Raw genomic sequence first — 87,595 nt, 5'->3', positions numbered from 1 at the left:
TTTGTAAAGCTGGCTGAACTTGATGTACAATCTGCAGTTCCTGCAGTTACTGTATAAGCTGTTCCTGCTGTTGCTCCAGTTACTTCGCCACTTGCATTTACACTTGGTCCAGCCGGACTAAATGTATATGTTAAGCTTGCACTATAATTTGTGATCGTTGTCAACTCTGCGGCTGAACAACTTGCAGCTGTACTGCTTAATGTTGGTATTGCTGGAGTAATCAACATTGCATCATTCGTAAAGCTGGCTGAACTTGATGTACAATCTGTAGTTCCTGCAGTTACTGTATAAGCTGTTCCTGCTGTTGCTCCAGTTACTTCGCCACTTGCATTTACACTTGGTCCAGCCGGACTAAATGTATATGTTAAGCTTGCACTATAATTTGTGATCGTTGTCAACTCTGCGGCTGAACAACTTGCAGCCGTACTGCTTAATGTTGGTACCGCTGGGGTAATTAACATTGCATCATTTGTAAAGCTGGCTGAACTTGATGTACAATCTGCAGTTCCTGCAGTTACCGTATAGGCTGTTCCTGCTGTTGCTCCAGTTACTTCGCCACTTGCATTTACACTTGGCCCTGCTGGAGCAAATGTATATGTTAAGCTTGCACTATAATTTGTGATCGTTGTCAACTCTACTGCTGAACAACTTGCAGCTGTACTGCTTAATGTTGGTACCGCTGGGGTAATTAACATTGCATCATTCGTAAAGCTGGCTGAACTTGATGTACAATCTGCAGTTCCTGCAGTTACCGTATAAGCTGTTCCTGCTGTTGCTCCAGTTACTTCGCCACTTGCATTTACACTTGGCCCTGCTGGAGCAAATGTATATGTTAAGCTTGCACTATAATTTGTGATCGTTGTCAACTCTACTGCTGAACAACTTGCAGCTGTACTGCTTAATGTTGGTACCGCTGGGGTAATTAACATTGCATCATTCGTAAAGCTGGCTGAACTTGATGTACAATCTGCAGTTCCTGCAGTTACCGTATAGGCTGTTCCTGCTGTTGCTCCAGTTACTTCGCCACTTGCATTTACACTTGGTCCAGCCGGACTAAATGTATATGTTAAGCTTGCACTATAATTTGTGATTGTTGTCAACTCTGCGGCTGAACAACTTGCAGCTGTACTACTTAATGTTGGTACCGCTGGGGTAATTAACATTGCATCATTCGTAAAGCTGGCTGAACTTGATGTACAATCTGCAGTTCCTGCAGTTACCGTATAGGCTGTTCCTGCTGTTGCTCCAATTACTTCGCCACTTGCATTTACACTTGGTCCAGCCGGACTAAATGTATATGTTAAGCTTGCACTATAATTTGTGATTGTTGTCAACTCTGCGGCTGAACAACTTGCAGCTGTACTACTTAATGTTGGTACCGCTGGGGTAATTAACATTGCATCATTTGTAAAGCTGGCTGAACTTGATGTACAATCTGCAGTTCCTGCAGTTACCGTATAGGCTGTTCCTGCTGTTGCTCCAGTTACTTCGCCACTTGCATTTACACTTGGCCCAGCCGGACTAAATGTATATGTTAAGCTTGCACTATAATTTGTGATTGTTGTCAACTCTGCGGCTGAACAACTTGCAGCTGTACTACTTAATGTTGGTACCGCTGGCAAAGCATTTACCGTAACTTCAAAAGGCGAAGAAAGAGCATTACAAGTACCATCATTTACCGCATATCTGATAAAAGTTGTACCCCCAGCAACAGCTGTTAAAACACCTGTAGTTGGATTAATTGTTGCTACTGACGTATTGGAAGAAGTCCAAGTTACAGTACCTGTTGCCGTAGTTGCTAAATCATTAATTGTACCACCAACACAAATTTCGTCTGTTCCTGTAATTACAGGTGTTGCAGGCAATGGATTGACCGTTACTGTTTCACTATCTGATATAGCGGTATCACATGAACCATCATTTACACTATTCAACACTAAAGTAACATCTGAAGTTACACTAGTAATAGTTACATCAACTGTACCTCCTGCTCCTATTATTGCGGTACCAGTAGCATCTCCACTATAGGCAACTTCATGTCCCGCAGTTCCGCTAATCGTAAAGACAGCATTTTCTCCTGAACAAATAGGACTGTTAGAAGCAAGCGAAGCTGTGGCCGTACTTTTTACAGTAATTGTTACTTCATCATAATCATCTTCTGAAATATTAGCTGTTCTAATAGCTAAAAAAGTTGTAGTTCCTGTTTCTGAATATTGAATACGGAATTGGTTTTGAAAAAGTGCTGGTGGACTAGAGATATCGCCAGCCGTAACTGTATAACTAGATGTAAAAGTCCATGTTTCTCCTACTTCAAGTATACCATTTGTTACTCCACTTTCCGTTGGACCAGTCAAAGGCAAGGCTCCTGTATGGAACATAACACTAGTATAGGATGTCGGATTTAAATCTGTGTCTCCATTATTAAAAACCTCTGCACGGAAATTTAAAACCGTACCTGCTTCAGAAACATTAGTGTTTCCTGAAGTTTCCACAAGATTAATTACAGAAGAATACGTTTGAGCATTAACACTAAACGCAAAAAGCCCCATTATAAATAATAAGGACATAGATTTTTTAAATCTACTCATTTTGGTTGTGATTTTTTGATTAAAATTTTTCATGGTCATTTCTTTAATTACCATTGTTTGGGGTTGAATCGGGGTCATTTAACGAACTATTTGTTATTTCTGCTTGATTAATAAACTCACCGCAATTATCTACAGTAACAGTATAAGTCAAGCTTATGGAATCTCCTACAGGCAATGTAAATCCACCTAAATCCCATACCAACTCACGCATAGCATTAAAAGTAGCTGTACCTTGAGTTGTTATAAAATCGGGGTGGTTATATGTAAAATCTGTTGGTATAATATCTTTAACCACAATATTTGTTGGTACTGAAGTACCATTGTTTGTAACGGTTAAGGTAAATGTAATATTGTCTCCTTGATCTGGCGTAGCATTATTTGTGACTTTTGTCAAATTTAAATCTGAATTACAACCTGTAGGTGTTTCAGCTATATCACAAATACAATTATTATTAGATGTATTAACTACCAGCAATACATTACAACCTCGTGCAAGGGCCACTGAAAAATCAATAGTATCATCAATTGTATTACCAGCTGCAATAGCCGAAGCTACTGTTTTAGATCCTAATAGCACATCAGAAGCATCATATGAGCCATTGTTATTTACATCATTATATGCAGAAACAACAGTACCTGAAGCTAAATCAATCAATGAAGTGTTCTCTAAACTAAAACCTGCTGTAATATCTAAATTACCACCATTTACCGCAGAATTAACTGTTGTAGACGTAATTGATAATGTACTTTTTTCAACTGTAAGTGGCTCATCTTCTTGAGAAGTTATACTGTTTATAGCCGGACAAGTTGCACCACCCGTAGCAGAACAATCAATTGACTGTTCAACTCTTGTTGAAACATTCAAATCATAATCAGTACACGAAACATCTCCAGGGCTTACTACTTCAACTTCGAAAGAAAAAGAAATTGACGCACCTGATGGAATGTTATTTGGCATTGTCCAAGTTAAAACTCGTTCTCCTGTAACCCCATTTACGGTTACTGCTGGTGCACCTGCTGGACTATTAGTACCCGCTGTAAATGAACCGGAAACAAAATTAAAAGCATCATCAATAGTAGCCACAATGGTTTCAATACTACCATCTGTTGTAACACCTTGATTGCTTATATTTACATTAATTAATTCTGTTTGACTACAAGCTTGTAACGTATTATCATCGGAAGTTACTGTCATTGCGTACTGAATGTTTGTAGGTACTTGTGTTACGTTAACTGGATTTGTTTTTATTTCGCTTTGTCCTTGTGATGGATCGATAGGGTCTCCACATGAAGACTCTCCGTTTATTTGAGTTCCAATTTTACTACCTGAAACATAATCACAATCAAAACTGGTATCAAAAGTCAACTCAAACTCATTAGATGCTATTGCGGATACTCCTGGTAATCCATTTGTTCCGCTGATTGGTGATGTAATTCCAGAAATATCAACCGTATAGGTATTTGTTGCAACATTATGACTTACTTGTGCAGGGTCTACGGTATATGCCGTTCCATTATAATTTAATATACCTGTGGTATTGTCTAAAGTCATACCAAGTGGGAATCTAATATCAGCTGACAATGCATAAGCATAACCATTAGCCGCATTATTTACTGCCACTTCGTAAGGTACAATACTACAAAAATCATAAGTAGCTGGTGGAATACCCAATGTTGTACTTACATTTATTGAAGGTTCTTGTGTACTTAAGGTTAATGGAATTGTTTTAACATTACAAATGTAATTACCTGACCCACCACTAACCGGATATCCTGTATCAGGATCTGTAGGGTAACTCGCACAATTTTGACCAACGGTAACATTAAAAGTATCGGTACCACAAACACTAAAATTATCAGATCTTATTTCTAAATTGAGACCTACAGCCGAAACAAAACCTATTTGAGCCCAATACTTTCCAGTACCATAACCTGTCAAAGGAATTTGTGTTGCACCAATCCACAGTGTAGGTACTATATTATTATTTGGCACATCTATGGCTAACCAAGTATTATTTAAAATACCTCCACCTGAACTTGTGTTGTTTATATGAACATCCCAAATTGCAGCATTTGTTTCTGTAGAAACTGTAGGAGATGCTGAACTAACTGTATATGATAATGGTATGTATTGTGTAGGTCTTGGAATGTCATTTCGAGCAGGGTTTACAATTCTACCTGGACTGGTAACATTTCTAAAATACTCCATTTCAGAAGTTGGTAAAATTGAAATACCAAATCTTTCATTAGAATAAGACCAATCACTTACATTACAATTAGGTACCACTTGAAATTTAACTTCTTTTATACCCCAACTAACAGTAGCTTTTCCTAGAGTCCAATTTCCTGGATTTACCCATGAATATTTATTAAAACCAGGTTCAAAATTATAGGTGATAGTAGGATCAGCAATAGGTTGATTTGTTTGATTTGGATAGGTATTTTGAAGAGAACTACCAGGAACATAATCTACACCAACAGGCACCAAAATATCTACCTGTTTTAAATGAGCAATATTTCTAAACTCATTTGGGAATAGATCGCCAATTTTCGAAAATCGTGCAACAGAAAAACGTGCTCCTGTATCAATAACATCACAACCGTCAAAAGTAGTACTCTGTTGTCTTAAATCTGTTCTTAAAGTATCATAGTATTCTAACATTCCTAATTCTTCCGTCAAAAAATTACAGGTATGGGTTGTTGGATTCAATGCAGAAGTGGCTGGTGAAGATGCTAAAATACCAGTTAATGATTCAAATGATGTATCCGTAAATGACGCATCTTCAGAAACTTTTAAATCTACATCAATAATATATCTAGCTCCAATACTTGGAATTGTTAAACTAAAGTCACCTCCACGTAAGTCTATCTCGTGATTGGTTTTACCTCCGTTATTTTCTGTATAACTGTACTGATTCAAATTGGTTGAAACGGTAGACGCACCACCGCCCGCTGGCTGATATTCTACTCTTAAAGTTTTAATACCTCCATCACCTTGGGTCCCAAACCAATCATTAGTATCATATTCTAATAATGCTTTTAAAGAAGTTAAGTTATTTTCACTTACATCTACTTCTAAATGCCAACGTACCATATCTCCTTCTACAACATGATCTGTTCTAACACCCACAGTAGCTGCAGTAACTGATGTTGTCTCTGTATTATCTGTAAAACCAAAAGTAGTTCTATCTAAAGAAAAATTAGATACACAAACTGAAGGTCCGGGTGACCCACAACTTACTGTAAAAGTTGGTCCGGTACCACATAAATCAATTGGTTCATACGTAGCATCACCTTTTAAATGATACTCATAATCAATACTCCCCACATAACTACTCGAACAAGCTGCGTCAACTTGCAAAGGTATAATAGGATCATGGGCAAGATTCGTCTTATGACTTGCTGGAGCTGAATTGGAAGTATAAATTGCCAAACCTGTACCAGCATTGAAACTTACCAAATTGAAAGGTTGGCCTCCCCAAGTTCCGTTACCATTTGGAATAATTCCAGCTGGTAAGGTATAATGCACTTCATAATGTAATCCGGCAATATTTAAAGTAGAAATACTTGCATTACTCCGTTGCTCTATTTGAAAATCAAAAGTACTCCCTGCCACTAAATTAGAACTTCCCGTTGAAGAGTTCTCAATTAGCGATGAGTGCTGCATATTATAAAAACTCCAGGGCCTCCAACTTTCTGAGTTACTCATAGGAACATCTAATTGAGTTGTTTCACCACACTGATCTTGATATTCATGAGCCCATCTTACAATAGCATATCCTCTATACATATCATTACAAGCCGTGTCATTACCCGTATCAATTAAGTAATTATACGTAAGCTCATTGGTTAAAGTGAATGAATTACCAACAGGTAAATCATCGAAGAAACCATCTCCATCCAAATCTTCTAGTCCTACTCCAGCTCCATCTGGATCTGTTGCAAACTGAAAACTAGTTTCACTTCCTTCTGCACCACTATTTGCTACAGCATTGCCATTTACACTAAAATTAGACCAAGTATACCTATTGATGTCTGTAGGTGTATAAACTGCTCCTCCATTAGAAAAACCTAAGTCTAAAGATAAATTATAAATATCTCCAGCTCCAGTACCATCATTTCTCAATAAAAATTCAGCAGTATCTGAACTACTAGGATTTGGCCATGCTCTTTTGACTACTTCAGTATGCAACTCTGGGGCTCCAGAAGCTAAAGCAATACCAGAGGTAGAAACATTCCCTGTTAAACAAGGGCTGCTTGCGGTTACACAAGCACCATAACCAGCTCTATATGAGATTGACTCTCCACCACCTGAAGGACAACCTAATAATTTTGCGGTTACAGTTATATCTATACTTTCGTTTTTTTCAAATTTATTATCGTTATCTCCTACCGTGGCTATATCTGAAGCACCAAGAACAATTATATTGGTTACCATTCCCCCAGAAGGACTACCTGCAATAAAAGTACCCGAACCTGAATACGTAATATCAACATTAGTACTATGTGTTATATATGCATATATATTGCTACTATAGGCATTTGGACTCACCGGATCATTACCGATGGTAAATGTAAAATTTTGAGTATCATTCACACTAAGAGACGCCGAAGAAGGAACTATATTAGAGTTAACTTCGAGCACAGAATATTGGACTGTTGGATAATCTACAGTTTTATTGATAGCGGTATTATTAACAAATGTATGACTCAACTCAGGGTCTATGACAATTGTACAACCTGTTAAAACATTATATTCTATATCAATAAAATCTGATGGTCCAGCTAGAGCACTAACAATATTAAAAATTGGTTTTTTAAAGTCAGAATCATCAACAGTAACACCTGAAGCAGGGGCTACCAAACTCATATATTCTGATTCCGTTGGCAATTGAACCTCAACTTTTTCATTGGCCACTGTGGGTCCATAAACCCTAAACTTAAAGGTGGATTGATCTCCACAAGCTATTACTTCCGCGGGTAAATCCGTTCCTGGTGTTACATTAATACTTTGTGCAAAACTTTTGCCAAATGCTAACAATAACATTGTCATTAATATTATTCTAAATTTTTTCATTTTGAATATACTTTCGGTTTGGGGTACTGTAGTAACACCCATTAACGCATAGTTTTGGCTATAAGTATGAAACAACTGAATTTTATTTATTCCTATTTTTCTCAATATTAATTTTTTATTTACCATTACCCGGTGTTGAATCGGGGTCTAAAACAGAACTATTAATTATTTCTGCCTGATTCTTAAACTCTCCACAAACATCAACCGTTAGCGTATAAGTTAACGTTATTGAACTGCCTGGATTTAACACATAAGCTCCTACATTCCAATTCATAGCCCTAGTACCTGAATTATATGTTACCGTTCCTTGAGTTACTGTATAATTAGCAGGAATATGAGTGTAATTAAAGTCTGAAGGAATAATATCTTCTACCTCTATATTAGTTGTAGACGATGGTCCGCCATTTGTAATTACAATAGTAAAAGTGATATCATTTCCTACATCTGGTGTACTATTATTAACTGTTTTTACTAAAGATAAATCTGCAGCACTACAGTTTTGTGCATTACTTAAATTATCATAATCCAAGGTCCCGTTTAAAACATTAGTCAAAAAATATTGATTTTCTGCTGAATTTATTGCTCCTGGTGTTCTTCCTGTCTTTCCTGACCTTATAAAGTTAGAAGCATCTTCCCAATCTCCGCATTGAAAGGCAAAAGTACTGCCAGCTCCACCATTTCCTAAATTAAAAGATTGTCCTCCGCAAGGGAAATAGGGAAACGGAGCAACAACATTTCCAAATGAATAACCATGATAAAAAGTTCCATCTGGTCTTCTGGTTTGAACGGCATCTCCGGTATTTCTAAATGCGACTCTTGACCATGAAGCTGTTGTGCTAGTACAAGGTAAATAGTCTGTATTGGTTGATGATGGTAAATTACTGCAACCATTAAGTGATGCATGATTACCTGGCAATATATAAACACCATCTCCATTACTATCTGCTGGATCGTCAGCAGGAATAGCTGCATCTCTATCTGATTGATTATATATAACTATAAGCGAGCCTGGTGATACTGCATTAAAGTTGGAACCTAATACAATAGAACCTGGAGCAACCCCTGTTGAAGAAGAACCTTGGAACTCACCATTATTATCATCTATAAACCAACCCGTTAAATCTACTGGTGCGGTTGGATTGGCTGAATCGCCAACAACTAACAGCTCTACCCAATCTTGAGACCCACCATCGCCATTTGACATTTCATTCACAATAATACCTGCACTTTCTGAACAGATGGTATCATCATCTCTAAAATCAACATCTCCTCCAGAATTAGCATCACCATCAACATCAGACAATATTAACGAACCAGACAAAGGATTGTCAATAGTCCCTCCAGGATCACTATATCCTGATGTATCGGCATCAGTTGCATCATCTAATCCATCATTATCAATATCATTTCCACTTAGGTTAATTCTTGCTTCTGTAGTATCATTTGCACCTTCATTATCAGAATCTAAATCTAAATAATCTGGAGTATCTATTCCATCGGTATTAACAGGTGTCAATCCCGATGTATAATTTGTGAATACACCATTCACATCTACAGTGCCACTTGGAATTACATAACCTATGGTAGTTTGAGCCTCTACATTGTCTGGTATACCATCTCCATCCGAATCTAAATCTAAAAAGTTTGGTATTGTATCGGTATCGTTAGCACTTTCAGCTATCGTATAATTGATATGCTCATTGTCTGGATGATCTTGTACTGAATCTGGTAAGCCATCAGCACCCACGGCTCCATTTACTTCTCCATCAGAGTGTGGTTGATTATGACCCGCTTCTACAGCATCAAAAATTCCATCATTATCACTATCGAGATCAAAGGCATCTATTACTCCATCGCCATCTGTATCTTGACATGCTCCATCTTTTCTCAACTGAACATTATCTAACGCAGCCCCTGCACTCGTATTTCCGGAAGATGGAGTGGCCTGAAATGCAATTGAAGTTGTGGTAGTGGCAGCGACGAATGACACCTGATAATAAAACCAGTTTTTTGGACCAATAACACCATTGACCGGACCTTGTGCCAAAGTAGTTAATGTCTGACTTGCCAAACTATTAGCTCCCGAATCAGTAACGTCTACATCTATGGTTACAACACTCCCTGCTGAGTGACCAACATCTTCGCCCCAATAAAAGGATAGGGTATACGACTCGCCAATTTCAGTGGCTACGGTTTGTGAAATAATATTATTTACACCTCCGGAATGGGTATTGTTTCCTAACACATCAATATATTGATCTCCATCATACGATGCAGCAAAATCATCTGGAGTCCATGAAAAACTTCCACTTGTAACCCAGCCATCCAAATTGTGGGTTTGATTCCATCCATATAAACTATATGAATTAATAGTTTGACCGATAAATGTTCCTCCAGATTCTGTATTTGGACCAGGAAATTCTGTTGTGCTTGAAAAGTCTTGCGAATCAAAACTTCCGTTAATTAATAAATTTCCACAGCCTTCGTCCGTATCTAAAATACCATCATTGTCATCATCTACATCATATTCATCTACCAATCCATCTCCATCATTATCTGGTCTATTATCGGTTGCATCTCTAAAATCAACATCGCCTCCACTATTAGCATCGCTATCGGAATCTGTCAAGAGTACTGAACCTGATAATGGATTGTCTATTGTTCCTCCTGGATCTGAATAATCTGATGTCGCATCTGTACCATCATCTAAACCATCCCCATCTGAATCAACCCCCGACAACGTAATACCTGATTCTGTAGTATCACTTCCCCCTTCATTATCTGAATCTAAATCCAAATAATCTGGATTGTCTGTACCGTCTGTGTTGGTTGGAGTAATACCTTCTCCAGAACCCGGAGTTGTTTCATAAGCATCATCTAATCCATTACCGTCACTATCGGTACCACTTGGTGCCGTATATCCTAAAGTGGTTTGGGCTTCTACATTATCGGGAATACCGTCGTTGTCTGAATCTAAATCTACATGATCCAAAATACCATCACCATCAGTATCCACAGAACATTCCTGAACCAAACTAGATATATTTCCTTGCATATAAGTAGGTCCTGTCACAACTTGATCTACAATAAAATTGTTAGTAACCGCATTCCATGAAACTGGATTCAATGTTAACCCATTTGTAAAAATCATCGGTTCCAAAGGCCCATTTAATGTTTTTGATCCAAACACTTCAAGTGCTCCATTCTCATCAATTATGAATCTAATAAATGGAGTTTCATCATTGGCTGCTACGGGTGAAGTAATAGACCAGACTTCACTCATTGAACCAGCTCCATAATACGTTCCATCTGCAAATTCAACATTTCGTTCAGCAGAGTAAAAATTTATCTCCGCTGATGTCAACTGACTGCCATTGATACTCAAATTAAAACTATTGTCAATCCTTGTAATGTCAAAAACAGAACCATTTGAACCGTTATTCAAGGAAAGTGCTACATTATTTCCATCAGAGATATTATAACTAACAGACTCCGTCGAGCATCCTTCGTTGGTATCTAAAATTCCATCGTTATCATCGTCTATATCACAAACATCATTAATACCGTCACCATCTGTGTCGAGACCGGTAGGGTCTGCACAAGGTTCATACACCGTAACTGTAGCTGTATCACTTTTACCAGAACCTGGACAAACCGTAACCGTTGCATCTGAAATGGTATATGTAAACGTTGTACCCGGAAACGCTGTTGCAGCACTATAAGTATAGGTAACTAATCCAGCGGCAGCGTTATCTATTACAACAGATCCTATCGTAGGTTGGGTTATACTTTCAATTGCAAAACTATCCCCATCGGGTTCAGAATCGTTATCAAACAAACTTATTTGAACAGAAACGGTGTTTCCATACGCTACAGCTTCAACATCATCGTTTGCTATTGGAGCATTTGGATTTTGTAAAGTTTCTGCATCAGTGGTGGTTATTGAGTAATGATTTGTACCTACAATTGTACTCGGTTGTGCTACTGCCGTGGCTATCAATCTTGTTATTGCACCTGCGGCATTATTGTAAAGATTTGGATAATGTACTTCAATTAAATAGGGTTGACCCTCTCCAAGTGGTAACCCAAAATGAACTAATGGAGATTGTTGGGTTCCATGTCCAAAAACACCATTAACTTGGCGTAATCCACTAATAATATTTCCATCACAATCCTTAATTAAAACATTTGTACCGATAGCTGTTCTTCCAGAAAACCCACCCGTTGTACCATCAGGATTTCTATCTTCAGTGACATCAACAATAAGATGATTATTTCTATTTGTTGCAGCAAGGTTATTTATGTATAATTGATTGGCACCACCATTGATATTTATATAAATATCTAAATCTCCATCATCATCAACATCAACCATTGTAGTACCCTCGCCATCGGCACTGGAATTAAAAGTTGCAGCATCGAGATTAAAGTTCATGGCACTACCACTACCAATTGTTCCGGGTGCAGGGGTAGGACTATTTAATTGATTGATATATAAATAACTTCTAGAATTACCAACCAATATGATATCAATATCTCCATCATTGTCAATATCTCCACCTGCTAAGGCATCTATACGAGCAGATGAAGATGATGCATTGGTATTAGCAGGTTGCGGTAATCCTGGAAAAACTGCTGCACCTAAAGGTATAAAGACACCACCATCATTTCTAAAAATTTGAGTTGTACCATTTTCTGTCCAAACCGCATCTAAATCACCATCGTTATCTAAATCCCATAAGCCATTTCCTCCTTTATTTGCATTTTCAGCTTGAGCTAAATCAGCACCATTATTAAAAGTTCCACCTTGATTTAAAAAGAAGTCATTTTCACCCCGCTTACGCATAAAAATATCTACCCAACCGTCATCATTCACATCCGCAGCCGTTCCATAATCACCGTCTGTTGCAAATTGATTAAGTCCGAATTCAGTTACACCAGCTCCATTACCTGTTGTAATATGAGTAAACAAGGATGCCGGAGCAGGATTTACTGTAGTATGCGTAGTATGATTGATATAATTATTTCTAAGCAATTCAATTCCAAAACTATGATTATCAAAAAAGATATCTAAGTCACCATCGCCTTCAAAATCGAAAACACCAACACCTTCTGAATTTATAGGATCAATTTGTATTGTATTGTCTGCAGTTCTGCCTACAGTAATAGGGGCTGGTCCTCCAATACCATCTCCAAAGGTTCCGGATGGGTTTTGAATAAATATTTGTAAGGCTTTTCCAGTTCCTGTACTAGCATCTGTATTCATTATAAAATCTGGCCGTCCATCATTGTTTAAATCTCCCCACAAAGCTTGTCTTTCTGATTTTTGATTTAACATACCAGTAACTAATGTAGGCTGTACATTAGTAAATGTATTATCGCCATTATTACGCATTAAATAATTACGTTGGGTCGTACTATTTACCAAAACAAGTACATCAAGATCTCCATCATTGTCATAATCTGCCCACGCATGGCCACCATCTTTAGCCCCTCCTATATTTAAATTGTAGCTCACAGCACTTTCCGAAAAAGTAGTTTGAGCTACCAACGGGCATGATAATAATAACACAAGGGCTATTACATGTGCATTTAATTCTTTTCTTAGCTTAGTCAAAACTGATTTTTTAATTATAAACGTAATTTTATTTACATAAACAATGAGCCTTAAATAATTAAAACAATACTTATAGAAAAACCCTACTGTGCTAAATCGCATTAGTAAGGTCACAAGTTATTTTAACATTTAATGTATTGCTACTTTATTAAATAAAACTGCTAAAAAAAAGATTACTCCAATAAACCCTTTCAATTCTCCACTTATTACTAAAGCAAATATATATAGCTAAAATTAAATTGTTAATAAAATGTTAATAACCTTAATTAATTGTTAATAACTTCGTTCTTGATTGTTAATAACACAAACGTAAAATTCTGATTATTATTGTATTAAGACGATTTTTAAAAAACACACTTTATCAACAAAAAACTTATTTTAAACTAAATATGAACTTCTTTAACTATTGAATTGAAAACTACCGCATTAAACGAATCCATTTTATAATCAAAGAAATAGTTAACCTCCGTTACTAGGTGTAGAATCAGGATCTGATTGAGAGCTACTTACCACTTCCACTTTATTAACAAACTCGCCACATACATTAACAGTGACTGTGTAAGCTAATGTCAAACTACTTCCACTTGCTAATACATAAGACCCTAAATCCCAAGTTAAAGCACCTGTACCCGAATTGAAACTTACCGCACCTTCACTGGTTACAAAATTAGGATGTGCATAATTAAAGTCACTTGGTATTATATCTCTAATGGTAACTGCAGTTGCATCAGCTGGACCATCGTTTCTAAGAATAATTGTAAAGGTTATATCATCACCTACTCCCGGAGTTGAATTGTTAACTGTCTTTTTTAAACTTAAGTCAGCATTACAACCCTCAATAGTTAAAGAAACGGCTGTTCTTAAAATACTCTCACAACCAGTGGTTCTGTCTAAACTGGCCGCATAATAAGTAACTGTTCCAACCACATCAAGTGTAGCACTTGTAATAACAGTACCGCCAGTTACTGCATCGTACCAAATAAGATCTGAACCAGAAGGTGCTACTGCTGTTGCTGTTAATGTTTGCACAGGCATGAGAGCACATTCCGTTTTATCACCTCCACTTATGGGGGCGGGTGGAGGCATTGGGTCATTTAAAGTAACTGAGCCAGATGTACTTGTGCACCCTAATAAAGTAACTACAATATTTGTGTAACTTCCACTTTCTAACCCTGTAATTGCAAATTGGCCACTAGAATTAGTAGTAAAAGTTGCTGGACTCACATTTGTTCCGTCATCCGTATAACTGACACTATAAACCGTACTTGGCGTTAAATCATATATAATTATTAGACCATTAGATCCAGAGCAGGTTGAAGGATCTAAACTTGATATTGAATAATTAACATCGGTTTCACTTACCACGACCACACTTGTATCACTCTCACTAGAACAAGTTCCACTTCCATTTACGGTATATGTATAAGTACCCGCTCCAGCCAAGGCAGGAGTCCAAACCCCTCCGGCATCAGGAGCTCCTCCTAATTCTGCAAACAATAACGCCGTTGTTAAGTGCTCATTTGAACATAAGACTAAGGCACCATCGGTTGCTGCATTTGGTTTTGCCGTATAATTAACTGTTACAGTAGCTATATCTTCGGTTGTACATGGTGAGGTTGCCGCTACTGTATAGGTATAAGTAGTTACATTAGGAGCTAAAGTGGGACTCCATGTTCCACCTGCATCCTCGCCTATAATTGCAGTTTGTAATTGTGATAAGGTTACCGTTTCATCTTCACATAAGGTTAAGTCTCCGTTATTTCCTGCATTGGGTTGAGCTTGATATGTTACGGTCACTATTGACATATCATCTGTTGCACATGGAGAGGTTGCTGCTACCGTATAGGTATAAGTAGTTACATTGGGTGCCAAAGCCGGACTCCAGGTTCCACCTGCATCTTCGCCGGTAATCGCTGTTTGTAATTGTAATAAAGTTGCAATATCATCTTCACACAAATTTAAAGTTCCATTATTCCCTGCATCGGGTTGTGCTTGTAAAGTCAACACTGCGACATCTGAGGTTGCAAAACCACAACTAAATGCACTATCAGTAATAATTACTTGGTATTGATAATTATGAAAAGTTTGTGCTGGGGTAATAACATTCAGCGTTGCCGTGGTAGCACCATTATATAGTGAACTATTACTAATATCACCAAACGTAGTCCCTCCATCAGTGCTCACTTGCCATTGATATGTTAGGTTTGCACCTGAAGCCGTTACTTCAAATATAGCATTCTCACCAAAACAAACAGAATCATCATCAGGCTGGTCAGAAATAACTGGGACTGCACCAAATTCTTGAAAATCATAAGTACTATTTGTGTTTAAATCATCTGGAGTAGTATACCCGTCTGAACCACTAGTTACAACTCCATCCGAATTTACTGTTAAACCAGACCCTAAAGTCCCTGAACCTAATAGCCCATCGGCATCACCATCTGTAAATCCAGCCTCATTAACATCATAACAATTGTCATTATCAGCATCTAATTCATAGGCATCATATACAGAGTCACTATCAGAGTCACTAATGGAATAATTTATTGTAGCTCCTGAAGTATCATTATTTTCAATTGCCGTAAACAATCCATTATCTCCAAAAGAAGATGCTGGTCCATCAATAACACCATCGTTATTACTATCATGTACTCCTGAAACATTTAAAGCACCACTTTCTTGTAAGTCATAAATACCATCATTATCAGAATCTAAATCTAACGAATCTGGAATACCATCTAAATCCGTATCAACATCAACACAATTAGATAAAAAACTAGCATCATTTACAGCAAAAAATGCAGGATCAGCATCTGAAGATATTTCTAATCGCAAAGCAACAGCATTTGTTACTTCTGCAGGTGTTAAATTAAACTCAGAAAGTTCAATAGCTGCAAAACGTATGCCTTTTGGTTGATTGGTACCACTTACCGAGTCATTCGTATTATATTGATCAACTATATGATTACCCATAGAACTCACTGTATTCCAATTTACCGAAACTCCATTACCTATAAAATGACCCGAATTATCAATAAGGTGTAATACATTGAAAGTTGAGCTTCCAGGCTGTGCAACTTGAGTTATTAAAATATCATGCACTCCATCGCCATAAGCACTCATCTGTATTCCTTGAATATTAAAATACCAAACATCTCCAATATTCGCTATTGAATATGCTAAATTTAAACCTCTAACTCCTTGGTTCAAATAAGGATTAAAAGGGGCTCCTCCAGATGTTAAAAGCGGGCCAACGGCAGCCGTGGCATTTCCATCTAGAGCAGATCCTTCTAAACGTATACCCGTATGTATATCTCTAACTGGCGTAAGTGCCGTCCAAGATGTTTCTACTAAAGCCAAATCTCCTGTCCCATTACCATCAGTATCCAAAGCATCAAACAACCCATCACTATCGCTATCTATTAACCTGCTGCTAACCACACCTGTGGCATATGTTTGACTTCCTACCTCAAAAGCTAATAAGTTCGATGTATTATCAGGTCGTACCGAATTAATAGCACCAACTGCCGAAGTCCAATACCCGTTAAAATCGGTGTACAGACCTGATCCTAAACTCATTGCCGAATTAGCACTTGGCGGAACACCTGGAGATATACTTACTTCACATTGACTTTCTTCTAAATCAGGTATCCCATCATTATCATCATCTAAATCAATTCTATTTAAAATGCCATCGCCATCAGTGTCTATATCTACCAAAACAGCTATTGTAGCGGCCGAAGATATAATCTCATTACATATTAACGTTAAATTGGTGACTACAACCCTATATTGATTATCGTCTATAGAAGTTGGGACACCTGTAATTACTAAGTTAGCGGTATTTGTTCCTGAATAAATTCCAGTATCAGTTAAATCATTAAAAGTTACCCCGCTATCTGTACTTTCTTGCCATTGATATGCAAGATTTCCACCAGAAGTTACCACACTAAAGCTACCTGCCTCAGTTTCGTAAATATTTATATCGAAAGGTTGATTGGTTATCGAAAAGTTGGACCCAGCTTCTGTAAAATCAAAAACTGTATTAGTATTTGCATCGGCAGGAATTGTATATCCGTCTGAGCCGCTTATTACCACTCCATTTGTATCTACCAACAAACCTGAACCATAAGTCCCTGAACCTAGTAAACCATTAGCATCTCCATCTGTAAACCCAGCTTCATTAACATCATTACAACCGTCATTATCAGCATCTAATTCTTGGGCGTCAATTATAGCATCCCCATCAGAATCAGCCACTGTATAATTTATAGTTTCTCTATCTGGATCATCTTGAACCGCATTTGGAACACCATCTATACCAACAGCTCCATTTACCTCTCCATTAGTATGGGATTGATTATGACCTGCTTCAACAGCATCGTAAATTCCGTCATTATCACTATCTAAATCAAAAGCATCTATAACACCATCGTTATCGGTATCTTGACAACCTCCTGTATTTACTACACTCACATAATCTATATCAGCCCCTGCAGATGAAGAACCGGCAGGAGGTATCGCTTGGAATTGTATTGTAGTTTGAGTTGTAGTTGCTATGAATGTCTGACTGTAATAATACCAATTTCTAGGCCCAATAATTCCGCCAATTGGACCTTGAGCACTTGCTGTAATAGTCTCATCAATGAGAGGATTATTAGTTGCGTCTAACACATCTACTTCTAGGGTAATACTTGATCCATTACCATGCCCTACATCTTCTCCCCAATGAAAAGAAAAAGTATAAGAATTACCAGGTATTGTATTGATAACTTGTGATAAAATACCATTAACACCACCGGTAACATTATTACTACCAACAACGTCTATGTATTGATTACCCTTGTAAGCTGTTGCAAAACTATCTGATGACCAAGTAGGACTTTGACCACCAATCCAACCGTCTAAATTTTGAGTATAATTCCAACCATATAATGTATTTGTATTATAAGTCGCACCGATAAAAGTACCCGAAGCATCGGTATTATTAGGATCTGAATTTGGAAACTCTATTTCACTACTAAAATCCTGAGCTTCAAAACTTCCATTTATAACCAAGTTTCCACAACCTTCATCGGTATCTAAAATACCATCATTATCATCATCAAAATCTTCGTCATCTACAATTCCATCTCCATCATTATCAGGTCTATTATCTATTGTATCTCTAAAATCTACGTCACCACCAGAATTGGCGTCATTATCAGAATCAAGTAATGCTAATGGACCTGTTATTGGATTATCAATGGTTCCACCTGGATCTGCATATCCACTCGTATTTGAATCTGTTCCATCATCCAATCCATCGTTATCAGCATCCACTCCATTTAGTGCAATACCGGCTTCTGCAGTATCATTTAAACTGTCATTATCAGAGTTTGTATCTAAATAATCAGGAGTATCTGTTCCGTCTGTATTTTCTGGTGACAAACCGCCTAAATAGGCAGAATTTACACCTACATTTGTTATATAATCTGAATCAGTATCAGCATTTGGAGCGACATAACCAATTGTTAGTTGAGCTTCAACATTATCCGGAATTCCATCACCATCACTATCAAGATCAAGATGATTTGGAATACCATCATTATCAACATCTAAATTTGTACAAACAGAATATGAATTTAGAGAGCAAAAATCAGCGTCTAAATAATTTGGTATGCCATCTGAATCAGCATCGGCACTTGGATCATTTCCATTAGATTCTACCGTATCTAAAACCCCATCATTGTCATCATCCAAGTCATACGCATCAGCGAAACCATCCTTATCTGTATCTCTTAAGATTGAAAAGGCAACGGATGGAACATCAGTAGTATTATTACTATCCGTTTGGTCTTGACTATTTGTTGCTATATTTGTGCGATCCAAACGCTGTTCGAGACCCGATATTTCATTCGCTACTGCCTCTATAGTTATCGTTTCTATTTGACCACTCGTTAATGTGCCCACAATCCAGTTCGGTGCTGACCATGAGCCAATACTTACATTTACACTTACTACGCTCAATCCAGCAGGAATTACATCCGTAACCGCTAAATTTGTAACAGAATTAACACCTCTACTTTCAACTTCAATCTCAAAAATAATAGTACCACCTTCAATTACTTCGAGCACATCAGCTGTTTTAGTAATTACAATATCAGGGTTACAATAATAAGCAGCTATAGGCTGTGAGTCATAAGTACAACCTCCTTTCGTTACTCTGACGAAATAATCTCCAGAATGCGTTGGGTCATAAGCTGGATTGGTAGCTCCTGGTACCAACACACCATCATCAAACCACTGGTAAGTTTCAAAATCTTTATCAACAACTTCTACCGTTGCTCCTGGTAGACAGCCTCCTCCTACTACTTCTAAGTCAATTACAGGGACCGTATCAAAGCCAGAAAAATAACCTGCAACACCTCTAGCCCCATTAAAACCTAAAAAACCAACCGCAATAGGACCTGTTGACGTTACAGAAACATCACCCGTGAGACCAGCAACATAAAATGTTTTCCAATCTGCTGACCCGGCAACGACTGCTTCTGTTGGCAAAGTAACTACTCCAGTATCATCTGTTACAATAATATCTGAATTGGCAGTTGTGGTAGAAGCAATTATAAACAATCCTCCAGATGCAGTGATTCCTGAAATATCTTCAATATCATGAATATAATCCATGGTATCTGGCATTAAACAATTTACAGGTGCCACAAAATTTAAACTTACCGTGTGTATTCCAGAATCTCCAGAAATTACTTGATAGGCATATACATCTTTAGTAGAAGAAACAAACATATTATCACCTACTGAAGTTCCAGAATAATAACTAGAAGGAATTTCCACATAATCTCCAACTCCTATATTTGCATAGGCTGTAGCACTGCCATTAACATAAATATTAGTATTCGCTTGCGTTCCTATGATAACCACAAACTCGTTTGTTGCACCACCATTACCACGCACAAAAACATATTCTTTTCCTAACTTATCTTCTGGCACTGGCTGATCTGCACCAGCATCCCTACTTCCACTTCCAGAATTAATACCAAAATTTAGCATACCATTACTTATGGCTATATCTTTATCTGAAACTATCGAAGCCCCAATCCAACCATCAATGTTAGCATTAGTAGCATTTTTTGCCGCTTCAAGCACATAAGATTGTCCTCTCTGTAGTGTTATTGTGATAGCATTTGCGGTAATACCATCGACATCTCCTCCCAAACGAAATTCGCAATTAGGATCATATCCACTAATGGTTACTGAAGTGTTATTCTCGGTTGCCATTATTCCTAAAGTGGCACTCATAGAAGCATGATTTGCTTCTATTGGAGCACCTCCCCATTTGAAATTCTGACCTAAAGCTGCCCTTCCTTTAGAAGTGATTGAAGCCGCCTGTGACCCAGACCTACCTCGATAATTTACATAAAACTTTTCTCCTCCAGGAGCTTCAAAACGCAAACCACTATTCGCCAATACAATTCCAGTATTAGCATTAGTAACCAATGTAACATTGTTATCACCATTACCCAATCCGTAAGAAATAGGCGTAGCTTTTGATAATGAAAAGGAAGTAATTGCTACTGGGTTTGTTCCTAGATAAACATTGACTGTGAAAGCAGTAGTTTCAGGAGTTGATAAATAAATTGTTTGCTGTTGAATTGCAACGTTATTACTATCCTGCTTTAATGGAGGTAAATAATGTAATTCACTTAATTGACTATTCCCAATTTGAGTAAAAACTATTATTATAAGGAAAAATAACTTTCTGAATTTCTGATCCACTTTTTTCAAGAATTCTTATTTAAACAGTATTATTAAACTATAACTACCTCAACCTGAAAACTCCCAGTATGATTTATTATTTTTTTTATAAAACTTCATAAGCTTAAGGTTATAGAACGCAACCTGTAAATACCCATACAAATAGGGCACACTGAAAAATGGTAAAGCTACCAACTCAACATCGAAATTAAAGCATACAGAATACCACCGTTGGCATAATCAAACCAAACGTGAGATACATCTTTACAATCAGTAAAATTTACTTTAAAGGAATAACCATTTTAGAAAGAATGTAGTTTCAGCCTCCTAGAATCAGAATAAAAACACTTAAATTTATAGCTAGTGCTTAAATTCTATTTTTTTTGGTTAAAACTGACATATAGACTTCTATCATAAAATCAGCCACAGTAAGGTTACAGGTTAATTAGCAATTCAAATCAATAATTATTTATTAATTTATATTACAAAATTGATTAACATCAGTAACTCCTTTTTATTTTTCCACTTATTACTAGAACGAATATATACACCTTATTTTAAATTGTTAACAATATGTTGATAACCCTGAATAATTGTTAATAACTCTAAAGATCCGAAGCGACAAATAAAGATAAACACCTGTTTTATAGCACTTACATACCCCAAACAAGCTGAACCTAAATCTATTGCAATGAAATAGGGCAAGGCTAGATTAATACTACTTGTAAAAAGACATTATTATCGCCCATTACCTGGCGTCGAATCAGGATCCGAAGCTGTACTATTTGTAATCTCAGCTCGGTTTTTAAATTCTCCACAAACATCAACAGTTACAGTATATGTTAGTGTAATAGAACTACCTGAAGCCAACAGGTAACTACCAACATCCCAATTCATAGTTCGCGTACCTGAATTATAAGTTAATACACCTTGAGATACTGTATAATTGGCCGGAATATGAGTATATGTAAAATCTGCTGGAAGAATATCTTGCACCTCTATACCTGTTGCTGATGATGGACCATCATTTGCAATTTCAATTGTAAATGTAATATTATCTCCTACACTTGGATTGCTATTATCAACCGTTTTTCTTAGACTTAAATCTGCTTCGCCAATTGCATCTCTATAATCAACATCTCCTCCTGTGGTTGCATCACCATTAGAATCTGGTAAAATTACAGGGTTTATTAATGGATTATCAATTGTTCCTCCTGGGTCGGAATAACCTGTTGTTGCATCTGTTGCATCATCTAAACCATCATCATCTGAATCGCTATTCGCTAATGTTATTCCAGCTTCTGTAGTATCATTTGCACCTTCATTATCAGAATCTAAATCTAAATAATCTGGATTGTCAGTACCGTCTGTGTTGGTTGGTGTAAGCCCATTAGGTAGATAAGCAGAATTTATTCCGTTATTTGCAATGTAAGTAGCAGGACTATCAGTATTCGGAGCAATATAGCCAATAGTGGTTTGTGCTTCTACATTATCAGGAATACCATCATTATCACTATCTAAATCTAATGCATCTACAACACCGTCACCATCAGCATCTCTACAAGTACCAACAATATAATTTGAACCAACAACTTCATAGGGTTCAGAACCTTTCCTTATTTCTGCCGTAAAAGTATAAGCACCCCCTTGATCCCAATACAGAAAATCTATTGGATAAAACCCACTTGCCACAATAGTAAAATTACCGTGAGTTCGTGTAGTTGGGCCTTGATTTGCATCATAACTAGCAACAGTACCACCATCAATTCTCACACGATACCCATCATCTGAACGAACTCGCATATTATATGTTCCAGCCTCTAAATAAATGGAACCAGTCATTAATATAACCCCTCGATTGGTATTACCAGGATCATTACTTAAAGAAGCCGCATCACCTGCCAAAAAACTCTGTAGATTGGTACCATTTCCTATCCCTCCATTAAATTGGGGGTAATCAATATTTGATGCAATAAAAGTAGCATCTGGTGCACCTGAAGTGACCGCTAAAGCAGAGGCTATATTATTAACCGTAGCATTTGAGCCATAATACTCTCCATTTAACCCTCCACAACCTTCTACAACATCCAATATACCATCATTATCATCATCTCGATCTTCTTCATCTACAACCCCATCACCATCTGTATCTGGCCTATTATCAACTGCATCTCTAAAATTCACATCGCCACCTGTTAAAACGTCATAATCAACATCTGGCAATACTTTATCACCACTTAAAGGGTCATCAACGATTCCTCCTGGGTCAGAATAACCTGTAGTTGTGTCGTTCGTATTATCCAAACCATCATTATCAGTATCATTACTTGAAAGCGTTAAACCGGCCTCGACAGTATCATTAGCACCTTCATTATCAGAATCTAAATCTAAATAATCTGGATTATCGGTACCATCCGTATTTTCTGGTGTTAATCCGCTTAAATAAGCCGAGTTAACACCATTATTTGTTATATAATCTGATTCTGTATCTGCATTTGGAGCAATATAATTAATTGTCAATTGTGCCTCTACATTATCTGGAATACCATCACCATCACTATCTAAATCTAATCGGTTCGGTAATAAATCGCCATCTGCATCTGTATCGCCCTCTACTGTATCTAAGATTCCATCATTATCATCATCTAAATCTACGGAATCCACAACACCATCTGCATCATGATCCGGATCGTTATTGTTATTTCCGGGACTTGCTATTCTAGTTGAAGCATCACTATCAAATGTTGGTAGATAACCTGAACACCTTCCAGAAGCCTGAGCACTTGTAGTAGGCTCCCAACAATCAGACATATCTCCATCAATTCCGTTTGAACTTAAACTAATTGACTGTCCGTTACCTGCATTATCTAATGTACTTTGGACGCTATCATCCCAAATAACAGATAATGGCGTTTGATTTATACCATTATTTACACCATAAGCTACATAATCAACCAAAGTAGTATTGGTATCATAAAGCCAAATATCATCGCCACTATTATTAAGTTTTGTACTACTACCCAACCATGCTTGAAATGAAGCATTAGGTGCATTTTTAGAAGCATTCTGTTGCCCTATCCAAACTACGGCATAGTCTCCAGGTTGCAAAATTGTGGAACCTAAACATACTTGAGAACCTGTGCAATTAAAAGTAAACGGATTGGCACTATTAGTAATACTTCCACTAAAATCAGTTTCATTATATATTAATAAATTACCATCAATCAACTGCCATCCTGCTAAATCTACTGCTGTTGAGCCCGCATTATAGAGTTCTATAAATTCATCGTTATTGGCAGCCCCACCAGCGGTTTCATCAAACAAAACCTCATTGATTACAATATTACCTTGTTTATTTGCCGTATCGATACACAAAGTAAATGTACCTGCCGAACCAGAATTTGTAACATCGACCGAAATATAATAGGTATCACCAGCAATTAAGCCTGGCACTCTCAATGCTACATCAGCTGTTCCACTTGAATATCTAGTACTACTAACTTCCGTAGTACCATCAGATTCCCAGATAGCAAGTTGCGTATTGCGTTGATTACCTTTGGTCCCTCCTATATCTACCGTTATATTCAGTTGATCATTTGAAGGTGCCGTAAGTTTAAACCATCTATTTTGTTGTGGCCCACTATTATTCCAATGAATTCCTGCATTTTTATCTGGTGTAGCACCGCGAGTATCATAAATAGCATCTGCTGAACAACTATTTATCAGACTAGAAACATCTATTGCTCCTTCATAAAAATCATAGTCAACAGTATCTTGTAAACACAATGTAAAAGTACCATCCGTACTCGTATTATAACTATCTACCGAAATATAATATGTCTCACCTATAGTTAATCCCACATAACCCACATCTATATCATTACCTGTGGCTGATGAAAAATAACGTTCACTAGAAAGCTCCGTAACACCATCATCTTCCCACAGTGCCAATTGCGAATATCGCTGACTACCCTTAACACCGCCTACATCAACTGTAACATCTATCTGGGTTGTGGTAGCTACAAAGCTAAACCAACGGTTAAATTTTGGACCACTATTATTCCAATTACTTCCTGCATTTTTATCTGGTGTAGCACCGCGAGTATCATAAATTGCATCGGCTGAACAACTATTTATCAGACTGGAAACATCTATTGCACCTTCGTAAAAATCATAGTCAACAGTATCTTGCAAACACAATGTGAAAGTTCCATCTGTGTTGGTATTAAAACTATCTACTGAAATATAGTATGTTTCACCTATGGTTAATCCTACATAACCCATATTAATATCATTATCTGAGGCTGTAGAAAAATAACGTTCACTATTAAGTTCTGTAATACCATCATCTTCCCAAAGTGCTAATTGCGAATATCGCTGACTACCTTTTACCCCACCAATATCTACAGTAATATTTATTTGATCTGTAGTAGCTATAAAGCTGAACCAACGGTTAAATTTTGGACCACTATTATCCCAATTACTTCCTGCATTTTTATCTGGTGTAGCACCGCGAGTATCATAAATTGCATCTCCTGAACAACTATTTATCAGACTGGATACATCTTCTGCACCTTCGTAAAAATCATAGTCAACAGCATCTTGTAAACACAAAGTAAAAGTACCATCAGTATTCGTATTATAACTATCTACCGAAATATAATATGTTTCTCCTATGGTTAGCCCCACGTAACCTACATCAATATCATTACCTGAGGCTGTTGAGAAATAACGTTCACTATTAAGTTCTGTAACACCATCATCTTCCCAAAGTGCTAATTGCGAATAACGCTGACTACCTTTTACCCCACCAATATCTACAGTAATATTTATTTGATCTGTAGTAGCTATAAAGCTGAACCAACGGTTAAATTTTGGACCACTATTATCCCAATTACTTCCTGCATTTTTATCTGGTGTAGCACCGCGAGTATCATAAATTGCATCGCCTGAACAACTATTTATCAGACTGGATACATCTTCTGCACCTTCGTAAAAATCATAATTAACAGTATCTTGTAAACACAATGTAAAAGTTCCATCTGTACTGCTATTATAACTATCAACCGAAATATAGTAGGTCTCACCTATCGTTAATCCGACGTAGCCCACATCAATATCATTATCTGAGGCCGTAGAGAAATAGCGTTCACTTTTCAACTCAGTTACGCCGTCATCTTCCCAAAGTGCTAATTGTGAATAACGCTGGCTGCCTTTAACCCCACCAATATCAACGGTAATATTTATCTGATCTGTAGTAGCTATAAAGCTGAACCAACGGTTAAATTTTGGACCACTATTATCCCAATTACTTCCTGCATTTTTATCTGGTGTAGCACCGCGTGTATCATATATAGCATCTGCTGAACAACTGTTTATAAGGGTTGTTACATCTATTGCTCCTTCGTAAAAATCATAGTCAACAGCATCTTGCAAACACAATGTAAAAGTTCCATCTGTACTGCTATTATAACTATCTACTGAAATATAGTATGTCTCACCTATGGTTAGCCCCACGTAACCTACATCGATATCACTATCTGAGGCCGTAGAGAAATACCGTTCACTATTAAGCTCAGTAATGCCGTCATCTTCCCAAAGTGCCAATTGTGAATAACGTTGACTACCTTTTACCCCACCAATATCAACGGTAATATTTATTTGATCTGTAGTAGCTATAAAGCTGAACCAAACATTAAACAATGGCCCCCCATTGTTCCAATTTGAACCAGCATTTCCGTCAGGTGTTGCATTTATTGTTGTATACACTGCATCTGCAGAACAATTATTTATTATTGATGACACATCAATAGCATTGGCATAGTCATCATTTGCCGGCTGAGCATAAGCCATAATTGTCAGCAAAAAAAACAGACTAGTTAAAATAACCTTTTTTATAGCTACTTCAATCTCCAATAACAGATTACACATACGAGTGTTTCCGTTCTGCATTGCATTTTTAAATTCCAAATTGCATTTATTTTAAAACAACATCAAAACAGTACTTGCAAATTTTAGAGATTTACAAAGACAATTACTGATTATCAGTTTGTTAAATTTATGTTAGCAACAGGTATAGGTTGCATATAACATTTTCCACTTTATTACTAGAGTTTTAACGCCATCACCAGTATGTTATTGTGTTTTAATAGTGAAATTTTGATTTTAAAATCACGTTAAATTAAAGAAAGTTTAATCTCTTGATTACCGAATTATATATAGAAAGTTTTTACAAACGCAACGAGGATTTTAACAATATTAGTTACGTTAAAAAATAAAGTTCCTAAAAAATTTAATAAAATGGATTTAATATTGGAAAGGATACTACTACTGATCAATCATTAGCCATCTCTATGGATTTTAGGTAATCATTTGAATCAATTGATTTTTATAGTCACTATTTAAACCAAAAAAAGATCAATTCAAAAAGTAATTAATTGCTTGGATTAATTCTTATTGCCCATTATTAGTTGTAGAATCAAGGTCTATTGCTGAACTATTTGTAATTTCAGCTCTATTTTTAAACTCCCCACATACATCAACAGTAACGGTATAAAACAAAGTCATCGAACTACCTGAACTTAAAACATACCCTCCAGTATCCCAAGTCATTGTTCGACTAACGGTATCAAAAGTAACTGTTCCTTCTGAGGCTGAATAATTAGCAGGAATATGAGTATAAGTAAAGTCAGATGGAAGCACATCTTGCACCTCTATTAATGATGTTGAAGAAGGTCCATTATTGGTAATAATAATTCTAAATGAGATATCATCTCCAACATTTGGCGTACTATTATTCACCGATTTTTTTAAACTTAAATCTGCTCCAGTGCAATTGTTTGTATTATTTAAATTTGAATAATCAAGTGTTCCATTTAAAACTTTAGATATGAAGAATTGATTTTCTAGTGAATTTACTGAGCCTGGCGTTCTCCCCGATTCATCTGACCTAACAAAATTTGTTGCTTCTTCCCAATCTCCACATTGAAATGCAAAAGTACTACCTACACCACCACTTCCTAAATTAAAAGACTGACCACCACATGGAAAATAAGGAAACGGAGCCCCTACATCACCTGTCGAATACCCATGATAGAACGTGCCATCTGGCCGTCTAGTTTGAACTGCGTCACCTGTATTTCTAAACGCAACACGAGACCAAGATGCCGATACAGGCGTACATGGTAAATAGTTAGAATTTGAAGTGGTTGGACTATTACTACAACCACTTAAAGAAGCATGATTACCCGGTAAAATATATACACCATCTCCATTGCTGTCTGTGGGATCATCTACCGGAATGGCTGAATCTCTATCCGATTGATTATATATAACTATTATAGAGCCAGGAGTAACAGCATTAAAAACTGATCCCAATACCAAAGAACCTTGTGCCACACCTGAAGAAACCGAACCCTCAAAATCACCATTATTATCATCAATAAACCATCCTGTTAAATCTACTGGTGCTGTTGGATTTGCAGCATCACCCACAACTAAAAGCTCAACCCAATCTTGAGAACCTCCATCTCCATTTGACTTTTCATTTATAATTATCCCAGCAGTTTCTGTACAAATAGTATTATCATCTCTAAAGTCAACGTCACCACCTGTGTTAGCATCATTATCAGCATCGAATAGAACTACTGAGCCTGACAATGGATTGTCAATGGTACCACCTGGATCAGAATAATCAGTTGTAGCATCTGTAGCATCATCCAATCCGTCATTATCTGTATCATTTCCACTAAGGTTAATTCTCGCCTCTAAGGTATCATTTGCCCCTTCATTATCAGAATCTAAATCTAAATAATCTGGAATTCCATCTGGACTCGGAGCACTAGAATCTGTATCAACTGGTGTTAGACCATTCGTTGGTAAGTAAGCCGAATTTAATCCATCATTTGTTGCATAAGCAGCTGGACTATCTGCATTTGGTGCGATATAGCCTAAAGTAGTTTGAGCTTCCACATTGTCCGGAATTCCGTCGTTATCTGAATCAAGATCTAAATGATCAGGAATGTTATCATTGTCTGAATCACTTTCTTGACAAGCTCTTAGAGAAAAATTAACGTCATCAAATATTGAATAATTTTGAGGGCTATCATCAATTTGACCATATGCATAAAATCTAAATTTATATTCCGTACTTGGTAATAAATTAATAGAAGATGCTGTCAAATGATCAAATTGCTGATAAATACCCCCACTTCCGTTATACGTATGAAAAACATCTTTTGCCAGTGTAGCCCATTCATTAGTAGCTCCTATTGAGACCATTGCGGCAGAATAATAAGAATCTCCTTGGCTTGGCTGATACCAACCTGTTAAAACATTTTGTAAAACTATAGAGTGAGCTTCCGAACTTGTTGTAAATGAAACTTCAACAAAATCTTGATTTGTAAGTGCTTCTTCAAAACTTACCGATGTCATCCCAATAATATGTACATTCGATCCAGATACTGAAAAGATACCTGTATTTAAGACCATATCAGTCGTTGAACTTATGACCCAATCTGTAATTTTTGTGTCATAAACCGCATCCATGGTTAAATTACCTGGTGGAGCATTTAAAGTCCAAGCAAAGGAGTCATTTACTTGATCAGCAGATTCTATACAATCTTCAATACCATCATTATCATCATCTAAATCACATAAATCTCCAACTAAATCTCCATCGGTATCTACAAAATCAGGGTTATTCACATTACATGGACTACACTCATCAGCTTGAATCGTACCATCTTGACTTGTACCATTTCCTTGACCAGACCCCGCTGAGATTGGTATTCCATCTCCATCAATCGCTCCACCTATACTAGTATCCGTATCCAATTCATCGTAGCCTATTTGAGCATTAGTAGCTGTGCCCTCTAAAGCATCAGGACAACCATCGTTATCTGAATCTAAATCTAAATGATTGTAGACACCATCTAAATCGGTATCACATCTTAAGTAAATACCTAATCCTACTGCTTGGTCTCCTGAGAGAGATGATGAAACGCTATATGTAATTTCTGAAGCATTGTTAGAAACAAGAACGCGAGTTCCATTAACACTATTAATAAAATTTACTGTTGCTGTTCCTTCTTCAGTAATATCAGGAGATCCTAGATTCTCTATAGATTCCCAAACTGCTCCATTAGTTGTTGCTGAAAGTGCTTCATCTGTATCGATTGTTGCTTCAGCATCAATACCGATTAAATCTAATGAAACACTATTTCCTAAGGCATCGACAGCTATAGCTGTTAGTTTAAATTCTACTGTATCTGGAAGGTCTATAAAATGCAATGCTTCACTTGAACCTGGTGTATTATATAACTGCTGAAATTGATTACCAGACCAGCTAACATAATCTTTTGGTCTCATTGTGGAAGCAGAAGCTTGATTAACAATGTCTGAAACAGTTACTGTAACAATTAAATTTGAATGTACAGTAAATTGCATCGTATCACCATTATCAAGACCATCACTAAAATCTGAACCTGAAAAATCAAACAGGTAAACCTGATCTTGAAAAGCACCAGAGCCTGATGTAGAATTAGCAACAGTAGGCATATTACACCTTAATTCTTCAGAATCTAAAACACCATCATTATCATCATCTAAATCACAAGTATCTCCAAATGTATCTCCATCACTATCAACAAAAAGTGTGCTTGCATTATTGCAAGGGTCACACTCAACAGCTTGCGTTGTTGCATCTTCCGAACTGCCAACTGTACTTGAACCGGCAACTATTGGCACACCGTAAGTTGAACTAGTATTGTCGGTATCAACAGTGTCTCCCAATGAAGTATCTGTTTCTAAATCTGAATAATTAAAATTAGGGTCACCTTCTAAAGCATCAGGACAACCGTCATTATCCGAATCTAGGTCTAACGAATTTGGAATTCCATCCCCATCTGTATCTGGACAACCAATAACAGGTGTAAACGCAAAACCCTCTCTATTATAAGTTGGACTACCATTAATATTTGAATCTGCATAAAACGAAACTGTAGTTGGAAAAGTTATTACACCAGACATATCTACTTCAACATTCCACTCTGTATCTCTCAAAGAATAAGGAACTCCATTGTTAATTTCAATTATATCACCTGAATTTAAAACATCGCCAGTAACTCGACCTGTAACTTCATCTAAAGGATCATTTAATATAGCTGTACCACCGCCACTCCACGTAAGTGTAATTTCCTTGTATGCGTTCTGAGTCCCTACGGTTACACCTTCTGCTCCATTTCCTAAAATAACAGATTCTAATGTTCCTGATGCTGGTGCGTCTAAAATAAGATCTACTGTTGTAATTGCATCTGTTGTTCCTTGATCCCATCGTATTTGCACACCTGAAGTTGATGAAAGTACGACTGAAGGATACTCCGGATTTATAGTAAAGCCTAATATATTATTACCATTTGCCTCATAAAAACCAGTGATATTGGTTGTATTATTACCTGAATCAACGGAGCCTACAACAGAAGGGCATTCATCTGTATCGAGTATACCATCATTATCATCATCAAGATCGCAACCATCGTTAATACTATCACCATCTGTATCTACCGTTCCACATGGATCTACAACAACGTCATCTCTATAATCTACTTCAGGTGTTGTATTGTCTTGGGTGTTCGGTAAAAGTGATGGGTTGTTGATAGTACCATTCGGGTCAGCATAACCCGTTGAAGTATCAGTTGCATCATCTAAGCCGTCATCATCAGCATCAGCATTAGCCAATGTAATTCCCACCTCTGCCGTATCATTTCCACCTTCATTATCAGAATCTGCATCTAAATAATCTGGATTATCTGTTCCATCTGTGTTTACTGGATCAAAACCAGTTGTATAATTCGTAAAGACACCATTTGCATCTACGGTTCCACTTGGTACTGTATAACCTGACGTTGTTTGAGCTTCTACATTATCCGGTATACCATCTCCATCTGAATCTAAATCTAAATAGTTAGGTATAGTATCAGTATCATCTGTACTTTCTCCAATTGTGTGCGTTAGGCTTGCATCAGAGGTATCATTATCTTCAATACCATCAAAAAGACCATTATCTCCAAAATCAGCAGGAACACCATCAATTCTTCCATCATTATTAGCATCGACAGACCCTGCAGCAACGCCCCCCCCTTCAACAACATCTAAAATACCATCATTATCTGAATCTAAATCTAAACTATTAATAATTCCATCACCGTCAGTATCACAAAGTATATTTATTTCTATATCATCAATTGCCAAATCATTACCTAAACCACCGGCAGCGTTATTAATCATCACCATTCGTATTTGTGAATTTGCCCCTGGATTAAATTTGAATTTATAATTGTGCCATTGTTCATCTTTAGTTACTTGACCTGTACTAAAAGTAAAGAGCGTTGTTGCACCTGCATTATCTTGAATATAAGCTGTAATTATAGGTAAGACCCTATCATTTGCCGTTGATGCTAAATCTAAATTTAAAACCCAAAAACTAAATTCTTGAATTAAATTAGGAGTTACCGTTATATTATTTCGATTATAAAACTCTTCTAAAGCAGAGTTTGTAGAATTAAACAGGGCCATCCTACCATTAGCGTCTCCTGTGTGATCAGATTTATTAACCCAAACCGTAGATGCCCAAGTTGCAGTAACCGAAATATCATTTAAAATTGCATACTCACCATCATTAACACTTCCTGTAGGTTCATCATTAGGTTCGTAAATGTAATTTGTATATGGCGTAGTAGTTCTTGAACCAGTTCCGAAATCTTCAATAAATTCGCTTCCACTGGCTTTACCCCCAAAACAGTTCTCATTCTCCTCTGAATCGGGTATACCATCATTGTCATCATCAACATCAATATCATCTAGAATTCCATCGCCATCTGAATCTAACCGATCATCTCCTGGATCTCTATAATTAACATCTCCACCGCGAGCTGCATCTCCATCACTATCCCACATTAAATATCCGCCTGACATAGGGTTGTCAATAGTCCCTCCTGGATCATCATAACCTATTGTCGCATCCATAGTATCATCTAAGCCATCACCATCACCATCATTATTTGCCAAAACAATACCTGATTCCATAGTATCTGATATGACATCATTGTCAGAATCTAAATCTATATAATCTGGGGTATCTGTAGCGTCCGAATTATAAGGAGCTATTCCTTCTCCTGAACCTGGTATTAACTCATAAATATCATCGAGTCCATTACCGTCTACATCAACTCCACTAGGGGTAAGATACCACCAAGTTGTTTGCCCTTCTATGTTATCTGGTATGCCATCATCATCACTATCAAGATCAACCGAATTTGGCTTACCATCATTATCCGTATCTAATGGTGGTGCGTAACGTATTGGTGAAATTCCTAATTTTTGTGGTCCAGATGGTGTTACATCATCTGAATAAATAATTTCAATTTTATCAACTAAACTAGGAAAATTTATTATTACATTTCCAAAATCATCAGTGCTCGCTACTCCTTCAAATTCGTTTGAACCATTGTATTTGGTAAATGATGAATTTAATGTAAAGTTTGAAGAAGTAAGTGTTATTAGATTACCATTAACATAACCATTAACAATCACCTTATCAATCCATAAACTAACATCAGCATCTACATCAAGTAATGTAAAAGACGCCATCAAAGGAACCGAAAACGAAATAGTAGCCGTCGTATTATCTATTGAAGCATTGTTATTTTGGCTCAAAATCCAGTAATTACTAACTCCAGAAAAAGGACTACTTGACGCTATATTACCATCATTAAGAGCAACTCCAGAAGTTATTACTCTATTAAAATTAAAAATAACACCCTTTTCAGCACTCGTTGTTAGTGTTGGATCTTCTCCATCCGCATAATGTGATGAATAATTAAAAGTCTCAGATAGTGTACCACTATAGCTATTTTCAATTACATCTAAAATACCATCATTATCATCATCTATATCAACTTTTTCAGGAGCTCCATCACCATCTGTATCTATAGATGTTTCAAATTTCACATTATCAATATAGATACGATCAAACAAACCCCAAGCACCACTTCTAGATATAAAACGTATTGCTGATAAGTTGGATATTTGATCTTCATTAAGAATATATGACATTGATCCCACTGCATCGGTATTAATTGTATAAACGACATCCCACGAATTGGTAGTTTTATTCCATAACTCAACATCCATCGTCTCTCCGCCTCTACTCGTAGCATTATAATCTAAGGTTAAAATTGCTGTATTAACACCATTTAAATTTAAATTACGCCTGATATAACTACTGAGCACTACTCCCGTGAAGCGTAATTGATTGGAAGCTATAAGAATATTACCAAGAATTGGACCTAAAACTAAATCACCCGTTTCTACCCATCCCGATGAAAAATTTTGAGTACCGTTATTGTTAGAATATGAAGTGACATTAAAATTGTCTAAATATGTTTCCTGAGCAGAAACAATATACGTAGAACATATTACAAAAAAAGTAATTAGCGACAGACTTACTTTATTAATCAAATTTATTTTATTTAAAATTACATACAGAATACTTGTAAACACATACTTAGATGTTAAACATAGCTTTAACAATAAGACATACTTAAAATATTCAAATGTTCTATAACGCTCCTAACCGTATAGAACTCCCTTATTACCATGAAGGTATTTATTACTCACTGCAACTTAAAAAAATATACCACTTTCTCTATTTTTTTAATTTAGACTCCTACAATTAAAGAAATCAATTGAATTTCAGCTTATTAACAAAGATATGTATTTTCATATCTCATTTACAGCTTTATGTTAACAACTACAAATGAATGTTAATAAGTAAGACTCATGAAAATGAGATTCCGACTGACAAATGACATTTCATTGAAGACCTAATATTCCCTAAATATAATGTAAGCATCTTTTAACTTTATAATTTTCTAATTCTTCCATTTTAGCCTATATTTGCACTTATTTAGAACGAATCTATATTAACTATGATACAGGTATCTGAAATAGCAAAAAATAAAGTTATTGAAATGATGAAAGATGACGGTTTTGATGCCGCTACTGACTTTGTACGTGTTGGCGTTAAAAGCGGTGGTTGCTCTGGACTGTCTTATGAATTAAAATTTGATAAGGAACAACTAGAAAACGATAAAATTTTTGAAGTAAATTCGGTGAAAATAATTGTAGACAAAAAGAGCTTTTTGTACCTTGTAGGTACAACATTAGATTATTCTGGTGGTTTAAATGGTACTGGATTTGTATTTAAAAACCCCAATGCAAACAGAACATGCGGTTGCGGGGAAAGTTTTTCACTATAAAAAACAAGAATGAGTAAATATACAGAAGACGATTTAAAAAAAGAGCTTGAAACCAAAGAGTATGAATATGGTTTTTATACAGATATTCAATCTGATAAATTCCCTATAGGACTAAATGAAGATGTTGTTAGAGCTATTTCTAAAAAGAAAAATGAGCCTTCATGGATGACGGACTGGCGTATTGAAGCTTTTAGAATTTGGGAAGCTATGACAGAACCTGATTGGGCTAACGTCAACTATAAAAAACCAGATTTTCAAGCAATCAGTTATTATTCGGCTCCAAAAGCGGCAGATCCAAACAAAACATTAGATGATGTAGATCCTGATTTGTTAGAAATGTATCGCAAACTTGGTATTTCAGTTGATGAGCAAAAGAAACTACAAAATGTTGCAGTTGATATTGTTGTAGATTCTGTTTCTGTTGCTACTACTTTTAAAAAGACATTGTCAGAGAAAGGCATTATTTTTATGCCAATATCTGAAGCAATTCAAGAGCACCCTGAATTGGTTAAAAAATATTTAGGCTCTGTTGTGCCACAAACTGATAATTTTTATGCTGCATTAAATAGTGCTGTATTTAGTGATGGTTCTTTCTGTTACATTCCGAAAGGAGTAAAATGTCCTATGGAATTATCAACATACTTCAGAATTAACGAAGGAGGAACAGGTCAATTTGAACGTACACTAGTAGTTGCAGACAAAGGTAGTTATGTGAGTTACCTTGAAGGCTGTACTGCCCCGGCAAGAGATGAAAATCAATTACATGCTGCAGTAGTAGAACTCATAGCACTAGATGATGCTGAAATAAAATACTCAACGGTTCAAAACTGGTTTCCTGGTGGTAAAGACGGTAAAGGTGGGGTTTATAACTTTGTGACCAAACGTGGATTGTGTGAAAAAAATGCAAAAATATCATGGACACAGGTAGAAACTGGTTCTGCTATTACTTGGAAATACCCGAGTTGTATTTTAAAAGGAGATAATTCTGTTGGTGAATTTTACTCTATTGCTGTTACTAATAATTATCAGCAAGCAGATACGGGCACAAAAATGATTCATTTAGGTAAAAACACGAAAAGTACTATTATCTCTAAAGGAATTTCTGCAGGTAAATCTCAAAATTCTTATCGTGGTTTAGTTCAAGTAAATTCGAGAGCAGATAATGCTCGTAATTTCTCACAATGTGATTCCTTATTGATGGGAAATGAATGTGGAGCTCATACTTTTCCATATATAGAAGTTAAAAATAAAACGGCTAAAATAGAACATGAGGCAACCACCTCTAAAATTGGTGAAGATCAATTGTTTTATTGTAATCAAAGAGGTATTGGCACAGATAAAGCCATTGCGTTGATTGTAAATGGTTTTAGTAAGGAAGTTTTAAATAAATTACCGATGGAATTTGCTGTTGAAGCTCAAAAATTATTAGAAATAAGCTTAGAAGGAAGTGTAGGTTAACAAGTTATGGTAGAAGCAACAAATTACATCTATCTGGCATTATTAATAGGTCTTCAATATCTTGGCCTTCAGCACGAATCCTATCAAGTATCTATTGATTTTTCGAAAGAGGAAGGCTTTGAGCAAAGAGCACCAGTTGCATTTGACTTTAAAAAGATTGAAGACAAAACAAATCAGTGGATGGTAATTTCACCAGATCAAAACATAAAATTCCACTAACAATTGTTAAAAATAGTGTGACTGATTTTGAAGGTGAAAAAGCTAAAACGACTAACTTTTCTGAGATTAATTTTGACAAATTAGATAAACAGAAAGACACCGTATATAATAAGAAAAAAGTGGCCATTGCCACAATAATAAAAAATAATAAAAGCATCGAATTTAAAATCTTAGACAATAGTTTCTATGAGCAAATTACGATGACAATTACAGAATAAGACAATAAAGAATAGCTACATGTTAGAAATAAAAAATTTACACGCCAACATTGACGACAAGGAAATACTAAAAGGAATTAACTTAAGCGTTAAGGCTGGTGAAGTTCATGCCATTATGGGCCCAAATGGTTCAGGTAAAAGTACGTTATCAAGTGTAATTGCTGGTAAAGAAGATTATGAAGTAACTGAAGGTCAGGTTATTTTAAACGGTGAAGATTTAGACGATATGGCTCCAGAAGATAGAGCACATAAAGGTATCTTTTTATCTTTTCAATACCCAATTGAAATTCCGGGAGTATCAGTTACCAACTTTATTAAAACTGCCATTAATGAAACTCGTAAGGCTAATGGTCTTAATGAACTTCCTGCAAAGGATATGCTTCAAAAAATTAAGAAAACTGCAGAATTACTTGAAATTGATAGGAAATTTTTATCTCGTTCATTAAATGAAGGTTTTTCTGGTGGAGAAAAAAAGAGAAATGAAATCTTTCAAATGGCCATGTTAGAACCAAAATTAGCCATTTTAGATGAAACTGATTCTGGTTTAGATATTGACGCTCTTAAGGTTGTTGCCAACGGAGTTAATAAATTAAAAAGTAAAGACAATGCCGTTATTTTAATTACGCATTACCAACGTTTATTAGAATATATTGTTCCTGATTTTGTACATGTTTTACACGATGGTAAAATCGTAAAATCTGGAGGAAAAGAATTGGCTCTTGAGTTAGAAGAAAAAGGATACGACTGGTTGAAATAAAATGATCTTATGGATTTAAAAGAAAAATTAATTACTTCATTCTTAGTTTATGAAGATAAAATAAGTGCTGATGCGGATGGAAAAGTACAAGATATCCGTTCTGAAGCATTTAACCGTTTTGAAAAGCAAGGATTTCCTACAAAAAAAGATGAGGAATGGAAATACACCTCTTTAAAATCAGTTTTAAAACACGATTATAAGATCTTTCCAAAAATAGAATCTGCCATTGAATTTAAGAATGTAAAGAACTACTTTTTACATGAAATTGATTCTTATAAAATTGTTTTCGTAGACGGTGTTTATAGCTCATTTTTATCAGAGACTACTCATGATGGATTTGATATTTGTTTGCTTTCTGCTGCTCTTTCAAAACCAAAATATAAAATGGTCATTGACCATTATTTTAATACTATTGCAAGAAAAGAAGACAGTATTACTTCTTTAAACACAGCCTTTTCTAAAGAAGGAGCCTATATCAATGTACCTAAGAATACTGTTGTACCAAAACCGGTTCAAATTATTCATTTTTCTACAGGAATCGAAACTGATGTTTTACTACAACCCCGTAATTTAATAGTTGTTGGTGAAAATTCGCATGTGCAAATTGTAGAGCGTCATCAAAGTTTGAATGAGAACGTTGTATTGACCAACTCAGTTACTGAAATATTTGCAGGAAAAAGAGCTATCGTTGATTATTATAAAATTCAAAATGATCGAAAAACAGCATCTTTAATTGACAGTACCTATGTAAAACAATTGCAACAAAGTGTAGCTTCTGTAAATACATTTTCTTTTGGTGGTAGCCTAACTCGTAATAATCTAGAATTTTATCAAGAAGGAGAACATATCACTTCTAACTTGAACGGAATTACGATTATTGAGGACAAACAATTAGTGGACAATCACACGCTTGTAAATCACAAATTTCCAAATTGTGAAAGTCACGAGTTGTATAAAGGTATTTACTTTGATAGCTCTACTGGCGTTTTTAATGGTAAAGTTATCGTTGATAAAGAAGCTCAAAAAACCAATGCATTTCAGCAAAATGATAATATTCTTATTGACGACAAAGCATCAATAAATGCTAAACCGCAGTTAGAAATTTTTGCTGATGATGTAAAATGCTCACATGGATGTACCATCGGACAATTGGATGAAGATTCTTTATTTTACTTACGTTCTCGTGGTATTCCTAAAAAAGAAGCAAATGCTTTATTATTGTATGCTTTCGCGAATGATGCCTTACAAAAAATTAAAATACCCGAATTAAAAACTAGAATTACCAAGATTATAGCTCAAAAACTTGACGTTAGTTTAGGTTTTGATGTTTAAAAAATCGGATTAAAAAACTAAAAAACAGTCAACATTACGTGTTGACTGTTTTTTTATTTAGCCTACTTTTTTTCTACTGAATACTTTTAATAATATCTCTTAAAAAAGCATTAAAATCAACAATATCTTCTCCATTTGTTAATCCCATTCGAACAATTACTAAGTCATTCGAAGGAATTATAAAAACACGTTGTTTTTGAAAACCATTTGCAGAATACAGCTCTTTTGAAACATCAGGATATTTACCTCCAGCATTTAACCAAAAATGACCACCATATTCACCATCTGATCCATTGGTAGGTGTTTTTACATAATCTACCCATGACGGATCAAAAACCTGTTCACCATTCCAATTGCCGTTATGCAAGTAAAGCAGTCCGAATTTAGCCCAATCGCGTGTGTTTGCCCAACCGTAAGAAGAACCGACGTAATTTCCATCCATATCAGCCTCTACAAGCATGGAATGCATCCCTATTTTATCAATTAGGGCAGCATACCAAAAATCTAAATACTCTTGATGTGAATTAAATTGTTTTCTTAAAATTCCAGAAAGTAGATTGGTAGTTCCAGAAGAATAATTCCAAGTTTCATTGGGGGTTCCAATTAACTGTTTATCCTCTTGAATTTTAGGCATATTGTCAGTTAAAAATAGCATTTTTGTAACGTCAGAGATTTCTTTATAATTTTCTTCCCATTCCAATCCACTATTCATGTGCAATAGATCATTGATTGTTATTTCCGCTCTTTCGTCATCTTTCCAACTTTCTACAGGTGCTTTATCAGTAATATTTAGCTTTCCTTGTTTTTGTAAAATACCAAATAAAGTAGCCGTTATACTTTTAGTCATAGACCAACCCGCCAACTTAGAATCTTTATCAAATCCGTCAGCATAGTTTTCTGCAATTATCTGATCTTTATACACTACTAAAACACTCCTCGTTTGTTTTACTTCATTATTGTTAAACATACTATCAACTGCAGTTCGCAACAATTTATAATTAATGTTTTCAAATACTGAATCTTTTTGTTCACCCGCTCCGTACGGAAAAGCCAATCCATTTTTAGCTTGGTTACGCTTGGGCATTAAGTAGGCTTCATTTTCATCTGCTCCTTTTGGAACCAATACAGCTCCTAACCCATTTCTATAAATTGCTTTTCGAGTTAGTAATCCGTAAACGGAAGACGTTGCTGATTTCTCTTTTTCATTAATCTCATCAGCGGCACCATTTATTGGTGTAAAACTATTATCAATACTATCTGTAAATTCAAAACTTCTATCAGCCAAAAACACTGATGACGCCATGTTTTTTGCAGAATACCCAGCTATCATATTTAATCTTGGATAATTTATATACACAAGGTAAACAAGTGCTAAAACAGCTAATAATAAAATGTACTTTATTAATTTCTTCATTAATTGGTTTTTTCAATTGTCTACAAAAATAGAATTTAATTTGTTAGGTAAAAAAAAACATTTACCTTTGTTAACCATTTGGTTAAACCATACAGTTAAACATGAAATTAAAAACAAAAGATAGTAACACGGAAACAGACATTTTAAATGCCGCAGAAGTAATTTTTCAACGCAAAGGTTTGGATGGAGCACGTATGCAAGAAATTGCCGATGAGGCCGGTATTAACAAAGCCTTATTACATTATTATTTTAGAAGTAAACAACTACTGTTTGAAACCGTTTTTCACAAGGCATTTTCATTAATTGCCCCTCAAATTAAGGCTATTTTAGACGACAATTCTTCCATTGACGACAAGATTAAAAATTTTACAAACAATTACATCGCTTTTATTTCTGAGCATCCATATTTACCCAATTTTATTTTTCAAGAACTCAACAGAAATACAGACTTCATTTCAAAGGTTCAGAAAACTATTGGATTTCCGACTATCGATAAGTTTAAGAAACAACTTGAAAGAGAAGTGAAAAAAGGAACTATTATACCCATAAAAGCAGAGCAGTTATTCATCAATATTTTAGCCTTGAACATCTTTCCCTTTTTAGCCAAACCATTAATCAAAAGTATTACAAATACCGACGAAAACACTTTTAATCACTTAATGGAAGAACGTAAAACGGAAGTCTCAAATTTTATTATCAATGCAATAAAACGGAAGTAATGAAAAATAGAACACTCATTTTACTGATACTATTCACTATTCCAATGTTAGCACAGGAAGAAATTTCTCTTGAAAAGTGTTATAACTTGGTGACTACGAATTATCCATTAGCAAAACAACATGAGTTATTGGCCAAACAAAACACTTTAGACATTGAAACCATTAAAACAGAAAAACTCCCATCAATTGATCTTGCCGGACAAGCTACGTATCAGTCAGATGTGATTGAATTCCCATTTTCAATTCCAAACATCACCGTTGAACCCTTAAATAAAGACCAATACAAAGCCACGTTAAACGTAAATCAATTAATTTATGCAGGTGGTCTTGTAAATGCTACTATAGACTTAAAAAAAGCAAATCTTAAAACCCAACAAAAAGAAGTAGCTGTCAGTTTATATTCCTTAAAAAATAAAATAAACCAAGTCTACTTTTCCATAATCCTCTTACAGGAAAAAACAGCCTTACTCACCTCTAAAATAAAACAATTAGAAGCCAAATTAAAAGAAATAAAAGCAGGAATTAAATACGGAATTATATTGCCTGCCTCCGACCAAGTTCTAGAAGCTGAAATTTTAAAAATTGATCAGCAGATCCTTGAAACTGACCTCAACCGGACTTCATTAATTTCTACCTTATCATCATTAATTGGTAAGGAATTGGATAACACCATCAAATTAGAAAAACCATCATATAACTTAGATTTTACTTCAAATATTCAAAGACCAGAGTTAAATCTTTTTGAGCTTAGAAAAGAACAAATCAATAAAACAGAAGCACTAACAAAAAAACAAAAAGCCCCAAAACTTATTGGCTTCGCTCAAGGCGGATATGGAAACCCAGGCTTAAATATGCTTGACAATTCTTTTCAAACGTATTATATCGTTGGTCTAAAACTAAATTGGAATGTATTTGATTGGAATGCCAATAAAAAACAAAGACAATCCTTAAAAATCAATAAAGACATAATTGACACTACTTCCGAAGTTTTTAAACTAAACACCTCTATAGAATTGGAACAACAAAAATCAGAAATTGAAAAAATAACAACTTTTATAGCTACCGATCAAACTATTATTGAATTACGAAAAAAGGTTTTAGCAACAGCAGCGTCTCAATTAAAACATGGCGTAATAACCTCGTCTGCCTATATAACCGAACTGACTAATTTATACGAGGCAGAAAATAACTTAAGCACACACCAAACACAACTGTTAATGTCAAAAGCGAATTATCAGGTTACAAAAGGTTTATAGACAGAACAAACACAAACAACGATAAAATGAAAATCATAAAGAAAATAGCAGCCTTAAGTGTAATTATAGGTTTTTTAATTTCCTGTAATAAAAGTGATAAAGCAGATGGCTACGGAAATTTTGAGGCTACGGAAATAACCATATCAGCCGAAAATAACGGAAAGTTATTACAATTTGACGTTGAAGAAGGAGCTACACTACAAAAAGATCAATTTATAGGTTATGTAGACACCTTAGCTTTGTATTTAAAAAAAGAACAGCTTCGCGTTTCTAAAATGGTAATTGGTTCAAAATCTAAGGGTGTATTGTCTCAAATAAATGTATTAAATGCACAACTAAAAACAGCAACTACCAATAAGAATCGTGTAGAGAATTTAATCAACGAGAATGCCGGAACACAAAAGCAACTGGACGATGTATTGGGTGAAATTGATGTTATTAAAAATAGAATTAGAAGTGTAGAAATCCAAAATGCCCCTGTGGTAAACGAATTAAAAAGCACTGATATTCAAATACAACAAATTCAAGATTTAATTGCCAAAAGCAAAATTATAAATCCCATAAACGGTACGGTTTTAACGAAATACGCAGAACCAAATGAAATTACAACTTTTGGAAAACCACTTTACAAAATAGCAAATTTAAAAACTATGCAATTACGTGTTTATGTAAGTGAAACGCAATTATCAACACTAAAAATAGGTCAAAAAGTAACCGTAAAAATTGACGATGAAGACACTATGAAATCTTATAATGGCGTAATTAGCTGGATTGCCTCTGAAGCCGAATTTACACCAAAAATTATCCAAACTAAAGAAGAACGCGTGGCACTAGTATATGCCGTAAAAGTTGATGTATCCAATGATGGCAGTTTAAAAATTGGTATGCCAGCAGAGATGTGGGTACAATAGCCACTTTACTAACAGATAATATCAAAAATTTAGACAAACATAATAATGAAAAAAGTCGCCGCAATACTCGCTTTATTTATTGGCTTAATGTCCATTTTCGCAGGATCTAAAGTTCTAATAGGTATTGACACCAAACCCTATACTATTCTCATCTGGTTGGTCATTTACAACATAGTATTAGGCGTGATCTCAGTTTTAACTTCCTTATTGATTTGGCGACAAAGGCCATCCGCTAAAACGATGATCATCTATATCTTATTAATACATACGCTAATGCTATTATTTCTCTACTTTATTATTGATACTGTATCATCAGAAAGTATTAAAGCCATGATTTTTAGAGTAAGTGTTTGGACTTTAATTTTTATACTCACCACTTACCCTAGTAATCGTAAAAAGTTGAACGCCAATAAACCTGACCCTAATGAGCATTAACCTTGAACATATCAGTAAAAGTTATGGAAAAGTTGAAGCTGTAAAAAACATCTCTTTTAAAGTGAATCCTGGCGAATTATTTGGGTTAATTGGACCCGACGGTGCTGGCAAAACAACCTTATTTAGAATTCTTACTACGCTTTTAATTGCGGATGAAGGCAAAGCGAACGTCACGGGTTTTGATGTTGTAAAAGATTATAAAAATATTAGAAAAAGCGTGGGTTATATGCCTGGAAAATTTTCTTTATACCAAGATTTAACTGTGGAAGAAAACCTTACGTTTTTTGCAACTATTTTTGGTACAACCATTGAAGAGAACTATGAATTAATCAAAGAAATTTACGTTCAAATTGAACCCTTTAAAAAACGTAGGGCTGGTAAACTTTCTGGAGGTATGAAGCAAAAATTAGCATTATGCTGTGCTCTAATTCACAAACCGAAAGTATTGTTTTTAGATGAGCCTACCACTGGTGTTGACCCCGTTTCTCGCAAAGAGTTTTGGGAAATGCTGAAACGATTACAACAAAAAGGGATTACCATTTTGGTTTCTACACCTTATATGGATGAAGCGGCACTGTGCGATAGAATTGCATTGATTCAAGATGGTGAAATTTTAGAAATTGACACACCCGCTAATATTGTCAAACATTTTCCTAAAACAATCTATAACATAGGATCAAAAGACATGTATGAATTGCTTCAAAAATTAAAAGAATTTGAACACACATATAGCATGTACCCTTTTGGAGAATTTGTTCATTATACAGATAAAAGAGATAATTTTAATCCAACTGAACTTCGGCAATACCTAGAAAAAAACGGATTACAAAATATAACCATAGAAAAAACAAAAGCAACCATAGAAGATACTTTTATGGAGCTAGCAAAATGATGCAAAATAACAACGTCATACACGTAAAAGAATTGACAAAAAAATTTGGAGATTTCACCGCCGTTGATGCGATCACATTTGACGTAAAAAAAGGTGAAATATTTGGATTTCTAGGAGCGAATGGTGCGGGTAAAACCACCGCGATAAAAATGTTAATTGGCATTTCAAACCCAACTTCTGGAGAAGCAGATGTTGCAGGTTTCAACGTTTTTACCAATACCGAAGATGTTAAAAAAAACATTGGTTATATGAGTCAAAAATTTGCATTGTACGACGATTTATCCGTTAAAGAAAATATCACTTTTTTTGGAGGTATTTATGGTTTATCTAGAAAAAGGATCAAAGAAAAATCAAACGCTTTAATCGAAGAATTAGGTTTAGAAAAAATTGCGAATCACTTAGTAGGTTCCTTACCCTTAGGCTGGAAACAAAAAATAGCTTTTTCAGTCGCCTTATTACACGACCCTAAAATTGTGTTTTTAGACGAACCAACAGGCGGTGTAGACCCTATTACCAGAAGGCAATTTTGGGAAATGATTTATAAAGCATCCCATGAAGGCACCACTATTTTTGTGACTACACATTATATGGATGAGGCCGAATATTGCGATAGAGTATCCATTATGGTTAATGGTAAAATAGAAGCGTTAGACACTCCAAAAAGACTAAAAGAACAATTTAATGCAAAAAGCATGAATGATGTGTTTTTAAAATTAGCTAGAGGATGAAAAGATTTATAGGCTTTATAAAAAAAGAATTCTACCATATCTTTAGAGATAAGCGTTCGTTATTTATCCTTTTCGGGATGCCTATTGCTCAAATATTACTATTTGGGTTTGCTATTACAAACGAAATTAACAATGTTGACATCGCTATTTTAGACCACTCGAAAGATGTAACTACAAAGGAAATAATCCATAAAATATCGGCTTCCAACTATTTCAGTATCCATCAATTTTTAGAAAAAGAATCAGACATTGAATCGGTTTTTAAAAAAGGTAAGGTTAAAGCAGTATTAAATTTTGAAAAAGATTTTAGTAAAAATCTAATCAAAGAAAACCATTCAACTATACAGGTAATTACTGATGCCACAGACCCAAACACCGCTAATACAATTAGCAATTATGTAAATGCCATTCTTCAAAGTTATCTAAAAGAACAGAACAAAAATAGTACAATGGCTTATCAAATTAGACCTCAAACACGCATGGTTTATAATCCAGAATTAAAAAGTGTATACATGTTTGTACCGGGTGTAATGACTATTATTTTGATGTTAGTTTCGGCCATGATGACTTCCATCTCTATAACACGCGAAAAAGAATTAGGAACTATGGAAATTCTATTGGTTTCTCCATTAAAACCTTTTCAAGTAATTATTGGTAAGGTGTTCCCCTATATTTTTCTTTCCATAATTAATGCAATTGTAATTATTGTTTTAAGCATTTTCATCTTTAAAATGCCCGTTCAAGGAAGTTTATTTTTATTAGGAATAGAAAGTGTTATTTTTATTATAACATCACTCGCCTTAGGTATTTTAATTTCAACCATTTCCGCAACACAACAAACCGCAATGATGATCTCTTTAATGGGATTGATGCTACCCGTTATTTTATTATCTGGTTTTATTTTTCCGGTTTCAAGTATGCCGGTACCGTTACAGGTTATCAGTAATGTTATTCCTGCAAAATGGTTTATTATTATCGTTAAAGGAATTATGCTAAAAGGCGTCGGCTTGCAATTTCTTTGGAAAGAAACCTTGATTTTGTTAGGAATGACAGTGTTTTTTATTGGCTTGAGTATCAAAAAATATAAAATCAGACTGGAATAATGAAGCGATTAGGATATATCATACAAAAAGAATTTAAACAGATTTTTAGAAACAAATCTATGTTGCCTATTATTTTTGTTATGCCTTTAATTCAACTGTTAATATTAGCCAACGCTGCAACTTTTGATGTAAAAAACATCAAATTTGGATATATTGATTACGATCACAGCTCAACATCACGAGCCTTAATTGAAAAATTTCATGCTTCTACCTATTTTAATGTGGTTGCCAATTATCCATCACAAAAATTAGCAAATGAGTCCATGCAAAAAGGTAATGTTGATGTGCTATTAGAAATTCCCTCTTATTTTGAACGCGATTTACAAAACGAAAAATTCAATAATTTAGGGGTTACTATAAATGCCATTGATGGTGCGGCCGCTGGTGTAGAAAATGTATATGTAACTCAGATCATTCAAAGTTTCAATAAGAAACTTATGATCGATTTAATGCAAGTATCTGATAAATCTCAAATACAACCCGTTAATATTACAACCATACCTTCTTTTTGGTATAACAAAACTTTAAATTACAAAACCTTTATGGTTCCCGGTATTTTGGTATTGTTGGTTACCATGATTACACTTTTTCTTTCGGGAATGAATATTGTTCGAGAAAAAGAAATTGGAACATTAGAGCAAATTAATGTCACACCCATAAAAAAAAGCCAGTTTATAATTGGTAAACTTTTCCCTTTTTGGATTATTGGTTTGGCTTTGTTAACGGTTGGACTAATTATTTCAAAAATCGTTTTTAATGTTCCTATGGTTGGTAGTTTGGCATTAATGTATTTTTACACTTCCATTTATATTTTAGTTGTTTTAGGGATTGGTTTATTCATTTCAAACTTTACAGATACACAACAACAGGCCATGTTTATTGCATGGTTTTTTATGGTTATTTTTATTTTAATGAGTGGTTTGTTTACACCCATTGAAAGCATGCCAAAATGGGCTCAATACCTTACGGAATTTAACCCTATTAAATACTTTGTAGAAGTAATGCGTATGGTAATGTTAAAAGGTTCTGGTTTTGTAGATATTATTCCACAACTCTCCAAAACACTTCTCTATGCTATTGTTATGAACGGATTGGCCGTATGGAGTTATAAAAAAACCAACTAATTTTTTCTTGAAAATTAATAGACCAAAGCAAATAAAAGCATTTTCTATTTTGTAGTTTTGTATTTAGAATCATTCTAAAAAAGATATATGTTTGATATTCAAAAAATAAGAGCTGATTTTCCGATACTAAAACGAAAAGTTAACGGTTATCCGTTGGTATATTTAGACAATGCCGCTACTTCTCAAACGCCTCAACAAGTAATTGATGCCATTGTAGATTATTACAGTAATTATAATGCTAATATCCACCGAGGCGTACATACATTGAGTCAAGAAGCTACAGATGCATACGAAAAAGCTCGTCAGAAAATTCAGCATCATTTTAATGCCAAACATGCTCATGAAATTATTTTTACTTCGGGTACTACACACGGAATTAATTTGGTTGCAAATGGATTTTCTTCTTTATTAAAAAAAGGAGATGAGATTATTGTTTCGGCATTAGAACATCATTCTAATATTGTGCCTTGGCAAATGCTTTGCGAACGTACCGGAGCTATTTTAAAGGTAATTCCGATGAATACTAATGGTGAATTGATGATGGATGTTTACGAAGATTTGCTTTCTGACAACACCAAATTGGTTTTTGTAAATCATATTTCTAATGCATTGGGAACTATTAACCCAATAAAAAAAATAATTGATTTGGCCCACAACGCGGGTGCCGCAGTTCTCATTGATGGAGCACAAGCAACCCCACATGTAAAAGCCGATTTACAAGCTCTTGATGTTGATTTTTACGTAGCATCGGCTCATAAAATGTGTGGACCAACAGGTGCCGGATTTTTATACGGAAAAGAAGACTGGCTAAATAAATTACCTCCTTACCAAGGTGGTGGCGAAATGATTGCTGAAGTTTCTTTTGAAAAAACTACGTATGCAGGTTTGCCTCATAAATTTGAAGCAGGTACACCTAACATATGTGGTGGTATAGCCTTTGGGGTTGCCATTGATTATATGAACAGGATTGGCTTTGACAATATTGCCAATTATGAAAATGAATTACTTCAGTATGCTACTAAAAAATTATTAGAAATTGACGGTTTAAAAATTTATGGCCCCGATGTTTCAGGAGCTAAAACCTCAGTCATTTCTTTTAATATTGAAGGGCTACACCCTTATGACATTGGCTCCATTGTGGATAAATTGGGTATAGCTGTACGAACTGGACATCACTGTGCACAACCAATTATGGATTTCTTCAAAATTCCAGGAACTGTACGTGCTTCATTTGCTTTTTACAATACCAAAGAGGAAGTTGATAAATTAGTTCAGGCGGTTATTAGAGCTAAAGGGATGTTGAGTTAAAATTAATCCACTAAATATAAGAACACCCGAAGGAAAACTAAATTGGCAAATGATTTCCAATTTGCCAATTTTCTACATTTACAATTCTACTCTACTTACAAAAATCCATACTTTTTACGGTTTAGACCGTAATTATTTGCGGTTTTATTTCAGAAATATTGCGGTTTTTCTCTACATTTTAGAAAAAAAAAAAAATTAACTTGCACATAACTAATCTTCTAACCTAACAAATAAGACTGTGTTTTAAGAAAAATACAGAATCGTAGAAGAATAAAAAAAACCTCCAGTTGAGGTAAATAAAATAACAGTTCGAAATGTTTAATTTAAAACCAGTTGCCTATGTAAGTTAACTAGCCCCACTGGAGGAAGTGCAAAGATACCATTTTTTGTACAGAAAATGCCTTTAAAATTACGACTCTCTTTTGAAGAAAAGGAGGAAAGGTTTTCAAATGAAATTTCAGTATTAATCTTAAAATTTAATTAAGATGAAAAAAGTAGTATTGACATTCGCATTATTATTAACAGTTTCTTTTGCTTTTGCAGGAAATGAGATTGAATCAATTAGTGATTCTTTTTCCATAGACATCTCATTAGTAGAAAATGAAATTGAAAAACCTGATGAGCTTTTTTATGTTGAGATAACCTATACAGATTGCTTTGATTATGCAATTAAAAAGTTAGAAGCAGATGAGCTTAAGTATGGAGATATAGATGATGGAAATGGTGCCTCTCTAATGAACTGGTATTATTATTGGTGTTGGCGAGGATGGGCTGAATAAAAGAATAAATAATTTGTGAGCATTTAGATAGTATTTCCTGTAATTTATTATCTAAATGTTCTTTAAACTACTTAAAAATCATGAAAAAAATATATGTACTAATTATCCTGATTTCAACTTTTCAGGTTAATGGTTTTGCACAAATAAATAGTCAAGCAAAAATTAATTATAAAACAAGACTTATTGCTAATAAACATATTGACATAAAAACGACGAAAAGAGACAAATTGATTTTACAGGAAGTTGATAATATAAATATGCAATTGTTGGTGAACAATAACAAAGCCATTTTTAAAGAAGAAGAAGTTATGGAGATGGATGGTAAAAGGGAAATGATACGTCAAATTTCAAAAATACTAACGCGTTTAACTAGCACATATTATTATGACATAGCAGAACAAAAAATTATAAGGGAGCAAGATTTTGATGGAAATCTATTTAATATTTCATCTAAATTTAATGATATTACATGGAAGCTTATCAATGAAACAAAAATGATAAATGATTATCTATGCTATAAGGCAGTTTCAATAAAAACGTTTAAAAATAGAAAAGGAAAGATAATCAACTTGGATGTAATCGCTTGGTATGCTCCAAAAATTCCTATCCCTCTAGGGCCTAAAAATTATGTAGGTTTACCTGGATTAGTTTTAGAATTAAATGAAGGTCCAAATAGAACTTATTTTGTTGATAAAATCGAGTTAAACTCAAAAAAAGAAATTACGATTGAGGGACATAAAAAAGGAACAGAATTAACAGAAGAGGAGTATACTAAAAAAACTGAAGGTACATTTAAAAGTCAATTTATTGATTCTAATAAAAATTAATAAGTTGAGGAACATACGAGAGGTTCGTAATGTTGGCTGCGAATTCAAAGTATTATAAATAAAAGATGTTTAAAATAGAAAAACGATTATAACTTAATACATTAATTTCAAACGGTTCTATGTACTTAAAAATAAGTATACAAAAGGCATTTATTTTCATTTTTATCTTATCCTTTTCTGATTTCTTTGGTCAAACAATAAATGGTTTAGTTACCGATACCTTAAGAAAACCTTTACCTTATACGAATATAATTGCCAAACCATTATCAGACAATATAGAGATGGTATTTGCAATTACAGATGAAAAAGGCAGGTATAAGTTGGTGCTTCAGGCAAAAGAAAACTATAAAGTTACCGTTAGTTATTTGGGCTTCCAGCAGGTTAGTTTTGAAGTGAAACTGACAGAGAATATTATAAAAAATATTCCGCTGAAACCATCTACAAATAAATTGGATGAAGTAATTATTATTCAAGAGGTTCCTGTTCGCGTTAAAGAAGATACTATCACTTATAACACGGATGCCTTTACAACAGGTACGGAAAGAAAGTTAAAACAAGTACTTAAAAAATTACCTGGGGTAGAAGTAGACAGAAACGGTGGTGTAACGGTAATGGGCAAAAAAGTAAACAAATTGTTGGTGGACAATAAACCTTTTTTTGGAGGCGGTACAAAATTAGGGGTAGAAAACATACCCGCAGATGCCGTTGATGGGGTTGAAGTCATTGACAATTATACGGAAGTGATCATGTTAAAGGGGCTATCGGACAGTGACCAAATGGCAATGAACATTAAACTGAAAAAAGACAAAAAACGCTTTACCTTTGGCGATATTGAAACGGGGGCGGGAACGGACAAGCATTATTTGGTGCATCCCAATATTTTCTATTATAGCCCAAAGACCAACGTAAATTTTATTGGTGATATCAATGATATTGGTGTAAAATCCTTTACCATAAAAGATTATTTGGAGTTCGAGGGTGGTATCGGTAAAATGCTGAGCGATCCCAGTTCTTATTTTCAGCTCTCAAACAATGCCTTTTCAGGTTTTTTGGGCAACCAAGATTTTAAAAGCGGTATCAATAAATTTGGTGCAGTAAATATTAGCCAAGAAATCAATAACAATTGGGATGTTTCAGGTTATAGTATTTACTCCAATACTCAAAATGAAACACAAGTTGAAACCGAAAATCGATACCTGAGCCAAAATGAAGAGACCCTTGAAAGTAAAATTGTAAACGGAAGTACCGATAATTCATTTTTTTTAGGAAAACTTTCGTTGGACTACGCACCGGGTGATAACGATGATGTTTCGTATTCGGGTTTTTTTAAATCTTCTAATAATTCAGATTTTGATGGTATTTCTTCTATTTCACCGACAATAACCACAAATTTAAATTCAACCACAGAAGACAACACCATTACGGTAAAGCAAAATGCGGAATGGCATAAAAAACTGTCAAGAAAACATACCACTTCTTTGACGGTGAATTATCAATATGATAAAAGTAATCCGAATACCAACTGGCTAACAAACCAGCCCATTTTACAAGGGTTGATACCTTTACAAAATGATAATGAATATAATATCAATCAAATAAAAAGTTTAAAACTACACAACCTTAACGTACTGTTTAAACATTATTGGGTATTGAATAGAAGCAACCATATTTATACAACGCTGGGTAATAACACACTAGATGAAAAATATATTACAGATGAATACCAAGTATTAACTAATGGTTCAATTAACAACTTTAATACTGCTGACTTTGGTAATGATTTAAATTATAGAATTAACGACTTTTATTTAGCAATGCAACACAAGTTTAAAGTTGGTATTGTTGAGGTAAAATATGGAGCTTCAGCTCATAATTACAACTGGAAAGCAAATCAAGCCACACAAACCCATAAAAATAAGTGGGTTGTTTTACCTGATTTTTTAACAAATGTAGAAATTAATAGCTCAGAAAAATTAAGATTCAATTACAACTTAAAAAGTAGATTTTCTGATGCCCCAAAATTTGCCAATAAATTTCAATTACTTGGCTATAATGCGGTAACTCGTGGTAATGAACAGTTAGAAAATGAAATCTACCATTCTGCAAGATTATTATATACGAAATTCAGCATGTATCGTGGTATCGCAATGAGCGGTAGTGCCTCTTATAACAAAAAAGTTAAAAGTATAAGGAGTCAAGTACAATTACAAGGTATTGACAGATTTAGTATGCCTTTTTTAACAGATAACCCAGAAACTAGATGGATGTTCAGGGGAAATATTAGAAAAACATTCGGCAAAATTATTACAAAAGTGAATGGAAATTTAACATTATCGGATTATTTTCAGGAAGTTAATGGAACATTGTCTAAAAATAAATCGAACTCCACTGGTTTTGGTTTGGAATTGGCTACCAATTTTAAAGAATGGCCAAACATAGAAGTTGGGTTTAAGAAAAATTATAGTAATTTTTCTTCCGAAAATTTATCTTCAAAATTTACAAATGAAAACCCATATATTAATTTTGAATACGATTTTTTAAACGGATTTATTCTAATGGCAGATTATTCCAGTAATACGTATCGAGATAATAATAACCAAAAAAACAACTATGAAATTGCCAATGCATCTTTATTCTATCAAAAAGAAGATAGTGCTTGGGGTTTTAAAGTAAGTGGCACAAATATTTTAGGAGCAAATTTTAAAAATGAAAATTCATTCTCTGAATATATCATTTCAGACCAAAGAACCTATATTTTACCTAGAATTTGGATGTTTTCGATTACTTATAAATTGTAACTACTTCCTTCCAAAATCCGCAGGAATTTCACCCCACGCTTTAGTTTCCCATTTTAGAATAGTAGCTTTTCGATAGTAATCAGGATTCTCTTTTAACCACTTTTCAGCTCGTTTAATCATATCGAACAACGGTCTATTTTCATTCGTAATTTGTAAATTGGTGCGGCATTGTCCTTTTTTAACCCAACTCATGGCTATTCTAGAATCTGAATATAGCGGTAAATCAATCTTTTTTTGCTTTAAATAACCTAATCCATGAACCAAAGCTAAAAATTCACCAATATTGTTTGTGCCTTTTTCAAAAGGGCCTTGAATGAATAATTGTGATTTAGAATGAGTTTCAACACCTCTATACTCCATTTTTCCGGGATTTCCACTACAAGCTGCATCTACTGAGATAGATGGCACAATTGGCTTCCCAATTTGTTTTAATTCCGCTGCTGAAAGTATTACTTTTTTCGTATCCTTCCCTTTATAGTCTTCGTAACTTCCTTTTATGGCTTTTTCTGCCGCTTCTTTAGAGGCAAAAGATTTATATTGAGCTCCAGCAAAACCGTCAATCTGTTTTTTACACGTATTCCAAGAAGTGAAAACGCCTGTTTTCTTTCCTTTCCAGACTACGTAAAATTTCTTTTTTGCCATTTTTAAAATTAAATTGATAGTTACAATTAATTCCTTTTCGTCAGTTCGAGTGATGCTATTGCTTACTTTATCGCTTCCTAAAAAGTTTACGTCCCGATGCTTCGGGATATCGAGAACATTTTTTACACTGCACTTCTCGATACACCACGCTAAAAGCGTGGCACTCGAAGAGACGTTTAATTTTAATAGTCAATCAACGAATCAAACTTTATCCTTTAGGATAACCTCCTCAATTACCCTAGGAAAATGCTCATATTCTAATTCATGTATTTTTTTAGCAACATCATCAGAGGTATCATCTTTAGCAACTGCTACTTTTGCCTGAAAAATAATGGCACCTTCATCATAATTCTCATTTACCAAATGAATAGTGATACCCGTTTCTTGTTCTTTATTCAAAACAACTGCTTTATGTACATTTTCTCCATACATTCCTTTGCCTCCATATTTTGGTAATAATGCAGGGTGAATATTTATGATTTTATCAGAGAAAGTTTCAATAATATTTTCAGGAATTTTCCATAAAAAACCTGCCAAAACAATATAGTCCGCTTCCTTTTTTAAAATATCTAAAACTTTCTCAGATCTAAAAAAGTCATCCCTGTCGAAACTAAAATTACTGACATTCAATCTTTTAGCCCTTTCCAAAACTTTGGCATCCTTCTTGTTTGACAGCACTTGTGTTATCGCAATAACATTACTTTTTTGAAAATACTTGATAATATTCTCGGCATTGGTTCCGGAGCCTGAGGCCAAAATAACAATTCTTTTCATCATTAATATGTAAATTTGTATCACAAAAAAAAGAATTATTATTAACAAATACCGAGGAATAATCTAAAAGTTAAACTATTTTTTTTAAATTAGTCCTCATATTTTATTGGCAAATGAGTTATTTAACTTAAAGTTTTATATTTTTGCCAATAATTAAATTAAAAAATTATAAAAATTATGTCAGACATTGCATCAAGAGTAAAGGCTATTATCGTTGACAAACTAGGCGTTGACGAAAATGAAGTAACTAATGAAGCTAACTTTACTAACGATTTAGGAGCAGATTCTTTAGATACTGTAGAGTTAATTATGGAATTTGAAAAAGAATTTGATATTCAAATCCCAGACGATCAAGCAGAAAATATCGGAACTGTAGGTCAAGCAATCAGCTATATAGAAGAAGCTAAAAAGTAATCTAAAGATACTTAAAACAGGAGTTACAAGCAAATCATTTTAGTGATTTGCTTGTATCTTTATCATCAATCAAAGAACCTTTCTTATTCATATGGAATTAAAACGAGTAGTTGTAACCGGACTAGGGGCTTTAACACCAATTGGTAATACCGTTGACGCTTACTGGAATAGTTTAGTAAACGGCGTTAGTGGTGCAGCACCTATTACCCATTTTGACGCAACCAAGTTTAAAACTCAGTTTGCATGTGAAATCAAAAATTTTAATCCTACTGACTTTTTCGACAGAAAAGAGGCACGTAAAATGGATAAGTTTACCCAGTATGCTATGGTAGCCTCTGACGAAGCTATTTTAGATTCAGGATTAGATTTAGAAACCATAAACAAAGAACGCGTAGGCGTAATTTGGGGAGCAGGTATTGGAGGTCTCGAAACTTTTCAAAATGAAGTTTTAAATTTTGGAAGTGGAGATGGTACTCCAAGATTCAACCCTTTCTTTATCCCTAAAATGATTGCCGATATTGCCCCTGGTAATATCTCAATCAAAAATGGATTTATGGGCCCAAACTATACTACTGTATCAGCTTGTGCATCTTCGGCTAACGCCATGTTCGATGCTTTAAATTACATTCGTTTAGGACACTGTGATGTAATTGTTACTGGTGGTAGTGAAGCCGCTGTAACAATGGCAGGTATGGGTGGCTTTAATGCTATGCATGCATTATCAACCAGAAATGAAACTCCAGAAACAGCTTCAAGACCTTTCGATGCCACTAGAGATGGCTTTGTATTAGGAGAAGGTGCTGGGGCAATTGTTTTGGAAGAATATGAATATGCAAAAGCAAGAGGAGCAAAAATTTATGCCGAACTAATCGGTGGTGGTTTATCTTCTGATGCTTATCATATGACAGCACCTCATCCTGAAGGAAGAGGCGTAATTGTTGTTATGAAAAATTGCTTGGAAAACTCAGGTTTAAAACCTGAAGACGTTGATGCCATTAACACACATGGTACTTCTACTCCATTAGGTGATGTAGCAGAACTTAAGGCTATAAAAGAAGTTTTTGGAGATCATGCTAAAAACATTAACATTAACTCAACCAAGTCTATGACTGGACATTTATTGGGTGCTGCTGGTGCTATTGAAGCTATTTCTTCAATATTATCTATTAAGCATGGTATTGTTCCTCCAACAATTAACCATACTACTGTAGATGAAAATATTGATCCAAGCCTTAACTTAACGCTTAACAAAGCTCAAAAAAGAGATGTTAAAGTGGTCATGAGTAATACTTTTGGATTTGGAGGACATAATGCATGTGTAGTTTTCAAGAAGCTAGACGCTTAAATAGAAAATGAGTTTTATTAGCAACATCTTAAAACCTCGCTCTGAACAGGACGAGAAATTTTTGGCTACAATAAGAAAACTTCTAGGTTTTAGACCGAATGATCTGAAATACTATAGAAAAGCATTCACACACAGTTCTGTTAAAAAAAAGACGGAAAAAGGAATCCCTTTAAATTACGAAAGATTAGAATTTTTAGGAGATGCCATTTTAAGCTCAACAATAGCATTATACTTATTTAAAGAAATACCTGCTGGTTCTGAAGGAGATCTTACTCAATTACGTTCTAAAATTGTAAGCCGAGAACACTTAAATGAAATTGGTAGAGATTTAGCATTAATCAATTTAATTGATAGTAATGTACCCAAAAAGAATTTTGGAGACAATGTACATGGCAATATGTTTGAATCTTTAGTAGGTGCTGTTTATATTGACAAAGGACATGAAGCCTGTCAAAAATTTATAAACAGAACCGTAATTGAACCTTATGTAGATATTGAACGTTTAGAAGGTAAAATTACAAGTTACAAAAGTGTACTTATAGAATGGTGTCAGAAAGTTAAAAAACACATTAATTATGAAGTTTATGAGGACACCGGAAATGATACTATTAAACACTTTAGTGTAAAGTTATTTGTAGACAATAAGATTTTAGCAAAAGGAAGAGCAACATCTAAGAAAAAAGCAGAAGAAATAGCATCTAAACGTGCATATTTTAGATTACAAGACGTAATTTCATTATAATTTACAATTCGTGTAGTTTACTACAAGGATTTCGTAAATATTTTCTCTTTTCTATAAAACAATCATTATTTTCGCATAAATTGTTTTGATTATGACTAAAGTACTATCATTAGGATTTGAATTTGAACATGATTACACCTTAATAGCAATTAATAGTACTTTAGAAGATTACAGACTTGCCTATTTACTGAATAGAGAATTTAATATCAGATTGAATTGTCAACCAGAAGGACTTTCATTTAAAGACAAAAACTGTACATTTACTTTTTTCGGTTATGAATGTAGTTCTAGTTTCAGTTCATGGTCATTATTAGCCAACAAACTCATTTACACATCAGTGAGTATTAATGCAAATGATTTGTTTAAAGAAGAATCTAAAATAAATTATTTAATTAATGAAAAAAAAGAAATTGATTATTTTCTAAAAATTAATGGAGATACTGAATTCGATGAATTTCAATTGATCAAAAAAATAAAAAGTATAAAAGGAGTAATAACTTCATTTAATGTTATTCCACAAACCTTAAAATCTAAAGATTATTTAATATTTTAATATATGCGAAATAGAAAAAAAACAAAAATAGTAGCCACCTTAGGACCAGCTTGTGATACCTATGAGATCATAGAAGAAATGATGACTGTAGGGGTTAATGTTTTTAGAGTGAATTTTTCTCATGCAGATTATGAAAATGTAGCTGAGAAAATAAAAATGATAAGAGAGATAAATCAGAAATTAGGTTACAATGTAGCCGTTTTAGCTGATTTACAAGGTCCGAAATTACGCGTTGGTGTAATGGAAGAAAAAGTCAAATTAAATAAAGGAGACCAATTTATTTTTACTACTGATAAGTGTGAAGGAACTAAAGAAAGAGCCTACATGACCTATCAACAATTTCCTCAAGATGTAAAACCTGGGGAAAACATTTTAGTTGATGATGGTAAACTTTTATTTAAAGTTATTAGTACTAATGGTAAAAACGAAGTGCTTACTGAAGTTTTACGTGGTGGTAAATTAAAATCTAAAAAAGGTGTTAACTTGCCTAATACGGCTATATCTCAACCAGCACTTACAGATAAGGATAAAAAAGATGCTCTTTTTGCTATAGAAATGGAAGTGGATTGGATCGCACTTTCTTTTGTAAGACATGCTGAAGATTTAATAGAGTTAAGGGCATTAATAACTGAACATTCTGATTTTAGAATTCCTATAATGGCAAAAATAGAAAAGCCAGAAGCCGTTGCCAGAATAGGAAGCATTACACCTCATTGTGATGGTTTAATGGTTGCCAGAGGTGATTTAGGTGTTGAAGTTGAAATGGAAAAAGTTCCGTTAATTCAGAAAAAATTAGTTCTTCAAGCTAAAAAAGCTAGAATTCCTGTAATTATTGCAACTCAAATGATGGAAAGCATGATTACCAGTCAGGTTCCTACAAGAGCTGAGGTAAATGATGTTGCCAATTCAATTATGGATGGTGCAGATGCTGTAATGCTATCTGGAGAAACATCTGTAGGAGAATTTCCAATTGAAGTAATTCAAAAAATAAGATCGATTATTGAAAATGTAGAAGATTCACCTTTAATTACAAGATCTGACTCTTTTATTAGAAGTGTAAACGAACGTTTTATTTCTAAAACAATATGTTACCAAGCAGCTAAAATGGCTGATGATATAGGAGCTTCAGTGGTTACCACATTAACCAATAGTGGTTATACGGCGTTTCAAATTTCGGCTTGGAGACCAAAAACGCATATCATGGCTTTTTCTAACAATAGAAGAATATTAGCCATGCTTAATTTATTATGGGGTGTAAAAGCTCACTTCTATGATGAAATGAAAAGTACTGATGACACCGTAGATGACATTAATGCAATTGCTGTAAAAAAAGGTTATGCTGATACAGGAGATTATGTTATAAACATTACCTCAATGCCTGTAAAAGCACACGGTATGGCAAATACAATGAGAGTTAGTCAAATAGAATAAAAATACTACAATAAATACCCTTCTATCAGGAGGGTATTTATTTTTTACACATAAATTTTGAATCTTATTGATCGTTACAAGATTACCCTAAGGTCAAAATTCCATCTTATCTAATAAACATCATTTTAATGAAGAAAGTCCTATTAGGCATAATTATTACCCTACTTTTTGTTTTCGTTTTTCGATATTGCGAAAATAAAAAAGATGATCAATCTATTTTGTACGAAAACTCAATGTTAATACAAGAGCAGATTAAAAATGTGGGTAAACTTATTGTGACGGAAGGACATTTTAGTGAGGTTTTTAATTACAAAAATTCAAAAGCTCTATTTACCGACTATATTACATCAGATAAAAAGGCAATTGTAGTAGTGAACGCTGATGTCACAATTTCCTATGACCTTAGTAAGATTGAGTATAAAATTGATGAAGCTACCAAAACACTCCAAATAATTAGCATACCTAAGGAGCAAATTTCTATTAGTCCCGATTTAGAGTACTATGATATTCAAGCAGACTATTTTAATCCTTTTGAAGCCAAGGATTATAATGATATTAAAGAAACGATTAAATCGTCTCTAATTAAAAAGTTACAGAACTCTGATTTGCAAAAAAATGCAAAAACGAGATTGTTAGAAGAACTTACCAATTTTTATGTGTTGACCAAAGAATTAGGATGGACTTTAAAATATGAGGAAACTCCAATTACAGATGAGAAGAATCTCTTTGAGTTAGAGCTTTGAAAATAAGAAAGAAATCAAAAATAGAACTTCTAACAGCATAAAGTAAGACGAAAAAATCTGCTTAGCTATCTAATCATATCACCTTCTTCATTTCCTTTTCCAACAATTCAATTCCTCCTTTAATTAAATGAGCTATCTCCGAATTTTCCGCCATGGTTTCTAAATAGTTAATCATGTTTCTTTTAAATTGAGAATTTTCATTATAAACCAATTCGGTCATTTCCAACGGCAGTAACCAATCATTAGGGAATTCTAACTTTAACAAAATGAAAATTTCTTCTAATCGAATATAGTTAATCCTACCTTTCTCTCTAATTTTACGTACTTCGTTGTATAACCCATGTAGTTTTTTATCATTCTCAGAATATTTAATTTTATGTGTCTTTTCTTTAGGTACGTCATAAATCAAACTAAAATTTTCAGGATCTGCAACACCAGAATAAGCAGAAACAACTTCCTTACCAACTGCCATATCAAAAACACCCCAGTTAGGATGAAATAACACTTTTTCTTTATGCTTAACAGTACAATTTTTGAATGAAATCAAAATTATTTTACCTTTCAGGTTTCTTTTACCTGTTATAATTTCACCTGTTACCGTAATATTACCTTCAAACTTAAGATTTACTATTTTACCTTCGTAAATACCATACGCCTCTAAATCTGTAGGTGACATATCTTCAATGGCAATATTTATACCTTTTAATTTACCAATAGCAGTACTAAAGCCATCGGCATGATAGGCCTTACTGTGCCCAATCAATTCTTTATTTTTATACGCTAAAGCCGTACCTCCAATTGTTTTAAAATAAACAGGATTATTATTTTCATCAACAATTACATCCTCAAAATTACCTGAAATTTGTATTCCTGTACTTAACTCAATCGTTCCTAAAATTTTAGAATCTATCAACTTATTCAGTCCGTTTAACCCTCCTTTTCGTAATGCCATTTTATTAGCATATTCTTCTAACACCATACTTAAATGAGCAAAATCTGGAGTTACAAATAACTGAGGCTGTGGTTTGGTGATATCAAAATCAGTATCAGCTGCTTCTATTGAATACGGTACTTTTTTTACCTTTTCACTCATACACCATTGACTTTCGCCTATGGAAGATAACAACCCTGCACCATAAATTTTAGAATTTTCTAATGAGCCTATCAGTCCATATTCAACTGTCCACCAATGTAGGTTTCTGATTTTTGCCATTTCACTCAACTCCGTCATGCTATCAACAACTTCAGCAACTTGTTTATCTGCCTTTGTAATCTCTTTTTCACTAGTATTTGGATCTTCTTTTATAATTGATAAATGCCTAATAGCTTCATACAATTCAAAATCTTTAGCAGATGAAATAGCCTTACTTCCAATTTCACCAAAACGTCTTAAATATTCTGCATATTCTGGATTTGCAATAATAGGAGCATGACCAGCTGCTTCGTGGATAATATCTGGGGCGGGTGTATATTCTATATGATCAACTGTTCTAATGTCTGCAGCAATAACTAACGTATTATAAGCCTGAAACTCCATAAAAGCATTTGGAGGTATAAAACCATCTACCGATACTGCTGCCCATCCCAAGTCTTTTAATATCCGATTCATCCCTTGCATTTTAGGAATAGAATTGACAGATATTCCTGCTTTCTTCAAACCCGAAATATAAGATTCATGTGCCACTTTTGATAAATAATCAATATTTTTCCGCATTACATATCGCCAAACTGCTTGATTTTGACTTGTATATTCATTGTAAGGCTGACGTATTACAAATGATTGCAAGTGTTTGGGTAACCTTGAAATAATTTTGTTTGACTTAAAGTTCATTAGTGTAATTAGTGAGTTTGATTTGTAAAGTTAATAATAATTAAACTTGCACTTTTAAATAAATTGTATCTTTATTGCAAACAAAACGAAATTAAAACTATTATGAGAGGAAGAGGTGGACTCAAAATCAGATTATTAATTGGTGCTGGTATTATATTATTTTCATTATTTAAATATTACTCAAATAGAGATACAAACCCTTATACAGGTAAAAAACAAAGTATTGCTTTAACCACAGAAGAAGAAATTGCTATTGGTTTAAAAAGTGCTCCACAAATGGCGGAACAACATGGCGGTTTATACCCTAGTCAAAAAGATCAAGACATTGTAGACAGGGTTGGTAATGCATTAGTTAACAACAGTATCGCAAAAGAAACACCGTATCAATACGATTTTCATTTATTAAGAGACCCTAATACGATCAATGCTTTTGCTTTGCCTGGAGGACAAATTTTTATCACTTATGCTTTATATTCACAACTACAGAATGAAGACCAATTGGCAGGTGTTTTAGGACATGAAATAGGACATGTAGTAGGTAGGCATTCAGCAGAACGAATTGCCAAACAAGGCCTTACACAAGGAATTATTTCTGGTGTTTTAGTGGGTGGTGGTGACGGTACTGGCCAAATGGCAGCAATGATTGGAAACGTTATCAATATGAAATATGGACGTGGTGATGAATTAGAAAGTGATGAGTTAGGCGTCAAATTTATGTTAGATGCTGGATACCAACCTGAAGAAATGATGGGTGTAATGGAAATATTAAAAGCAGCAGCAGGTCCAAATAAGACGCCTGAAATGCAAAGTACACATCCAGATCCAGAAAACAGGATTGAGAAAATTAAAGAGGCCATAGAAAAATATAGAAAGTAGAAATTATGAGCTTTGGTGGAGCAGTATCGGCAATGGTTACTTCGTTAAAAAATAATAAACGAAGTAGAGTCAGTACGTTTGAAAAACTAAAAGATTATAAAAGTATTGATTATGGAGAAGGTAAAATTGACAAAAAAGCAACTCCTGAACAACTTAAAGCAATTAGAGAAAAACTTCAAAAAGAAAATAGAAAAAAACGTATTATTACTATACTTTACTTCGTTATTTCATTTACCATTCTTATTATTTTATTAAATGTGATTAAGTTTAAACAGTAATGTTTTGGTAAACATTCAAAGTTTCCTTCTTGAGAGGGGAACCCATAAAAAAAAGCGAAATGTTGCCATTTCGCCTAAAGGAGATTTCCGTGAATCAATCGGAGTAAATAAAAAAATTACTTTCTTTTTCTCTTTGCTTTTTTCTTAGCTTTTGTAGCATCCTCTATAATTTTATAAGTATCATGTGCTTTTGATATTTTAGCATATTTTAAGGCTGTATACCCCTTGTCTGATTTCACTTTTAAATTGGCATTATTAGCAATTAACAGCTTCACAATATTTACATTATTATATCTAGCCGCGTACATTAAGGGTGTCATTCCAACTGATTTTTTATCAATATCTACACCTGCAATAATCATGCTTTTAACAGCATCATAGTTTCCTGTAGTTATTAATTTACAAAAAGCATTCACGTTGGTGCTATACACAATATCAAGATTTATACTATTTGTTTCCATATTAGAAATGTTGTTATCCATTTTAACATTTTTAATGGTGTCATTAATTGGGTTTGCATAAACTGCTAATCCGAAAACGAGTGCTGATAATAAAATTAGATTTTTCATAATATTTAGTTTTAAGTTACAATATAGAGACGAGGACATAACGTATTTCGTTACTCCTTCCCTTCACAATTAACCTAAGTTTAACCGTATCTTAAAAAAATGTTATTGCAATACAACAATTGTTAAAATCAACTATAACGTTATTGTTATTAATCGTTTTCTATTACTGATTTCACTTTTAAATTTCTTAAATTTGTGATTCAAGTTAATCATTATGAATAAGAAAGTTATTTTAATAATCCTAGATGGATGGGGTATTACACAAAACCCAAAAGTATCAGCAATTGCACAAGCTAAAACTCCTTTTATAGATTCTCTATTTAAGAAATATCCTAATGCCAGTTTAAGAACTGATGGGCTACATGTCGGCTTGCCAGAAGGTCAAATGGGAAACAGTGAAGTCGGTCATATGAATTTAGGTGCCGGACGCATTGTTTATCAAGATTTAGTGAAAATAAACAAAGCGGTAGAAGATGGAAGTATTGCTCAGCAAGCAGAACTTCAAAAAGCGTTTTCTTATGCAAAAGAAAAAAATAAAAATGTCCATTTTGTAGGATTAGTTTCTGATGGTGGTGTACACTCACATATCAATCATGTTAAAGGATTAGTAACTGGAGCCAATAATTTTGGGTTACGTTCATATGTTCATGCATTTACAGATGGTAGAGATGTAGATCCACATTCTGGTAAAGAATTTATTGCCGAATTAAATAATCATCTAGCACAAAACAATGGTCAACTGGCTTCAGTTATTGGTAGATATTATGCAATGGATAGAGATAAACGATGGGAGCGTGTTAAATTAACTTATGATGCCATGGTAAAGGGCATTGGTACAAAATCACACAATGCTATTGAATCTATTCAAGAAAATTATGACAATGGTGTAACTGACGAATTTATCAAACCGATAGTTATGGTTAATGATAAAGATCAGCCAATATCTACTATTAAAGATGATGATGTTGTTATCTTTTTTAATTTTAGAACAGACAGAGGTAGACAAATTACGGAAGCTTTATCTCAAAAAGATTTCCCGGAATATGATATGAAAAAACTTAATCTGTATTATGTTACCATGACTAATTATGATGAAAAGTTCAAAAATGTTCATGTCATTTATAACAAAGACAATTTAATCAATACCTTAGGAGAGGTTTTAGAAAAAAACAATAAAAAACAAATTAGAATAGCGGAGACAGAAAAATATCCACATGTAACATTTTTCTTTTCCGGTGGTAGAGAAGATGAGTTTGTTGGTGAAAAAAGGTTAATGTGTCCATCTCCAAAAGTGGCTACGTACGATTTACAACCAGAAATGAGTGCAAAAGATATCACCGCCGCTATTATACCTGAATTAGATAAGAAAGAGGCTGATTTTATCTGTTTAAACTTTGCCAATACAGATATGGTTGGTCATACTGGTGTTTTATCTGCCGCTATAAAAGCTGCTGAAACAGTTGACAAATGCACTGAAGAAATTATTGAAAGTGTATTAAAAAACGACTATACAGCTATTATAATTGCAGATCATGGTAATAGTGAAACTATGATTAACGAAGATGGCTCTCCAAATACGGCACACACTACGAACCCGGTTCCAATCATTATTGTTGATAAGGATATCAAATCAGTTAAGAGTGGAATTTTAGCAGACATTGCTCCAACTGTTTTAAAATTAATAGGTGTTGATAAACCTGAAGTAATGGATAGAGAATCATTAATTTAAACACAAAATAGAGCCCAAAATAAAAATATGAAGAAAATAATTTTTGTGTTTGCCTGTATGTTGGTTTTTAGCGGACATGTATTCGCTCAACAAAAAACCACCATTAATAGACCAAACTATTTAGAGGGTGTTACCTCACAAAAAGCATTTAAGGAAGCTCCCTTTGCCTCATGGTTCAATCGTAATTATGATAATTACAAACTTGATGAAGCTACGGTAAAAGAAGTTAAGAAACATATTAAGGGTGTTACTATTAAAGCTTTTATGGGTACTTGGTGTGGAGATAGTAGACGTGAAGTTCCTCATTTTTATAGATTATTAGCAGAAATAGGTTTCGATGAAAGCGATCTAGAAATGATTGCTGTAAACAGAGGAAAAAAAACGGCTGATAACTTACAAGAAGGCTTAAATATAATTAGAGTACCTACTTTTATATTTTATAAAAAGGGTAAAGAAATTGGCAGATTTGTAGAATATCCTAAAGAAACTTTAGAAAAAGATATATTAAAAATTCTTAAAGAAGAGCCGTACAAGCATGCATATGACAGAAGTTAATTTGTAATTTTAGATACTAAAAGTAATTGTTATCAGTTTAGTATTTTGTAAAACAGAATATTGGCTTAAATTTGCAAAAACTTTAATAACTCTAAATGATTCCAAAGGACCCTTTAATAATTGCTGTTGATTTTGATGGTACCATAGTAGAAGACGCCTATCCGAAAGTTGGCTCACCTAAAATATTTGCCTTTGAAACTTTAAAGGAATTGCAAAAAGATGGACATCGATTAATATTATGGACTTACAGACACGGAGAACGTTTACAAGACGCTGTTGATTTTTGTGAAGAAAATGGTATCCATTTTTATTCTGTAAATAAAAACTACCCCGAAGAAAAATTTCAAGGAAAAGTAAGTAGAAAAATTAATGCTGACCTTTTTATTGATGATAGAAATATCGGTGGTATGCTAGGTTGGGGCGAAATCTACAAGATCATAAAAAACAACCCTAACGCGGAAGTACCAAAAAAGAAGAAAAAGAGTTTTTGGAAATTTTAAATTCGCGGTCTTGATTTTAAAGTTTTGGTGTTTACACATTAAAACACCATAAAATGCAATTTTCCGTAAATACAGCTTAGAATATTCGTTGTTTTTGAAAACAACTACAGCTTTTAAAAAAACGAGTACCTTCGATTTTTTTTCATTCTAATATTTAATTTACCTTTGTACTTTACACGTATATAATGATTAAAATAAAAACTAGAGAAGAAATTGAATTGATGCGAGAAAGTGCATTAATCGTTTCTAAAACACTAGGTATGTTAGCCAAAGAAGTTAAGCCAGGTGTTTCAACATTACAATTAGATAAACTAGCTGAAGAATTTATTAGAGACCATGGTGCTATACCTGGGTTTTTAGGCCTATATGATTTTCCAAACACGTTATGTATGAGTCCTAACGCACAAGTTGTTCACGGATTCCCCACAAAAGAACCTTTGAAGGAAGGTGATATTATCTCTATAGATTGCGGTGCCCTTAAAAATGAATTTTATGGTGATCATGCTTATACATTTGAAGTTGGTGAAGTAGATGAGGCCACCAGAAAACTTTTAAAGGTTACAAAAGAAAGTTTATACATTGGTATTCGCGAATTTAAAGCGGGTAATCGTGTTGGTGATGTTGGTTATGCCATACAAGAATATTGTGAAAATCATGGCTACGGTATCGTACGTGAACTTGTTGGTCATGGACTTGGTAAAAAAATGCATGAAGGTCCAGAAATGCCAAACTATGGCAAACGTGGTAGAGGAAAGAAATTTAAAGAAGGTATGACCGTTGCTATTGAGCCTATGGTTAATATGGGTACACATAAAATTAAACAGCTAAAAGATGGTTGGACCATTTTAACACAAGATGGTCAACCCTCAGCTCATTTTGAACATGATGTTGCTATCATTGACGGCAAACCTGAGCTTCTTTCTACTTTTAAATATGTTTACGAGGCTTTAGGAATTAATAGTAATGAAGAGGATGAATTTAGACACTAATTTCACTAATTATCTCGAAAAAACAAAAATTTAAAATCCCTTTCACAAAATTTAGCAAAACTAGTTTCCAAATAAAATTATGACCAAACTATTATTTAAAGAAGAATCTTATAAAATAATAGGTCTATGTATGGAAGTTCATAAGGAATTAGGTAAAGGGTTTAGTGAAATTATTTATGGTGATTCATTGGAAATAGAATTTAAGAAAAATAACATTAACTATTCTAGAGAAAAAAGATTTAAAATTGTTTATAAAGGTGTCACATTGCCTCATTACTATATTGCTGATTTTATTGTTGATGATAAGATTATCGTTGAAATTAAAGCAATTGAAAGTTTAACAGGTAGCCATCTAAAACAAACATTGAACTATTTAGCCGCTTCAAAAATTAATCTTGGATTATTAGTTAATTTTGGGGAAGATAGTTTAAACTATAAAAGAGTTATACTTTAATATTTAATTAGTGAAAATTAGTGAAATCTGTGTCTTTTTTTAAATACATACTAAATACAATTCCTCGTCCTTTTTTAATAAAAGCAAGTTATTGGGTTAGTCCCGTTTTTGCCATGTACTTAAAAGGGTCAAAATTCACTGACCCTATTGATGGTAAGCGTTTTAGAAAATTTCTACCTTATGGTTATGGTACACAACGTCCGAATGTATTATCACCAAGCACATTGTCTTTAGAGCGTCACAGATTACTTTGGTTATACTTACAAAATGAGACAGACTTTTTTGAGGATTCAAAACCTAAAAAAGTTTTACATATGGCACCAGAACAGTGCTTTTTAAAAAGATTTAGAAAATTAAAACATATTGAACTCATTACGGCTGACCTCTATTCGCCAATAGTAGACGTTAAAGCTGATATTTGCGACCTTCCCTTTGAAGATGATAGTTTTGACGTGATTTTCTGTAACCATGTCTTAGAACATATTATAGACGATACAAAGGCAATGCAAGAACTCTACAGAGTTTTAAAACCAGGAGGTATGGGAATCTTTCAAATTCCACAAGATTATTCAAGAACTACAACTTATGAAGATTTCACCATAACTTCACCCGAAGAACGTGCCAAACATTTTGGACAATATGATCATGTGCGTGTTTATGGAAGTGATTATTTTGACCGTTTAAGAGCTGTTGGTTTTAAGGTTAACGAAGTTAATTATTCGCAAAAATTATCTGAATCTGAAATGGATAAATACAGATTGATGAAAGGTGAAATTTTACCCGTATGCTCTAAATAGAAATGAAATATTAGAATTTTACAATTCCTTAATATCATCCGATAAGATCCAGCCAATTTTGCCGTCAGCAATTTTAATTTTTTTCCAGTTATCTAAACTTTCCAACACCTTTACTTTAGTACCTTCGTGTAGTTCAAAACTAACTTCACTAGATGCTGTGGGTGCAGTTTTGACTTCTGTTTGTTGGGCAAAAACTATGGCTTCCGTGTTGGCTTTTGCATGTTTGTAATTTTGGAAAGCAAAAGCAACTGTTAACAAGGCTAAAAAAGCACTTGCAAAGCTTGTTATAAAGTACAATCGTTTACTACCTGTACTATATGAAAAGTGATACAATAAAAATAACAAGGCAAATAAAAACGATAAGCCTATGGCTAACCAAGCCCATGTGTTATAAGTAAATCTCATTACAACCGATTGATTTAACTTTTGCAATAAAGTCTTTGGTAAAGGCTCTATATTATCAATAGCCATACGTTTTGCAAAAGATAAATTATAAGCAGCATCTGTATAATTTGGACTTTGTTGCAACACTTTTTCATAATAATAAATAGCAGGAGCAATTTTATTCATTTTATAATAGGTATTCGCCATATTATATAAGAAATCATCAGAATTAATATTATGTTTTTCTATCTGCTTATACACCTCTAAAGCCTCATTGTATTTTTCACTTTGATACAATTTATTTGCTTTTACGAAAAGACTATCTGCTTGGGTCGCAAAGACTCCAATTGATGATAATAACAATATGAATAAAATAATTTTCTTCATCTATAGTTGCTTATCTATTTTTACAATTACTTTTCTTGCTGCTTCATACTCTTGCTTCATCATTACGTTTGTCGTTGGCGTATAACGTGCATAATCACAACTATCAAACACGCTAATAAACTCACTTATAGTATCATTATCAACTTTACGCTCACTTAGTATTTCCTTAATTTTATCTTTACTAATGTCTGCTGTTTCAACTTGTAACTTTGCTTTTAAATAATTATGTAAGGCCTTTTCTAACGCTTCATAAAACTGCTCTTTATGACCTAATTGTTTTTTGGCTTGAGATAAGAATTTTTTGGCCAATTTATCTGCCTTACGTCTTTTATTACCTATAATATCACTATCTCTTTTTTGCTTTTTCATCCCAATAAATATTCCAAAAGGAATCGATAATAAGGGTAGAATCAATAATAAATAAAACAGATCTGATTTAAAAAAGTCTTCAGAATCTTCATGAGATACCATAGTGGCATTTGTACTTATAAATCGGATATCCTTGGCATTGGAAATTACATTTTTCTTTGTAGATGTAATAGCATTTTCATCTGCTCTTGTTTTTCCTTCTGGTGCATTAATAATTATTGCATCAGAAGTGATTGTCTTATACGTTTTATCTTTTAAACTGAAATAGGAAAACGTGGTTGAAGGTATTTTATATTTACCTCTAAACTGAGGTACCACCGTGTATTGATCATAAACACTTCCAGAAAATCCACTTATGGCAGTTCTTATATTTTCCTTATGCTCTGGCTCGTATTTCTCTAATCCAGTTGGGGTTTCAATTTTAGGCAATTCAACCATTTTTAAATTCCCTTTACCCGAGACTTGAACTTTTATTTGTGCTGCTTCATTTGCTTTAAGTTCACTTTTATTAGTCGTTACTGTAAAGTCATAATCACCTACCGCACCTGTAAAAACTACAGGCTTATTAGCTAATGGCAATGGTTTTACCTCTATAGTACGTGCACCCGTTGTTGCTGTAAAATTAACATTTCTTGTAATCATGTTTCCTAGTAAACTTCGTCTACCAATTGGAACCCCAGCTCCTACTTCCATTTCTAAAGGGCTAATCGTTAATTTACCCGATTTCTGAGGTATCAAAACGACTTTTCTTAAAACGGCATATCTATGTGTTTTTCCTTGAAATGTTCCTTCTTGTCCATTAGATTGTTTAACATCAATGTTCTGATTCCAAAAACCATTAAAAGACGGGGAACCCGTTTCTCTATAATTTCTAACATTAACTTTACTTACATCTACATAAATTTTATAAACTACTGAAATACTCTCACCAACATAGGGGTTTGAATTAGACACCTCGGCAATTAAATGTATGTTTTGTGAGGCGATATATTTGGGATCATTAGGATCTTTTGGTATCTCTACAGCATTAGTAACCGTAATTTTTACCGTATTACTTTTTATCGTTTTTCCATTTAATTCAATACTCGCAGATGGAATGGTAATAACACCTTTCCTTTTAGGCTGCAAAGTATAAGAATATGCCATTTCAAATGCTTTTTGCCCATTAAATTCAAAAAAGTTCGTGGCCTGCATTGGACCAGCAAGCTCCGTAAAATCTTTAAAATTAGGTGCTGTAAAATTATCTCCACCTTGCTTATTGATAGTAAACGTAATACGTAAACGCTCATTTACACCTAATCTGTTTTTACTAACAGTGGCTTTAAATGACGTTTCTTGAGCCCAAAGAGATGGTCCCAAAAAAAGTAGTATGGCTATTATGTGAATGTTTTTAAACATTAACTCTTTTCAATTATGGTATTCATTATATCTAACATAGATTACAGCAGTGACTTGTAAACACTTACTACCAATCTTTTTCTTGTTTCACTTTTTTCCCTTTAGCCTTTTTCGCATTTACCTTTTTCTGGGTTTTATTCTCTTCATTGTTCATGGCTTCTAACAATTGTTTTACTTGCTGAGGAGATAATTGGCTAGGGTTTGGTTTCGGCTGTTTTTGATCCTTGTCCTTATCGCCTTTATCATCTTTTTTATCTTTATTCTGATCTTTATTTTCGTCCTTGTTATCTCCCTTTTTATCCTTGTCTTTATCTTTGTCTTTATTTTTATCGTCCTTGTCTTTTTTATCCTTATCCTTATTATCCTTATCCTCGTTCTTGTCGTTCTCTTTTTTATCCTTATCCTTATTATCTTTATTATCTTCCTTTTGGTTTTGCTCCTTTTTCAACAATTTTTGTGCTAAGGCTAAATTGTAACGTGTTTCATCATCTTTAGAACTGTTTCTTAATGCATTTTTATAAGCTTCAATAGCTTCAGCATACTTTTTTTCCTTTAGCTTAACATTTCCCATGTTATGGAATGCTTCCGCTTTCGTTAATTTATCTTCAGATGTTTTTGAAACCAATTCGTACATTGGTAACGCCTCTTTGAACTTGTTTTGTTGATAGATAGCGTTACCTAAGTTGTAATTTGCCTTTTCATAATTAGGATTTTTCTTCAATGCCTTTCTATAATTAGCTTCCGCTTCAACATAGTTTTCTTGGTCATAAAAGTCATTCCCCGTTCGTACAATTTCCTTTTCATCGATCTCCACTTTCCGTTTTTGCTCTTTTTTTTGTGCAAAAATTAAAGTAGTATTGATAAGTAGAAATATGATTAAAAACTTCTTCATACTAATCTTTTTTTTCATTAAACAAATTCAATTTCTGAATCCATTTCGTCTTTTTATTGAACATTAAAGCATCGAATATCAAAAATAAAATTCCCAAGCCTATAAACCATTGAAATTGATCTTTAAAATCAGAAAATTGCTTTGTTTCAAATTCCTTTTTATCTGCTTTTAACAATAATTCATTAATATAATCTACCGTTTTAGTTGTGTTATCTCCATATAAATATTCACCATCACCATCGGTAGCAATTTTTTTCAAGGTCTGGTCATTCATTCGCGTTATAACCACTTCACCTGCTCTATCTTTTTTATACCCAACCAATGTTCCATTTCTCTTAATGGGTATAGGTCCACCATCTGCATTACCAACACCTATGGTAAAAATTTTAATACCTTCTTTGGTTGCCTCATCTGCTATGTAACTAACATTTTCATCATGGTCTTCTCCATCAGAAATTAAAAATAAATACCTATTAGTCTGCTCATCATCATCAAAATAACTTTTGCCTAATTTTAAGGCTTCGTTAATTGCTGTACCTTGTGATGATACCATATCTGGATCTGCGTTCTGTAAAAACATTTTTGCCGCAGCTTGGTCAGTAGTTATTGGTAGTAATGGATATGCATTACCTGCATATATGATTATACCTACTCTATCACTCCCTAACTTGTCAATAATTCTTGATATGATTTGCTTGGCCTTTTCTAATCTATTTGGTGCAACATCTTCAGCCAACATACTTTTAGAAACATCTAAAGCAAAAACCACATCAACACCTTCTCTTTTAATTGTTTTAAGCTTTGTTCCCATTTTAGGGTTTACCAATGCTATTATTAAAAAAGATAATGCTAAGGCTACCATTAACATTTTAAAGAAAGACTTGAACGGAGATATTTCAGGACTCAATTTTTCTAATAGCCCACTTTCAGCAAACGCTTTCTGTTTTTGTTTTTTCCATAAAGAAACTAACAAATACACCACGAAAAGCACAGCTACTGCCGCGAAATAATAAAAATATGTCTTTTCTTCTAATTGATACATTTATGCTCTGCTAACCTTCCCAAAGGGAAGTGATTTTTTAAATAAAACTTTTAAATATTGTATTTCTTAATAACATTTCAAATAAAATCAGAAAGCCAGCTAATAATACTAGTGGACGATATCTTTCTTGATAATTATAATATTTGAACTCTTCGACTTCTGTTTTTTCTAATTTATTGATTTCATCATAAATTGATGCCAATTTTTCATTATCAGTGGCTCTAAAATATTTACCCTCCGTTTCATTCGCAATGAATTTTAATAATGGTTCATCAATTTCAACGGGTTGCATCTTAAAAATTAAACGCCCATTAATGTCTCTAGCTACAGGAAATTCAGCTCTTCCGTTGGTCCCAATACCAATGGTATACACTTTAATTTCTAACTCTTTGGCCAACTCTGTTGCTGTTTTAGGATCAATAAATCCTGAATTATTTACACCATCCGTTAATAGAATTATAACCTTGCTTTTCGCTTTACTATCTTTTAATCGATTAACTGCAGAACCCAATCCCATGCCAATGGCCGTACCTCCATCTAAATCGCCCCATTTTAATCTACTTATGGTATTCATAACAATACGTTTATCACTGGTAATAGGAGTTTGTGTAAAACTTTCACCTGCATAAACTACAATACCAATACGATCATTCGGACGTTGACTAACAAAATCTTTAGCTACAACTTTTAATGCTTCCAATCGGTTTGGGCGTAAATCTCTCGCCAACATACTTGCCGAAATATCAATTGCCATAACAATGTCAATACCACTAGTTGTTTTCGTTTTTTTGCTTACCTCAACATTTCTAGGTCTGGTCATTGCTAATATTAAAGCCGATAAAGCCAACAATCGTAGCACATTTAATAGCGGTTTTAATTTTGCCAATACCGACGATCCTTCAAATCCTTTTGTGCTTGAAATGGTTAATGTTGCTTTGTCTTTCTTACGCACAACATAGTACCAAATGGCAATCAATGGTATTAGTAAAAATAGCCACAGAAATTCTGGATTTGTCAGTTCTAAGTTATTCCACAGCTTCATCTTCTTCTATCGATTTTTTAACTTTATCAATTATATTTTCAATACGCTTTTCATTTTCACTTCTAAAATAAGTGTTCTTTATATAGATACTCCCAAAGTATATAAATGGGAATAAAAATGATAAAATAATTAAGAACCTCGTGAACCTTTTTCTTAGTTTATAACTCTTATTAAAATTCTCATCGTTTTTAATAAAATCTATTTTATCTTTTATTTTTTGGCTATTTGTTGATTTGGTAACTACACCCTTCTTCTTTAAGAAAACCATACCACGATCTAAAAATCTACCTGTAAAAATTGTTTCAATGATAACCACCAATAACAATATTGGTGATGTCCAAATAATCCAAGCCAGAATTAATAAGCCATTTAGAAAAGGGATTTTACTAAATATTCTGCCGTACTCATTTATTATTTTCCAAAAATAACTCTGACGTCTTAAATGCAATTCTTTACCTACAGGAGATAATTTAACATCAACTCTCTGTAAACCATAATAAAAAATATGATAAACCCATCTGTACAACGTAATTGTTTCCGTTGCATCTCCCTTCGTAATGGAGCATTTTGGTTTATTAACAACTATTTCAGGTTTCGTAGTTTTTATGTCTTCAATTATTTTACTCGTGGTATTTCGATGCAATTCAATCTCATTTGACAAGGGTACATATTTGGCAAACTTCACTAAATCTGCATCTTTTAATAAGCTTTGCAATTTCTTAATGGTATCCCCTGGAATATTCAATGAACTTGAACTATTAAAATCCATAATGGTTTCCATCAATTCATTAGTTGTTGATTCTAATGCTGGTATTTTCAATTCACGTTCTATGTACAACCTGACAATTTCAGTCAACTCAACGTAATATTGTTTTATTTTATTTTTTTGCCACAACTGCTTATCATCTAATTCTTTCAATCGCTTTAAAGCAAGTTGATAAGGTGGTATTTTAGCTTCAAGCTCTTCTTCCGTTTGTTTCTTTCTAAAAACAACATATAGAATTAGTGCTAATAGAGCTAAACCACCTAAAACCCACCATAAATAACTTTTAAAATCATCAAAAGTATAGGGTTCATTTTGAACAGATTTAATCGGAAACATACTTTGTTTCAAGGTATCTACAGCAACCGTTGAAACATCTACAACAACAGAGTCCGTTAAATACTCTTGACTCCAAACCGTAATTTTTTGTTGCGGTATTGTATAGCTTCCACTATCAAAACTAGTCAGTAAATATTTTCTTACCAATCTGTTTTTTAGCGTATCTATATTTAAATCTTCTACTATTTCAATTTTACCAGCAGGATCCAATTTCAATTCAGGAAAGGTTACCCCTGTATCAATATTATCTACCGTAATTTGATAGTTTATTTGCTCACCAATTCTTATAATCGTAGTATCTACTTTTACAGATACCTCAGGTTCTGTTTGAGAATATGAGGATAAGCTAAACAGCACAACCAGCATCAGTATGGTTTTTTTCACAAACAATTGTTGTTGTGACAAAAACGCACTACTCGTCCCTTTAAATTTCGGGAATTTTGTGTTGAATATTTTATTAATCTTTTTCACTAAGCTCCTTTACGTTTAAAATATCCTAATAATTTTTTTACATAACTTTCATCAATCCGCGTATTAATAACCCCAGCACCACTTCTTTTAAAAGTATTTTCAAACTGATCTACCATTTTTAGGTAATTTGCCTTATAACTATTTCTTACTTTTTTGGAAGAAGTATTTACTAATACTGTTTTACCGCTTTCTGCATCAATCATTGGCACCATACCTAACGATGGTAATTCTTTTTCATACCTATCATAAAGTCTAATACCTGTTACGTCGTGTTTTCTAGCTACGATTTTTAACGCATTATCATAGTCATCATCAATAAAATCAGATAAGATGAAAACAATGGCTTTTTTCTTCATCACATTCGATAAATATCGTAAGGCCTGAGCGATATTTGTTTTTTTACTTTTTGGCTGAAACTCTATAAGTTCTCTTATTATTCTTAATACGTGTGTTTTTCCTTTTTTAGGAGGAATAAACAACTCTATATCATCAGAAAACAATAACAAGCCTACTTTATCATTATTTTGAATTGCCGAGAAGGCTAATGTTGCACTAATTTCGGTAATGGTTTCTCGCTTAAATTGTTCTGTTGTACCAAAATATTCAGATCCACTTACATCAACCATTAATACCATAGTCAACTCACGTTCTTCTTCAAAAACCTTAATAAAAGGTTCGTGATACCGTGCTGTCACATTCCAATCTATGGAACGAATATCGTCTCCAAATTGATATTGACGCACCTCAGAAAAAGTCATACCTCTCCCTTTAAAGGAGCTATGGTATTCTCCTGAAAATATATGATCAGACAACCTTTTTGTCTTAATCTCAATCTTTCGAACTTTTTTAAGTATTTCTTTTGTATCCACTTTTTCAGTCAACAGATGGCAGTCGCAGTTGGCAGTTTATATAGAACGTCAATTAAAAAATATAGGTACTATATACTGAACACTGAATAATGCCAACTAATTTTTAAGGTACTTCTACTTCGTTTACAATTTTGTTGATAATATCAACAGAGGTAATGTTTTCGGCTTCTGCTTCATAGGTAATTCCTACTCTATGGCGTAATACATCATGTACAACGGCTCTTACATCTTCAGGAATCACATAGCCTCTTCGTTTAATAAAGGCATAACATTTTGATGCCATAGCCAAATTAATACTACCCCTTGGAGAGGCTCCGAAACTAATTAATTGTTTTAAATCTGGTAATCTGTAGTCTTCAGGAGAACGGGTTGCAAAGACTATATCTAAAATATATTTTTCAATTTTCTCATCCATGTAAACCTCTTTAACCGCTTCACGAGCAGATAAAATTTCTTCAAGACTTACAACGGGATTTACTTTCTCATAACTACCTTTTAGACTATTACGCATAATCAATTGTTCTTCGGCCAGTTTAGGATAGTCAATAACTGTTTTTAGCATAAAACGGTCAACTTGAGCTTCTGGCAACGGATAGGTTCCTTCTTGCTCTATAGGATTTTGAGTCGCCATTACTAAAAATGGTTCTGGCAACTTAAACGTAGTTTCTCCAATGGTAACTTGATGTTCTTGCATGGCTTCTAATAAAGCTGACTGCACTTTGGCGGGAGCTCTATTAATCTCATCTGCTAATACAAAATTTGCGAAAATAGGACCTTTCTTAATAGCGAAGTCATTATCTTTCATGTTATAAATCATAGTACCAACAACATCTGCAGGTAATAAATCTGGGGTAAACTGAACTCTACTAAAAGAGCCTTTTACCGCCTTAGATAATGTATTAATGGCTAATGTTTTTGCCAAACCCGGCACACCTTCTAACAATATATGTCCATTCCCTAACAAACCTATAAGTAATCTTTCAACCATATGCTTTTGGCCAACAATTACTTTCTTCATTTCTAGCGTTAGCAAATCAACAAAAGCACTTTCTTTTTCAATTTTTTCGTTGATCGCTCTAATATCAACTGTTGGGTATTGTTCTTCCATACTTTAATTAAAATTAATACTTATTTTCTACACTAATTTTACCGATAGCAAACTTAGCGTTTAAGAGAAGGTTATGTTGTTAAAATTTGGTTAAAATAAGGGGGTTCAAAAGAAATTGGGAATTTTTTAAGGGGATTTCACCTCAAATGTTAAAGTTTTCTTCAAAACTGCTGTAAATATTACCCCTATATAAAAAAAACATGTATTAATACTGCTCATCATCATTTGGGAAATCACCGCTTTTTACATCAGTTATATATTTTTTAAAGGCACCATCCATTTCATTATATAAATCTAAATATCTTCGTAAAAATCGTGGACTAAATTCATGAGTCATACCAAGCATATCATGTGTGACAAGTACCTGACCGTCAACGTTTCCAGCACCAATACCAATTACAGGTATGGTAAGACTTCTAGCTACTTCTTCCGCTAATTTAGCAGGAACTTTTTCTAACACAACTGCAAAGCAACCTAAATCTTCTAATAGTAATGCATCTTTTTTTAACTTTTCAGCCTCTGTATCTTTTTTGGCTCTCACAGTATAAGATCCAAATTTATAAATGGATTGTGGTGTTAATCCTAAATGACCCATTACAGGGATACCTGCAGATAAAATTCTTTTTATGGATTCAGCAATTTCTTCTCCACCTTCCATTTTTATAGAATGTGCTCCAGATTCTTTCATTATTCTAATCGCACTATCTAAGGCATTTCTCGAATTACCTTGATAACTTCCAAAAGGTAAATCTACTACTACTAAACATCTTTCAATGGCTCTTATTACAGAAGAAGCATGATAAATCATTTGATCTAAAGTAATAGGCAATGTAGTTTCGTGACCTGCCATTACATTAGAGGCAGAATCTCCAACCAAAATAATATCTATACCTGCGTTATCGATAATTTTTGCCATGGTATAATCATAGGCCGTTAGCATAGCAATTTTACGATTGTTACGCTTCATTTCTACTAAAGATTTAGTAGTAACTCTTTTATATTCTTTTTTTGCTGTTGACATATTATTTAGCTAAAAGTCTTTTGACTACAGACCAAAGTCTATACCTCAAAAGACCGATTATATTTTTTCTGATTTCAAAAATAGTTAAAAACTATATAATGACTGGTCTTTTAGTTAAAGATTAAATTTCAAGGACATTTAGACGATCTATTTTTCATAATTCTTATACATACATTATGTTCTCATCGAATGATTTACTTTTTGATATGGTACTTATATACTTTTATTAGCACTGAACAAAACAGTATCACCAGGCTTTAACCCTTATGAAATATAGATTTTTTAAAAAATAGTGACCAATTAAAAAAAAATAAATTTTCTTATCTTTAATGAGTCTAAATAAGAAATATTTATATATTTGCATCTTATTTGTAATTAATCTAAATAAGAATTGAAGACGCTACCTCTATTATTTTTATCTTTTTGCTTTAGTATGAACAGCTTTTGTTATTCCACTGAGGATGACAACCTAATGGGCTTATCAGGTAAAGTGAGTTACAAAAATGGTTCCCCAGTAGAAATGGCATTGGTTTATATTAAAAAGCTAAATAAAAGCACTTACACTGACGAAAATGGAAACTTTATTTTTTCTGACGTACCTGCCGGCATCTACTCCGTATTTATCAAAACTTTTGAGACTAAAGGCATCACAATCAAAGTAGACCTTAGTGAAAAATCTGACCACTTATCGGTTGTTCTAAAAAATGATGAAGGAATTGCCCTAGACGATGTTATCGTCGTTAGCAAATCGAAGGGAAAACTTATCAAAGAAAAAGGGTATGCTATAGATGTGGTAAACACACAAGAAATGGCAGTTCAGAATTTGCAATCTACTGAACTTTTAAATCGCACGTCAGGAGTTAAAATTCGACAATCAGGTGGATTAGGTTCTCATACCCATTTTAACCTTAACGGACTTACTGGTAATTCTGTCAGAATTTTTATTGATGGAATTCCAATCCGAAATTATGGTGAGTCCTTTTCATTATCAAGTATTCCACCTGCCATGATTGAAAGGATTGAGACTTACAAGGGTGTTTTACCTGCAGAATTATCTGAAGATGCCTTAGGTGGAGGTATTAATATCGTACTTAAAAAAAGTATTGGTACTCATTTAAGTGCTTCTTATTCATTTGGCTCTTTTAACACGCATCAAGTTAATGTAGATGCAGGATATAGAAACCCTGAAACCAATTTCAATGTTGACGTTTCTACATTTTACAACAGTACAGATAATAATTATGAAGTTTGGGGTGATAATGTATATGTTATTGATCCCAACACTGGAAAAGTAGACTATGTAAGAGCAGAACGTTTCCATGATGATTATAAATCTAAAGGTCTAAAAGCCAATATTGGCTATACCTCAAAAAGTTGGGCCGATGAAATCACACTTGGCTTAATGATTTCTGATATGGATAATGACATACAGACTGGACCAACTATGGATATTGTTTATGGAAATAGACGAAGCAAACTCGACAGTAAAATGGCTTCTCTAAAATATAGTAAAAACGACATCCTATTAAAAGGTTTGTCTGCAAATACATTCACCTCATTTTCGCACACAAATAGAAAGGTTATAGATACCATGTCTGTTATGTACAATTGGCTAGGTGACATAATTAGGGATGATGAAGGTAATCCTATCAATTGGCAAAGTAATGGTGGAGAAGCTGGAGATGCAACTTTAGAGAATAATAAGGAAGTAAATATTGCTAATAGAACAAATATTTCTTACCAAATACATCCACATCATAAAATTGGAGTACATTACTTTTTCAACCGATTTACGAGAGATGTTAATGACCCTTTACGACCACAGTCAATCCAAGACTTATCAGATACCCGCTATCTTACGAAACAAATAGCTAGTGTTACTTATGAAAGTGATTTTCTAGATGAAAAACTAAAAGCAAATCTTTTTTATAAATATTATAAACAACATGTTAAACTTTTAGACCGTATTAGAGAAGACAATGAGATTAAATCATTGATAAATAAAAATGATATTGACTTTAACGGTTATGGAATTGCTCTATCTTATGCTGTTTCACCAAAAATAACGTTGTTAACCTCTGCAGAAAAAGCAGTCCGTATGCCGGGTGACTCAGAACTTTTAGGTAATACAAGTGGAGGAATTGAACCAACTTATGACTTACTACCAGAAAACAGTAATAACTTTAACCTGGGCTTTCTTTTAGGTACTTACACCCTAAACAAACATAGTTTTAACTTAGAAGCGAACTATTTTATTAGAGATATTAGAGATCTAATTATTAGGGGAATAAGCAATAGCATATCGGATACCTACGGATATGAAAATCTTGGAAAAGTTAAGAGTTCAGGTTTTGATGTAGAATTAAAATACAATTACGATAATCGTCTTTTTATAGCGACTAACTTTTCCAACTTTAATGCCCGTTACAATTTAAGATATGATGAAAATGGATCAGAATACGGCCATTATGGGGATCGGTTGCGAAATACACCTTACCTCACTTCAAATACTTATATAGAATACAAGTTCAATAAATTATTTAAAGAGAACTCTAAATTTTCGGTCAATTATAATTTCGGATATACGCATGAATTTTTCAGAAACTGGGAGAGTTATGCCAGTACAGGAAAAGCCTACATTCCAACACAAGCGATACATGACTTTGGAGCTTCTTATACAGCACCAAATAATAAAATCACCCTAAGTTTTAATGCTAAAAATATTACAGACGAACAAGTTTTTGACAACTGGGCAATGCAAAAACCTGGTCGGTCTTTCTACATTAAACTAACCTATAGACCCATATTTTAAATCATATAAATCAATATAAATTATTTCTATTATTATGAAAACAAATTTAATATCAATAAGCAAATCATTGCTATTATCAGCAACCTTAATAGGTGCACTATTTACAAGCTGCGACTCCAATGACGATCCAGAAGAACCCATTCTGGTAGGTAATCAGGAATTTTACAATGTAGCTTTTGGAGTAAGTTCAGAAGGAAATTCTGGTACTTATGCACAAGCCTTCACAGACATATCAAATGGAAGCATTTCATTTGACGGAGAAGGTTTTGAGGTTCCTTCTGTTCGTACAGCAAGAATTTACGGATCACCATCTGGAAAATACTTATATAACCTAAGTTATGGAGGTGGATTTTTATACAAATATGAAATCAAAGGAGGTTCAAATTATGTACAACTAGAAGAAACCAATGTACAAATTGCAATGGGTACGGCGTATCCAAGATGGAAAGTACTTAATGCTGATGATGCTCTTGTACATACCATAAACACGGAGCACATTTATGTAGATGATATCTATACGCGTACTGATGCAACTGCAGTTTTACAACGTATTGAATTAGCTGATTTATCATTGGCTGAAAAGTCAGAAGTTGTTATTCCTCATACGGAAGATGGCTTACATATTTGGAGAATAGACAATCCTACTATCCAAGGTGGAAAGGCATACTACGGTGTTGCCAAGAGAGGTTATGACCCAAATACTCATGAAAACATTAACACAACTGATTATAAAGCCACAACATTAGTGGTTGATTATCCATCTTTAGAAAATCCTACTTTATTAGAATCTGAGGTAGCTCAAGGCTCTACATATGGCTACCGTGCCCCTGTTTACCATACTGATGAATTGGGAGATATTTATCATTTAACAGCAGAGCCTGCTAAATTAATTAAAATAAAAAATGGAGCTTATGACAACGCTTATGAATTAGATTTATCAACTGCATTGGGTATGACTAACGTTGGTGCTAATGGCTGGTACTATGTAGGTAACGGAATAGGGTATGCTCCATATTACGATGCCACAATAGGAAGTGGAAGTGACGATACTACGCCTTGGGGTGTTGCCAGAGTAGATCTATACAACAAAACTGCCGTGAAGCTGAACCTACCTAATAATTTATGGATGTGGTATTACCAATCTGGTGTTTTAGGAAAAGATGGTAATTTCTATATGGCTATTGCTCCTCTTGGAGAATCAGGTAACATCTATATGTTCGATCCACAAAGCACATCACCAGATGGCTTTACAATAGGAGCCGAACTTGATAATGGTGCAGACTCATTTTACCTTGGAGTGTATTAATTTCTCATATCTTTACTGCCCGATTTCATTATCGGGCAGTATATTTAATCTTAACTTATGAAAAAATATTTTACAATAATATTATTAGTTATTGCCAGTACAATTACAGCACAGCAAACTAATATTTTCTGGAGTCGCGACTTCTGGAAACCAACGACCACAATTGCTGATGTAGTACAACAAGTAAAAGCAGGTAATGATGCCACAGCATTAAGCTCAAGCAACTTTGACGCTACTGTAAATGCCATTTTAGCCAACGCATCTGATGATGTTATTAAACATCTATTAAGCTATGATGGTAACGATGTTAACAAGATTACACATGACGGTCGTACGTATTTGTTTTGGGCAGGTTTAAAAGGGAATTTACCTGTAATGAAACACCTTATCAGCAATGGAGCAAAAACGGACATACTTGATGATAAAGGGAGTACGGTTTTACTTTTTGCAGCTGGAGGTGGACAAACCAATCCTGAACTTTACAACTTGCTTTTAGCTAACGGTGCCACCATAAATGAAACCAATCCAAAAGGTGCAAACGCATTACATCAGTTGATTGGTAGAGCCAAAAACTTAAACGAGTTAGACTATTTTATCAAAAAGGGTTTAAAATTATCTGCTACAGACAAGTCTGGTTTAAACACCATAGATTATGCTGCACGATCTGGGAATAAAGAAATAATTGAATTACTAATTAAGAAAGGAATCTCTTATAAAGATACCAACTCAGATGGTGGTAATGCTTTTTTAGAAGCAGCTACGGTAGGTCGTGGTGGTGGCAATAGCCTAGCATTCTTTAAGTATTTAGAAGGTTTAGGTATTAGCCCAAACATCACAAATAAAAAAGGAGTTAACCCAATTCATAAATTAGCATCTGGTAATAAAGATAAGGCCATATTCGATTATTTTATAGAAAAAGGTGTTGATCCAACCAAAGCAGATAGCGAAGGTAATACCGCTTTAATAAATGCCGCTGGCAGAAATAATTTAGAGATTATTACCTATTTTGTTGATAAAAATGTAGCTATAAATGCTAAAAACAAAGTAGGAAAATCAGCATTAACCAATGCTGTTGCTGCTAACTCACCCGATGTAGTTTCCTTTTTAATTAATAAAGGTGCGGATATCAATAGTTTGGATAAAGATAATAACAATCTTGCTTACTACCTTGTTGATTCTTACTCTAAAAGAAATATAAAACAATTTAATGAAAAGTGGGATTTACTAACCAAAAAAGGATTGGAAATGTTACACATCCAAAAGGAAAACAACAACCTTATGCATTTGGCGGTAACCAAAAACGATACTGATTTATTAGATAAAATTGCTAACATAAAAGTTGATATTAACGCTAAAAACAGCAACGGACTAACGCCATTGCACATTGCTGCAATGACAACCGATAATGCAAAAATTATCAAACATTTAATTTCCTTAGGAGCAAAATCAAGTGTTTTAACAGACTTTGAAGAGTCAGCCTATGATTTAGCATTAGAGAATGAATTTTTAAACAAGAATACTATCGAATTTTTAAAATTATAAATTGTGAATAATCTCGGAGCTACTTTGAGATCCATTGAAAAACCAAGCTTGCCATCGTGGCAGGCAATAAATATAAACACATGAAATTTAAACTATTTATTTTAAGCATCGTAACGGTACTAACTCTTGCTGCTTTTAGTCCAGTAGCCAAAAGCACCTCTTACAAATGCATGATTCAGCTTATTAATTACGATGGTGAAGGAGCTTATATTGCCGTTTCTTTATTAGATGCTCAAGGCAATTACGTAGAGACTTTAAATGTAATTGGCGATGATAATGAGTGGTATCACGATTTAACAAATTGGTGGAACTATTTTGAAAATACAACCAATACTATCGATGCAATTACTGGAGCCACAATTAGCGGTGGAGAACGTACCATTAAAGTCATTAAAATAGATGACGACTTATTAAACAAAGGATATAAAATTCGTTTTGAAACTGCTGTTGAAGATCAAAAATATGTTGCAGATGACGTAACTTTTGAATTGACCTCAGAAAGTGTAAAAAGTAAAGTAGATGGTACTGGCTACATCCGTTATATAAGAATGCTTCCGCAGAAATAAAATGGATTTCATATATCATATTTTGTAAATAGATTAAAATCACAAAAGGCAAATTGCAAATATGTTCCAATCTCGAAGTTTCGGGAGAAAAAACAACAATTAAAATAGTAATTCTTTAAATTTTTGACTTTTGATTATTATTGGTTGAAATTTTAAAACAGTGGACTTTAAAATTAATTTATGACAATTTCAGTTTGGAGGTACAGTCATCTTGTTTTGGCTGTATCTTCTTCTATTTTTATCTTACTAGCTTCCATAACTGGAATTATATTAGCATTTGAGCCTATTACAAATCGTGTACAACCTTACACAACTAATAATTTAAACGAGATTACCGTTGCTGAAATAGCGACTACACTTCGTGAAAATTATACTGAAATTATCTCTGTAGAAATTGATAAAAATGATTGGGTTACTGCATCAATAATAGATAAAGAAGGCAATAACGAAATCTTCTATATTAATCCTAAAACTGGAGAAAATTTAGGAAAACCTACCGAAACAAATTCCATATTTCAATTTGCAACCAACCTACATCGTTCGTTATTTCTAAAAAGCATTGGGCGTTTTTTTATTGGACTGAGCTCATTATTACTTTTTTTAATTAGTATAACAGGAATTTTTCTAATCTTAAAAAAGCAAGGAGGCTTTCGTGGCTTTTTTAGACCCATTGTAAAAGAAAAATTCAATCCGTATTATCATACGCTATTTGGAAGATGGTTGTTAATTCCCATACTGATTATCACCATAAGTGGTGTTTATCTTTCATTAGAGCAGTTTGCCATTATTCCAAAAGCTAAAATAGTTCATCAAGAAGATACCCTTTTTGCCGAAGAACCGGTATTACAATTATCAGATTTCGATATTTTCAATAATACAAGGTTATCTGAAGTCAGAAAAATAGAATTCCCTTTCGCTGAATTTTCAGACAGTTATTTTTTATTACAATTAAAGGATAAAGAAGTATTAGTAAATCAATTTAACGGTGACATTGTTAGCGAGGTTAATTATCCGTTTACAGCAATTATTTCTTATTACAGTCTTATTTTCCACACAGGGCAAGCCAGTATTATTTGGAGTATTATCTTATTGTTAGCCTGTGTTGGAATATTATTTTTTATGTATTCAGGATTTACCATTGCCTTGCAACGCAGAAAGTCGCGAATTAAAAATCGCTTTAAAAAAGATGCTTGTGAATATGTGATTCTTATCGGTTCAGAAAATGGTAATACATTCTATTTTGCCAATGCTCTACATTCAGAATTAATAAGGCTTGGTAAAAAATCGTTCTTAGCAGAACTAAACAGTTATAGTAGCTATAAAAACATGCGACATCTAATTGTGATGACAGCAACATATGGTAAAGGAGAAGCCCCAACGAATGCAAAGAAATTCCAATCACTATTAGAAACTCATCAACAAGGAAAACCCTTTGATTATTCTGTTGTGGGATTTGGTTCATTAGCTTATCCTGACTTTTGTAAATATGCATATGATGTTGATGAAATGTTACAACAACATCCTAATAACAATCGATTGGATAATGTTTTTACTATTAATAATCAGTCTTTAGCATCTTTTAACCAATGGTTACTGCAATGGAAAGAAAAAGAAAATTTAGATATAAGATTACCTGAAGCTATCCTCTCAAAAAAGAAACGAAAAACCTACACATTTGAAGTCATAAAAAACACAAAAGCAAATGAACAATCTGATAACACTTTTTTAATTCGTCTAAAGGTTTCCTTAGGTAAAGTAAGGTTCAAATCTGGTGATTTATTATCAATAACTAGTGATAAAGATGATAGAGAACGTCTTTATTCTATTGGAAAATCAGATAGAAACACCATTTCAATTAGCGTAAAATTGCATGACGATGGTTATGTTTCTAATACGCTTAATAATCTGAACATTGGTGACAAAATAGAATGTAGTATTCTAAAAAATAAAGGCTTCCATTTTCCTAAAAAAGCAAAAAATGTAGTGTTAATTGCTACAGGAACTGGTATTGGCCCCTATTTAGGCATGATGCATGAAAACAACAAAAATGCTGTATTACAACTCTATTGGGGTGGCCGCACAAACGCTTCATTTGAATTGTATAAAAAAGAAGTGGTAACCTACCTTAACAATGGAAACTTACAATCTTTACATTTGGCTCTGTCGCAAGAAAAAGATCAAAAGGTTTATGTCCAACATTTGCTAAAAAAGGACAGTGAACAGATTGCAGAAATTCTTAAAAACAAAGGTGTCATTATGATTTGCGGTTCTGTTGTAATGCAAAAAGACGTTATACAAACCTTAGATACGATTTGTCAACAACATTTAAACAAACCTTTAAGCTATTATCAAAACAAAGGAGCGGTTTTGATGGATTGTTATTAAACGTCATCTTTATTAACCTCATCATTCTCTTGAACTATATTCGGAAA

General features: G+C 34.0%; 58 protein-coding genes (1 of these 58 running past the window's edge). 37 read left to right on the top strand and 21 right to left on the bottom strand.

Annotated elements, in window-relative coordinates; all coding sequences use genetic code 11:
- From JBL43_RS18230 to JBL43_RS18205, 6 genes are all read right to left on the bottom strand, one after another.
- Positions 1-2,666 (bottom strand): beta strand repeat-containing protein (locus JBL43_RS18230; protein ID WP_369074831.1); only part of this gene is annotated, 2,666 nt, incomplete at its 3' end.
- Positions 2,632-7,665, bottom strand: coding sequence for a DUF11 domain-containing protein (locus tag JBL43_RS18225; protein WP_198842816.1), 5,034 nt, complete (start codon positions 7,663-7,665; stop codon positions 2,632-2,634). The genes JBL43_RS18230 and JBL43_RS18225, both read right to left, overlap by 35 nt.
- Positions 7,666-7,780: 115 nt before the next feature.
- Positions 7,781-13,282 carry an FG-GAP-like repeat-containing protein gene (locus JBL43_RS18220; protein WP_198842815.1) on the bottom strand — a complete coding sequence of 1,834 codons (5,502 nt, stop codon included), beginning with the start codon at positions 13,280-13,282 and terminating at the stop codon, positions 7,781-7,783.
- Between the two features lie 459 nt (positions 13,283-13,741).
- The gene (locus JBL43_RS18215; RefSeq protein WP_317193469.1) at positions 13,742-21,055 is read right to left on the bottom strand and encodes an Ig-like domain-containing protein; all 7,314 of its coding nucleotides are present in this window, start codon (positions 21,053-21,055) and stop codon (positions 13,742-13,744) included.
- A gap of 717 nt (positions 21,056-21,772) precedes the next feature.
- Complete coding sequence (locus JBL43_RS18210; RefSeq protein ID WP_198842813.1) at positions 21,773-26,986, bottom strand: lamin tail domain-containing protein; 5,214 nt, start codon at positions 26,984-26,986, stop codon at positions 21,773-21,775.
- A 501-nt stretch (positions 26,987-27,487) separates the two neighbouring features.
- Positions 27,488-34,552: a CshA/CshB family fibrillar adhesin-related protein gene (locus JBL43_RS18205; protein WP_198842812.1), complete on the bottom strand. Its 7,065-nt coding sequence runs from the start codon at positions 34,550-34,552 to the stop codon at positions 27,488-27,490.
- 470 nt (positions 34,553-35,022) lie between these two features.
- Between JBL43_RS18205 and JBL43_RS18200 the strand changes: the two genes are divergently transcribed.
- Genes JBL43_RS18200 through sufD form a run of 6 tightly spaced genes read left to right on the top strand, consistent with a single transcriptional unit; the run spans position 35,023 to position 39,336 of the window.
- Positions 35,023-35,352 carry a HesB/IscA family protein gene (locus JBL43_RS18200; protein WP_198842811.1) on the top strand — a complete coding sequence of 110 codons (330 nt, stop codon included), beginning with the start codon at positions 35,023-35,025 and terminating at the stop codon, positions 35,350-35,352.
- A 9-nt stretch (positions 35,353-35,361) separates the two neighbouring features.
- Positions 35,362-36,810, top strand: coding sequence for a Fe-S cluster assembly protein SufB (gene sufB / locus JBL43_RS18195; protein ID WP_198842810.1), 1,449 nt, complete (start codon positions 35,362-35,364; stop codon positions 36,808-36,810).
- Between the two features lie 6 nt (positions 36,811-36,816).
- Positions 36,817-37,029 (top strand): hypothetical protein, encoded by a 213-nt coding sequence (locus tag JBL43_RS18190; protein WP_198842809.1) that lies wholly within the window; start codon positions 36,817-36,819, stop codon positions 37,027-37,029.
- Between the two features lie 17 nt (positions 37,030-37,046).
- Complete coding sequence (locus JBL43_RS18185) at positions 37,047-37,247, top strand: hypothetical protein (RefSeq protein ID WP_198842808.1); 201 nt, start codon at positions 37,047-37,049, stop codon at positions 37,245-37,247.
- Positions 37,248-37,266: 19 nt separating this feature from the next.
- Positions 37,267-38,004, top strand: a complete 738-nt coding sequence (gene sufC, locus JBL43_RS18180; protein ID WP_138948085.1) for a Fe-S cluster assembly ATPase SufC — start codon at positions 37,267-37,269, stop codon at positions 38,002-38,004.
- Between the two features lie 9 nt (positions 38,005-38,013).
- A complete protein-coding gene (gene sufD / locus JBL43_RS18175) occupies positions 38,014-39,336 on the top strand; it encodes a Fe-S cluster assembly protein SufD (RefSeq protein WP_198842807.1) in 1,323 nt (440 codons plus the stop codon).
- 73 nt (positions 39,337-39,409) lie between these two features.
- On the opposite strand, the gene JBL43_RS18170 is transcribed toward sufD, so the two are convergent.
- The gene (locus JBL43_RS18170) at positions 39,410-40,750 is read right to left on the bottom strand and encodes a serine hydrolase domain-containing protein (protein WP_198842806.1); all 1,341 of its coding nucleotides are present in this window, start codon (positions 40,748-40,750) and stop codon (positions 39,410-39,412) included.
- Positions 40,751-40,851: 101 nt separating this feature from the next.
- Between JBL43_RS18170 and JBL43_RS18165 the strand changes: the two genes are divergently transcribed.
- From JBL43_RS18165 to JBL43_RS18110, 12 genes are all read left to right on the top strand, one after another.
- Positions 40,852-41,469 (top strand): TetR/AcrR family transcriptional regulator, encoded by a 618-nt coding sequence (locus tag JBL43_RS18165; protein ID WP_198842805.1) that lies wholly within the window; start codon positions 40,852-40,854, stop codon positions 41,467-41,469.
- The gene (locus JBL43_RS18160) at positions 41,469-42,725 is read left to right on the top strand and encodes a TolC family protein (protein WP_198842804.1); all 1,257 of its coding nucleotides are present in this window, start codon (positions 41,469-41,471) and stop codon (positions 42,723-42,725) included. The genes JBL43_RS18165 and JBL43_RS18160 overlap by 1 nt, the downstream gene beginning before the upstream one ends.
- Before the next feature lie 26 nt (positions 42,726-42,751).
- Entirely contained in the window at positions 42,752-43,636 is an 885-nt protein-coding gene (locus JBL43_RS18155; RefSeq protein ID WP_198842803.1) for an HlyD family secretion protein, read from the top strand.
- Positions 43,637-43,681: 45 nt separating this feature from the next.
- Positions 43,682-44,071: a hypothetical protein gene (locus JBL43_RS18150; protein WP_198842802.1), complete on the top strand. Its 390-nt coding sequence runs from the start codon at positions 43,682-43,684 to the stop codon at positions 44,069-44,071.
- Positions 44,061-44,963: an ABC transporter ATP-binding protein gene (locus JBL43_RS18145; RefSeq protein ID WP_198842801.1), complete on the top strand. Its 903-nt coding sequence runs from the start codon at positions 44,061-44,063 to the stop codon at positions 44,961-44,963. Before JBL43_RS18150 ends, JBL43_RS18145 begins: the two co-directional genes overlap by 11 nt.
- Positions 44,963-45,691 (top strand): ABC transporter ATP-binding protein, encoded by a 729-nt coding sequence (locus JBL43_RS18140; RefSeq protein ID WP_198842820.1) that lies wholly within the window; start codon positions 44,963-44,965, stop codon positions 45,689-45,691. The genes JBL43_RS18145 and JBL43_RS18140 overlap by 1 nt, the downstream gene beginning before the upstream one ends.
- Positions 45,688-46,794: an ABC transporter permease gene (locus JBL43_RS18135; RefSeq protein WP_198842800.1), complete on the top strand. Its 1,107-nt coding sequence runs from the start codon at positions 45,688-45,690 to the stop codon at positions 46,792-46,794. The genes JBL43_RS18140 and JBL43_RS18135 overlap by 4 nt, the downstream gene beginning before the upstream one ends.
- A complete protein-coding gene (locus JBL43_RS18130) occupies positions 46,794-47,918 on the top strand; it encodes an ABC transporter permease (protein ID WP_198842799.1) in 1,125 nt (374 codons plus the stop codon). Before JBL43_RS18135 ends, JBL43_RS18130 begins: the two co-directional genes overlap by 1 nt.
- Before the next feature lie 87 nt (positions 47,919-48,005).
- Positions 48,006-49,226: an aminotransferase class V-fold PLP-dependent enzyme gene (locus JBL43_RS18125; protein WP_198842798.1), complete on the top strand. Its 1,221-nt coding sequence runs from the start codon at positions 48,006-48,008 to the stop codon at positions 49,224-49,226.
- A gap of 485 nt (positions 49,227-49,711) precedes the next feature.
- Positions 49,712-50,005: a hypothetical protein gene (locus JBL43_RS18120; RefSeq protein WP_198842797.1), complete on the top strand. Its 294-nt coding sequence runs from the start codon at positions 49,712-49,714 to the stop codon at positions 50,003-50,005.
- A gap of 80 nt (positions 50,006-50,085) precedes the next feature.
- Positions 50,086-50,832, top strand: a complete 747-nt coding sequence (locus tag JBL43_RS18115; protein WP_198842796.1) for a GLPGLI family protein — start codon at positions 50,086-50,088, stop codon at positions 50,830-50,832.
- A gap of 119 nt (positions 50,833-50,951) precedes the next feature.
- Positions 50,952-53,630, top strand: coding sequence for a carboxypeptidase-like regulatory domain-containing protein (locus tag JBL43_RS18110; RefSeq protein ID WP_198842795.1), 2,679 nt, complete (start codon positions 50,952-50,954; stop codon positions 53,628-53,630).
- On the opposite strand, the gene JBL43_RS18105 is transcribed toward JBL43_RS18110, so the two are convergent.
- Positions 53,631-54,272: a ribonuclease H1 domain-containing protein gene (locus JBL43_RS18105; protein ID WP_198842794.1), complete on the bottom strand. Its 642-nt coding sequence runs from the start codon at positions 54,270-54,272 to the stop codon at positions 53,631-53,633. It abuts the gene before it with no gap.
- 201 nt (positions 54,273-54,473) lie between these two features.
- On the bottom strand, positions 54,474-55,046 hold the full coding sequence (purN, locus tag JBL43_RS18100) for a phosphoribosylglycinamide formyltransferase (RefSeq protein ID WP_198842819.1): 573 nt from the start codon (positions 55,044-55,046) through the stop codon (positions 54,474-54,476).
- Between the two features lie 177 nt (positions 55,047-55,223).
- Here purN and JBL43_RS18095 point away from each other — a divergent pair, with 177 nt between their 5' ends.
- The 6 genes from JBL43_RS18095 to JBL43_RS18070 all read left to right on the top strand — a co-directional run bounded on the left by JBL43_RS18095 (position 55,224) and on the right by JBL43_RS18070 (position 60,274).
- On the top strand, positions 55,224-55,460 hold the full coding sequence (locus tag JBL43_RS18095; protein WP_117883955.1) for an acyl carrier protein: 237 nt from the start codon (positions 55,224-55,226) through the stop codon (positions 55,458-55,460).
- A 91-nt stretch (positions 55,461-55,551) separates the two neighbouring features.
- Positions 55,552-56,805 carry a beta-ketoacyl-ACP synthase II gene (gene fabF, locus JBL43_RS18090; protein ID WP_198842793.1) on the top strand — a complete coding sequence of 418 codons (1,254 nt, stop codon included), beginning with the start codon at positions 55,552-55,554 and terminating at the stop codon, positions 56,803-56,805.
- 7 nt (positions 56,806-56,812) lie between these two features.
- Positions 56,813-57,547: a ribonuclease III gene (gene rnc / locus JBL43_RS18085; RefSeq protein WP_198842792.1), complete on the top strand. Its 735-nt coding sequence runs from the start codon at positions 56,813-56,815 to the stop codon at positions 57,545-57,547.
- A 91-nt stretch (positions 57,548-57,638) separates the two neighbouring features.
- Positions 57,639-58,100, top strand: coding sequence for an IPExxxVDY family protein (locus JBL43_RS18080; RefSeq protein WP_198842791.1), 462 nt, complete (start codon positions 57,639-57,641; stop codon positions 58,098-58,100).
- 3 nt (positions 58,101-58,103) lie between these two features.
- The gene (pyk, locus tag JBL43_RS18075) at positions 58,104-59,531 is read left to right on the top strand and encodes a pyruvate kinase (RefSeq protein WP_198842790.1); all 1,428 of its coding nucleotides are present in this window, start codon (positions 58,104-58,106) and stop codon (positions 59,529-59,531) included.
- Between the two features lie 128 nt (positions 59,532-59,659).
- On the top strand, positions 59,660-60,274 hold the full coding sequence (locus JBL43_RS18070) for a DUF4230 domain-containing protein (RefSeq protein WP_198842789.1): 615 nt from the start codon (positions 59,660-59,662) through the stop codon (positions 60,272-60,274).
- A 73-nt stretch (positions 60,275-60,347) separates the two neighbouring features.
- Here the strand turns inward: JBL43_RS18070 and JBL43_RS18065 are convergent, their stop codons facing one another.
- Entirely contained in the window at positions 60,348-62,105 is a 1,758-nt protein-coding gene (locus JBL43_RS18065; protein ID WP_198842788.1) for an aromatic amino acid hydroxylase, read from the bottom strand.
- Between the two features lie 102 nt (positions 62,106-62,207).
- Between JBL43_RS18065 and JBL43_RS18060 the strand changes: the two genes are divergently transcribed.
- Both JBL43_RS18060 and JBL43_RS18055 read left to right on the top strand, forming a co-directional pair.
- Positions 62,208-62,981: a M48 family metallopeptidase gene (locus tag JBL43_RS18060; protein WP_198842787.1), complete on the top strand. Its 774-nt coding sequence runs from the start codon at positions 62,208-62,210 to the stop codon at positions 62,979-62,981.
- Positions 62,982-62,986: 5 nt separating this feature from the next.
- Positions 62,987-63,259 (top strand): hypothetical protein, encoded by a 273-nt coding sequence (locus JBL43_RS18055; protein WP_198842786.1) that lies wholly within the window; start codon positions 62,987-62,989, stop codon positions 63,257-63,259.
- Positions 63,260-63,375: 116 nt separating this feature from the next.
- On the opposite strand, the gene JBL43_RS18050 is transcribed toward JBL43_RS18055, so the two are convergent.
- Positions 63,376-63,828, bottom strand: coding sequence for an ankyrin repeat domain-containing protein (locus tag JBL43_RS18050; RefSeq protein WP_233098826.1), 453 nt, complete (start codon positions 63,826-63,828; stop codon positions 63,376-63,378).
- Between the two features lie 214 nt (positions 63,829-64,042).
- Here JBL43_RS18050 and gpmI point away from each other — a divergent pair, with 214 nt between their 5' ends.
- From gpmI to JBL43_RS18020, 6 genes are all read left to right on the top strand, one after another.
- A complete protein-coding gene (gene gpmI / locus JBL43_RS18045) occupies positions 64,043-65,557 on the top strand; it encodes a 2,3-bisphosphoglycerate-independent phosphoglycerate mutase (RefSeq protein WP_198842785.1) in 1,515 nt (504 codons plus the stop codon).
- A gap of 27 nt (positions 65,558-65,584) precedes the next feature.
- On the top strand, positions 65,585-66,112 hold the full coding sequence (locus JBL43_RS18040) for a thioredoxin family protein (RefSeq protein ID WP_198842784.1): 528 nt from the start codon (positions 65,585-65,587) through the stop codon (positions 66,110-66,112).
- A 95-nt stretch (positions 66,113-66,207) separates the two neighbouring features.
- The gene (locus JBL43_RS18035; RefSeq protein ID WP_198842783.1) at positions 66,208-66,612 is read left to right on the top strand and encodes a BT0820 family HAD-type phosphatase; all 405 of its coding nucleotides are present in this window, start codon (positions 66,208-66,210) and stop codon (positions 66,610-66,612) included.
- 185 nt (positions 66,613-66,797) lie between these two features.
- The gene (gene map / locus JBL43_RS18030; RefSeq protein WP_198842782.1) at positions 66,798-67,601 is read left to right on the top strand and encodes a type I methionyl aminopeptidase; all 804 of its coding nucleotides are present in this window, start codon (positions 66,798-66,800) and stop codon (positions 67,599-67,601) included.
- A 79-nt stretch (positions 67,602-67,680) separates the two neighbouring features.
- Entirely contained in the window at positions 67,681-68,055 is a 375-nt protein-coding gene (locus tag JBL43_RS18025) for a GxxExxY protein (protein ID WP_198842781.1), read from the top strand.
- Between the two features lie 29 nt (positions 68,056-68,084).
- The gene (locus JBL43_RS18020) at positions 68,085-68,852 is read left to right on the top strand and encodes a class I SAM-dependent methyltransferase (RefSeq protein ID WP_317193468.1); all 768 of its coding nucleotides are present in this window, start codon (positions 68,085-68,087) and stop codon (positions 68,850-68,852) included.
- Positions 68,853-68,870: 18 nt separating this feature from the next.
- On the opposite strand, the gene JBL43_RS18015 is transcribed toward JBL43_RS18020, so the two are convergent.
- The 9 genes from JBL43_RS18015 to panB all read right to left on the bottom strand — a co-directional run bounded on the left by JBL43_RS18015 (position 68,871) and on the right by panB (position 78,937).
- Entirely contained in the window at positions 68,871-69,623 is a 753-nt protein-coding gene (locus tag JBL43_RS18015) for a tetratricopeptide repeat protein (protein ID WP_198842780.1), read from the bottom strand.
- Entirely contained in the window at positions 69,624-71,390 is a 1,767-nt protein-coding gene (locus JBL43_RS18010; protein ID WP_198842779.1) for a BatD family protein, read from the bottom strand.
- A gap of 67 nt (positions 71,391-71,457) precedes the next feature.
- Positions 71,458-72,282 (bottom strand): tetratricopeptide repeat protein, encoded by an 825-nt coding sequence (locus JBL43_RS18005; protein WP_233098825.1) that lies wholly within the window; start codon positions 72,280-72,282, stop codon positions 71,458-71,460.
- Between the two features lies 1 nt (position 72,283).
- Complete coding sequence (locus JBL43_RS18000; RefSeq protein ID WP_198842777.1) at positions 72,284-73,324, bottom strand: VWA domain-containing protein; 1,041 nt, start codon at positions 73,322-73,324, stop codon at positions 72,284-72,286.
- A gap of 37 nt (positions 73,325-73,361) precedes the next feature.
- Positions 73,362-74,366: a vWA domain-containing protein gene (locus JBL43_RS17995; RefSeq protein WP_138948057.1), complete on the bottom strand. Its 1,005-nt coding sequence runs from the start codon at positions 74,364-74,366 to the stop codon at positions 73,362-73,364.
- The gene (locus JBL43_RS17990) at positions 74,350-75,852 is read right to left on the bottom strand and encodes a hypothetical protein (RefSeq protein ID WP_198842776.1); all 1,503 of its coding nucleotides are present in this window, start codon (positions 75,850-75,852) and stop codon (positions 74,350-74,352) included. The genes JBL43_RS17995 and JBL43_RS17990 overlap by 17 nt, the downstream gene beginning before the upstream one ends.
- An 86-nt stretch (positions 75,853-75,938) precedes the next feature.
- Positions 75,939-76,808: a DUF58 domain-containing protein gene (locus JBL43_RS17985; protein ID WP_117883989.1), complete on the bottom strand. Its 870-nt coding sequence runs from the start codon at positions 76,806-76,808 to the stop codon at positions 75,939-75,941.
- Positions 76,809-76,911: 103 nt separating this feature from the next.
- Positions 76,912-77,916, bottom strand: coding sequence for an AAA family ATPase (locus JBL43_RS17980; protein ID WP_138948055.1), 1,005 nt, complete (start codon positions 77,914-77,916; stop codon positions 76,912-76,914).
- A 205-nt stretch (positions 77,917-78,121) separates the two neighbouring features.
- Complete coding sequence (panB, locus tag JBL43_RS17975) at positions 78,122-78,937, bottom strand: 3-methyl-2-oxobutanoate hydroxymethyltransferase (protein WP_198842775.1); 816 nt, start codon at positions 78,935-78,937, stop codon at positions 78,122-78,124.
- 433 nt (positions 78,938-79,370) lie between these two features.
- Here panB and JBL43_RS17970 point away from each other — a divergent pair, with 433 nt between their 5' ends.
- The 5 genes from JBL43_RS17970 (at position 79,371) to JBL43_RS17950 (ending at position 87,548) form a co-directional block, all read left to right on the top strand.
- Positions 79,371-81,749 (top strand): TonB-dependent receptor, encoded by a 2,379-nt coding sequence (locus JBL43_RS17970; protein ID WP_198842774.1) that lies wholly within the window; start codon positions 79,371-79,373, stop codon positions 81,747-81,749.
- Between the two features lie 34 nt (positions 81,750-81,783).
- Entirely contained in the window at positions 81,784-83,055 is a 1,272-nt protein-coding gene (locus tag JBL43_RS17965) for a DUF4374 domain-containing protein (protein WP_198842773.1), read from the top strand.
- A gap of 57 nt (positions 83,056-83,112) precedes the next feature.
- Positions 83,113-84,597, top strand: a complete 1,485-nt coding sequence (locus JBL43_RS17960) for an ankyrin repeat domain-containing protein (RefSeq protein WP_198842772.1) — start codon at positions 83,113-83,115, stop codon at positions 84,595-84,597.
- Between the two features lie 80 nt (positions 84,598-84,677).
- The gene (locus JBL43_RS17955; RefSeq protein ID WP_198842771.1) at positions 84,678-85,163 is read left to right on the top strand and encodes a DUF2271 domain-containing protein; all 486 of its coding nucleotides are present in this window, start codon (positions 84,678-84,680) and stop codon (positions 85,161-85,163) included.
- Between the two features lie 180 nt (positions 85,164-85,343).
- The gene (locus JBL43_RS17950) at positions 85,344-87,548 is read left to right on the top strand and encodes a PepSY domain-containing protein (protein ID WP_198842770.1); all 2,205 of its coding nucleotides are present in this window, start codon (positions 85,344-85,346) and stop codon (positions 87,546-87,548) included.
- Here the strand turns inward: JBL43_RS17950 and JBL43_RS17945 are convergent.
- On the bottom strand, positions 87,545-87,595 hold the 3' portion of the coding sequence (locus tag JBL43_RS17945; protein ID WP_198842769.1) for a CvpA family protein. Its footprint extends 459 nt past the window's final position; only the last 51 of its 510 coding nucleotides appear in the window; its start codon lies off the right edge, out of view — the gene reads right to left on this strand; its stop codon occupies positions 87,545-87,547. The two genes, JBL43_RS17950 and JBL43_RS17945, sit on opposite strands and share 4 nt — an antisense overlap.

Origin of the sequence: Aureibaculum flavum (assembly GCF_016406085.1) — a bacterium.
GTDB classification, from domain to species: Bacteria; Bacteroidota; Bacteroidia; order Flavobacteriales; family Flavobacteriaceae; genus Aureibaculum; species Aureibaculum flavum.
The sequence above is the reverse complement of the archived record's forward strand: the minus strand, read 5'-3'. Positions and strand labels throughout refer to the sequence as shown.

Excerpts from the sequence above, each read along its gene's own strand:
- JBL43_RS18095 (WP_117883955.1), top strand. The coding sequence starts at position 55,224 with ATGTCAGACATTGCATCAAGAGTAAAGGCTATTATCGTTGACAAACTA.
- JBL43_RS18150 (WP_198842802.1), top strand. The coding sequence starts at position 43,682 with ATGAAAAAAGTCGCCGCAATACTCGCTTTATTTATTGGCTTAATGTCC.
- JBL43_RS18080 (WP_198842791.1), top strand. The coding sequence starts at position 57,639 with ATGACTAAAGTACTATCATTAGGATTTGAATTTGAACATGATTACACC.
- JBL43_RS18050 (WP_233098826.1), bottom strand. The coding sequence starts at position 63,828 with ATGAAAAATCTAATTTTATTATCAGCACTCGTTTTCGGATTAGCAGTT.
- JBL43_RS18060 (WP_198842787.1), top strand. The coding sequence starts at position 62,208 with ATGAGAGGAAGAGGTGGACTCAAAATCAGATTATTAATTGGTGCTGGT.
- JBL43_RS18190 (WP_198842809.1), top strand. The coding sequence starts at position 36,817 with ATGGTAGAAGCAACAAATTACATCTATCTGGCATTATTAATAGGTCTT.
- sufD (WP_198842807.1), top strand. The coding sequence starts at position 38,014 with ATGGATTTAAAAGAAAAATTAATTACTTCATTCTTAGTTTATGAAGAT.
- JBL43_RS18125 (WP_198842798.1), top strand. The coding sequence starts at position 48,006 with ATGTTTGATATTCAAAAAATAAGAGCTGATTTTCCGATACTAAAACGA.
- JBL43_RS18010 (WP_198842779.1), bottom strand. The coding sequence starts at position 71,390 with ATGTTTAAAAACATTCACATAATAGCCATACTACTTTTTTTGGGACCA.
- panB (WP_198842775.1), bottom strand. The coding sequence starts at position 78,937 with ATGTCAACAGCAAAAAAAGAATATAAAAGAGTTACTACTAAATCTTTA.
- JBL43_RS17965 (WP_198842773.1), top strand. The coding sequence starts at position 81,784 with ATGAAAACAAATTTAATATCAATAAGCAAATCATTGCTATTATCAGCA.
- JBL43_RS18000 (WP_198842777.1), bottom strand. The coding sequence starts at position 73,324 with ATGTATCAATTAGAAGAAAAGACATATTTTTATTATTTCGCGGCAGTA.
- JBL43_RS18145 (WP_198842801.1), top strand. The coding sequence starts at position 44,061 with ATGAGCATTAACCTTGAACATATCAGTAAAAGTTATGGAAAAGTTGAA.
- JBL43_RS18065 (WP_198842788.1), bottom strand. The coding sequence starts at position 62,105 with ATGAACTTTAAGTCAAACAAAATTATTTCAAGGTTACCCAAACACTTG.
- sufB (WP_198842810.1), top strand. The coding sequence starts at position 35,362 with ATGAGTAAATATACAGAAGACGATTTAAAAAAAGAGCTTGAAACCAAA.
- JBL43_RS17960 (WP_198842772.1), top strand. The coding sequence starts at position 83,113 with ATGAAAAAATATTTTACAATAATATTATTAGTTATTGCCAGTACAATT.
- map (WP_198842782.1), top strand. The coding sequence starts at position 66,798 with ATGATTAAAATAAAAACTAGAGAAGAAATTGAATTGATGCGAGAAAGT.
- JBL43_RS18135 (WP_198842800.1), top strand. The coding sequence starts at position 45,688 with ATGAAAAGATTTATAGGCTTTATAAAAAAAGAATTCTACCATATCTTT.
- JBL43_RS17955 (WP_198842771.1), top strand. The coding sequence starts at position 84,678 with ATGAAATTTAAACTATTTATTTTAAGCATCGTAACGGTACTAACTCTT.
- JBL43_RS18210 (WP_198842813.1), bottom strand. The coding sequence starts at position 26,986 with ATGCAGAACGGAAACACTCGTATGTGTAATCTGTTATTGGAGATTGAA.
- JBL43_RS17980 (WP_138948055.1), bottom strand. The coding sequence starts at position 77,916 with ATGGAAGAACAATACCCAACAGTTGATATTAGAGCGATCAACGAAAAA.
- gpmI (WP_198842785.1), top strand. The coding sequence starts at position 64,043 with ATGAATAAGAAAGTTATTTTAATAATCCTAGATGGATGGGGTATTACA.
- JBL43_RS17995 (WP_138948057.1), bottom strand. The coding sequence starts at position 74,366 with ATGAAGCTGTGGAATAACTTAGAACTGACAAATCCAGAATTTCTGTGG.
- JBL43_RS18070 (WP_198842789.1), top strand. The coding sequence starts at position 59,660 with ATGAAGAAAGTCCTATTAGGCATAATTATTACCCTACTTTTTGTTTTC.
- JBL43_RS18035 (WP_198842783.1), top strand. The coding sequence starts at position 66,208 with ATGATTCCAAAGGACCCTTTAATAATTGCTGTTGATTTTGATGGTACC.
- sufC (WP_138948085.1), top strand. The coding sequence starts at position 37,267 with ATGTTAGAAATAAAAAATTTACACGCCAACATTGACGACAAGGAAATA.
- JBL43_RS18225 (WP_198842816.1), bottom strand. The coding sequence starts at position 7,665 with ATGAAAAAATTTAGAATAATATTAATGACAATGTTATTGTTAGCATTT.
- JBL43_RS18170 (WP_198842806.1), bottom strand. The coding sequence starts at position 40,750 with ATGAAGAAATTAATAAAGTACATTTTATTATTAGCTGTTTTAGCACTT.
- JBL43_RS18130 (WP_198842799.1), top strand. The coding sequence starts at position 46,794 with ATGAAGCGATTAGGATATATCATACAAAAAGAATTTAAACAGATTTTT.
- JBL43_RS18025 (WP_198842781.1), top strand. The coding sequence starts at position 67,681 with ATGACCAAACTATTATTTAAAGAAGAATCTTATAAAATAATAGGTCTA.
- JBL43_RS18115 (WP_198842796.1), top strand. The coding sequence starts at position 50,086 with ATGAAAAAAATATATGTACTAATTATCCTGATTTCAACTTTTCAGGTT.
- JBL43_RS18110 (WP_198842795.1), top strand. The coding sequence starts at position 50,952 with ATGTACTTAAAAATAAGTATACAAAAGGCATTTATTTTCATTTTTATC.
- JBL43_RS18105 (WP_198842794.1), bottom strand. The coding sequence starts at position 54,272 with ATGGCAAAAAAGAAATTTTACGTAGTCTGGAAAGGAAAGAAAACAGGC.
- pyk (WP_198842790.1), top strand. The coding sequence starts at position 58,104 with ATGCGAAATAGAAAAAAAACAAAAATAGTAGCCACCTTAGGACCAGCT.
- fabF (WP_198842793.1), top strand. The coding sequence starts at position 55,552 with ATGGAATTAAAACGAGTAGTTGTAACCGGACTAGGGGCTTTAACACCA.
- JBL43_RS18120 (WP_198842797.1), top strand. The coding sequence starts at position 49,712 with ATGAAAAAAGTAGTATTGACATTCGCATTATTATTAACAGTTTCTTTT.
- JBL43_RS18200 (WP_198842811.1), top strand. The coding sequence starts at position 35,023 with ATGATACAGGTATCTGAAATAGCAAAAAATAAAGTTATTGAAATGATG.
- JBL43_RS18165 (WP_198842805.1), top strand. The coding sequence starts at position 40,852 with ATGAAATTAAAAACAAAAGATAGTAACACGGAAACAGACATTTTAAAT.
- JBL43_RS18015 (WP_198842780.1), bottom strand. The coding sequence starts at position 69,623 with ATGAAGAAAATTATTTTATTCATATTGTTATTATCATCAATTGGAGTC.
- JBL43_RS17970 (WP_198842774.1), top strand. The coding sequence starts at position 79,371 with ATGAACAGCTTTTGTTATTCCACTGAGGATGACAACCTAATGGGCTTA.
- JBL43_RS18140 (WP_198842820.1), top strand. The coding sequence starts at position 44,963 with ATGCAAAATAACAACGTCATACACGTAAAAGAATTGACAAAAAAATTT.
- JBL43_RS18040 (WP_198842784.1), top strand. The coding sequence starts at position 65,585 with ATGAAGAAAATAATTTTTGTGTTTGCCTGTATGTTGGTTTTTAGCGGA.
- JBL43_RS17950 (WP_198842770.1), top strand. The coding sequence starts at position 85,344 with ATGACAATTTCAGTTTGGAGGTACAGTCATCTTGTTTTGGCTGTATCT.
- rnc (WP_198842792.1), top strand. The coding sequence starts at position 56,813 with ATGAGTTTTATTAGCAACATCTTAAAACCTCGCTCTGAACAGGACGAG.
- JBL43_RS18055 (WP_198842786.1), top strand. The coding sequence starts at position 62,987 with ATGAGCTTTGGTGGAGCAGTATCGGCAATGGTTACTTCGTTAAAAAAT.
- JBL43_RS18160 (WP_198842804.1), top strand. The coding sequence starts at position 41,469 with ATGAAAAATAGAACACTCATTTTACTGATACTATTCACTATTCCAATG.
- JBL43_RS18155 (WP_198842803.1), top strand. The coding sequence starts at position 42,752 with ATGAAAATCATAAAGAAAATAGCAGCCTTAAGTGTAATTATAGGTTTT.
- JBL43_RS18005 (WP_233098825.1), bottom strand. The coding sequence starts at position 72,282 with ATGAAGAAGTTTTTAATCATATTTCTACTTATCAATACTACTTTAATT.
- purN (WP_198842819.1), bottom strand. The coding sequence starts at position 55,046 with ATGAAAAGAATTGTTATTTTGGCCTCAGGCTCCGGAACCAATGCCGAG.